This is a genomic window from Microbacterium sp. J1-1 (genome assembly GCF_024498615.1).
In the GTDB taxonomy this organism is placed as follows: Bacteria; Actinomycetota; Actinomycetes; order Actinomycetales; family Microbacteriaceae; genus Microbacterium; species Microbacterium aurugineum.
Window position 1 is genome coordinate 1527628 of sequence record NZ_CP089590.1, and the last position, 113308, is coordinate 1640935.

At 67.8% G+C, this 113308-nt stretch carries 107 protein-coding genes, 1 tRNA gene and 1 other RNA gene (2 of these 109 running past the window's edge); 73 read left to right on the forward strand and 36 right to left on the reverse strand.

Translation table 11 applies throughout. The annotated features are described in order from the left end of the window. On the reverse strand, positions 1-275 hold the 5' end (the start) of the coding sequence (locus LRQ07_RS07210) for a hypothetical protein (RefSeq protein WP_256536271.1). The gene continues 310 nt to the left of window position 1, outside the view; the window shows 275 of its 585 coding nt (coding positions 1-275); the start codon lies at positions 273-275; its stop codon lies off the left edge, out of view. A 65-nt stretch (positions 276-340) separates the two neighbouring features. Between LRQ07_RS07210 and LRQ07_RS07215 the strand changes: the two genes are divergently transcribed. Further along, complete coding sequence (locus LRQ07_RS07215; RefSeq protein WP_256536272.1) at positions 341-1654, forward strand: M50 family metallopeptidase; 1314 nt, start codon at positions 341-343, stop codon at positions 1652-1654. An 81-nt stretch (positions 1655-1735) separates the two neighbouring features. On the opposite strand, the gene LRQ07_RS07220 is transcribed toward LRQ07_RS07215, so the two are convergent. Continuing rightward, positions 1736-3619 carry a chorismate-binding protein gene (locus LRQ07_RS07220; protein ID WP_256536273.1) on the reverse strand — a complete coding sequence of 628 codons (1884 nt, stop codon included), beginning with the start codon at positions 3617-3619 and terminating at the stop codon, positions 1736-1738. Positions 3620-3790: 171 nt separating this feature from the next. Continuing rightward, a complete protein-coding gene (locus LRQ07_RS07225; protein WP_256536274.1) occupies positions 3791-4417 on the reverse strand; it encodes a pyroglutamyl-peptidase I in 627 nt (208 codons plus the stop codon). Between the two features lie 81 nt (positions 4418-4498). On the opposite strand from LRQ07_RS07225, the gene ispG reads away from it, so the two are divergent. From ispG to LRQ07_RS07240, 3 genes are read left to right on the forward strand one after another with little or no spacing between them, the layout of a single operon-like run. Beyond that, on the forward strand, positions 4499-5629 hold the full coding sequence (ispG, locus tag LRQ07_RS07230) for a flavodoxin-dependent (E)-4-hydroxy-3-methylbut-2-enyl-diphosphate synthase (RefSeq protein WP_047522577.1): 1131 nt from the start codon (positions 4499-4501) through the stop codon (positions 5627-5629). A gap of 18 nt (positions 5630-5647) precedes the next feature. Next, positions 5648-5980: a nuclear transport factor 2 family protein gene (locus tag LRQ07_RS07235; RefSeq protein WP_256536275.1), complete on the forward strand. Its 333-nt coding sequence runs from the start codon at positions 5648-5650 to the stop codon at positions 5978-5980. 59 nt (positions 5981-6039) lie between these two features. Beyond that, a complete protein-coding gene (locus LRQ07_RS07240) occupies positions 6040-6906 on the forward strand; it encodes a hypothetical protein (protein ID WP_256536276.1) in 867 nt (288 codons plus the stop codon). A 2-nt stretch (positions 6907-6908) separates the two neighbouring features. Here the strand turns inward: LRQ07_RS07240 and LRQ07_RS07245 are convergent, their stop codons facing one another. Genes LRQ07_RS07245 through LRQ07_RS07260 form a run of 4 tightly spaced genes read right to left on the reverse strand, consistent with a single transcriptional unit; the run spans position 6909 to position 10395 of the window. Continuing rightward, positions 6909-7601: a hypothetical protein gene (locus tag LRQ07_RS07245; protein WP_256536277.1), complete on the reverse strand. Its 693-nt coding sequence runs from the start codon at positions 7599-7601 to the stop codon at positions 6909-6911. Positions 7602-7658: 57 nt separating this feature from the next. Beyond that, positions 7659-8009, reverse strand: a complete 351-nt coding sequence (locus LRQ07_RS07250) for a GntR family transcriptional regulator (RefSeq protein ID WP_232762042.1) — start codon at positions 8007-8009, stop codon at positions 7659-7661. Beyond that, positions 8006-8944, reverse strand: coding sequence for a hypothetical protein (locus LRQ07_RS07255; protein WP_256536278.1), 939 nt, complete (start codon positions 8942-8944; stop codon positions 8006-8008). The genes LRQ07_RS07250 and LRQ07_RS07255 overlap by 4 nt, the downstream gene beginning before the upstream one ends. Positions 8945-8979: 35 nt before the next feature. Beyond that, entirely contained in the window at positions 8980-10395 is a 1416-nt protein-coding gene (locus tag LRQ07_RS07260) for an RNB domain-containing ribonuclease (protein ID WP_256536279.1), read from the reverse strand. Between the two features lie 85 nt (positions 10396-10480). On the opposite strand from LRQ07_RS07260, the gene LRQ07_RS07265 reads away from it, so the two are divergent. Both LRQ07_RS07265 and LRQ07_RS07270 read left to right on the forward strand, forming a co-directional pair. Next, a complete protein-coding gene (locus LRQ07_RS07265) occupies positions 10481-11251 on the forward strand; it encodes an isocitrate lyase/PEP mutase family protein (RefSeq protein ID WP_256536280.1) in 771 nt (256 codons plus the stop codon). Positions 11252-11288: 37 nt separating this feature from the next. After that, positions 11289-13049: a proline--tRNA ligase gene (locus LRQ07_RS07270; RefSeq protein ID WP_256536281.1), complete on the forward strand. Its 1761-nt coding sequence runs from the start codon at positions 11289-11291 to the stop codon at positions 13047-13049. 17 nt (positions 13050-13066) lie between these two features. On the opposite strand, the gene LRQ07_RS07275 is transcribed toward LRQ07_RS07270, so the two are convergent. Beyond that, positions 13067-13570, reverse strand: coding sequence for a pyridoxamine 5'-phosphate oxidase family protein (locus tag LRQ07_RS07275; RefSeq protein WP_248540265.1), 504 nt, complete (start codon positions 13568-13570; stop codon positions 13067-13069). Positions 13571-13712: 142 nt separating this feature from the next. Between LRQ07_RS07275 and LRQ07_RS07280 the strand changes: the two genes are divergently transcribed. Beyond that, entirely contained in the window at positions 13713-14753 is a 1041-nt protein-coding gene (locus tag LRQ07_RS07280; protein ID WP_256536282.1) for a TIGR00730 family Rossman fold protein, read from the forward strand. On the opposite strand, the gene LRQ07_RS07285 is transcribed toward LRQ07_RS07280, so the two are convergent. Next, the gene (locus LRQ07_RS07285) at positions 14722-16077 is read right to left on the reverse strand and encodes a flavin monoamine oxidase family protein (RefSeq protein WP_256536283.1); all 1356 of its coding nucleotides are present in this window, start codon (positions 16075-16077) and stop codon (positions 14722-14724) included. The genes LRQ07_RS07280 and LRQ07_RS07285 overlap by 32 nt on opposite strands. Positions 16078-16207: 130 nt before the next feature. Between LRQ07_RS07285 and nusA the strand changes: the two genes are divergently transcribed. The 5 genes from nusA to LRQ07_RS07310 all read left to right on the forward strand — a co-directional run bounded on the left by nusA (position 16208) and on the right by LRQ07_RS07310 (position 23113). Continuing rightward, the gene (gene nusA, locus LRQ07_RS07290; RefSeq protein WP_047522603.1) at positions 16208-17191 is read left to right on the forward strand and encodes a transcription termination factor NusA; all 984 of its coding nucleotides are present in this window, start codon (positions 16208-16210) and stop codon (positions 17189-17191) included. 62 nt (positions 17192-17253) lie between these two features. After that, positions 17254-17508 carry a YlxR family protein gene (locus LRQ07_RS07295; RefSeq protein WP_081996981.1) on the forward strand — a complete coding sequence of 85 codons (255 nt, stop codon included), beginning with the start codon at positions 17254-17256 and terminating at the stop codon, positions 17506-17508. 94 nt (positions 17509-17602) lie between these two features. Then, on the forward strand, positions 17603-20356 hold the full coding sequence (gene infB, locus LRQ07_RS07300; RefSeq protein WP_232762035.1) for a translation initiation factor IF-2: 2754 nt from the start codon (positions 17603-17605) through the stop codon (positions 20354-20356). A gap of 93 nt (positions 20357-20449) precedes the next feature. Then, a complete protein-coding gene (rbfA, locus tag LRQ07_RS07305) occupies positions 20450-20875 on the forward strand; it encodes a 30S ribosome-binding factor RbfA (protein ID WP_021199404.1) in 426 nt (141 codons plus the stop codon). 72 nt (positions 20876-20947) lie between these two features. Beyond that, positions 20948-23113, forward strand: a complete 2166-nt coding sequence (locus LRQ07_RS07310; protein ID WP_256536284.1) for a response regulator transcription factor — start codon at positions 20948-20950, stop codon at positions 23111-23113. A gap of 7 nt (positions 23114-23120) precedes the next feature. Here the strand turns inward: LRQ07_RS07310 and LRQ07_RS07315 are convergent, their stop codons facing one another. Next, positions 23121-23999 (reverse strand): A/G-specific adenine glycosylase, encoded by an 879-nt coding sequence (locus LRQ07_RS07315; RefSeq protein ID WP_256536423.1) that lies wholly within the window; start codon positions 23997-23999, stop codon positions 23121-23123. Between the two features lie 115 nt (positions 24000-24114). Here LRQ07_RS07315 and truB point away from each other — a divergent pair, with 115 nt between their 5' ends. The 6 genes from truB (at position 24115) to LRQ07_RS07345 (ending at position 30384) form a co-directional block, all read left to right on the forward strand. Then, the gene (gene truB, locus LRQ07_RS07320) at positions 24115-25008 is read left to right on the forward strand and encodes a tRNA pseudouridine(55) synthase TruB (protein ID WP_256536285.1); all 894 of its coding nucleotides are present in this window, start codon (positions 24115-24117) and stop codon (positions 25006-25008) included. Beyond that, a complete protein-coding gene (locus LRQ07_RS07325; protein WP_134353560.1) occupies positions 25005-25373 on the forward strand; it encodes a hypothetical protein in 369 nt (122 codons plus the stop codon). Before truB ends, LRQ07_RS07325 begins: the two co-directional genes overlap by 4 nt. Positions 25374-25429: 56 nt before the next feature. After that, positions 25430-25867 (forward strand): hypothetical protein, encoded by a 438-nt coding sequence (locus LRQ07_RS07330; RefSeq protein WP_227991603.1) that lies wholly within the window; start codon positions 25430-25432, stop codon positions 25865-25867. Then, entirely contained in the window at positions 25864-26814 is a 951-nt protein-coding gene (locus tag LRQ07_RS07335; protein ID WP_256536287.1) for a bifunctional riboflavin kinase/FAD synthetase, read from the forward strand. Before LRQ07_RS07330 ends, LRQ07_RS07335 begins: the two co-directional genes overlap by 4 nt. A gap of 193 nt (positions 26815-27007) precedes the next feature. Then, complete coding sequence (locus LRQ07_RS07340) at positions 27008-29152, forward strand: DEAD/DEAH box helicase (protein ID WP_134353562.1); 2145 nt, start codon at positions 27008-27010, stop codon at positions 29150-29152. A gap of 203 nt (positions 29153-29355) precedes the next feature. Then, the gene (locus LRQ07_RS07345) at positions 29356-30384 is read left to right on the forward strand and encodes a 6-phosphofructokinase (protein WP_047519389.1); all 1029 of its coding nucleotides are present in this window, start codon (positions 29356-29358) and stop codon (positions 30382-30384) included. A gap of 48 nt (positions 30385-30432) precedes the next feature. On the opposite strand, the gene LRQ07_RS07350 is transcribed toward LRQ07_RS07345, so the two are convergent. Next, complete coding sequence (locus LRQ07_RS07350) at positions 30433-32532, reverse strand: S9 family peptidase (protein ID WP_232762029.1); 2100 nt, start codon at positions 32530-32532, stop codon at positions 30433-30435. A gap of 155 nt (positions 32533-32687) precedes the next feature. On the opposite strand from LRQ07_RS07350, the gene LRQ07_RS07355 reads away from it, so the two are divergent. Continuing rightward, the gene (locus tag LRQ07_RS07355; RefSeq protein WP_232762028.1) at positions 32688-34067 is read left to right on the forward strand and encodes an inorganic phosphate transporter; all 1380 of its coding nucleotides are present in this window, start codon (positions 32688-32690) and stop codon (positions 34065-34067) included. Beyond that, on the forward strand, positions 34064-34399 hold the full coding sequence (locus LRQ07_RS07360) for a peptidase (RefSeq protein ID WP_256536288.1): 336 nt from the start codon (positions 34064-34066) through the stop codon (positions 34397-34399). Before LRQ07_RS07355 ends, LRQ07_RS07360 begins: the two co-directional genes overlap by 4 nt. 21 nt (positions 34400-34420) lie before the next feature. On the opposite strand, the gene LRQ07_RS07365 is transcribed toward LRQ07_RS07360, so the two are convergent. Beyond that, complete coding sequence (locus LRQ07_RS07365; RefSeq protein ID WP_256536289.1) at positions 34421-34987, reverse strand: TetR/AcrR family transcriptional regulator; 567 nt, start codon at positions 34985-34987, stop codon at positions 34421-34423. Positions 34988-35046: 59 nt separating this feature from the next. Here LRQ07_RS07365 and LRQ07_RS07370 point away from each other — a divergent pair, with 59 nt between their 5' ends. Together LRQ07_RS07370 and LRQ07_RS07375 are read left to right on the forward strand one after the other, a co-directional pair. Then, positions 35047-35967 carry a phosphodiesterase gene (locus tag LRQ07_RS07370; RefSeq protein WP_256536290.1) on the forward strand — a complete coding sequence of 307 codons (921 nt, stop codon included), beginning with the start codon at positions 35047-35049 and terminating at the stop codon, positions 35965-35967. A 61-nt stretch (positions 35968-36028) separates the two neighbouring features. Continuing rightward, complete coding sequence (locus tag LRQ07_RS07375; RefSeq protein WP_232762025.1) at positions 36029-37489, forward strand: aspartate ammonia-lyase; 1461 nt, start codon at positions 36029-36031, stop codon at positions 37487-37489. A 64-nt stretch (positions 37490-37553) separates the two neighbouring features. Here LRQ07_RS07375 and LRQ07_RS07380 read toward each other — a convergent pair whose 3' ends face one another. Further along, positions 37554-38423, reverse strand: a complete 870-nt coding sequence (locus LRQ07_RS07380; RefSeq protein WP_047519345.1) for a fumarylacetoacetate hydrolase family protein — start codon at positions 38421-38423, stop codon at positions 37554-37556. 89 nt (positions 38424-38512) lie between these two features. On the opposite strand from LRQ07_RS07380, the gene LRQ07_RS07385 reads away from it, so the two are divergent. From LRQ07_RS07385 to LRQ07_RS07395, 3 genes are all read left to right on the forward strand, one after another. Next, positions 38513-39754 (forward strand): PrsW family intramembrane metalloprotease, encoded by a 1242-nt coding sequence (locus tag LRQ07_RS07385; protein WP_256536291.1) that lies wholly within the window; start codon positions 38513-38515, stop codon positions 39752-39754. A gap of 211 nt (positions 39755-39965) precedes the next feature. Beyond that, positions 39966-40331 (forward strand): FKBP-type peptidyl-prolyl cis-trans isomerase, encoded by a 366-nt coding sequence (locus tag LRQ07_RS07390; protein ID WP_047519341.1) that lies wholly within the window; start codon positions 39966-39968, stop codon positions 40329-40331. A 181-nt stretch (positions 40332-40512) separates the two neighbouring features. Then, positions 40513-41067 carry a YceI family protein gene (locus LRQ07_RS07395; protein WP_232762022.1) on the forward strand — a complete coding sequence of 185 codons (555 nt, stop codon included), beginning with the start codon at positions 40513-40515 and terminating at the stop codon, positions 41065-41067. Between the two features lie 34 nt (positions 41068-41101). Here LRQ07_RS07395 and LRQ07_RS07400 read toward each other — a convergent pair whose 3' ends face one another. Next, complete coding sequence (locus LRQ07_RS07400; RefSeq protein WP_256536292.1) at positions 41102-42394, reverse strand: MFS transporter; 1293 nt, start codon at positions 42392-42394, stop codon at positions 41102-41104. 184 nt (positions 42395-42578) lie between these two features. Here LRQ07_RS07400 and rpsO point away from each other — a divergent pair, with 184 nt between their 5' ends. Beyond that, a complete protein-coding gene (gene rpsO, locus LRQ07_RS07405) occupies positions 42579-42848 on the forward strand; it encodes a 30S ribosomal protein S15 (protein WP_017203073.1) in 270 nt (89 codons plus the stop codon). A gap of 128 nt (positions 42849-42976) precedes the next feature. On the opposite strand, the gene LRQ07_RS07410 is transcribed toward rpsO, so the two are convergent. Then, the gene (locus tag LRQ07_RS07410; protein WP_256536293.1) at positions 42977-43981 is read right to left on the reverse strand and encodes an isopenicillin N synthase family dioxygenase; all 1005 of its coding nucleotides are present in this window, start codon (positions 43979-43981) and stop codon (positions 42977-42979) included. Between the two features lie 166 nt (positions 43982-44147). Here LRQ07_RS07410 and efeU point away from each other — a divergent pair, with 166 nt between their 5' ends. From efeU to efeB, 3 genes are read left to right on the forward strand one after another with little or no spacing between them, the layout of a single operon-like run. Beyond that, the gene (gene efeU, locus LRQ07_RS07415; RefSeq protein ID WP_256536294.1) at positions 44148-45098 is read left to right on the forward strand and encodes an iron uptake transporter permease EfeU; all 951 of its coding nucleotides are present in this window, start codon (positions 44148-44150) and stop codon (positions 45096-45098) included. Continuing rightward, positions 45095-46327: an iron uptake system protein EfeO gene (efeO, locus tag LRQ07_RS07420; protein ID WP_256536295.1), complete on the forward strand. Its 1233-nt coding sequence runs from the start codon at positions 45095-45097 to the stop codon at positions 46325-46327. The genes efeU and efeO overlap by 4 nt, the downstream gene beginning before the upstream one ends. 35 nt (positions 46328-46362) lie before the next feature. After that, the gene (gene efeB / locus LRQ07_RS07425) at positions 46363-47667 is read left to right on the forward strand and encodes an iron uptake transporter deferrochelatase/peroxidase subunit (protein ID WP_413775535.1); all 1305 of its coding nucleotides are present in this window, start codon (positions 46363-46365) and stop codon (positions 47665-47667) included. A 2-nt stretch (positions 47668-47669) separates the two neighbouring features. On the opposite strand, the gene LRQ07_RS07430 is transcribed toward efeB, so the two are convergent. Together LRQ07_RS07430 and LRQ07_RS07435 are read right to left on the reverse strand one after the other, a co-directional pair. Continuing rightward, entirely contained in the window at positions 47670-48548 is an 879-nt protein-coding gene (locus LRQ07_RS07430; protein ID WP_232762018.1) for a serine hydrolase domain-containing protein, read from the reverse strand. A 5-nt stretch (positions 48549-48553) separates the two neighbouring features. Next, positions 48554-49693 carry an acyltransferase family protein gene (locus tag LRQ07_RS07435; RefSeq protein WP_256536296.1) on the reverse strand — a complete coding sequence of 380 codons (1140 nt, stop codon included), beginning with the start codon at positions 49691-49693 and terminating at the stop codon, positions 48554-48556. 111 nt (positions 49694-49804) lie between these two features. On the opposite strand from LRQ07_RS07435, the gene LRQ07_RS07440 reads away from it, so the two are divergent. After that, a complete protein-coding gene (locus LRQ07_RS07440) occupies positions 49805-51031 on the forward strand; it encodes an LLM class flavin-dependent oxidoreductase (protein ID WP_047519329.1) in 1227 nt (408 codons plus the stop codon). Between the two features lies 1 nt (position 51032). Further along, complete coding sequence (locus LRQ07_RS07445; RefSeq protein WP_256536297.1) at positions 51033-51677, forward strand: FMN reductase; 645 nt, start codon at positions 51033-51035, stop codon at positions 51675-51677. 33 nt (positions 51678-51710) lie between these two features. Here the strand turns inward: LRQ07_RS07445 and LRQ07_RS07450 are convergent, their stop codons facing one another. Together LRQ07_RS07450 and LRQ07_RS07455 are read right to left on the reverse strand one after the other, a co-directional pair. Then, complete coding sequence (locus LRQ07_RS07450; RefSeq protein ID WP_232762014.1) at positions 51711-52403, reverse strand: response regulator; 693 nt, start codon at positions 52401-52403, stop codon at positions 51711-51713. Next, positions 52400-53686, reverse strand: a complete 1287-nt coding sequence (locus LRQ07_RS07455; RefSeq protein WP_256536298.1) for an ATP-binding protein — start codon at positions 53684-53686, stop codon at positions 52400-52402. The genes LRQ07_RS07450 and LRQ07_RS07455 overlap by 4 nt, the downstream gene beginning before the upstream one ends. Before the next feature lie 143 nt (positions 53687-53829). Between LRQ07_RS07455 and LRQ07_RS07460 the strand changes: the two genes are divergently transcribed. Then, positions 53830-55269, forward strand: coding sequence for a cation:dicarboxylate symporter family transporter (locus tag LRQ07_RS07460; protein ID WP_256536299.1), 1440 nt, complete (start codon positions 53830-53832; stop codon positions 55267-55269). Between the two features lie 52 nt (positions 55270-55321). On the opposite strand, the gene LRQ07_RS07465 is transcribed toward LRQ07_RS07460, so the two are convergent. Then, the gene (locus LRQ07_RS07465) at positions 55322-55498 is read right to left on the reverse strand and encodes a DUF5302 domain-containing protein (protein WP_197491736.1); all 177 of its coding nucleotides are present in this window, start codon (positions 55496-55498) and stop codon (positions 55322-55324) included. Between the two features lie 247 nt (positions 55499-55745). On the opposite strand from LRQ07_RS07465, the gene LRQ07_RS07470 reads away from it, so the two are divergent. After that, a complete protein-coding gene (locus LRQ07_RS07470) occupies positions 55746-57647 on the forward strand; it encodes a GDSL-type esterase/lipase family protein (protein ID WP_256536300.1) in 1902 nt (633 codons plus the stop codon). A 19-nt stretch (positions 57648-57666) separates the two neighbouring features. Here the strand turns inward: LRQ07_RS07470 and LRQ07_RS07475 are convergent, their stop codons facing one another. Continuing rightward, positions 57667-58977 (reverse strand): UDP-glucose dehydrogenase family protein, encoded by a 1311-nt coding sequence (locus tag LRQ07_RS07475; RefSeq protein ID WP_131490860.1) that lies wholly within the window; start codon positions 58975-58977, stop codon positions 57667-57669. 360 nt (positions 58978-59337) lie between these two features. Here LRQ07_RS07475 and LRQ07_RS07480 point away from each other — a divergent pair, with 360 nt between their 5' ends. The 5 genes from LRQ07_RS07480 to LRQ07_RS07500 all read left to right on the forward strand — a co-directional run bounded on the left by LRQ07_RS07480 (position 59338) and on the right by LRQ07_RS07500 (position 64794). Beyond that, positions 59338-61614, forward strand: coding sequence for a polyribonucleotide nucleotidyltransferase (locus tag LRQ07_RS07480; protein WP_153243946.1), 2277 nt, complete (start codon positions 59338-59340; stop codon positions 61612-61614). A gap of 220 nt (positions 61615-61834) precedes the next feature. Further along, on the forward strand, positions 61835-62863 hold the full coding sequence (locus LRQ07_RS07485) for an aldo/keto reductase (RefSeq protein ID WP_047519313.1): 1029 nt from the start codon (positions 61835-61837) through the stop codon (positions 62861-62863). 68 nt (positions 62864-62931) lie between these two features. Then, positions 62932-63534 (forward strand): histidine phosphatase family protein, encoded by a 603-nt coding sequence (locus LRQ07_RS07490; RefSeq protein WP_047519311.1) that lies wholly within the window; start codon positions 62932-62934, stop codon positions 63532-63534. A gap of 82 nt (positions 63535-63616) precedes the next feature. Further along, complete coding sequence (gene dapB / locus LRQ07_RS07495; RefSeq protein ID WP_232762009.1) at positions 63617-64357, forward strand: 4-hydroxy-tetrahydrodipicolinate reductase; 741 nt, start codon at positions 63617-63619, stop codon at positions 64355-64357. Beyond that, positions 64357-64794: a hypothetical protein gene (locus LRQ07_RS07500; protein WP_131490863.1), complete on the forward strand. Its 438-nt coding sequence runs from the start codon at positions 64357-64359 to the stop codon at positions 64792-64794. Before dapB ends, LRQ07_RS07500 begins: the two co-directional genes overlap by 1 nt. Positions 64795-64809: 15 nt before the next feature. On the opposite strand, the gene LRQ07_RS07505 is transcribed toward LRQ07_RS07500, so the two are convergent. From LRQ07_RS07505 to LRQ07_RS07515, 3 genes are all read right to left on the reverse strand, one after another. Next, positions 64810-65235, reverse strand: a complete 426-nt coding sequence (locus LRQ07_RS07505) for an OsmC family peroxiredoxin (protein WP_047519305.1) — start codon at positions 65233-65235, stop codon at positions 64810-64812. Positions 65236-65319: 84 nt separating this feature from the next. Beyond that, a complete protein-coding gene (locus LRQ07_RS07510; RefSeq protein WP_256536301.1) occupies positions 65320-65898 on the reverse strand; it encodes a DUF4395 domain-containing protein in 579 nt (192 codons plus the stop codon). Between the two features lie 21 nt (positions 65899-65919). Beyond that, the gene (locus LRQ07_RS07515) at positions 65920-66333 is read right to left on the reverse strand and encodes a thioredoxin family protein (protein WP_256536302.1); all 414 of its coding nucleotides are present in this window, start codon (positions 66331-66333) and stop codon (positions 65920-65922) included. A 118-nt stretch (positions 66334-66451) separates the two neighbouring features. Between LRQ07_RS07515 and LRQ07_RS07520 the strand changes: the two genes are divergently transcribed. The 18 genes from LRQ07_RS07520 to dapF all read left to right on the forward strand — a co-directional run bounded on the left by LRQ07_RS07520 (position 66452) and on the right by dapF (position 83073). Further along, positions 66452-67261 carry a thymidylate synthase gene (locus tag LRQ07_RS07520; RefSeq protein WP_131490865.1) on the forward strand — a complete coding sequence of 270 codons (810 nt, stop codon included), beginning with the start codon at positions 66452-66454 and terminating at the stop codon, positions 67259-67261. Continuing rightward, entirely contained in the window at positions 67258-67734 is a 477-nt protein-coding gene (locus LRQ07_RS07525; RefSeq protein ID WP_232762006.1) for a dihydrofolate reductase, read from the forward strand. Before LRQ07_RS07520 ends, LRQ07_RS07525 begins: the two co-directional genes overlap by 4 nt. After that, positions 67734-68495: an SDR family NAD(P)-dependent oxidoreductase gene (locus tag LRQ07_RS07530; protein WP_047519297.1), complete on the forward strand. Its 762-nt coding sequence runs from the start codon at positions 67734-67736 to the stop codon at positions 68493-68495. The genes LRQ07_RS07525 and LRQ07_RS07530 overlap by 1 nt, the downstream gene beginning before the upstream one ends. Positions 68496-68623: 128 nt before the next feature. Next, positions 68624-69601 (forward strand): 4-hydroxy-tetrahydrodipicolinate synthase, encoded by a 978-nt coding sequence (gene dapA, locus LRQ07_RS07535; protein ID WP_047519295.1) that lies wholly within the window; start codon positions 68624-68626, stop codon positions 69599-69601. Between the two features lie 53 nt (positions 69602-69654). After that, complete coding sequence (locus tag LRQ07_RS07540; RefSeq protein WP_047519292.1) at positions 69655-71331, forward strand: ribonuclease J; 1677 nt, start codon at positions 69655-69657, stop codon at positions 71329-71331. 73 nt (positions 71332-71404) lie between these two features. Next, complete coding sequence (locus LRQ07_RS07545) at positions 71405-71899, forward strand: GNAT family N-acetyltransferase (protein ID WP_131490870.1); 495 nt, start codon at positions 71405-71407, stop codon at positions 71897-71899. A 74-nt stretch (positions 71900-71973) separates the two neighbouring features. After that, positions 71974-74688 carry a DNA translocase FtsK gene (locus LRQ07_RS07550; RefSeq protein WP_256536303.1) on the forward strand — a complete coding sequence of 905 codons (2715 nt, stop codon included), beginning with the start codon at positions 71974-71976 and terminating at the stop codon, positions 74686-74688. Beyond that, positions 74688-75266, forward strand: coding sequence for a CDP-diacylglycerol--glycerol-3-phosphate 3-phosphatidyltransferase (pgsA, locus tag LRQ07_RS07555; protein WP_232762002.1), 579 nt, complete (start codon positions 74688-74690; stop codon positions 75264-75266). Before LRQ07_RS07550 ends, pgsA begins: the two co-directional genes overlap by 1 nt. After that, positions 75263-75751 (forward strand): CinA family protein, encoded by a 489-nt coding sequence (locus tag LRQ07_RS07560; RefSeq protein ID WP_256536304.1) that lies wholly within the window; start codon positions 75263-75265, stop codon positions 75749-75751. Before pgsA ends, LRQ07_RS07560 begins: the two co-directional genes overlap by 4 nt. Before the next feature lie 141 nt (positions 75752-75892). Further along, positions 75893-76201: a helix-turn-helix domain-containing protein gene (locus LRQ07_RS07565; protein ID WP_026049981.1), complete on the forward strand. Its 309-nt coding sequence runs from the start codon at positions 75893-75895 to the stop codon at positions 76199-76201. 20 nt (positions 76202-76221) lie between these two features. Continuing rightward, positions 76222-76446: a DUF3046 domain-containing protein gene (locus LRQ07_RS07570; protein ID WP_047519286.1), complete on the forward strand. Its 225-nt coding sequence runs from the start codon at positions 76222-76224 to the stop codon at positions 76444-76446. Positions 76447-76714: 268 nt separating this feature from the next. Continuing rightward, positions 76715-77764, forward strand: coding sequence for a recombinase RecA (gene recA / locus LRQ07_RS07575; protein WP_047519284.1), 1050 nt, complete (start codon positions 76715-76717; stop codon positions 77762-77764). Between the two features lie 437 nt (positions 77765-78201). Then, positions 78202-78627: a regulatory protein RecX gene (locus LRQ07_RS07580; protein ID WP_256536305.1), complete on the forward strand. Its 426-nt coding sequence runs from the start codon at positions 78202-78204 to the stop codon at positions 78625-78627. Between the two features lie 49 nt (positions 78628-78676). Next, complete coding sequence (gene miaB, locus LRQ07_RS07585) at positions 78677-80224, forward strand: tRNA (N6-isopentenyl adenosine(37)-C2)-methylthiotransferase MiaB (protein ID WP_047519280.1); 1548 nt, start codon at positions 78677-78679, stop codon at positions 80222-80224. Beyond that, positions 80221-81147: a tRNA (adenosine(37)-N6)-dimethylallyltransferase MiaA gene (miaA, locus tag LRQ07_RS07590; RefSeq protein WP_256536306.1), complete on the forward strand. Its 927-nt coding sequence runs from the start codon at positions 80221-80223 to the stop codon at positions 81145-81147. Before miaB ends, miaA begins: the two co-directional genes overlap by 4 nt. Positions 81148-81189: 42 nt before the next feature. Beyond that, the gene (locus LRQ07_RS07595) at positions 81190-81717 is read left to right on the forward strand and encodes a dihydrofolate reductase family protein (protein WP_232761997.1); all 528 of its coding nucleotides are present in this window, start codon (positions 81190-81192) and stop codon (positions 81715-81717) included. Further along, a complete protein-coding gene (locus tag LRQ07_RS07600) occupies positions 81714-82178 on the forward strand; it encodes a GNAT family acetyltransferase (protein WP_256536307.1) in 465 nt (154 codons plus the stop codon). The genes LRQ07_RS07595 and LRQ07_RS07600 overlap by 4 nt, the downstream gene beginning before the upstream one ends. Positions 82179-82200: 22 nt before the next feature. After that, on the forward strand, positions 82201-83073 hold the full coding sequence (gene dapF / locus LRQ07_RS07605) for a diaminopimelate epimerase (RefSeq protein WP_232761996.1): 873 nt from the start codon (positions 82201-82203) through the stop codon (positions 83071-83073). A gap of 28 nt (positions 83074-83101) precedes the next feature. On the opposite strand, the gene LRQ07_RS07610 is transcribed toward dapF, so the two are convergent. Next, on the reverse strand, positions 83102-83746 hold the full coding sequence (locus LRQ07_RS07610) for a class I SAM-dependent methyltransferase (RefSeq protein WP_232761995.1): 645 nt from the start codon (positions 83744-83746) through the stop codon (positions 83102-83104). A 68-nt stretch (positions 83747-83814) separates the two neighbouring features. On the opposite strand from LRQ07_RS07610, the gene hflX reads away from it, so the two are divergent. Beyond that, complete coding sequence (gene hflX / locus LRQ07_RS07615; protein WP_256536308.1) at positions 83815-85326, forward strand: GTPase HflX; 1512 nt, start codon at positions 83815-83817, stop codon at positions 85324-85326. A gap of 6 nt (positions 85327-85332) precedes the next feature. Here the strand turns inward: hflX and LRQ07_RS07620 are convergent, their stop codons facing one another. Beyond that, the gene (locus LRQ07_RS07620; protein ID WP_256536309.1) at positions 85333-85998 is read right to left on the reverse strand and encodes an SIMPL domain-containing protein; all 666 of its coding nucleotides are present in this window, start codon (positions 85996-85998) and stop codon (positions 85333-85335) included. 140 nt (positions 85999-86138) lie between these two features. On the opposite strand from LRQ07_RS07620, the gene ssrA reads away from it, so the two are divergent. Further along, positions 86139-86508: a transfer-messenger RNA gene (gene ssrA / locus LRQ07_RS07625) on the forward strand. Between the two features lie 124 nt (positions 86509-86632). On the opposite strand, the gene LRQ07_RS07630 is transcribed toward ssrA, so the two are convergent. Then, complete coding sequence (locus LRQ07_RS07630) at positions 86633-87229, reverse strand: hypothetical protein (protein WP_232761992.1); 597 nt, start codon at positions 87227-87229, stop codon at positions 86633-86635. A gap of 105 nt (positions 87230-87334) precedes the next feature. On the opposite strand from LRQ07_RS07630, the gene LRQ07_RS07635 reads away from it, so the two are divergent. Then, the gene (locus LRQ07_RS07635; RefSeq protein ID WP_319944140.1) at positions 87335-90235 is read left to right on the forward strand and encodes an HAD-IC family P-type ATPase; all 2901 of its coding nucleotides are present in this window, start codon (positions 87335-87337) and stop codon (positions 90233-90235) included. Positions 90236-90243: 8 nt separating this feature from the next. Here the strand turns inward: LRQ07_RS07635 and LRQ07_RS07640 are convergent, their stop codons facing one another. Beyond that, the gene (locus tag LRQ07_RS07640) at positions 90244-90813 is read right to left on the reverse strand and encodes a hypothetical protein (protein ID WP_256536311.1); all 570 of its coding nucleotides are present in this window, start codon (positions 90811-90813) and stop codon (positions 90244-90246) included. Between the two features lie 21 nt (positions 90814-90834). After that, positions 90835-91632 carry an inositol monophosphatase family protein gene (locus LRQ07_RS07645; RefSeq protein WP_232761990.1) on the reverse strand — a complete coding sequence of 266 codons (798 nt, stop codon included), beginning with the start codon at positions 91630-91632 and terminating at the stop codon, positions 90835-90837. Between the two features lie 153 nt (positions 91633-91785). Here LRQ07_RS07645 and LRQ07_RS07650 point away from each other — a divergent pair. Together LRQ07_RS07650 and LRQ07_RS07655 are read left to right on the forward strand one after the other, a co-directional pair. Beyond that, positions 91786-91861 (forward strand) — tRNA-Lys (locus LRQ07_RS07650). A gap of 197 nt (positions 91862-92058) precedes the next feature. Next, positions 92059-93591, forward strand: coding sequence for an Ig-like domain-containing protein (locus tag LRQ07_RS07655; RefSeq protein WP_256536312.1), 1533 nt, complete (start codon positions 92059-92061; stop codon positions 93589-93591). Between the two features lie 22 nt (positions 93592-93613). Here the strand turns inward: LRQ07_RS07655 and LRQ07_RS07660 are convergent, their stop codons facing one another. From LRQ07_RS07660 to LRQ07_RS07675, 4 genes are read right to left on the reverse strand one after another with little or no spacing between them, the layout of a single operon-like run. Next, positions 93614-94096: a YbaK/EbsC family protein gene (locus LRQ07_RS07660; protein ID WP_256536313.1), complete on the reverse strand. Its 483-nt coding sequence runs from the start codon at positions 94094-94096 to the stop codon at positions 93614-93616. Between the two features lie 43 nt (positions 94097-94139). Continuing rightward, complete coding sequence (locus LRQ07_RS07665) at positions 94140-95375, reverse strand: MFS transporter (protein WP_156118197.1); 1236 nt, start codon at positions 95373-95375, stop codon at positions 94140-94142. Beyond that, complete coding sequence (locus LRQ07_RS07670) at positions 95366-95803, reverse strand: MarR family winged helix-turn-helix transcriptional regulator (RefSeq protein WP_047519251.1); 438 nt, start codon at positions 95801-95803, stop codon at positions 95366-95368. Before LRQ07_RS07670 ends, LRQ07_RS07665 begins: the two co-directional genes overlap by 10 nt. Positions 95804-95839: 36 nt before the next feature. Beyond that, on the reverse strand, positions 95840-96628 hold the full coding sequence (locus LRQ07_RS07675; RefSeq protein WP_256536314.1) for an IclR family transcriptional regulator: 789 nt from the start codon (positions 96626-96628) through the stop codon (positions 95840-95842). 105 nt (positions 96629-96733) lie between these two features. On the opposite strand from LRQ07_RS07675, the gene LRQ07_RS07680 reads away from it, so the two are divergent. From LRQ07_RS07680 to LRQ07_RS07690, 3 genes are read left to right on the forward strand one after another with little or no spacing between them, the layout of a single operon-like run. Beyond that, positions 96734-97507, forward strand: coding sequence for a CoA transferase subunit A (locus LRQ07_RS07680; RefSeq protein ID WP_153243963.1), 774 nt, complete (start codon positions 96734-96736; stop codon positions 97505-97507). 1 nt (position 97508) lies between these two features. Next, on the forward strand, positions 97509-98174 hold the full coding sequence (locus LRQ07_RS07685) for a CoA transferase subunit B (RefSeq protein WP_256536315.1): 666 nt from the start codon (positions 97509-97511) through the stop codon (positions 98172-98174). Then, positions 98171-99361, forward strand: coding sequence for an acetyl-CoA C-acetyltransferase (locus tag LRQ07_RS07690; RefSeq protein ID WP_256536316.1), 1191 nt, complete (start codon positions 98171-98173; stop codon positions 99359-99361). Before LRQ07_RS07685 ends, LRQ07_RS07690 begins: the two co-directional genes overlap by 4 nt. A 24-nt stretch (positions 99362-99385) precedes the next feature. On the opposite strand, the gene LRQ07_RS07695 is transcribed toward LRQ07_RS07690, so the two are convergent. Both LRQ07_RS07695 and LRQ07_RS07700 read right to left on the reverse strand, forming a co-directional pair. Then, on the reverse strand, positions 99386-99685 hold the full coding sequence (locus LRQ07_RS07695; RefSeq protein WP_047519243.1) for a hypothetical protein: 300 nt from the start codon (positions 99683-99685) through the stop codon (positions 99386-99388). A gap of 9 nt (positions 99686-99694) precedes the next feature. Beyond that, positions 99695-100900 carry a PLP-dependent aminotransferase family protein gene (locus LRQ07_RS07700; RefSeq protein ID WP_256536317.1) on the reverse strand — a complete coding sequence of 402 codons (1206 nt, stop codon included), beginning with the start codon at positions 100898-100900 and terminating at the stop codon, positions 99695-99697. Between the two features lie 213 nt (positions 100901-101113). Between LRQ07_RS07700 and LRQ07_RS07705 the strand changes: the two genes are divergently transcribed. The 8 genes from LRQ07_RS07705 to LRQ07_RS07740 all read left to right on the forward strand — a co-directional run bounded on the left by LRQ07_RS07705 (position 101114) and on the right by LRQ07_RS07740 (position 111271). Beyond that, positions 101114-102373, forward strand: a complete 1260-nt coding sequence (locus LRQ07_RS07705; protein ID WP_256536318.1) for an MFS transporter — start codon at positions 101114-101116, stop codon at positions 102371-102373. Between the two features lie 66 nt (positions 102374-102439). After that, positions 102440-103846 carry an alpha,alpha-trehalose-phosphate synthase (UDP-forming) gene (locus tag LRQ07_RS07710; protein WP_232761982.1) on the forward strand — a complete coding sequence of 469 codons (1407 nt, stop codon included), beginning with the start codon at positions 102440-102442 and terminating at the stop codon, positions 103844-103846. Positions 103847-103895: 49 nt separating this feature from the next. Beyond that, entirely contained in the window at positions 103896-104693 is a 798-nt protein-coding gene (gene otsB, locus LRQ07_RS07715) for a trehalose-phosphatase (protein ID WP_153243967.1), read from the forward strand. A 9-nt stretch (positions 104694-104702) separates the two neighbouring features. Beyond that, positions 104703-106421 (forward strand): dihydroxy-acid dehydratase, encoded by a 1719-nt coding sequence (gene ilvD / locus LRQ07_RS07720; protein ID WP_047519236.1) that lies wholly within the window; start codon positions 104703-104705, stop codon positions 106419-106421. 51 nt (positions 106422-106472) lie between these two features. Next, positions 106473-108275 (forward strand): acetolactate synthase large subunit, encoded by a 1803-nt coding sequence (locus tag LRQ07_RS07725; protein ID WP_047519234.1) that lies wholly within the window; start codon positions 106473-106475, stop codon positions 108273-108275. 3 nt (positions 108276-108278) lie between these two features. Beyond that, complete coding sequence (gene ilvN / locus LRQ07_RS07730; RefSeq protein WP_017830816.1) at positions 108279-108788, forward strand: acetolactate synthase small subunit; 510 nt, start codon at positions 108279-108281, stop codon at positions 108786-108788. An 85-nt stretch (positions 108789-108873) separates the two neighbouring features. Next, the gene (gene ilvC, locus LRQ07_RS07735; RefSeq protein ID WP_047519233.1) at positions 108874-109902 is read left to right on the forward strand and encodes a ketol-acid reductoisomerase; all 1029 of its coding nucleotides are present in this window, start codon (positions 108874-108876) and stop codon (positions 109900-109902) included. Between the two features lie 94 nt (positions 109903-109996). Continuing rightward, on the forward strand, positions 109997-111271 hold the full coding sequence (locus LRQ07_RS07740; protein ID WP_413775536.1) for an alpha-L-fucosidase: 1275 nt from the start codon (positions 109997-109999) through the stop codon (positions 111269-111271). Positions 111272-111290: 19 nt separating this feature from the next. Here the strand turns inward: LRQ07_RS07740 and LRQ07_RS07745 are convergent, their stop codons facing one another. Beyond that, on the reverse strand, positions 111291-112442 hold the full coding sequence (locus LRQ07_RS07745; protein ID WP_232761978.1) for an ROK family transcriptional regulator: 1152 nt from the start codon (positions 112440-112442) through the stop codon (positions 111291-111293). 202 nt (positions 112443-112644) lie between these two features. Here LRQ07_RS07745 and LRQ07_RS07750 point away from each other — a divergent pair, with 202 nt between their 5' ends. Then, a protein-coding gene (locus tag LRQ07_RS07750; protein ID WP_256536320.1) for an ABC transporter substrate-binding protein crosses the window boundary here: on the forward strand, positions 112645-113308 show its 5' portion. The gene runs 596 nt beyond the window's last position; the window shows 664 of its 1260 coding nt (coding positions 1-664); the start codon lies at positions 112645-112647; the stop codon falls past the right edge of the window.

Genomic DNA, 113308 nt, shown 5'->3' on the forward strand with positions numbered 1-113308 from the left:
CCGCCGGGTGACGATGTCGCGACCGGGGAGCCCAGCACCTGGAACAGCACGTGGAAGGCCGCCTGTGCGAGAAGGACGGTGACCGCGACCCGGCCACGCGAGGGGCGGGCACCGATGAGCAGAGCGGAAAGCGGCGTGACGAGTGTGGCGACTGCGAGGATCAGCAGCGGATGAGGGGCGGAACCTCCGCCGAGCGTGTGGGAGACACCGGCGAGCAGCGTCGCGATGGAGGAGACGGCGGCGGCGCGTACGAGTCGCAGCTGCCGGGCATTCACGCTCACAGCCTAGCCGGGACGAGCGTGCCGGGCGGATTCCTAGCTCGGGGCAGTAGCGTTGGCACGTGGAATTACTGCTCTATCTGGGCGGCATCCTCTTCATGCTGATCGGCCTCGGCCTGTCGATCGGCCTGCATGAGGTCGGCCATCTCGTCCCCGCGAAGCTCTTCGGCGTGCGCGTCGGCCAGTACATGATCGGCTTCGGGCCGCGTCTGTGGTCGAAGCGGATCGGGGAGACCGAGTACGGGTTCAAGGCGCTGCCGCTCGGTGGCTTCATCTCGATGTCCGGGATGTACCCGCCGTCGAAGAGCACCGGTCCCGCATCCGGCGTGTTCCGGTCGTTGATCCAGGACGCGCGCTCCGCCAACGACGAGACCATCGCGGAAGGCGCAGAGGACCGAGTCTTCTACCGTCTGCCCGTGTGGAAGCGTGTCATCGTGATGTTCGGCGGTCCGCTGATGAACCTGATCCTGGCGACCGTCATCTTCACGGTGCTGGTGTCCGGTATCGGCGTCCAGCAAGGGACGACGACGATCGCTTCGGTCACCGAGTGCGTCGTCCCCGCAGGATCCACCCAGACCGAGTGCACCGCGGACGACCCGAAGTCGCCCGCTGCGGAAGCCGGGATCAAGCCGGGGGACGTGCTCGTCTCCGTCGACGGCCAGCCGGTGTCGGACTTCGCGGAGGCGACGGCGATCGTGCAGGCGGCGCCCGGTGAGACGCTCGACCTGGTGGTCCTGCGGGACGGCACCGAGCAGAGCCTGAGCATCACCCCGGTGGCCGCCGAGCGCACGATCACGGATGCCTCGGGCCAGCCCATCCTGGACGACGCCGGTGATCCCGTCGTCAAGGAGGTCGGCTATGTCGGCATGGGATCGCAGATGGGATACGTGCAGCAGCCGCTGAGTGCGGGACCGCAGATGGCGGCCGAGAACGTCGCCAGGGTCGGCTCGTTGCTCGTCACGCTCCCCGTGCGGCTCTGGGACATCGGCGTCTCCCTGGTGACCGGGGGTGAGCGGGATCCGAACGGCCCCCTGAGCGTGGTCGGTGTCGGGCGCCTGGCGGGTGAGGTCGCGGCGACGGATGCCCCCGTCCTCAATCGCTTCGCGATCCTGCTCGGACTGCTCGGTTCGCTCAACGTCGCCCTGTTCGTGTTCAACCTGATCCCGTTGCTCCCGCTCGACGGAGGGCACATCGTGGTCGCCCTGTGGGATGGGATCAAGCGGGCCTGGGCGAAGCTCTTCCGGCGGCCCCCTCCTGCACCGGTCGATGCGACCAAGCTGGTGCCGCTGACCGTGGTGGTCGCGGTCCTGCTGATCGCGATGGGCGCACTGCTCCTGATCGCCGATCTCTTCAATCCGGTGAATCTTCTCGGTTGACACCGAGATGATCGTCGACGGCGGTGCTGAGTCGCAGCCGGTTCGAGCGGCGACCGCATCGGAATCCGACTGGGCGTCCGCTCAGCTGAGGGCGTGGGAGACGAGGCGTTCGAGGGTGTGGATGCCGTCGCGCGACAGGATCGATTCGAGATGTCCCTGCACCGAGGCGAAGTGCGCGCCGCGCAGGGCGTAGACGTCGCCCGACGCGTCGTCTGCGGACACCTCGGCCGATGCGACGGTCGTCGTCCCCGGTGCCACTCGCGCCGTGAACGTGTTGTAGAAGCCGATCGATGCGTCCTCTCCGAACACCGGGACCGCCTTCTGCAGGCCTTGGTGCGGCGCCGCGAGCGGCGTCAGCGCGATACCCAGCCGGTCGGCGAGGATCTGATGGCTGAGGCAGACCGCGAGCAGCGGAGCTTCGGCATCGAGGCGGCGTCCCACGATCTCGCGCATCCGCGAGATGCGAGTGCTCGTGGCGTCCCGCGGGTCGCCGGGGCCGGGGCCGGCGACGACGAGGTCCGCGGCGTCGATGTCGGCGTCCGTCACCTCGTCCCACGGCGCGATCGTCACGGCGAGACCGAGGTGTCGCAATTGGTGGGCGAGCATCGTCGTGAAGCGATCCTCGGCGTCCACGACGACAGCCGTGTGCCCCGCGAAAGGTCCGGTGAAGTCCTCGCCCTGCGGGTTGAGCCAGAATTCGGCCAGGCGTGCGTTGCGCGAAGACAGCAGTGCGGCGATCGCCGGGTCGTCGGCGAGGGCGCGTTCCCCACCCGGCGCATCGGCATCGCTCCGGGCCTCCGCCACACGATCGCGATCGATCGCACCGATCGCGCCGAGCACGCCGGCCGCCTTGCCGTGCGTCTCCGACACCTCGCCCAGAGGATCGGAGTGGCGGACCAGTGTCGCACCGACGGGAACGCGCAGCGTGCCGTCCTGGAGGTACACGGTGCGGATGAGGATGGGGGCATCCAGGTCATGTCCGCCGTCCGCGTTCGGGGTGAACAGCGCGGCCACGCCGGAGTAGTAGCCTCGCGGCTGGCGCTCATGACGGCGGATCACAGCGCAGGCGTTCTGCATGGGTGATCCGGTGACGGTCGGTGCGAACATCGTCTCCCGCAGGATGTCGCGCGGATCGAGGGCACTGCGTCCGCGGAGCATGTACTCGGTGTGCGTGAGCCGCGACATCTCCTTGAGGTGCGGGCCGGTGATGCGCCCGCCGTCGGAGCAGACCGCGCTCATCATCTTGAGCTCCTCGTCCACGACCATGAACAGCTCCTCGGTCTCCTTGGCGGAGGCGAGGAAATCGATCAGCGTGTCCTTGGTCGCGCCCCCTGCAGGGTGGCGGAACGTTCCGGAGATCGGGTTCATCGTGACGACGCCCTCACGCGCGACGACGTGTGCTTCCGGGCTCGCGCCGACCGCGATGTGCCCCGGCGTGAAGACGGCGAACGTCCAGTACGCGCCGCGCTCATGCGTGAGAAGGGCGCGGAACCAGGTGAGCGCCGCGGTGCGGTCGTCGACATCGATGTTCGCGGTGAAGTCGCGGCGGATCACGAAGTTCGCGCCTTCGCCGCGCCCGATCTCGTCTGCGATGACCTTCTCCACGATGGCCGCATACTCGTCGTCCGCGATGTCGAAGCCGTCGTCGCGGAGAGGCACCGGAGTGTTCGGGAGCTGCTCGAGGAGAACGGGAGTCGGAAGGTGGAGGTGCTCGTCGACGATCACGCACCGCAGCGGTGCGCCGTCGTCCTGTGCGACGAAACCACGCTCACGCACCTGGCGGTAGGGGACCAGGGCGAAGATCTCGCGCGGGGTGCCGTCGAGCGTGAGCGGGATGTCGGCGAGCAGGTCGACATCGACCACGTCGCCGCTGAGCAGCTCGACGGTGTCGGCACCGTCGCGGGCGATCAGCACGAAGGATGCCGTCGGGTCGGCGCTGAGCTCGGCGAGTCGTGAGAGGGTCATCGATGTCTCCTGTGCAGTGCTCCGGCTCGGCGCAACGAAAAGACCGCCCCGGAGGCGGTCTGGATTCGTGGGAACGCGAACACACCGCCTAGAAGGCGGGCCACCAGGTGAAGTTCGCGAGCATGGGCCTGAAACTACCACATCGCCCGTGCCCGTCTGAGCGGCAGGGCCTCACCAGAGACTGCCGCCGGGCTGGGGCACCTCGGCATCGAGGGCGTGATCGACGACGAGGCGCACGGCGCGTGCGAGATCCTTGTCGGCGAGGTGCGCTGCGCCGACCGGTGCGGTGCCGGTGGACCAGGGCAGATGCACGAATCCGGCTCGCGCGTCCGCCCGAACAGCGCCGAGGGCTGTGTAGAGCACGTGATTGCAGACGTAGGTCCCCGCCGACAGCGAGAGGTGCGCAGGCAGCCCCTCCTCAGTCAGCACCTGAAACAGACGCTTGGTCGGGAGGCTGGCGAAACGAGCGGCGGGGCCGCCGATCTCGCTGGGAGCATCGAACGGCTGCGCGCCGTCGTTGTCAGGGATCCGTGCGTCGATCAGGTTCACGCCGATGCGCTCGACCGCGATCCGCTGGCTGCCTCCGGCGAGCCCGGTGGCGATCACGGCATCGGGGGAGTGCGTCGCGATCAGGTCACGAAGGCGGAGCGCCGAGGCATCGAAGGCGACGGGCAGCGTCGCGATGACGAGATCGTGCGGGCCGTCGTAGTCTGCCGCCACCGCGTGGACGGCGTCCGCCGAGGGGTTGCGGGCGGCGCCGTCGAAGGGCTCGAAGCCGGTGAGGAGGATGACCGCCATGCGACCAGCGTAGGTGCGTCCGTCCAGCCCTCTCGCATCCGGGCGGCGTAGGCTGGTGGGGTGCCAGCAGTGAACCTCGGAATGCCGAAGATCCCCGAAGTCCTCGCCCCGCGCCGGAAGTCTCGGCAGATCAAAGTGGGCAAGGTGCTCGTGGGCGGCGATGCTCCCGTCAGTGTGCAGTCGATGACGACCACGAAGACCACCGACATCAACGGGACCCTTCAGCAGATCGCCGAGCTCACGGCGTCCGGTTGCGAGATCGTGCGCGTCGCCGTGCCGCATCAGGACGATGCCGATGCGCTCAAGATCATCGCGATGAAGAGCCAGATCCCCGTGATCGCCGACATCCACTTCCAGCCGCGCTACATCTACACGGCCATCGATGCGGGGTGCGGGGCCGTCCGCGTCAATCCCGGCAACATCCGGGAGTTCGACGGCAACGTCGGCAAGATCGCCGAGGCAGCCAAGGCCGCCGGCGTCTCGCTGCGCATCGGCGTCAATGCCGGATCGTTGGACCGTCGCATCCTCACCAAGTACGGCAAGGCGACGGCCGAGGCTCTGGTCGAGAGCGCCGTCTGGGAGGCGTCGCTGTTCGAGGAGCACGACTTCCACGACTTCAAGATCTCCGTCAAGCACAACGATCCCATCGTCATGGTCAAGGCATACCGTCAGCTCGCCGAGCGCGGCGACTGGCCCTTGCACCTCGGGGTGACCGAGGCGGGGCCGGCGTTCCAAGGCACGATCAAGAGCGCCACGGCATTCGGCATCCTGCTCGGCGAGGGGATCGGCGACACCATTCGCGTCTCGCTCTCGGCGCCGCCGGCGGAAGAGGTGAAGGTCGGACACCAGATCCTGCAGTCGCTCAACCTCCGTGAACGCAAGCTCGAGATCGTCTCGTGCCCGTCGTGCGGGCGCGCTCAGGTCGACGTCTACACACTCGCCGAGAACGTCACCGAGGGGCTCAAGGACATGACGGTGCCGTTGCGCGTCGCCGTCATGGGCTGTGTCGTCAACGGTCCGGGCGAGGCCCGTGAAGCCGACCTCGGCGTGGCATCGGGCAACGGCAAGGGGCAGATCTTCGTCAAGGGCGAGGTCATCAAGACCGTGCCGGAGGCGGAGATCGTCGCGACCCTGATCGAAGAGGCCACCCGGATCGCCGCCGAGATGGGCCCGGAAGCGCCCCTCGGCACCGCGCAGGTCGTCACTGCCTGAGTCCTGAGGAGCACGAACATGTCCGAAGCCGCTCTTCCCGCCCCCGTTCAGGCGATGGTCGATGCGATCAATGCCGCGGATACGGAAGCATTCGTCCGCGCGTTCACACCGGCAGGATTCGTCGATGATTGGGGCACCGTCAAGGCCGGCCCCGACGGCGTGCGCGCGTGGGCGGACAGTGACGCGATCGGAGCGGGCGCGCAGATGACGGTGCTCTCGGCGACGACGGACGGCGACACGACACGCATCCGCTTCGCCTGGTCGAGCAGGGTCTTCAACGGCGAGTCCGAGGGGATCTTCGTGATCGAGGGCGACAAGCTGGCCAGCTTCACCATCCCGCCGTCGCACTGACCCCGCCGCCGCAGGCCGCCGACCGCACTCCGGCAGCACCGTCGAATCCGAGGAGATCCATGTCGACGCCCACCATCGTGACCTTCGCCGAAGGCGCTGTAGACGGTGACGGCGTCGTCACCCGCATCGAGCAGGGCCCGCACGGGACGGTGGTCGTGGTCGACGCGACTCCTTTCCACCCCGTCGACCACACCTGGCCGGATCAGCCGGGCGACAGCGGAACGATCACGTCGGGCGGGCAGGTTCTCCGGGTCGCGGAGGCCGTGATGGCCGCTGCCTCCGCGGAGGGTGCCTTCGCCGTGGGCAGCGACATCCCCGTCAAGCGTGGCGCGGAGGGGTGGACGTGGCTGGTCGGGCACCGTATCGACGCCGAGGTGCCCGACGGGCTGGTGGAGGGCGCCCGCGTCCGCCTGTCCGTCGACGAGACGCGCAGAGCCGGACTCAGTCGTGGTCACACGGCCTGCCACCTGGCCTCCCTCGCGCTCGACCTCGCCGTCTCCGACCTGTGGCGTAAGGACCCGGGAGCGGATGCGCTCGGGAATCCCGACTTCGAAGGCCGTGCGAACCAGTCCAGCCGTATCCACGAGAACGGCGCCGTCGACGAGTACCGTCTCGGCAAGAGCTTGCGCAGAGCTGGATTCGACACCGAGACCTTCGCCGCGACGCTCGCCGATCGTGAGGAGCAGATCAACAGCCGGCTCGCCGCGTGGGTGGCGTCGGGCGCAGCGAGCTTCATCCGGACGGAGGGGCCCACGATCGTCGACCGCCGACGGTGGCACTGCGACCTGCCGGAGGGCCACGCGGCGATCCTCTGCGGCGGCACCCATGTCGACAGTCTCACGGAGTTCTCCGCGATTGTGGTCGAGCTCGATCTGAGCGACCCGCAGCTCCTGGTGATGACCACGACCGCGACCCCGGCGGTCTGACCTCAGCGGACGAATCCCGCCTGAACGCGGCCACCCGCTCGCCGCAGTTCGGTCTCGACGCGTGCGGCGAAGAGCACGATGTCTCCGGCGAGCAGCGGGTCGCCCAGAAGGCCGGCGCGCTCGGGGCTCAGGGAACGCAGTCGACGGGGAAGCCATTTTCCCGTCGCGACCCAGTGGCCCTCGGACAGGAGCATCAATTCTGCGATGCGTTCGAACAGCAGGTTCGCCACGACCCGTTGTTCCAGGGGATCCTCCGCGTCGTGGAGGTCATCGAGGAGGTCGGTGATCACGTAACGACGGAATGCGGACTCTTCAGCGGTGAGTGTCGGCCCTGCGGCCAGGAGTCTGCTCCAGTGCGCACGGAACTCATCCAGCGACCCGTCATCCCGGATCGGCATTCCTTCCACGAGCATGTGGACGATGACGGGGCGGTGGTTGTCGAGACCGCGATCCGCCCACTCGGCGAAGCCGTCCGGAGTGTAGGCGAACACCTCGAAGATCTCTCCTTCGAACTCGTGGGTGGCTGCCTCGCTCGACTGCGTCGGGTCGTCGAAGAGCGGATCGCCGATGAGCAGGAGGTCGGTGTCGCTGGTTGCCGTGCGCTCCTCACGGGCTGTGCTTCCGGCGACGATCGCGATCCGCGCGCGGGGGTAGGTTTCGGCGATGAACCGCTCGGCGCGTTCGGCATGATCCATGCCGTCAGAGTATCCGCCGATGTCGTTCGCGCCCGGTGGCCTCGCCTCGGCGAGCGGTCACCAGATCGCGCGGAGGACCCGCTGCGTGTCTGCGAGCGTGAGGCCCTCCGCCCGGGCGACGGTGGCGAGCGCGTGGGCGGCATCGGCGATGCCGCCCGCGACGGGGCTGGCCGAGTCGCTCACCCGCGTGCCGGAGCCGATGCGCGAGGTCGCGAGCCCGTCTTCCTCGAGCAGGCGATACGCCTTCGCCACGGTTCCGGGGGCGATCGACAGGTCCGAGGCGAGTTGACGCACGGACGGAAGGCGGTCGCCGGCGAGGAGCCGACCGGTCGTGATCAACCCTCGGATCTGATCGTGGACCTGTTCTGCAGGCGACTCTCCGGTATCACGGCGGATCGTGATGATCATGACGTGCGCACCTGACTCGGTGTCCGAGCGCCCATCGGCACACCACTGAGGGCGGTGAGCAGCCAGAGCGCGATCCCTGCCGTGGTGGAGAGGGCCCACGCAACGAACAGTGCGGGCTCCATCGCGGCGAACGGGGTGCCGAGGGACACCATGCCGAGAGGGCCCGCCTGTGCCGACAGCATCATCGATGCGGTGCCTCGCAGCGAGCTGAACACCACGGCGAGATGGAGCAGTACGGCCCCGCACGCGATCCGGGCGATGTTGGCGGCACGTAGTCGCCGGATCGCGGTGTCGCGGTCGATGTCGTAGCTCCAGGCAGGACGCGGGATCAGGAGCCAGCCGATCGCGGTGGCGAGGAGGAGCACGCCGAGCAGCGCCAGCGACGGCAGCGAGTAGTGCCAGCCGTAGATGCCGGTCGAGGCCGAAGTGCCCGAGGACCCCAGGGTGATCGAGAATCGTGTGTACTCTCCCCGCTCATCCGTCTCCGATGCGGCTCCGGCGGCAAGAGCGAGCGCGACGGCGACGGTTGCGAGGACCCCGAGGAGGATGGGCTGTCTTGGGCGGAGGAACGTCCGGACCGTACGCGGGACGAGCTGCGCCGAGGCGTCCATCTGCGTCGACCGCGAGGGGAAGCAGAGCAGGATCACGCTGACGATACCCAGTATCAACGGAAGTGCCGTCCGGCTCCCGAGGTCCCACCAGAGCTGGGGGCCGAAACCGAAATCTCCGGCGAGGGGAGCGAGGAATACGATCACCGGCACTCCACCCGCGACCGCGGTGATCACCGCATCTCTGGTTGAGAGCCGTGGGGCTCCGCGCAGGAGAGTCAGCCGGAGGGCGAGCGCGATCACTGCGCCGAGCACGCTGGGCCCCCAGATGAGAAGCAGGAACAGGATCATCGTCGCCTCCGTCAGTGTGTCATTGCGCTGATACATTATGTACCAGTGTGATGACACACTTCAAGGCTCGTTCAGACGGCGAACTCGACCTCGGCCGCGGCGATGTCCGCGCGGACGACCTGCAGGCGCACGATGTCTCCCGGCTTCACATCGGCGGGAACGGGCGCTGTCGCCGTCACCGCGGGGTCGGCGATCTGCACGCTCGCGCGCTCACCGCGCAACTCGATGACCGTCGCCTCGATCGTCGTGCCGATCAGCGGAACGAGCAGCGCGGCTTCGACGGTGTTGATCGTCGTCGAGTTCAGCCGCGACGCGCGCTGACCGGACTCCTGCATGAGAGCAGGGAGTTCGGGAAGCGACGCGCGGGCCCACTCCGGTACCGGAGCGCCACTCGATGCCGCAAGGCAGATGACGAGGGTCCAGCGGTCGACGAGTCGGCGCAGGGGAGCGGTCGCGTGCGCGTAGGGAGCGCCGATCGCGGCCTGCACCGTGTCCGTCGGGGGCGCTCCGTCGAAGACGACATACCCTGCGCCGCGAAAAAGCGATGCTGCGGCTTCGAGCACCGGGAGGGTGACGGGGTCGGCGCGATCCAACTGGCGCAGGTACTCCCCGTAGGTTCCTGACGTCCACGGTCGCCCGAGGGCCACCGTCTGGTGCCGGAACGTGGTGAAGGCCGCGTCGTCGGGTTCCGGCATGGTGCGGAGGACACCGATCCCGGCGTCGAGCATGAGCGACGCCGCCGCCATCCCCGTCATGAGGGACAGTTGAGCGTTCCACTCCTCGACGGGGAGAGGACTGCGGCGTTCGATCGAATACGCGCCGTCCGCGCCCTGGACGACCTCCTCATCGGGGAGGTTGAGGCTCGCCCCGCCCCGTGACCGTTCCTGTTCGAGGCGCCGCGCTCCGATCTCCGGCAGCAGAGCCGCGGGTCCGTCGTCGCCACGGTCCAACACCTGCTGCGTGGTCACGTACTCGAGCTGGGCGCGAGAGCGGATGAGTGCGCGTTCGAGGCGGAAGTCCTGCACCGAGGCCGCCTCGTCGAGGTCGAAGGTCCAGACCAGCGCAGGGCGGTCGACGTTTGCGAGCAGTGAGGCGCGATCCTCGCTCAGTGCTCGAGGATGCAGCGGGATCGACCCGTCCGTCGCGTACAGCGTCTGTCCGCGGCGTCGAGCCTCGGTGTCCACCGCTCCGCCCGGCACGACGAATCCCGGAACGTCGGCGATCGCGTAGCGCACCGTGTAGCCGGTGCCCGCACGAGCCAGGTGGAATGCCTGGTCGAGGTCGCGGGAACCCGCCGGATCCAGCGTCGCGAACGGCACGTCCCGGAGGTCGAGCTCCGGGGCGGTCGCGGTGCTGGTCTCTGCTTCGGCGAGCGCCTCGGGTGGGAATTCGAGCGGCGCCTCCGAAGACTCCCGGAGCGCGGCCAGGGCGGCCGCGAGCTCGCTCCGAGTGGCGGAGGAGGACACATGCGATCGGCGCTGCGGCATGGCTCCACACTATGCGGGCTCCCTCATCGATGCCGGATCCGCTGGAGCCGACCCGACCGTCTGCGGGTCGCGTTACCGTGGTTACATGACCACTGCAGCCAAGGCCCAGACTCTTGTCGGACTCTATGACGCTCCGGAGATCCTCCGCGTCGTGAATGTGTGGGACGTCGTCTCCGCGAAGGCCGTCGCCGCGCTCCCGGAGACGAAGGCGCTCGCCACCGCGGGGCACGGCATCGCCGCCTCGTTCGGTTACGAGGACGGAGCCACGCCGCGGGAGGTGATGATCGACATGGTCGGGCGGATCGCCGCCGCTGTGCAGGTTCCCGTCACCGCCGACCTCGATGACGGCTACGGGGACGCGGGGGAGACCGCGCGTCTCGCCATCGCTGCCGGTGTCGTCGGTGCCAACGTCGAGGATCGGCTCAAGCCGCTCGACGAGTCCGTCGCCGCCGTCGAGGCGATCGTCAAGGCGGCAGAGGGCGAAGGAGTGCCCTTCGCCCTCAATGCGCGCACCGACGCCTTCGTCCGTGCCGGTGGGCGTTCCGTGAAGGAGAGCGTCGCCGATGCCGTCCAGCGCGGTCGTGCCTACCTCGACGCCGGTGCGACGGCGGTCTTCGTCCCCGGCATCCTCGACATGAACGTCACCCGTCAGCTCGTCGAGGGCATCGGCGAGCGCAAGGTCAGCGTCATCGGTCTTCCGGGAGCGCTCGCCGCCTCGGAGTACGAGAAGCTCGGCGTCGCTCGCATCTCCTACGGTCCTCTTCCGCAGCGGGTCGCTCTCACCGCCCTGCAGGAACTCGCGGCCGACCTGTACGCCGGTGGGGTCGTCCCCGCGAACCTCCCCGCGCTCAACTGACGCGAGACGAGTGACCACGGCTCACTAGACTTGCTCCGTGGTCACTCGTCTTTCGAATTTCTTCCTCCGCACGCTCCGCGAAGACCCTGCAGGCGCAGAGGTCGCCAGCCACCGGCTGCTGATCCGGGCCGGGTACATCCGGCCGCAGGCCGCCGGGATCTTCGCGTGGCTGCCACTCGGTCTGCGCGTCAAGGCGAAGATCGAGTCCGTGGTGCGCGAGGAGATGGCCGCGGCCGGTGCGCAGGAGGTCCACTTCCCCGCACTGATGCCGCGCGAGGCGTATGAGGCGACCGGTCGCTGGGAGGAGTACGGCGACCTGCTCTTCCGACTCCAGGATCGCAAGGGTGGCGACTATCTCCTCGCTCCGACCCACGAGGAGGCGTTCACGCTGCTCGTGAAGGACCTGTACTCGTCGTACAAGGACCTTCCGCTCACGATCTACCAGATCCAGGACAAGTATCGTGACGAGGCGCGTCCGCGGGCCGGCCTGCTCCGTGGCCGCGAGTTCACGATGAAGGACGCCTACTCGTTCGATTCCTCCGACGAGGGTCTGGACGTCAGTTACCAGGCGCAGCGCGATGCCTATGAGCGCATCTTCCAGCGTCTCGGTCTCGAGTACGCCATCGTCCAGGCGGATGCCGGCGCGATGGGGGGCTCCCGCAGCGAGGAGTTCCTGCACCCGACGCCGGTCGGAGAGGACACGTTCGTGCGCAGCGCGGGCGGATACGCCGCCAACGTCGAGGCGTTCACGACCGCGGTGCCCGAAGGGATCGAATTCGACCCGGACGCAGAGCCGGTCATCTTCGACTCACCCGACACCCCGACCATCGAGACGCTGGTGGCGCACAGCAACCGCGAACTCGACGGCGACTACACGGCGGAGGACACCCTCAAGAACGTGGTTCTGGCTCTCACCCATCTCGACGGGACCCGTGAGCTGGTCGTCGTGGGCATCCCCGGCGACCGCGACGTCGACGAGAAGCGTGCGGAGGTGGCGTTCGCTCCCGCTGAGGTCGAGACCGCCACGGCCGAGGACTTCGAGAAGAACCCGCTCCTCGTGCGGGGCTACATCGGCCCGTGGTCACCCACCGGCGCAGTGTTGGGCGAGGAGTCCGCGACCGGCATCCGCTACCTCGTCGACCCGCGTGTGAGCGAGGGGACGACCTGGATCACCGGGGCGAACATCGACCAGAAGCATGCTCACTCCGTCGTCGCCGGACGAGACTTCGCCGCCGACGGCATCGTCGAGATCGCGAACGTGCGTGCCGGAGACCCGGCTCCCGACGGATCCGGCCCCGTCGAGCTCGCGCGCGGCATGGAGATCGGTCATGTGTTCCAGCTCGGCCGCAAGTACGCCGAGGCGCTGGGCCTGAAGGTGCTGAACGAGAACGGCAAGCTCGTCACCGTCACGATGGGCTCCTACGGAATCGGTGTGACCCGCATCCTGGCGATCATCGCCGAGCTCAACAACGACGACAAGGGTCTCATCTGGCCGGCCTCGATCGCACCGTTCGACGTGCAGGTCGTCGCAGCCGGTCGTGACCAGGTCGCGTTCGACGTCGCTGAGGGCCTCTCCGCTCAGCTCGAGACCGCCGGGTTCGACGTGCTCTACGACGACCGCCCCAAGGTGTCGCCGGGAGTGAAGTTCGGCGATGCCGAGCTCGTCGGCGTGCCGAAGATCGTGATCGTCGGACGCGGCGCGGCCGAGGGGCAGGTCGAGCTGTGGGACCGGGCGACCGGTGCCCGCGACGCCATCTCGGTCGACGAGGTCGTCGAGCGTCTCACGGCCTCGCGGTGAGACCCGCGGCCGCGTCGTCAGCAGACGATGCGGCCGTGGTTCATGATGTCGTCATCCGGTGTATCGCGGGTGACGAGGGACTTGAGTGCCCCCGCGGCGAGAGCGAGTTTGCCCTTGGCGGGCTCCCAGAACTCCGCCACCTTCGGTGTCACCTTGAGCAGCGCGATTCCCGGTGTGTCGAGGCCGTCGGCGAACCAGATCTCCAGAGACGCGGAGTAGAGCTCCTCCATCTTGGCGCGGTCGTGCACGATCTCAGCTGTCCCGGCGACGGACACGTACCGCATTCCCTTGGCATCGCAGTATGCGAGCCCGACGTCGTGGTTCTGTCGAGCCTCGTCCACCTTCTCGGTGTCCTCAGCCGTGAAGAACCAGATGTCCCCGGCATCGTCCATCTGCCGGGTCGACATCGGCCGGCTGACGAGGTTGCCCTCGTCATCCGTGGTGGTCAGCATCGTGATGTCGATGTCCTGCACGAGCTCGGCGACGCGGGCGAGGGCTTCGGGTCCTGTGATCTCCGTCATGGCATCAGCGTGCCCGCTGCCGGGATGGTGGTCACGGGCATTGACACCGCCGCGGTGTCGTGCTCAGGGGATGACTGACCGTGTCGGTCCGGTGCCCGGCGTTGCGGCCCCCACTCCTCGCGCCGCGTGACACGCTGGGGGCATGAACGACGAACCTCTGCCGGAAGCGCTCAGTGCCGAGATCAATACCGTCCTCGACGACGCGGGCGTGCACGCCGATCGACGACTGGTGATGCGGATGCTGCGGACCGCGATCCTGCTGGGCGAGGACGGTGCCGACCGACTCGACCTGAAGATCGCCTCCGCGGCGCTGGCGGAGATGCGCGACGCCTTCCGGCTGTTCGCCCCGTTCCGCGGCGTGCCCAAGGTCACCGTCTTCGGTTCGGCGCGCACGAGGCAGGATGACCCGCTGTACCTGACGGCCCGTGATGTCGCCGCGGCACTGGCCGGTGATGGCTGGATGGTCGTCACCGGCGCCGGTCCCGGGATCATGCAGGCAGCGTCCGAGGGGGCTGGGCCCGCGCTCTCGCTCGGTGTGTCGATCCGACTGCCCTTCGAGGAGAAGCCGAACGGCTTCGTCGCCGGTCAGGATCACGTGGTCGCGATGAAGTACTTCTTCACGCGCAAGCTGATGCTCATCAAGGAGTCGCTGGGGTTCATCTGCCTCCCCGGCGGTTTCGGCACCCTCGACGAGATGTTCGAGCTGCTCACCCTTCAGCAGACCGGTAAGGCGGAGCCCACGCCCATCGTGCTCCTCGATCAGCCGGGCGGGACGTTCTGGCAGGGGCTGCGCAGCTTCATCGACGACCACCTCGCTCCGACCGGCGTGATCTCGGAGGGGGACTTCGACCGTGTCGTGATCACCGACTCCGTGGAGGAGGCGCGCGCGGAGATCACCGGCTTCTGGCACAACTACGACTCGCTGCGGTGGGTCGGCGACGCGCTGATCCTGCGCCTGCGGGAAGAGCCGACGGGTGCCGAGGTCGAAGCGCTAAACGAGCAGTTCGCCACGATGCTGGCTTCGGGTCGCATCGAGAGGACGAATCCACGGCAGCCCGAGGTCGCCGACGACGACCGACTCGAACTGCCGCGACTGGCGCTCCACTTGGATCAACGCCACGTCGGAAACCTGTTCCGCTTGATCGGGGCGATCAACGCCCTGCCTTCTGCTCCCGCGCGGTGATGCCGGCGGCGAACTCGCCGAGGTCGACGGTGCGGCCGAGGATCCGTTCCGCCGCTCGGTGCCCGGAGTAGAAGGCGGCGCCGACCGTCGCGGGTTCGTCGCCCCAGGTGGCCTCGCCCGCGAAATGCAGCACGTCGTCCACCGGACCGGCCAGGGCATCGTGGTCGTGATGCGTCGATCCCACCGCCAGGTGCGAGTAGGAGCCGTTCGAGAACGCATCAGGCCCCCAGTGCGTGATCCAGTGGGCGCGGGGTTCGCCGACCGCGTCGCCGTACAGGCTGCGGAGGGCGCGCAGGACGTCAGCGACCACCTCCTCGTCCGGCAGCTCCTGCATGTGCCGCCCGAAGGGGCCGGCCGCGAAGGTCAGCAGCGTGGGCAGTCCGCTGACGGCGGAGACGTCGTACCAGGAGTGCCAGTGCTCCCCGGCCTCGCCCAGAGCGCGGATGACGTAGCTCTCGTCGTTCCAGAAACGTGCGGGGAACTGCAGGAAGATCTTGTTGAAGACCCCCATGCCGAGCCGGTCGATCGGGCCTGCGACCGCGTCCGGCAGCGCCGGTTCGAACTCGATCGTTCCCGCCTTCAGCACGCCGAGGGGCACGGTCACGATCACGCGGTCAGCGGTGTACTCCGTGTCGCCTGCCTGCACGACCACGCCGGTCGTCGAGCGGGCGACGCGTGAGGCCGGCGTCTCGGTGCGGACATCGAGCCCGGCACCGATGCGCCGGGGGAGTTCGTCGTACCCGCGCGGGAAGATCACCTCGTCGCCCTCGATGGCATCCTCGTCGAGGCCGTGCGCATCCAGGTCGCCGATCCAGGCGCCGCACTGCTCCTCCACCCGGTGGCGGAAGAACTCACGGATCTCATCGATGCGCTCGGGCGAGAACCCGGAACGATCGAGGGCCCGCTCGGTGACGTCGAGGTACGTGTCACCCGAGGAGGATGCCGCGATCTCCTCGACGAGCAGGCGATCGGCCTCATCGACATCCGCGATCCACTGGGCGGTGGCGGTGTCATCCATCGCCCGCCCTTCGCCGTCGAAGTTCTCGATCGGTCGCCCGCCGACCTGGAAGCTGCCCACCGTGTACTCGATGGTCGGGACACCAAGGGCCTGGACGAGGTCCCACAGGGGAGAGCCGTCGATCCCGTGGATCCATGACGCGCCGAGGTCGACGGGGAACCCCGCGCTCCGATCGGTGTGCATCCGTCCGCCGATGCGGTCCCGTGCTTCGAGGACGACGACGCGCTGGCCGGCGTCTGCGAGCATGCGGGCGCTCGTCAGCCCCGACATGCCTGCACCGATGACGATGGTGTCGAATGCGCTCACGTGGTCCTCCTCGGGCCGGTCCGCGGCCGCCTCCGCTGCCGCCGTGGCAGGGGCCGGTCGGCACAGGGTATCGTGGTACGGATGTCGCGCGTGCGAACAGGCGCGACGAGAGCTGAATAGAGAGGCCGTCATGGACATCGAACTGAGTCTTCTGCGAGGGATCGAGAAGGAGAAGGCGATCCCCTTCGACGAACTCGTCGCGATCATCGAGCAGGCGATCCTGACCGCATACTCCAAGCACGTGTCCGAGGACGGTGTGACCCCCGAGGGCGTCCGCGTCGACCTGGACCGCAAGACCGGGCACGTCGCCGTCCTCCAGGTCGTCCGGGATGAGGAAGGCGCCGTCATCGGCGAGGAAGACGCCACCCCCGACGACTTCGGACGCATCGCGGCCTTCGCGGCGAAGCAGGTCATCAGCCAGCGTCTGCGGGACATCGCCGACGACGTGGTGCTCGGTGACTTCAAGGACAAGGAAGGCGACATCGTCGCCGGCGTGGTGCAGCAGGGTCCGAACCCGCGCATGATCCACATCGATCTCGGTGCCGTCGAAGCCATCCTGCCCCCCGAGGAGCAGGTCCCGGGCGAGGAGTACACGCACGGGTCGCGCCTGCGTGTGTACGTCACGAGCGTCGCCAAGGGGCTCAAGGGCCCGCAGATCACGGTCTCGCGCACGCATCCGGGACTCGTGCGCAAGCTCTTCGCCCTCGAGGTTCCGGAGATCGCGGCCGGTCTCGTCGAGATCGTGGCTCTGGCCCGTGAAGCCGGACACCGCACCAAGATCGCGGTGAAGGCGAATGATCCGTCGATCAACGCCAAGGGTGCGTGCATCGGCGAGCTCGGACGGCGCGTACGCGCGGTCACCGAGGAGCTCGCGGGGGAGAAGATCGACATCGTCGACTACGACGCCGATCTTCCGGTCTTCGTCGCCCATGCGCTCTCGCCGGCGAAGGTCACGAGCTCGTTCGTGCTCGACGCGGGAACCAAGGCCGTCCGTGCGCTGGTCCCCGACTATCAGTTGTCGCTCGCGATCGGCAAGGAGGGTCAGAACGCGCGTCTGGCCGCCAAGCTCACGGGGGCGAAGATCGACATCCAGCCGGACAGCATCCTCGACTGAACGGCTCCGGACTCCCGGCTCGCCCCGCGTACGGGCAGGGCGGGGCGAAACGCAGGTGTAAGATGGAACCCGTACGAACGTGCGTCGGTTGTCGCACGCGTGCTCCCCGCTCCGCCCTCCTCAGGGTGGTGTCCCAGAACGACACCCTCATCGTCGATGAGAGTGCTGTCCTGCCAGGGCGAGGCGCGTGGGTCCATCCGACACGCGAATGCATGGATGCCGCTCTGCGGCGCCGCGCATTCGGACGAGCACTGCGCGTGACCACTCAGCTGGACACGCGGAACTTCGAACAGCATCCACCAAGAAACAAAGGCTGAACAGCTATGGAAACAAAGTGAACGGCTCGAAATGAGACCCGTCCGCGACTAGTGGTCTGCCCTGTCTGGGTGGACCGACTCAGACAGGAGAATTGTGGCTGGTAAACCACGCGTACATGAGATCGCCGCCGAACTCGGCGTCGACAGCAAGGTCGCACTTGCAAAGCTCAAGGAACTCGGCGAGTTCGTGAAGAGCCCGTCTTCGACCATCGAACCGCCGGTGGCGCGCAAGCTGCGTGCGGCGATCGAGGCCGACGGTTCGCTCAAGGCTGCGGCTGACGCCGCTCCCGCCGCGAAGCCCGCTGCGGCGAAGCCCGGCGCCAAGCCCGGTGCCAAGCCCGGTGCCAAGCCGGCACCGACCCCGGGTCCCAAGCCCGGTCCCAAGCCTGCCCCGGAGGCCCCGGCCCCCGCGGCTCCCGCGCCCTCCGCTCCGGCGCCTGCCCCCGCGGCAGAGGCTCCGGCTGCAGCGACTCCCGAGGCGGCGAAGCCTGCTGAGGGCGGCGCACCGACTCCCGGGGCTCCGCGCCCCGGCAACAACCCGTTCTCCTCTGCGCAGGGGATGGGTCAGCGCCCCGCCGGACCCCGTCCGGGCAACAACCCCTTCGCATCCGCTCAGGGCATGGGACAGCGCCCGACCCCGGGCAACATCCCGCGTCCGCAGGCGCCGCGTCCCGGCGCACCCCGTCCGGGTGCCCCGCGTCCCGGTTCGCCGCGTCCCGGCGCTCCTCGTGGCGGTCAGGGTGGTCGTCCGGGTGCTCCGTTCCAGCAGCGCTCCGGCGGTCCCGGTCGTCCCGGCGGCGGCGGACCCGGCGGTGCCGGTGGTCCCGGCGCGCGTCCCGGCGGCGGTTTCGCCGGTCGTCCCGGTGGGGGCGGCGGCCGAGGCCGTGGTCCCGGTGGCGGCACCGCAGGTGCCTTCGGTAAGGGCGGCGGAAAGAGCAAGCAGCGCAAGTCGCGGCGGGCGAAGCGGCAAGAGTTCGAGATGCGGAGTGCTCCGGTCGTCGGTGGCGTCAACGTCACCCGCGGCAACGGAGAGACCATCCGCATGCGCCGCGGCGCGTCGATCGCGGACTTCGCCGACAAGATCGAGACGCTGACCGGTTACACGGTCCAGCCGGGAACCCTCGTCACCATCCTCTTCAACCTCGGCGAGATGGCCACGGCCACCGAGTCCCTGGATGAGGCGACCTTCGAGGTCCTGGGTGCCGAGCTCGGCTACAAGATCCAGATGGTCTCGCCCGAGGACGAGGACAAGGAGCTCCTCGAGGGCTTCGGTCTCGACCTCGAGGCCGAGCTGGAGGCGGAGAGCGAGGACGACCTCGAGATCCGTCCGCCGGTGGTCACCGTCATGGGTCACGTCGACCACGGTAAGACGCGACTGCTCGATGCGATCCGTCAGACCAACGTCATCGAGGGTGAAGCCGGTGGCATCACCCAGCACATCGGTGCCTACCAGGTCTGGACCGAGCACGAGAACATCGAGCGCGCGATCACCTTCATCGACACCCCGGGTCACGAGGCGTTCACCGCCATGCGTGCCCGTGGTGCGCAGGTCACCGACCTCGCGATCCTCGTGGTCGCAGCCGACGACGGCATCATGCCGCAGACGGTCGAGGCGCTGAACCACGCGCAGGCGGCGAACGTGCCGATCGTGGTCGCGGTGAACAAGGTCGACAAGCCCGACGCCAACCCCTCCAAGGTGCGTCAGCAGCTGACCGAGTACGGCCTGGTCGCCGAGGAGTTCGGTGGCGATGTCATGTTCGTCGATGTGTCCGCACGTGCCGGTACCGGTATCCAGGAACTCCTGGACGCCGTGCTGCTCACCGCAGACGCCGGTCTCGACCTGACCGCCAACCCGAACAAGGCCGCTCGTGGTGTCGCGATCGAGGCGAAGCTCGACAAGGGCCGCGGTTCGGTCGCCACAGTGCTCATCCAGTCCGGAACGCTCCGGGTCGGCGACGCGATCGTCGCAGGTACGGCGTACGGCCGTGTGCGTGCCATGGCGGACGAGAACGGCGAGCAGGTCCTCGAGGCCTACCCGTCGCGTCCGGTGCAGGTGCAGGGTCTGAACTCCGTGCCGCGTGCCGGTGACGTCTTCATCGTGACCGAGGAAGACCGCATGGCTCGCCAGATCGCGGAGAAGCGTGAAGCGGTCGAGCGCAACGCCCAGCTGGCCAAGGCCCGTAAGCGCATCTCGCTCGAAGACTTCACCCGTGCTCTCGAAGAGGGCAAGGTCGAGTCGCTCAACCTCATCATCAAGGGTGACGTCTCCGGTGCCGTCGAGGCGCTCGAGGAATCGTTGCTCAAGATCGAGGTCGACGACTCGGTGCAGCTGCGCATCATCCACCGCGGTGTCGGTGCGATCACCGAGTCCGACGTGAACCTGGCGACGATCGACAACGCGATCATCGTGGGCTTCAACGTCCGCCCCGACACGAAGGCGCGCGAGCGTGCCTCCCGTGAGGGTGTGGACATCCGCTTCTACTCCGTCATCTACAACGCGATCGACGAGATCGAGAGCTCGCTCAAGGGCATGCTCAAGCCGGAGTTCGAAGAGGTCCAGTCGGGTGTGGCCGAGATCCGCGAGGTGTTCCGCTCCTCCAAGTTCGGCAACATCGCCGGTGTCATCGTGCGATCGGGAACGATCACCCGCAACGCCAAGGCTCGCGTCATCCGCGACGGCGTCGTGGTCGCCGATGGACTCGCCATCGAGTCGCTGCGCCGGTTCAAGGACGACGTCACCGAAGTCCGTACGGACTACGAGGCCGGTATCGGCCTCGGCAAGTACAACGACATCCAGATCGGTGATGAGATCGAGACGACCGAGCTCGTCGAGAAGCCTCGCGGCTGATCGATTCGAACAACCTCTCGGGCGTCCGTCGCTCCGCTCCCCTCGGGGAGCGGAGCGGGGGACGCCCTGAGGTTTCCGTACAGGGAGAGAACAATGGCAGGCGAACGACAGGCTCGGCTCGCGGATCGCATCCGCGTCATCCTCGCTGAACGACTGGAGAAGGGGCTGCGTGACCCGCGCCTCGGCTTCGTCACGATCACCGACGTCCGCGTGAGCGGAGACCTTCAGCACGCGTCGGTGTTCTACACGGTGCTCGGCACGGAGGAAGAGCGCATCTCCAGCGGTGCCGCGCTCACCTCGGCCACCGGAATGCTGCGCAGCGAAGTCGGGCGGCAGCTCAGCACCAGGCTCGTGCCGACGCTCGAATTCATCCCCGACGCGCTTCCGGAGAACGCGGATCACATCGGTGCGCTGCTCCGCGAAGCCCAGCAGCGGGATGCGGACGTCGCGAAGCTCGCGTCCTCGGCATCGCATGCCGGCGACGCCGACCCGTACCGCACGGACGACGACGCGGAGTGATCGCCGTTTGATACGCTCAGCTTCGCGGGACCAGATCCCGCGAAGCTGGGGGGCGGCATCGTGGGTCGGAGCATGGCGCGGGGGCGATTCGTCGCGCCCGCGGTGGTGGGAATCATCCTCGAGGAGCTTCTCGAACGGGACCTCGCATGCGCACCGCATGTGCTTGCCGGTCTCGCCGTCGATCTCGACGCGCATGCTCCTACGGTCCGCGAAGTCGTCGAGAGTCTGACGCCCGAGCAAAGACACGGACACCGTCCATTGCCGTCACCGCTCCCGTTGGTCCCGTCGATCGCCCGCAGGTTCGACACCATGGAACTCGAATCGCGTGACCGGCAATTGCTCCTCGCACTCTCGGTGTCCCTGGAGGATGACCTCGAACCTCTGCTCGCGTTCGACGGGAGAACCGCATCAGAGGTCGCGGCCGCTCCGGTGGGCGACCGCCTCCGCGTGCATGCCGGTCGTGTTCGTTTCGTCGATGCCCGCCTGTCGATCTGGATCAGAGCCACATCCTCAGCCGCGACCACGGCGGTGGTCCACGAGCGGCTGAGCACTGTCTTCCGCGCGCGCGGCGACCAGGTGCGCGCGAACTGGCATCATGCGCGGGCGTCCCTCGAAGGCGACCCTGCGGCTGCTCCCGAGCTCATCGACATCGCCGGGCAACTCAGTGACGCGGGCCATCCCGAGCGCGCATTGCTGCTCGCTCGCGAGGCCTCGGACCACGCCACCGCAAGCGACCGAGACGACGCGCGTCTGGTCGCAGGCACGTCGGCGCTCGCAGCCGGCTTCGTATCCGAGGCCTCGGCATGGTTGAACGCGCTGTACTCCGAGACTTCCGACCCTCGGCGTTCGCGAGGCCTCGGCGCACTCCTCGTCGCCCAGACGCTCGCGCAGGGGGCGGTGCCCGAGATCGATCCGAGTTCGCTGCGTCCGGAGACGGATGACCCGGGGGACTGGCGACATTGGACACGCGCGAGCGCACTCGTGGCAGTGATGTGCGCTGAGCGAGGTGACCGGCGGGGGATGCGGGTGTGGCTCGATGCGCTCCGCGAGGGGGCAGCTCGCACCGGCGCGGAACGTGAACTGCGGGATCCGGCGATCGCCCTCAGCTGGCTCATCGCTGGTGAGCGCGACGTCGATGAGGTCGCGGGTTCCGGTCCGGTGAGTGGCGGGATGCTGAGCGCCCTGCGCGCAGCGTTGCACGGTGACATCGATCGAGCGCGACGTCTCCTCGCCAAAGACGACTCGGCGATCGGCTCCGCGCCGGACCCTCTGGTTCCCGGCTACGAGCACAGCCCGATCATCCAGGCGTACCGCCGGATCGTCGACGTCCTGCTGCTCGCGTGGCGAGGCGACATCGGCCTCGCGCGGGAACGACTGATCCAGGCCGCGCTCGTGCTGCCGGTCGCCTTGCCGTTCGCGGGATTGGGCGTGGTCCTCGCGCGCCGTCTCGATCTCGCCGTGCTCGGCGAACTCGGTCCCTTCTCGCTTTCACTCACGGCAGCCCTGCCGAACGGGGCACGGATCGATGTGCTCGTCGATCGGGGCATCCAGTCGCTTCTCGCCGGCGCTTTCCACGATGCCGCCGCCACGGTTCGACTCTGGGCCGAGCTCGGGTCACCGCGGACCGCGATGTCGGTGCCGGCGCTCGACGAACTCGCTCTCACGGTGGAGGCGCGCCCGATGACGGTCGGCTCGATCGAGCCGCCGGAGATCGCGCTCGCGCAGCGGCTGCGCGTGCGCATCGCGACGGCCGGGGACGCTCGGTGGCGTTCGGAGCGTGATGCCGTGACGGAGGCTGCACGCACGCTCGCCTCTCCGTTCACGCGAGCCAGAGTGGAGACCATGCTCGGAACCCAGCACGCGATCCACGATGATCATGCCGCGGCAAGGGTGCACCTCCACCGTGCCGAGCGTCTGTTCGAGGTCTCGGGGGCGACCGCGTGGGCACGGTCCATCCGCGACCGCATCGACCGGCTCGACGCCAGGGAGGGGAGCATCGTTCCGGCGGCCGATCCGCTCTCCGCGTGTCGCGCCGCATGGTCGCTCGCGCTCACAGCACGGGAGCTCGAGGTGGCGATGCTCGCCGTCGGTGGATCCCCGAACAGGGACATCGCCGAGATGCTGAACGTGTCGGTCCGTACGGTCGAAGTGCACCTCGGGCGGATCTTCACGAAGTTCGACGTCCGCAGCCGCGTCGAGCTCACGGTGCTCGCACACCGCACCGATCATCACCTCTGAAGCGTCGTCACCGAGGCAGCGAGAGGGCTTCGCCGTCGGCTTCGGCGAGCCCGTCGGCGATGAGCGAGTCGATCGCGCGATCGCGCTGAGGCGAGTCCGGCCAGTCGGGGAGGACGGCGACCAGCGGCACCGGGTCGGGGGCCGCCTGCCGCAGAAGGCGCAGTACGAGGCCGCGGGCCTGACGGTCCGATCCCTCGTACGATGCCTGGCGTCGTCGGTCATCCCCGGTGTCGGGGCGGCCCGCGACGAGCCAGGCGCAGGTCGCGGAGAGAGGGCACTGCTCGCAGCGCGGAGCTCGCGCCGTGCAGACCGTGGCGCCCAGTTCCATCGCCGCGGCGTTGAAGACCACGGACTCGGGCACCGAAGCCGGGAGCAGGGATTCCATCAGTGCGAGGTCACGACGAGACGGCGGCGCGGGGTGGGCTCGGCCGTCGATCGCCCTCGCCAGAACGCGCCGCGTGTTCGTGTCGACCACGGGGTGCCGGTCTCCATAGGAGAACACGGCGACCGCTCGGGCGGTGTAGTCGCCGATGCCGGAGAGCGCGAGGAGCGCGTCGACATCGCGGGGAACGATGCCGTCGTGCCGCTCCGTGATCTCCACCGCGGCACGGTGCAGCCAGAGCGCCCGTCGCGGATAGCCCAGGTTCGCCCACTGCTGCACGACGTCCGCCGTGGATGCCGCGGCCATCGCCTCCGGGGTCGGCCACCGCGCCAGCCAGGCCTCGAGGTGGGGGATGACCCGCGAGACGGGGGTCTGCTGCAGCATGAACTCGCTCACGAGGACTCCCCAGGCGCCGAACTCGTCATGAAACGCGGATCGGCGCCACGGCAGGTCACGCGCTGCGTCCCGATACCAGTCCGACAGGCGCGACACGATGTCGGGCAGGGCCTGCGATCCGGGCATCCCCTCAGCCTACGGGAGCGCGCAGCCGTGCCCGGAACGACACCGTCGACCGAGGTTCGCGAACGGTCGACCGCTGTGGCCTCGGTAGGCTGGGGGGATGGTCTCGCCCGGCATCCTCCTCGTCGACAAGCCCGCTGGGCTGACCAGTCACGACGTCGTCGCGCGCACGCGCCGTGCGTTCGGAACGAGGAAGGTCGGTCACGCGGGAACGCTCGATCCGATGGCGACCGGGCTGCTGGTCATCGGGATCGAGGGAGCGACCAGGCTCCTGACCTACATCGTGGGCGCGGACAAGACCTACACGGCGACGATCCGACTGGGCCAGACCACCGGCACCGATGACGCGGAGGGCGAGATCCTCACGACCGCCGCTGCGGAGGCGTGGGACGCTGTGACGGACGATGCGGTCGCCGCGGGGATCGCTGCCCTCACCGGAGAGATCTCGCAAGTGCCCAGCGCCGTCTCCGCCATCAAGGTCGACGGGCGTCGAGCCTACGATCGCGTCCGTGCCGGGGAAGAGGTCGTCCTGGCAGCCCGAGAAGTCGTCGTCTCCCGGTTCGACCTCATCGCGAGCCGGCGGAGCGACGGCGCGCTCGACCTCGATGTGATCGTCGACTGCTCGTCCGGCACCTACATCCGCTCGCTCGCTCGCGACCTCGGGCAGGCCCTCGGCGTCGGCGGGCACCTCACCGCGCTACGGCGCACGCGGGTCGGCCCGTTCGATGTGAGCGACGCCGTCGATGTCGACGCGCTCGAGGGGGCGTCCACTCTCACCGCGGCGCAGGCGGCCCGGCGCATCCTCCCGGTCCTGGACATGACGGCCGAGGAAGCGCGCGACCTGCGGCACGGCAAACGTCTCACCGGCCACGCCGCGCGCCTGAACGGACCGATCGCCGCCGCCATCGACGAGGACGGGCTCCTCGTCGGCATCGTCGAGAAGCGGGGAGCCGACCTGAAGAGTGCGATGAACATGCCGGAGGCCGTGCGATGATCCTGTGGTTCACGATCGCCCAGGTCATCGTGGCCGTCGCGGCGGGTGTCTTCTGCCTCATCGCGGGGCTCATCGGGCGCCGGCCGAGCGACTTCAGCGTCGGTGCACTCGCCTTGGTCGAGATCCTCCTGGTCGTCCAGGTGATCGTCGCGATCGTCGCACCCCTCGCCGGCAACCCGCCGACGGGAGACCTGCTCGAGTACTGGGTCTACCTCGTGTCGGCCGCACTGCTTCCCGTAGGAGCCGTGCTGTGGGCGCTCATGGAGCGCAGCCGGTGGAGCACCGTGATCCTCGGGGTCGCGGCGTTCGCCATCGCGATCATGCTGTGGCGCATGCAGGTCATCTGGTCCGTCCAGATCGCATGAGCTGAGACCTCGGGCAGAGTCCGGCCGCCTCCCGCGGCTCTAGGATGGAATGCGCTATGAGCTCCACCGCACCCCCCACTCGGATGACCGGCATCGGTCGCGTCCTCGTGATCGTCTACGCCGTGATGGCGCTGGCCGCCACCGGACGCAGCTTCGTGCAGATCGTCCGCCGCTTCGACGAGGCACCTCTCGCGTACTCGCTGTCCGCACTCGCCGCCGTCGTGTACATCCTCGCGACCCTCGCGCTCGTCCTCGCCCGACGTCGCGGCTGGTACACGGTGGCCTGGATCGCGATCGTCTTCGAACTGACCGGGGTGCTCGTGGTGGGTCTGCTCAGCGTCCTGATGCCGGCGCTGTTCCAACATGAGACGGTGTGGTCGCTGTTCGGGCGCGGGTACCTCTTCGTCCCGTTGGTGCTCCCGATCTTCGGCGTCTGGTGGTTGCGCACGCACCGACCTGTCGACGCCCCGCGATCGGTCGAGGTCCACGCGTGATCGTGTTCCGCAGTCCGGAGGAGATCCCGGACGGCTTCGGACCGAGTGCGGTCGCCATCGGAAAGTTCGACGGCGTCCATGCCGGCCACCGAGCGGTGATCGCCCGACTGAACGAAGCCGCTGCAGCCAGCGGCAGCCGCGCCGTCGTGGTCACGTTCGACCGCAACCCCCTGGCCATCCTTCGTCCGGACCGATGCCCGGAAAACGTCGTCACGGTCGAACGCAAACTCGAACTGCTCGGCGAGATGGGCATCGATGCGACTCTGGTGCTCACCTTCGACGAGGAACTCGCCGCCCGCAGCGCTCATGACTTCGTCACCGACATCCTCGTCGGTGCGCTCGAAGTCTCCACGGTCCTCGTCGGCGAGGACTTCCGGTTCGGGAACAGGGGAGCGGGCACGCCGGACCTCCTGCGCGAGCTCGGGCCCGAGCACGGCTTCTCCGTCGAGGTCGTCGACGACGTGTACCTCCCCGGCTCCGCGCGGCGCGTGTCGTCGAGCTGGATCCGAGAGTTGCTGATGGAGGGCGATGTCGCGACGGCGACGACCGTGCTCGGACGCTACCCGGATGTGCGGGGCGAGGTCGTCCACGGACTCAAGCGCGGGCGAGAGCTGGGGTTCCCGACCGCGAACCTCTCGACGATCGTCGATGCTTTCGTCCCGGCCGACGGCGTGTACGCGGGGTGGCTCGTGGATCATGACACCGGTATCCGGCACCCCTCCGCGATCTCCGTCGGGACCAATCCCACTTTCGACGATGTCCTCGTACGGCAGGTGGAGGCGCACGTGCTCGGCGAGACCGGGCTGGATCTCTACGGACACGATGTCAGCGTCGAGTTCGTCGAGCGACTGCGGGGAATGGTCGCGTTCGAGGGGATCGAGAAGCTCATGGAGCAGATGGCCGCCGACGTCACCGATGCCGCCCGCGCGCTCGACGTGACTTCCTGATCGTCCGAAATCTCCGCGACGCGAGCGCCATGACATAGAATGGGAAACGGCTCCCGCCGATTCTCACGCTTCTCGCGTGCCTCGACGGGAAGAAGATCCACTGTTCGTACGGTCCTGGCTCACGCCACACGCGGACAACGAGAACGGCCCATGGTTTCCTGGGGAAGCCGGAGCCTTCACGCTCAGGAGGAGCATGCCGACCACGGCAACCGCCGCCACGCGGCGAAAGAAGACGTCCCGTCGTGACGACGAGGCACCCCTCATCCCGATCCTCGCGCGCAAGGTGCGTGAGATCGAGGCCAAGTCTCAGCGGGGGAAGCTCGGTCCGACGAACCGGGTGAAGTTCCAGGTGATCGCCTTCCTCGTGCGCGAAGAACGTGCGCGGGTGAAGGCCGACGCTGAGATCGGGGATCCCGCGCGCGCCGAGCTGCTCAAGCGGCTCGACGGTGTCGCCACGATCCTCGCGAAGACCGCTGCGCGCGACACGTCGCTCATCCAGTTGCTGGAAGCCGACCAGGCGACGTCGCCGGTGGCCAAGCGCATGCGCCGCGACTGGCTGCTCGAATCCGGTGCTGAGCTCGCTCCCGAAGACCTGATCATCGCCGATGCGGCCCCCGTGCAGGTCTCCGTCGTGCCCGCGGCGATCGCGGAGCGACAGGTCACCCCGCCCTCGGTGGAGGCGCGTCAGCTGGCAAACCCGTTCCTCGCTCCCGACCTGACGCCGCGTGCGGCGGCGACCCCGCGTCGTCGTCTCGACGGCTGGGAGCTCATGGGCCCGCTGTACAAGGCATTCGAGACGGGTGCGGGCGGATCCGCCGCATCGATGGATCTCCCGCCTGCGCCGGAGTTCGACCACATCTCGCCCAAGGGCCTCGAGGTCATGGTGCACCAGTCCCGATTCCTCGAGGCGGTCAAGGCGGGGCACCGCAGCTTCCTGCTCGCTGATGAGCCGGGCCTCGGCAAGACGGCGCAGTCGGTGCTCGCCGCGTCCGTCGCGGGTGCGTATCCGCTGCTCGTCGTCGTGCCCAACGTCGTGAAGATGAACTGGGCGCGCGAGGTCGAACGCTGGACTCCGCAGCGCCGTGCGACGGTGATCCAGGGAGACGGCGACGACATCGATGCGTTCGCCGACGTGTTCATCGTGAACTACGAGATCCTCGACCGGCACATGTCGTGGCTCGCCTCCATCGGTCTGCGCGGCATGGTCGTCGACGAGGCGCACTTCATCAAGAACCTGTCCTCACAACGGTCGCAGAACGTCTTGTCGCTCGCCGCCCAGGTGCGCGAGCGCACCCCGGGGCACGATCCGCTCATGCTGGCGCTCACCGGAACCCCGCTGATCAACGACGTCGAGGACTTCGACGCGATCTGGCGGTTCCTGGGCTGGACGACCGGCGAGAAGCCGGGCCCCGAGCTCATGGAGAAGCTGGACGCGACCGGGTTCACTCCGGCCGACAAGGCGTTCTACCCCGAGGCACGGGATGCCGTCATCTCGATGGGCATCGTGCGCCGCAAGAAGAAGGATGTCGCCGCCGACCTCCCGGACAAGCTGATCGCCGACCTGCCCGTGCAGCTCGACGATGAGTTCGGACGCGGCATCCGTCAGGCCGAGCGCGAGCTGGGGGAGCGGCTCGCCGCACGCTACCGTCGCATCATCGAGGCGCGGGGCGATCGCGGACTCGTCCCCGGGGAGATCGACGAGGACATCGTGCGTCTCGTCGCTCAGAACGAACTCGAGGAGTCGAAGGCCGCCGGCACCGGGGGAGACAACGTCTTCACCATGGTCAGGCGCATCGGCCAGGCCAAGGCGCCCCTCGCAGCGGACTACGCGGCGCAGCTTCAGCGCTCGGTCGGCAAGGTGGTCTTCTTCGCCAAGCACATCGACGTGATGGATCAGGCGGAGGCGCACTTCGCCGCCGCGGGCATCCGGGCGGTGTCGATCCGGGGCGACCAGTCGTCGACCACGCGACAGCAGGCGATCGACGACTTCAACGGTGACCCCTCCGTGGGCATCGCGGTCTGCTCGCTCACTGCGGCCGGGGTCGGGCTCAACCTGCAAGCGGCCTCGAACGTCGTGCTCGCCGAGTTGTCCTGGACCGCCGCCGAGCAGACGCAGGCGATCGACCGCGTGCACCGTATCGGGCAGGACGAGCCGGTCACCGCCTGGCGAATCATCGCGGCGCACACGATCGACACCAAGATCGCGGAGCTGATCGACCAGAAGCAGGGCCTCGCGGCGCGGGCGCTCGACGGCGAGGCCGTGGAGGAGTCGGCCGCGGAGCCGGTGCAGCTGGCAGCACTCATGCACCTGCTGCGGCAGGCACTCGGTGCGGCGTAGGCGTCAAGAACGGCTGTTCTTAACGTCATTTCGGCGCTGAATATCGGGCATCTCCGAGAAGTCCGTCGATATCCTCGATCGTCCACGTCAAGATCGGGGATTTTCGTCGACGTCGAATGGCGCGCGAGTGCGCGGGGGCACTAGTGTCGATCGAAGGCAGCGTCGCCTGTTCCCCCATCACCCGAACGTCTGAAGGCACCAGCATGAAGATCGGCATCCTGACGAGCGGCGGCGACTGCCCCGGCCTCAACGCGGTCATCCGCGGCATCGTGCTCAAGGGCACCACCACGTACGACCTGGAGTTCGTCGGCATCCGGGACGGGTGGCGTGGCCTCGTCGACGGCGACTTCATGCCGCTCACACGCCACGAGGTGAAGGGGCTCTCGAAGGTCGGTGGGACCATCCTCGGCACCAGCCGCACGAACCCCTACGAGGGGGAGCGCGGAGGCGCCGAGAACATCGCCAAGACCCTGTACGGCCACAAGATCGACGGCATCGTGGCGATCGGCGGCGAGGGGACGCTCGCCGCTGCGGACCGTCTGGCGAAAGACGGGATCAAGGTCATCGGCGTCCCCAAGACGATCGACAACGACCTGCAGGCCACGGACTACTCCTTCGGTTTCGACACGGCGGTGAACATCGCCACCGACGCGATGGACCGCCTCCGCACGACCGGCGATTCCCACCAGCGCTGCATGGTCGCCGAGGTCATGGGCCGCCACGTCGGCTGGATCGCGCTGCACGCGGGCATGGCCGCCGGTGCGCACGTCATCTGCATCCCCGAGGTTCCGATGTCGATCGACGACATCACCGAGCTGGTGACCAGTGCCCACGACCGTGGTCGCGCACCTCTGGTGGTCGTCTCCGAGGGATTCAAGCTCCTCGGCATGGAAGAGGCCTACAGCGACAAGGGTCTCGACGCTTTCAACCGTCCCCGGCTCGGCGGCATCGGCGACATGCTCGCTCCCGAGATCGAGCGCATCACCGGCATCGAGACCCGGGCGACGATCCTCGGTCACATCCAGCGCGGTGGATCGCCGTCGGCGTTCGATCGGGTGCTCGCGACACGACTCGGTCTGCACGCGGCGGATGCGCTCGTCGACGGCGCCTGGGGTCAGATGGTCGCCATGCAGGGTACCGACATCGTGCGGGTGCCCTTCGCCGATGCTCTCGGCGAGCTGAACACGGTGCCGCGCTACCGCTACGACGAGGCCGCTGCCCTCTTCGGCTGAGGACGCGGAGCGGGGAGCGCCCCCGCGCGGGGCGCCCACCACGGCGGTTCAGTCCTCGGCGAGCCCGAGGGTGTCGAGCAGCCAGGCGAGTTCGAACGCGCGCTCCCTCCAGGAGTTGTAGCGTCCGCTCACGCCGCCGTGCCCCGCGACCATCTCGCACTTGAGGAGGACGTCCGAGGCGCCGGCTTCTCGCAGACGTGCGACCCACTTCGCGGGTTCCACATACAGGACACGCGTGTCGTTGAGGGAGGTCACGGCGAGGATCCGCGGATACTCGACGCCGTCTCTCACGTTCTCGTAGGGCGAGTACGACTTCATGTAGTCGTAGACGTCCGAGCCGTGCAGCGGGTCGCCCCACTCGTCCCACTCGATCACGGTGAGCGGCAGGGACGGATCCAGGATCGTCGTCAGGGCGTCCACGAACGGCACACCGGCGAGGATGCCTGCGAAGAGCTCGGGAGCGAGATTGGCGACCGCTCCCATCAGCAGACCACCCGCGCTCCCGCCCTCGGCGACCAGGCGCTTCGGTGTCGTCACACCCGTCGCGACCAGGTGCTCGGCGCAGGCGACGAAGTCCGTGAAGGTGTTGCGCTTGTGCAGGAGCTTGCCGTCCTCGTACCACTGACGGCCCATCTCCCCACCACCGCGCACGTGGGCCACGGCGAAGATCACCCCGCGGTCGAGTTCGGACAACCGGGCGACCGAGAAGCCGGGGTCGATCGAGTGCTCGTACGATCCGTACCCGTACAGGTGCAGCGGTCGCGCCTCCGTGCCGGGTTCGCCGAACGAGCGCTTCCACACGAGCGAGATGGGAACGCGCACGCCGTCGGGGGCCGTCGCCCATTCACGCCGCTGGCCGTACTCCGCGGGGTCATAGCCGCCCAGGACGGAGACCTGCTTGCGCAGGATCAGGTCGCGATTCGAGAGATCGAGGTCGTACACCGTCCCCGGGGTGACGAACGACGTGTATCCGAGGCGCAGGAACGGCGAGTGCCATTCCGGGTTGCCGCTGACGCCCGCGGAGTAGAGCGGTTCGTCGAAGGGGATCTCGTCGAGGGTGTTCGTGGGGTAGTCGAGCAGACCGACGCGCTCGAGTCCTTCGCGTCGGTACTCGACGGTGGCGAAGTCACGGAACGCGTCCATGCCGAGCAGCCGTCTTCCTGCCTCGTGCGCGACGACCGGGAGCCGCTCTCCCTGGGGATCGGAGGCCGCGACGGAGACCAGCTCGAAGTCCAGGGCGCCGTCGTTGTGGAGGATGAACAGCCGGTCCTCGCCGTCCACCACCGCATGATCGATCGAATACTCCACCCCTTCGCGGCGCGGCCAGACCAGTCGCGGTTCGGCGGTGAGATCGCCGGTCAGATCGACCAGGTACTCCTCGCTCGTGATGCTCGAGCCGACGCCGATCACGAGGTACCGCCGGCTTCGTGTGATCCCCGCACCGAGCCAGAACTTCTCATCGGGTTCGTGGAACAGTCGGACGTCGTCCGCGACGGGTGTGCCCAGGCGATGCAGCCACAGGGTGTCGGGCCGCCATGCGTCGTCCCGGGTCGTGTAGAGGACTCCGGTGCCGTCCGGCGTGAAGAAGGCGCCGCCCGTGTTCGGGATCTCGTCGTCGAGGGTCGCTCCGGTCGTCAGATCGCGCACGTGCACCGTGTAGAGCTCGTCGCCCTCGAAATCGGTCGACCACAACAGCTTCGTGGCGTCGTCGGACGTGTCGAACGCGCCGAGCGAGAAGAACTCATGCCCTTCGGCCTCGATGTTCCCGTCGAGGAGGACCACTTCACCCGGAACAGGGACGCCCGGCTCGAGCACGGGCGGAGTCCACTCGCCGGCGTCGGCAGCAGCGCGGCAGTGGATACCGTACTGCGCTCCCTCCTCGGTCCGGCTGTAGTACCACCAGTCGCCTCGGCGGGTGGGTACCGAGAGATCGGTCTCCTGCACGCGGGCCTTGATCTCCTCGAACAGTTTCGTCCGAAGCGCGGCGAGGTGGGCGGTCTGCGCATCCGTGTAGGCGTTCTCGGCCTCGAGGTGTGCGATGACCTCCTCGGAGTCCTTCGCCCGCATCCACTCATACGGGTCGTCGAACGTGTCGCCATGATGAGTGCGGAGGGTGGAACGGCGGGCAGCGAGCGGGGCGTCAGTCACCGTTCCACGCTATCCCAGGTCGAGTTGACCGGCGCGGGGGAGGGTGGGAGGATTTACCGGGGCCGGTTAACGGAAGTCAAACCCACGGTGAACTCTTCGTTCAGCACGTCGATATCGTCGACAACTCCTTCTTCCTCAACGACCGAAAGCGAACGGTGGAAACCGCAGCCCTCATCGTCGTGCTCGTCATCGCGCTGGCACTCTTCTTCGACTTCACCAACGGTTTTCACGACACCGCGAATGCCATGGCGACGCCGATCGCCACCGGCGCGCTGAAGCCCAAGACCGCCGTCCTCCTCGCCGCCGTCTTGAACCTCATCGGGGCGTTCCTGTCCACCGAGGTCTCGAAGACCATCTCCGGCGGCATCATCCGGGAGGACGCGATCCTCTCCGCGGGGGCTGACCTCTTCCTCTCGCTGATCTTCGCCGGCCTGATCGGCGCGATCACGTGGAACATGCTCACCTGGCTCCTCGGACTGCCCTCGAGCTCGTCCCATGCGCTCTTCGGCGGGCTCATCGGTGCGACGATCGTCGGCGCGGGCGTGGGGGGCATCGACTTCGGCATGGTGCTCTCGAAGATCGTGCTTCCGGCGCTGATCGCACCCGTCACCGCCGGCCTGATCGCTTTCGCCGCGACGAAGATCGCGTACTCGATCACCCGTCGCTACGACGGAAAGCCGGATGGCCGTGACGGGTTCCGGTGGGGGCAGATCTTCACGTCCTCCCTGGTCGCGCTCGCACACGGCACCAACGACGCGCAGAAGACCATGGGCGTCATCACTCTCGCGATGATCACGATCGGCTGGCAGTCGGGGGCGCATCACGAGCCGGAGCTCTGGGTGATCGTCGCGTGTGCCTTCACGATCGCGCTCGGCACGTACCTAGGCGGTTGGCGCATCATCCGCACGCTCGGCAAGGGACTCACCGATGTGAAACCCGCGCAGGGATTCGCCGCCGAGAGCTCGACCGCGGCGACCATCCTCGCCTCCAGCGCCCTCGGCTTCGCGCTCTCCACGACCCAGGTCGCCTCGGGGTCCGTGATCGGCTCGGGACTCGGGCGCCGCGGCTCCACGGTCCGCTGGCGGACCGCGGGTCGGATCGGCGTGGGCTGGATCCTCACGCTGCCCGCAGCGGGCGGTGTCGGCGCGCTGGCCGCGCTCCTGGTGGTCTGGCTCGGCAACTGGGGAGTCGCGATCGACGCGGTCCTCGCACTCGCGATCATCCTCGGGCTCTTCATGCGCTCGCGCCGTAACGCCGTGACACCCGCGAATGCCATGAGCGACGTCGCTGAGTCGGGACGCGCGGTCGAGCTCCCCGACACGCCACCGCCCACGCGACGCCAGCAGCGCATCGCCGAGGCGAAGGCGGAGGCGAAGGCGCGTGCGGAAGCGCGTGACAAGGCGAAGGCGCAGGCCAAGAAGGACGCGGCTGACAAGGCCAAGAAGAAGGCTCAGGCAAAGTCCGACGGCAAGGCGGCGAAGGCCGGGGCCGTGTCGAAGAGTGCGGATGCGGCGCGCAAGGAGGAGTCCGAATGAACATCGTGATCGACTGGCTCGCGTTCCTCCAGGTGTTCCTGGCGGCGCTGATCGGTGCGGCTGCGATCGTCACCTTCTACGCGCTCGGTCTCCGGCTGCTGGTGCGCAGCGGGCGTGCTCCGGTCGTGAGCCCCGCGGAGTTCACCGACGCGATCACCGTGATCACCGAGAAGGAGCTTCGTCGCGCCGAGAAGCAGGCGGCGAAGGCGGCGAAGAAGAGCCCGCTCAGCGAGGGGCAGAAGACGACGGCTCTCGTCGGCGCCTATGCGTGCTTCGCGCTCTGCGCTGCGGCTGTCGTCGCCGGCATCCTCATGCTCGTCATCGGACACTGATCCGCACGGCGCGCCCTCGGATCATCGCAGCAGGCCCTCCACCAGGTCGTCGATGATGTCATCGGTCGGTGACTCCGGGTCGATCGGTGTGGTCAGTCGGTCGAGCAGGAGACCGTCGATCGCGTAGTGGAACAGCGCGATCTCGCGCCGTCCCCCCGGGAGGCCCGCCCTCGTATTGAAGGCGACGTCCCCCTCGAGCCCTGCGCGTTGCCAGGCGCCGAGCACCGCGGCCACTTCGGGGCGGCGGCTGCTCTCGAGCCGCAGTTCGAAGAGCGCGAGCGTCACTTCCCGGTCATCGGTGAGTCGGCGGACGATGTCGCGCACGTAGTCGGCGAACAGCGCAGGGCCGGGTTCGCCCGCGGAACGGCGCTCCAGCTCTTCCGGTGTGGGGGAGAGGCGCTCACCGATGCGTTCGACCAGCCCGGCCACCAGCGCATCGCGGCTGCGGAAGTAGTTCGACGTGGTGCCGGTCGGCACGCCGGCCGCGACATCGACGGAACGGTGGGTCAGCCCACGGGAGCCCTCGCGAGCGAGCACGGTGAGCCCCGCATCCGCGATCGCCTGTCGTCTGCCTTCGTTGCGTGCCACCACCGCATCCTATCTGATCACTACACCTGCAGTACTGACCAGACGCCTAGGCTGAGGGCATGTCCGCAGCAATCGGTGACGCGTACACCTTCGGCCGGCACGCTCCGGCGTCGCATGTCCTGATCCACGTCAGCGACCCGCACTTCCTCGCCGGGGGCGCATCGCTGGGCGGGCGGTACGACGTCGAGGCGAACTTCGCGCGCACGCTGGAGGCGATCGGTGCGGTGCACTCGCACCCGACGGCGATCGTCGTGACCGGGGATCTCGCCGATCTGGGGGAGCCGGACGCCTATCGTCGTCTGCGCGCGTCCGTCGAACCGGTCGCCGAGGAGCTCGGTGCTCCGATCGTCTGGGTGGCGGGCAACCATGATGAGCGTCCCGCCCTGCGCGCAGGACTCCTGGACCTCGAGCCGACCGAAGAGCCCGTCACCGGGGTCTGGGACCTCGGCGGGCTGCGTCTCGTCGCCCTCGACACCAGCGTCCCCGGCTGGCACCACGGCGATCTCGATGCCGGTCAACTCTCCTGGCTCGCGGATCAGCTCGCCCAGCCTGCGCCGCACGGGACGTTGCTCGCGATGCATCATCCGCCGCTCCCGAGCCATCTGCCGCTCTTCGACATCCTGGAACTGCGCCATCAGGACGAACTCGCCGACGTCATCCGCGGCAGCGATGTCCGGGGCATCCTCGCCGGACATCTGCACTATTCGTCACACGGGATGTTCGCCGGGGTCCCGGTCAGCGTCGCGTCGGCCACCTGCTACACGATGAACGTGGCACGTCCTGCGGCCGAGGTGAATGGCATGGACGCCGCGCAGGCATTCCAGATGGTCCACGTGTATCCCGACACGATCACCCACACCGTCGTCCCGGTGACCGACGCGGTGACGGGCGACTACTTCTCGGAGGCCTGGGTGGAGCGGATGTCGAAGCTCTCACCGGAAGGGCGACTCGAGGCCTTCTCCCGCAAACCCGGGCGCTGAGCGGCGTAGACTGGGCACATCCCCCACTCTTCTCACCCGCCACGACCCACGAGGATGTGACATGGCTTCTGCCGCGCCTACCCTGACCCGCACCGAGACCGATTCGCTCGGGAGCATGGAGATTCCCGTCGACGCGTACTGGGGGATCCACACCGCCCGCGCCGACGCGAACTTCCCGATCACGAAGCGGCCGATCTCGGTGTACCCCGATCTCGTGGTCGGCCTGGCGATGGTCAAGCAGGCGAGTGCCCGCGCGAATCGTGAGATCGGGGTGCTCGACGCCGAGCGTGCCGACCTGATCGATCGTGCTGCGCAGCGTGTGATCGACGGCGAGTTCCACGAGCAGTTCACGGTGGGCGTCATCCAGGGCGGTGCCGGTACCTCGACCAACATGAACGCGAACGAGGTCATCACCAACATCGCGCTCGAACTCGCCGGCCGGGAGAAGGGCGACTACGCGTTCCTCTCGCCGATCGACCACACGAACCGCAGTCAGTCCACCAACGACGTCTACCCGACGGCCGTGAAGATCGGTCTCTCGCTGACGTTGCGGTCCCTGCTCGAGGAGCTGGATCTGCTCCGACTGTCCTTCCTGGGCAAGTCGCGGGAGTTCCACGACGTCCTGAAGGTCGGTCGTACCCAGCTGCAGGATGCCGTGCCGATGACGCTCGGACAGGAGTTCAACGGCTTCGCCACGACGCTCGGCTACGACCACACCCGCCTGACCGAGAACGCTTCGCTGATGTTCGAGATCAACATGGGGGCGACCGCGATCGGCACCGGCATCACGACACATCGGGCTTACGCCCCGGCCGTGCTGAAGCACCTGCGGGAGATCACCGGGCTCGACCTGCGCACCGCGGGAGACCTCGTCGAGGCCACCAGCGACACCGGTTCGTTCATGTCGTTCTCCTCGACGCTCAAGCGCAACGCGATGAAGCTCTCGAAGATCTGCAACGACCTGCGTCTCCTGTCGTCGGGACCGCAGGCCGGGCTGGGGGAGATCAACCTTCCCGCGATGCAGGCGGGGTCCAGCATCATGCCGGGCAAGGTGAACCCCGTGATCCCGGAGGTCGTGAACCAGGTGGCCTTCGCCGTCGCCGGTGCCGACATGACGGTCACGATGGCGGCAGAGGCCGGGCAGCTGCAGCTGAACGCCTTCGAGCCGGTGATCGCGCACTCGATCTTCCAGTCCATCACCTGGATGCGCCAGGCGATGTGGACCCTGCGTGTCAACTGCGTCGACGGCATCACCGCGAACCGCGACCGCCTCGGGGCTATGGTCGGTGCGTCGGTCGGCGTCATCACCGCGCTGACGCCGTTCATCGGTTACGCGGCCGCAGCGGCGCTCGCGAAGACCGCGCTGCTGACCAATCGGAATGTCGCCGATCTCGTCGTCGAGGCAGGTCTGATGTCGCGTGACGAGGTCGTCAAGCAGCTGTCGCCGGCACGCCTGTCGGGTCTGGAGACGGTCACCGCTGCGATCCCGGTCGTCGCGCCGGAGGATCTGATCGAGATCTGACAGCGCGGGAACGCACGAGGGGACGGACGCTACGGCGTCCGTCCCCTCGTGCGTTCGATCCGTTTCAGTCCGTGATGCGGCAGTGGGTCGTGAGTTCGCCGATGCCGTCGATACCCACGGTCACGGTCGAGTGGTCGCGGAGGAAGATCTGCGGGTCGCGTGAGTACCCGGCGCCTCCGGGGCTGCCCGTCGAGATGAGGGTGCCGGGCAGCAGCGTGAGGGACTGCGACAGGTGGGCGATCAGCTTCGCGACGGAGCGCACCATCTGTCCGGTGCTCGCGTCCTGCACGGTGTGCCCGTCCACGACGGTCCAGATGTGGAGGTCCTGCGGATCGGGGATCTCGTCCGCGGTCACCGCGAAGGGCCCGGTCGGTGTGAACCCGTCGAAGGACTTGCATCGGGACCACTGGGCCTCGGAGAACTGGATGTTCCGCGCGGTGATGTCGTTGACCACGGTGTAACCCCAGACGTGCGTGAGGGCGTCCTGCTCGCTGACGTCTTTCGCGGGGGTGCCGATGAGGACGCCGAGCTCTGCCTCGTAGTCCACGGCCTCGCTGAGGTCACGCGGCCAGGAGGTCGTCTGATCGTGGCCGGTGAGCGAGTTCGGCCACAGGGTGAACACGGTGGGTGCGGCGTCGGTCTTCAGGCCGAGCTCGCTCGAGTGGGCGGCATAGTTCAGCCCCACGGCAAGGACGGCCGGGGGTGCGAGCACCGCGGAATCGAACGACCAGTCACCGAGCGGATGACGGACGGCGGCACCTGCGGCCAGCGCCACGCGCAGAGCCTCGAGAAGGGCATCCCCACCTTCGATGAGCTGCTGCAGCGTGGCAGGGGCGTCGGTCAGGAGATCAGAGACGAGGATGGCGTCCGAGTCCTGGACCACGGCGAGAACCGCGCGAGGGGAGTCAGGACGGCGCAGATGAGCGAACCGCATGCTCCTACGCTACCGGGTGGCGGCCGGTCCGCGGATGGAGGACACAGCCATACCGAGGCCGTCTCTCTTGTGCCCCTTAGGCTTTGGCTATGAGTTTCGGAGGACCACCCCCGCCGCAGCAACCGTCGCCCTACACGCCTCCGCCGGCCACGGCAGCGTTTCGGCAGTCGGGCTACGCGTCGGCACTGGCCCAGCCGACGCCGTACACGCCGCCGGCCCCGGTCGCACCCTCGCCCGCGGAGTCGCTTCCGGCGCTGCCGGTACCGACGCGCAAGGGGCGGACGATCTCGCTGTGGTTGTTCGGCTTCCTGGGCTTCCTGCTCCTGGCTCTGATCGGCTACTTCGGCTGGGCGCTGGGCGCATTCGCCTCGGTGGTCGGCCTGGTCCTCGCGCTGATCCCTCTGACCATCGTGTTCCTCGGTGTGCGCATGATCGACCGCTGGGAGCCCGAACCCAAGCGACTGATCTTCTTCGCGATCGCCTGGGGAGCCGTGGCTGCTGTCGGGCTCACGCTTCTCGTCGACGTCGGCCTGACGATCCTGATCGGTCCCACCTCCGAAGCCTTCACCGCGGTGGTGCAGGCCCCGATCGTCGAGGAGTTCTGGAAGGGACTGGGCGTCTTCCTGATCTTCCTTCTGGCCCGCCGGGCCTTCGACGGTCCGGTCGACGGCGTCGTGTACGGGGCGCTCGTGGGAGCCGGTTTCGCGTTCACCGAGAACATCCAGTACTTCGCTATCAGCCTGATCGAGGGTGGTGGCGAGCAGCTGACCGTGACGTTCGCGGTGCGCGCCATCCTCTCGCCCTTCGCGCACGCGATGTTCACCGCCGTCACCGGTTTCGCGATCGGCCTCGTGGCGCGTCGACACGGCTCGGCGGGCTCGGCGCTGGGCGCCGGACTGCTGGGAGGGCTCGGGGCCGTGCTGCTGCACGGACTGTGGAACGGGTCAGCGACGTTCGCCGACTTCTTCGGTCTCTACTTCACGCTGCAGGTGCCGCTCTTCATCGGCTTCATCCTCGGGATCATCGCGCTGCGCCGCGAGGAGGCGCGCCTCACCCGGGCCCGCCTCGCCGAGTATGCGAGCGCGGGGTGGTTCACCCCGGAAGAGGTCACGATGCTTGCCACGTCGAGCGGTCGCAAGGCTGGCCTCGCCTGGGCACGCGGGCTCCGAGGCGACCGGAGGCCACTCATGCGCGAATTTATCAAGGACGCGACGGCGCTGGCCGCTGTCCGCCAGCGTGCGATCACCGGGCGCGATCCCCTCGCGGTGGATGACGAGCGCGCCTTGCTGATCCGCACGCGCGCAGCCAGGGCGGCGTTGCTGGCGTACTGAGTCGGGCGCTGACGGACCCCGTGGCAAGACTCAGCGCCCGGTGCTGCGGCGATGCCTGCGAGTCTCCCGGGCGCTGAGTTGATCTGTAAACAGGGTGCACCGGCTCTCGCCGAGTGTCAAGAGGGTTTTGTGTCGACGCCTGATCTCGCTGTTCGCTGTGAGCAAGTGCGATCGCGTTGACCTCGTCCACGATGCTCGGTTTGATGGAAGCATGACTGATCGCACAAAGCCAGAGTTCGACGCTCCCACCGGTCCCGCTCCTGCGGAACTCGTCATCCGCGACATCATCGAAGGAGACGGCGCGGAGGCTAAGCGCGGCGACACCGTGACTGTCCACTACGCCGGTGTCGAGTACGAGTCCGGTGAAGAGTTCGACTCCTCCTGGGGTCGTGGTGAGACCATCCAGTTCCCTCTCGCCGCACTCGTCCAGGGGTGGCAAGAAGGAATCCCCGGCATGAAGGTCGGCGGTCGTCGAGAGCTCATCGTCCCTCCGCACCTCGCCTACGGTCCGGCCGGTGGCGGACACTTCCTCTCGGGGAAGACGTTGATCTTCATCATCGATCTGATCGCGGTCTGACCCCGTCGACGTTCCTGCGAGACGCTCCTCTTCGTCTGAAGAGGAGCGTCTCGTGCTGTGCGGGCACGAGATCTTCATTCGCGGGAATACATTCGAGTGAATGTAAGTTGTCACGAGGGTCGCGTCACTGCGGCCCCTGTCCGACGCCGCAACCGCGGCCGATGTCTCCGAAGGAGAAACCATGACCAGCATCGACATTCCCGGCTACCGTCCCGGCACCTGGGTGCTCGACCCTTCGCACAGCGAGGTGACGTTCAGCGTCCGCCACATGATGATCTCCAAGGTGAGGGGCACGTTCGGCGTCAAGAACGCGACGCTGATCGCTCCCGAGAACCCGCTCGAGGCCAAGGTCGAGGCGACCGTCGACGTGACCTCCGTCGACACGAACGACGAGGGCCGCGACGCACACCTCCGTTCGGCAGACTTCTTCGACACCGAGAACTTCCCGACCATGGAGTTCGTCTCCACGGGGACCCGCGTCAAGGGTGACGATCTCGTCGTCGATGGCGACCTCACGATCCGCGGCGTCACCAAGCCGGTCAGCTTCGAACTCGACTTCGGTGGCTTCGGCACCGACCCGTACGGCAACTACAAGGCGGGTGCCTCTGCGAAGGCCGTGATCAACCGCGAGGACTTCGGCCTCACCTGGAACGCGGCACTGGAGACCGGCGGCGTGCTCGTGGGCAAGGACATCACGATCAACCTGGACCTTCAGGGCGCCCTGCAGCAGGACTGATCGCGCTGCGCGCAGCATCCAGGACCCCGGGCCCTCAGGGCTCGGGGTCTTCTGCGTCGTAGTCGAGGAAACGGCGATTCCGGCGGGAGAGCATCGCGACCAGGGCGATCACCAGGACGCCGCCCAGCAGGGGAGGGAACCAGAGCGTCGTCAGGGTCGCGAGGGTTCCGGCGTAGAGGGCGCCCACTCGTGGTCCGCCGGCGACGACGACCACGAACAGCCCCTGCAGTCGGCCACGCATGGCGTCCGGGACGGCCGCCTGCATCATCGTGTTGCGGTAGATGGAGCTGACATTGTCCGATGCCCCGGAGAGGGCGAGTGCTGCGCAGGCGGCGACGATCAGTCCGACGTTCGGTGCGTCCTCCGACACGGAACCCGAGAGGGCTCCGATCAGCAGCACCAGACCGAACAGCAGGATCGACGCCCCGTATGCCTCGACCGCCCTCGCGATCCCGCGGCCGTGCCAGCGATATTGGACGACGCGTCCGGAGAAGAGGCTCGAGGCGAAGGTGCCGACGGCGACGGCCGCGGTCAGGATTCCGGTGGTGATGGCGCCTCCACCGAGGAGGACCGTGCCCAACGCCGGGAAGAGCACGAGGGGCTGACCGAAGGTCATGGCGATGATGTCGATGATGTACTGCATCCGGATGTTGCCGGCCCTGCGGAGGAATCGCCACCCGTCGACGAGGGATGCCAAGCCTGGTCGCACGACATCCCCTTCCGGGCGCAGCACCGGGAGGGTCCACAGCCCGAGGAACATCGAGAGCATGAGCACGACGTCGATCGTGTAGGTCCAGCCGTAGCCGGTGAGCGCCACCAGGAGCCCGGCGAGTGCGGGGCCCGCCATCACGGTGAGCCCGAACGCGACGCCGTTCAATGCGGATGCCGCGGCGAGCTGCGTGCGGGGGATGAGTCGAGGGACGATGGCTGTGCGGGTGGCCATCCCGACGGAGTTCGCCGCCGAGTTGATCATGCTCAACGCATAGAGCCACCAGATGGTCTCACTGCCCGTCCAGGTGAGGGCGGCGAGGAGTGCGGTCGAGACGAACGTGATCGTGGCCGCGATCAGCGCCACCCGCCGCCGGTCGAATGCGTCCGCGAGCATCCCGCCGTACAGTCCGGCGAGGATCATCGGCACGAGTCCGGCGACCGCGATCATCGACACCGCGAAGGTGCTCCCGGTCAGTACGAACACGTGCAGCATCACCGTGACGATCGTCAGTTGCCCGCCGATACCGGCCAGGGTCGAACCGATCCACATCCGCGCGAAGGCGGGACTGGTCCTCAGTGGGGTGAGGTCGATCAGATGACCGCGGCGCGCGCTCACCGGTGGAACTTCTTCTGCACCGTTCGAGCCTAGTTGCACCGGGGTGGGCGGCATCCGCCCGTGTCACACGGGGGAGCGCTCGGCTGGTAGACTCTTCAGGTTGCCGTTCGATCGGCCGCGGATAAAGAGAGCCCACGTATCAGGCGTCGGGCGCCGCGCAACAAGCAGAGAGGGGATCGAATCTATGGCACTGGAAGCAGACGTCAAGAAGGCGATCATCGAAGAGTACGCGACGCACCCCGGTGACACCGGATCCCCCGAGGTGCAGGCGGCGATGCTGACGCAGCGCATCAAGGACCTCACCGAGCACCTGAAGGAGCACAAGCACGACCACCACTCGCGTCGTGGCCTCTTCCTGCTCGTGGGTCAGCGCCGTCGTCTGCTCGGCTACCTCCAGAGCGTCGACATCGAGCGCTACCGCTCGCTGATCGCGCGCCTGGGTCTTCGCCGATAAGGCAGATTCCGCCAGCGTTCAATCGCGCAGAACATTCTTGAGAAGGCCGCCCCACGGTGTGGGGCGGCCTTCGTCATGTGTGGCGGGTCACGCAGTCGCGGAGGCACGCGACAGGTGGGCGCTCCCGCTCAGACCCGCGCGCCGACGAGGTCGGCATGGTGGATCGCTGCGACGTCCGGGTGGGCGCGCAGGCGTGACTTCAGCGCGTTCTCGCCGTAGAGGGCGTGAATCGGGTTGTCCGGGTCGTTCGTCACCCCGTTCGCCTCCGCCGCGAGTTCCGCAGGGAGCTCGATCAACGGCAGTCGCTTGTCGAGCGCGGGGTTGAAGAAGAACGGGATCGAGATGCGGTCGTCCGGTGCCTGCGGCGAGACGACACGATGGTTCGTCGCCTTGAGGTATCCGCCGGTCGCATACTCGAGCAGCTCCCCGATGTTCACGACGAAGGCCCCGGACACCGGGGGAGCGTCCACCCAGACGCCGTCGCGTTCGACCTGCAGTCCCCCTTTGCCGGGTTCGACCCACAGCAGCGTGAGCACACCGGAGTCCTTGTGCGCCCCGACACCCTGCTGCGGCTCCGGCTCATGGGTGCCCGGGTAGCGCACGATCTTGATGAGGGTCGACGGCTCCCCGAAGTGCTCGTCGAAGTACGTCTCGTCGGCACCGAGCGCCAGCGCCCAGGCGCGCAACAGTGTGCGCGAGACCTCCGAGAGGGCTTCGTGCCACTCAGCCACGACCTGCTCCAACTCCGGTTGTGCAGCCGGCCAGAGGTTCGGCCCGATCAGGCGGTTGAACGCGGGGCCGTCGTCCAGAGGCTCGCGCTCGGGCCCGATGTCGATCTGCTCACGCCAATCGACCTCGCCCCGGGTGCGCTCGCCGCCGATGCGGGTGTAGCCACGGAAGTGCGGACTGTTCACGTTCTCGATCGCGAGCTTGTCCTCCTCGGGGAGGGCGAAGAAGTCGCGCGCAGCGCGGTGCAGACGTGATTCCAGCTCCGGGGAGATGCCCGTGCCCGTGAGATAGAAGAAGCCGACGTCGTGCGTCGCCGTCCGGAGGCTCTCACAGAAGCGTGCCGCGGCCTCGGGGCCTTGATCGAGCTGGGACAGGTCGAGGATCGGGAGCGAGAGTTCAGCCATGGACCGAGGGTACGTCGGCCGTCCCGGAGTGAGGGCGACTGTTGCGTCGCGTTACCGCGCACGTTCGTCCAGCCCGACGCATCCTGTTCCGATATCGCGTCGAGGGGATGCTAGAGTCCTGGAGGTAAGGGATGCCTTACCTCAGTCATCGCAAGAGAGTTCTCCCGTGCTCGCCACATTTCTCATCGGCCTCCGTGAAGGTCTGGAAGCCGCGCTGGTCGTCGGCATCCTCGTCGCGTATCTCCGTCGCCTCGGCCGTCAGGATGCGCTCCCGAAGATGTGGGCCGGAGTGGGACTCGCGATCGCCCTCGCCCTCGGCATCGGAGCCGTGCTCACCTTCGGTGCCTACGAGCTCACGTTCGAGGCGCAGGAGCTGATCGGCGGCGGGCTCTCGCTCCTGGCCGTGGGCATGGTCACGTGGATGATCTTCTGGATGCAGCGCGCCGGACGCACGATGAAGGCGACGCTGGAGGGCGGTCTCGATCGTGCGCTCACCACCGGCGGGCTCTGGGCGCTGGTCGCGATCGGTTTCGTCTCCGTCGCTCGTGAAGGTATCGAGACGACTCTCCTGCTGTGGTCGATGGTGCAGGCCTTCGGCGACGCTCCCTCCGCTCTGCTCGGTGCGCTGCTCGGCCTCGCCGCCGCCGTCATCGTCGGCTGGCTCATCTCCCGCGGAGCCGTGAAGCTCGACCTGCGCCGCTTCTTCGCGTGGACCGGTGGTTTCCTGGTCATCGTCGCGGCCGGCGTGCTCGCTTACGCGCTGATGGATCTGCAGGAGGCGGGTGCCCTCCCCGGGCCGTTCACCGCCGCTGCACCGCTCGACCCCGTGGCGGGCGCGGTCGCCGTCGGCGGAGCGGGGTTCCCGTTCGGCTGGGCCTTCGACGTGTCGGCCGTCATCGCGCCGAGTGGTCCGCTGGCCGCGGTGCTGCAGGCCACGGTCGGCTTCATGCCCGCGATGACGTGGGTCCAGGTCATCGCGTGGACCCTCTACATCCTCGTCGTCGGATCACTGTACGTGCGGGGCCTGCGGTCTCCGCGTCCGGTGCGGTCACACGACGCGCCGCAGCCCGAGTCCGGGCCGCCACCCACTTCTCTCACACAACAAGGAGCAGCATGACCACCTCTCACCGTGTCCTGGGGACCCTGGCGGCCGCGGGTGCCGCAGTGCTCGTCCTGAGCGGGTGCGTCGCGAAGAGCGACGTCGCCGCGGATGCCGCCTTCGCCGTATCCTCGACCGCTACCGACTGCGCCGTGTCGGCGGCCACGGCCAAGAGCGGGACGCTCACCTTCGACGTCAAGAACGACACCGATCAGGTCTCCGAGTTCTACCTCCTGGCCGAAGACGGTCTCCGCATCGTCGGCGAGGTCGAGAACATCGCCCCCGCGGCATCCCGCACCCTCACGGTCGTGGCGCAGCCGGGAGAGTACTTCACGCTCTGCAAGCCGGGCATGATCGGTGACGGAGTCGGTAAGGCCGCCTTCACCGTCACGGGCGATCGGGTGGCGGTCGAAGGACCCGACGCCGAGCAGAAGCAGCAGGCGGTCGACCTCTACGCCGCGTTCGTGAAGGACCAGGTCGGCCAGCTCGTCCCGGCCGTCGAGGACTTCGTCTCCGCGTACGAATCCGGCGATGACGCCACCGCACGGGAGCTCTTCCCGCAGACCCGCGCGTTCTATGAGCGCATCGAGCCGGTCGCCGAGGCACTGGGCGACCTCGACCCACGCATCGATTACCGTGAGGTCGACGCCGTCGCGGAGGGGCTGGACTGGACAGGCTTCCACCGCATCGAGAAGGACTTGTGGGTGCCGGCGCAGGACGCGCTGAACGCCGACGGCGAGACGTCAGCCTGGCAGGACTGGGCACCGTCGACACCCCAGGAGCGCGCCGACTACGGTGACCTGCTTCTCGCCGACGTCCAGGAGCTGTGCGAATACGTGCACTCGGACGACTTCACGACGGCTCTCGATGACCAGGGCATCGGCGGGATCTCCAACGGCGCCATCGCGTTGCTCGACGAGGTCGCGACGGGAAAGATCTCCGGCGAGGAGGACTGGTGGTCCGGGACCGACCTCTACGACTTCGCGGCGAACGTCGAGGGGTCCAAGATGGCGTTCTCGCTTGTGAAGGACTTCGCCGTCGCGCAGGGCGAGGACGGGGAGGCGCTCGTCGGCGAGATCGAAGCGGGTTACGCGTCCCTCGACGATTCGCTCGCCGCACACGGTTCGCTGACGGACGGGTTCGTTGGATACTCCGATCTGACGGAAGGCGACAAGCGGGAGTTCACCGATCTGATCAACGCCCTCGCCGAGCCGCTCTCGCAGCTCACCAGCACGGTTCTCGACTGATCAGCCGCGTGCCCCGACCGGATACCATCACGGACGTGAACGAACCTGAAGAGGGCGCCGCACCCGACGAGGCGGCGACGCGCGATGCATCCGCCTCCGGTGGATTGAGCCGACGAGGGCTCCTCGGTCTGGCGATCGGCGGAAGTGTGGCGGGGCTCGCCGTCGGAGCGGGCGCCGGGCTCGCCGGAGGTGTGGCGCTGGGTCGCGCGCGAGCGGCGGAGGACGCGGACTCGGCGTACGGCTTCTTCGGCGAGCACCAGGCCGGCATCACCACCCCGGTGCAGGATCACCTCCACTTCGCGAGCTTCGACATGATGCCGCGCACGGACCGGGAGGACCTGATCTCGCTGCTGCAGGATTGGTCGTATGCGGCCTCGCGGATGGCGCAGGGCCTCGAGGTCAGCGCGACGGGTGCCGTCGGAGGGTCGGCCGAAGCGCCTCCGGACGACACGGGTGAGGCCCTGGGCCTTCCTGCCTCGGGACTCACCCTCACCTTCGGTTTCGGTCCGGGACTGTTCGAGAACGAGGAAGGCGACCGCTACGGGATCGCTGCGCAGCGGCCGGCGGGACTGGAGCGCTTGCCGGCGTTCCTCGGGGACGACCTCGACCCGCAGGCATCCCACGGAGACCTGTGCATCCAGGCGTGTGCGGATGATCCGCAGGTGGCCGTGCACGCGATCCGCAACCTCAGCCGCATCGCTTTCGGACGCGCGCGCTTGCGCTGGTCGCAGCTGGGGTTCGGCAAGACGTCGCGCACCACGACGGCGCAGGCGACGCCGCGCAACCTGTTCGGTTTCAAAGACGGTACGGCGAACATCCTCGCCGATGATGCCGCCGCGCTCAGGGATCATGTCTGGGTCTCGACCCAGGATGAGCCCGTGTGGCTCGCCGGCGGTTCGTACCTCGTCGCCCGCAAGATTGCGATGCTGATCGAGACCTGGGACCGGGTGCGCCTGTCCGAGCAGGATGCGATCATCGGGCGGGACAAGGGGGAGGGGGCTCCTCTCTCCGGGGGTGACGAGTTCACCGCGCCCGACTTCCAGGGCACCGCGATCGATGAGAACAGTCATGTGAGCCTCGCGCATCCCGAGCACAACGACGGCATCCGGATCCTTCGTCGTGGATACAACTACGTCGACGGCAACAACGATCTCGGACGACTCGACGCCGGGCTGTTCTTCCTCTCCTACCAGCGCGATCCGGCGCAGTTCGTCTCCCTGCAGCGGCGACTCTCGACCGATCGGATGAACGAGTACATCCGGCACGTCGGTTCAGGGATCTGGGCGGTTCCTGCCGGGGTGAAGCCGGGGTCGTACGTCGGAGCCGATCTCTTCGCCTGACCTCAGGGCGTCGGCAGGGCGTCCTCGAGGATCGCGACCACCGAGGCCGCCATCGCGTCGGCACCGGCATGGTCGTTCGCGCTGATCGTCACGACCGCGTCGTCGAGGAAGATCAGGAGCTGACCGTAGGCTCCGTGCAGCCGCCACGCACTGCCTGGGCCGCCCCATCCCGCGAGCCCATAGCTGTCGTATCCGGGGTTCTCGCCGGCGACGACGGCATCCTCATGCATCGCGTCGATCCACTCCGGCGACACCAGCCGTCTGCCTCGCCACTTCCCGCGGTCTCGAATCAGCAGCCCGATGCGCGCCATCTCGTTCGTACGGAGAGGGAGACCGCCGCCGGCTTCGATGCGTCCGTTCGGGCAGCGTGCCCAGGCGACGTCGGTGATGCCGAGCGGAGCGAAGAGCCGCGCATCCAGATACTCGCCCACGTCGCCCACTCGCGCCGCGAGAGCCGTCATCGCGGTGTAGGTGCTCGCGTTGGAGTACTGGAAGACGCGCCCGCGTGATGGGCGTCGGAGGAACTCGCGCGCCAGGTCGGGCCAATCCGTCATCAGGGTCTCCGACCAGGGGAGATCGATCCCGCTCGACATCGTCAGGAGATGGCGCAGCGTCACCTCTTCGACCCCGTCACCGTGCGCGAAGTCGGGAAGAGAGAAGACCACCGGTTCGTCGACGTCGACCAGCCCCTCGTCGGCGGCGAGGGCAGTGCCCAGGACGCAGACGCCCTTCGCGACGGAGTGCACGTCTTCCCGGACGTCGGCGGTCCACCGGTGCTCGGCCTCGGCGTCGCCGATGCGCACGTGAAGTCCGTGTGCGCCGAAGCCGGAGAGTGTGGCTGCCTCCACGATGCTGTCCCGCACGGTGTGCGCCACGCTCATGGCCGTCACGAGGTCGGACGCGGACGCCGCGAACCGGTGGGATCGTTGCGGCGCCCTTCCCGTCGGGTGAGTTCGGGGTCGGCGAAGAGCCACCCCGGGCGCGGTTCAATCAGCGGGCGGAAGACCCAGCGCACCGGCCGGGTCGCGAGCAGAAGTGCGACGAGCACCGAGAGTGCGGTGACCAGAGGCAGCCAGAGCCAGGTGGGTTCGAGGTCTCGGAGGACGCCTGTCTCGCGGAACGGATAAAGCACGAAGGAGTGCAGCAGGTAGACGTACATCGTGTACTGACCGAAGGACGTCCACCAATACGAGCCGCGGGGGATCAGGAGGAAGAACGCCGCGCACAGCACGACGGCCAGCAGCATCAGGGCGATCCGGATCCCGCCCGCCCACCACTGGTCGCCGCCCAGATCGGAGTAGGCGTCCTCATAGAACAGCCAGTGTCGAAGGTCGATGGCCTGCCAGAGCGGCAGCCAGTTCCAGGCCGCCCAGCCCGTTGCGGCGATGACGGCGGCCGCGGCGGCGCGGATCCACCACGGGCGGAAGTCGAGCAACCGCAGTCGATCGACGATGTCATGCTCGCGGAGCCACCAGCCGAGCGCGAAGAACGGGAGGAGTCCGAGCGTGCGGGACAGGGAGAAGGTGCTGTCGACGTTCGGGAGATAGCCCGAGCCGATCGAGATCAGGACGGTCCACAGCAACGGCCAGCGCAGCAGCGCGAGATAGGGGAGGACCAGGCGGAAGATGCCGAGGGCGAGGAGGAACCAGAGCGTCCAGCTCGGCTTCGTGAAGTTGGGCGATGCCTCGCCTTCCACGGCCCACTTGGTGAGGGTCCAGAGCGTCTCGAAGATCACGTAGGGGAGGATGATGTCCGTGATCACCCGGGCCATCTGCGTCTTGGTGGGGGAGCCGGACTTGGAGAAGTACCCGGAGATGATCGCGAACGCCGGCATGTGGAACGCGTACAGCGCGAGGTAGAGGGCGAACGCGATGTCGGAGTCGTAGGTGAGGCGTTGTATCGCGTGTCCGAGGACGACGAGCACGATGCACAAGTACCGCGCGTTGTCCCAGAACGGCACGCGCCGTCTTCGTCGCGGGATCGAACCTGTGGTGGGCCCTGTGAGGTCGGCGCCGGTACTGCTCATCGTCCGAGATTACAGCCCGGGAATAAAGTTGCTGTGAGCGCGTTGACACAGTTACATTCAAATGAATAGAACGGGATGCGAGTCATCCGGTTCGGAGAGCACGGAGCAATCATGAGCGAGCAGTCAGGCGCGCAGGCGATGCAGTTCGGCATCATGTCGGTCAGCGACATCACCCGCGACCCCCTCACGGGCATCACCCCCAGCGAGCAGGAGCGCATCAAGGCGACGACGGCCATCGCCGTCCACGCGGAAGAGGTCGGACTCGACGTCTTCGCCATCGGCGAGCACCACAACCCGCCGTTCTGGTCCTCCAGCCCCACGACCTTCCTGGCGGCACTGGCCGCGCAGACCGAGCGCCTCATCGTCTCCACGTCGACGACGCTCATCACCACGAACGACCCCGTGCGCATCGCCGAGGAGTACGCGATGCTCCAGCACGTGTCCGACGGCCGCATGGACCTCATGCTCGGCCGCGGCAACACCGGACCGGTGTATCCCTGGTTCGGGCAGGACATCCGGCAGGGACTCCCGCTCGCGATCGAGAACTACGCGCTGCTGCACAAGCTGTGGCGTGAGGACGTGGTCGACTGGGAGGGGAAGTTCCGCACTCCGCTGCAGGGCTTCACCTCGACGCCTCGTCCGCTCGACGGCATCCCGCCGTTCGTCTGGCACGGGTCCATCCGCACCCCGGAGATCGCGGAGCAGGCCGCCTACTACGGTGATGGCTTCTTCGCGAACAACATCTTCTGGCCGAAGGAGCACTACCAGCGCCTGATCGAGCTGTACCGGCAGCGCTTCGAGCACTACGGCCACGGGACCAGGGAGCAGGCCATCGTGGGTCTGGGCGGACAGGTGTTCATGGCTGCGAACTCGCAGGACGCGGTCAACCGGTTCCGTCCGTACTTCGACAACGCGCCGGTCTACGGCCACGGGCCGAGCATGGAGGACTTCACCGAGATGACTCCGTTGACCGTCGGCTCCCCGCAGCAGGTCATCGACCGCTACGCCGCCATGCGGGAGCACTACGGCGACTACCAGCGACAGCTGTTCCTGATCGATCACGCGGGCCTGCCGCTGAAGACAGTGCTGGAGCAGCTCGACATCCTCGGCTCCGAGGTCGTGCCCGTGCTCCGCAAGGAACTCGCGAACGACCGTCCTGCTGCGGTGCCCGACGCGCCGACCCACGCGGCACGCGTCAAGGCCGAGTTCGGGGACGGGCCGACCCGTCAGGCCCGTCCCGGCGCCAACCGCGGCGACAACCTGACCGGCGACTCGCCGTATCAGGACTCTCCTGCCCCCGCCGGCGCGGCATTCGGGCTCGGCCGGACGGAGGCGTGAGATGACCATGCGTCGTATCGCCGTCGTCTCCGCCGGCCTGTCGAACCCGTCCTCCACGCGGATGCTCGCCGACCGGCTCGCGACCGAGACCGTCAACGCGCTCGCCGAGCAGGACATCCAGGCGAGTGTCGACGTCATCGAGCTTCGTGACTACGCACACGACATCACCAACAACATGCTCACCGGCTTCGCACCGCCTGCGCTCGAGACCGCGATCAACACCGTGGTCTCGGCCGACGCTCTCATCGCGGTGACCCCGATCTTCTCGACGAGCTACTCGGGGCTCTTCAAGTCGTTCATCGATGTGCTCGACCCGGACTCCCTCCGGGGCAAGCCCGTGCTGATCGGTGCGAACGCCGGCACCGCGCGACACTCTCTGGCGATCGATTACGCCATCCGGCCGCTCTTCGCCTACCTCCACGCCGATGCCGTCTCGACCGGGGTGTTCGCCGCGTCGAGCGACTGGGGTGGTTCCGGCGACGATGTGGCTCCGCTCGGCAAGCGTGTGGAGCGGGGAGCCAGAGAGCTCGCAGAGGCGATCATCCGTCGGGAGGAGACGACGGTCGAAGACCCGTACGACCCCGCCACGTACCTGGGCGAGGGGCGCTCGTTCGGGCACATGCTGGGCGGGCTGGCAGGCGAGTGAGCCGGAGCGCGACTCGACCCTGACGGGTGACGGTCAGGCGGGTCCGGTCCGCCGCTTCCAGTCGTACTCGGTCTCCGGGCGTCCGCGCGTCCCGTAGCGCGCCGCCCGCGTGAGCACGCCCTCCGCCACGAGGTGCTCGAGGTACCGACGCGCGGCGACCCGGGACATCCCGAGCCGTTCGGCGGCCTCCCGTGCCGACAGCGGGCCGGAGGTCCGCAACACGGCGCTGATCTTCTCGAGCGACGCGACGGACAGGCCCTTCGGCACGGAGACCGTGCCCGTGGCACGGCCGAGGAGGGCGTCGATCTCCGCCTGGGTCGCTTCGCCTGCGGTCGTCGTGGCCTGCTCCCGATGGGCGCGGTAGCCGTCCATCCGCTCCTGGAAAACGGCGAACGGGAACGGCTTGATCAGGTAGTGGTAGACGCCGAGGGCCGCCATCTGACGGACGGTCTCTGCGTCGCGCACCCCGGTGATCGCGATGACGTCGGTGGCTTCCGCCCGAGCACGCAGCGTCCGCAGCACATCGATCCCCGACCCGTCCGGCATGGTGATGTCGAGCAGGACGAGGTCGAAGGCAGCGGCGCCGGGCCGATCGAGAACCGCGTTCAAGGCTGCGCGGGCGCTGCTGCACTCACCGGCGACGATGAACCCGTCGAGGCGGGCCAGGTAGTCGCGGTGGAGTTCGAGCGTGAGGGCATCGTCGTCGACGAGCAGCGTGCGGATCATGGGCGTGACCTCCGCGGCCCGGTCGCTGCGGGCAGGACGACGCGGAACGTCGTCGGTCCGTCACTGATCGAGACCGTGCCGCCTGCTCCAGTGACCACGGACCGCACGAGTGCCAAGCCGACGCCGCGTCCCTGGGCGTCCGCGGGCTTGGTCGAGTAGCCCTGTTCGAAGATCCGGTCCTGCTGGGCTCGCGGGATACCCGGGCCGCTGTCGGAGACCTCGAGCACCACCTCACCTTCCTCCCCGGAGCGCAGGGACACCCGCACCCAGCGATCCTCGGACTCTGCGGCCGCATCCATCGCGTTGTCCACGAGGTTGCCGAGCACGGAGACGGCGTCGACCGGCGAGAGCGGGGTACGCGGAGTCTCCGGCTCGATGTGCACGCGCCAGTCGATGCCACGCTCTTTGGCCTGCGATGCTTTCCCGAGGAGCAGCGCACCGACGGCCGGGTCACCGTGACGCCGCGCCGTGACCTGATCGACGAGAGATTGACTCTGGCGAGACGTCTCGGTCAGGATCTCGATGGCTTCGGCGCTGCGACCCAGCTCGAGCAAGGCGACGGCGGCATGCATCCGGTTCCCGTGTTCATGGGTCTGGGCGCGGAGGGCATCGCCGAGCGTACGGATCGACTCGTACGAAGAGACCGCATCGCGCAACTGCCCCGGCGGAAGGTCTCCCGTGATGCGCCGCGTCGCCCGCCGCGCGATCACGGCCCCGGCCGCGCCGAGTGCGATCAGCCCGGCGGTGATGCCGAGGGTGAGGGGTAGTCGGCGGATCAGGGTGTCGCTGATGGTCTCGGTCGTGACGCCGGCCGAGACCCACCCGACCGCCTCTCCGTCTGCGGCGGTCACGGGCACGATCGTCCGCACGGACGGTCCGAGCGTGCCGGTGAAGACCTCTGTGAGGCTGCGGGCGGCGGTGGGGATCGTTCCGAGGTACCGTTTGCCGATCTGGGCCGGATCGGGGTGCGTGATCCGGATGCCGTCGGGCGTCATGATCGTGATGAAGTCGAGGTCCGCGCGCGCGATCACGTCCAGCGTGTAGGGCTCGAGCACCTCGGTGGCTGCCTGGGCGTCCGTGCCGGCGAGCCCGGCCACGACCACCGGCGAGACCGCCAGAGCCTCCGCGGTGGCAGCCGTGACCCGCTCCGCCTCGGTCCGGAGCGCCCGTTGGGTCTCCACGACGAGGAAACCGGCCACCAGCACGCCGATCACGACGGTCGCGCCGAGCAACACGAAGAACACGCGAGAGGCGGTGCTGCGCCCGGGGGAGGTGCGCGTCATCGCGTGCCTCCGATCGTCGATGGTCCGTGCCGAGACCAATACGACCACAAATCGTGCTGCGCCGCGAAGTCGGCGACTCTGAGACCCGATCGGCGGCACCGCAGCCGCCACCGGACGACGACGTCGACGATCAAGGAGGACGCATGGCGCTCACGACAGGATTCGCACTCCCGAAGTTCAACTGGCGACGGGGGAAGCACGCGTGGGACAGGCATACGTGGCTCTACGTGTCCGTCCTGATCGCCGTGGTGCTCGGTGCCGTGGTGGGTCTGGTCTGGCCGGAGATCGGCCAGGGGTTCGAAACTCTCGGCAAGGGCTTCGTCGCGCTGATCAAGATGATGATCGCGCCGATCATCTTCTGCACGATCGTCGTCGGGGTCGGCTCCATCGCCAAGGCCGCGACCGTGGGCAAGATCGGCGGGCTGGCACTGCTCTACTTCATGGTGATGTCGACGTTCGCACTCGCGATCGGACTGCTCGTGGGCAACGTCATCCACCCCGGCGCCGGACTGGACATGGCCTCCGCGACCTATGACGCGGCCGACACGGAGGCGAAGACGACGCAGGAGTTCATCCTGGGCATCATCCCGACCACGTTCTTCTCGGCCTTCACCGGTGAGAGTGTGCTGCAGGTGCTGTTCATCGCGCTCCTCGTCGGCTTCGCGCTGCAGGGGCTCGGTGAGCGCGGGGCGCCCATCATGGAGGCGGTCAAGCAACTCCAGAAGCTCGTGTTCCGCATTCTCGGGATGATCCTGTGGCTGGCGCCGATCGGGGCGTTCGGTGCGATCGCGGCGGTGGTGGGCAAGACCGGGATCGCAGCGATCTGGAGCCTGGGCATCCTGATGGGTGCGTTCTACATCACGTGCATCCTGTTCATCGTCGTGGTCTTGGGAGCGCTGCTCTGGACGGTGGCCCGGGTGAACATCTTCTCGCTCATGAAGTACCTGGGACGGGAGTACCTCCTGATCGTCGGTACCTCTTCCTCGGAGTCCGCGCTCCCGCGACTGATCGCGAAGATGGAGTTCGTCGGCGTCTCCAAGCCGGTGGTCGGCATCACGGTTCCGACGGGATACTCGTTCAATCTCGACGGCACGGCGATCTACCTGACCATGGCATCGCTGTTCATCGCCACCGGAATGGGGCAGCCGATGTCGATCGGCGAGCAGATCGGACTGCTGGTGTTCATGATCATCGCGAGCAAGGGCGCAGCCGGGGTCACCGGCGCAGGGCTCGCGACGCTCGCCGGTGGTCTGCAGGCCTATCGTCCCGATCTCGTCGACGGCGTCGGGGTGATCGTGGGCATCGACCGGTTCATGTGCGAGGGTCGCGCCCTCACGAACTTCACCGGCAACGCCGTGGCTACGCTCCTGATCGGCACCTGGACGAAGCAGATCGACCGGGCGCGCGTGCGCCGGGTCCTCGGCGGCGAGCTGCCGTTCGACGAGTCGCTGCTCGATGGAGTGGACGCGCACGCGACATCGGGCGGGTCGCAAGGGGCCGATGTCCAGGACCTGCGCGAGGCGGCTCTCACGGAGATGGCGGCGAAGGAGGAGCGGGCGCGGATGCGGGCCGGAGGCGCCTGACCGAGAGAGAGGGATGCGGGAGTCCGAGGAACGGACTCCCGCATCCGCGCGGTCAACCGCTCTTGCGTCGGAACTCGCGCCGGGTCTGCGGGGCGTGCGCGCCGTGGACGGCGGAATCGCCGTCGAGGTGTGCCTCGCCCTGCCGCTGGTGCGCGTTCTTCTTCTCGAGCGCTTCCTTGAACTTGCGCTTCATCTCCTCAGACGAGGAGGCGCCTTCTTCGGTGCTCATGACCTGAGCCTAGAGCACCCGGTGCAACGGGTCACCCTCTCTCGATCGCGCACCCGGCGAGCAGCGGGCCCGAGTCGGTCGCCGGATCGACCGACTCGGGAACCGGAGATCGGATAGCCGGTGACCCGTCGACCAGCATCCGGTGAACATCCGGTGCCGAGTGCCGCCTTCCGACGATGCGGCCGTCGAGTGCCGTCATTCTGGGGATGTGAGAGTAGCGATCGTCACAGAATCCTTCCTTCCGCACATGAACGGCGTCACCGGCTCCGTCCTCCAGATCCTGCGCCACCTCGAGCAGAGAGGTCACCAGGCACATGTCGTGGCTCCGGCCGCCGTCGGCGTCCCCGAACAGGTCGACGGAGCCCCGATCGAGGCGATCCCGAGTCTCGGACTGCCTGGCTACCCCGACGTCAGGGTGGGAACGTCGGGTGCGCAACGCATCGCTTCCTCCCTGCGACGCTTCGCGCCCAACGTCGTCCATCTCGCCTCCCCGTTCGCTCTCGGCTGGCGGGGCGTGCTCGCCGCCGAGCGGCTCGACGTCGCGAGCGTCGCCGCGTATCAGACGGACGTCGCCGCCTACACCGAGAGGTACCGGATGGCGGCGACCACGGGGATCGCTCAGACGCACATCGCACGACTGCACCGGCGGGCGACGATGACCCTCGCGCCCTCCGACGATGCGGCGCAGCAGCTCGCCGCACTCGGTGTGGACCGTGTCCGCCGCTGGGGGAGAGGGGTCGATGCCGAGCGCTTCCAACCCACGCGACGCGACCCCGCGCTCCGTGCGACCTGGGGCGCCGACGTCGTGATCGGCTACGTCGGTCGGCTCGCCCCCGAGAAACAGGTCGAGGACCTCGTCGTCCTCCGCGACATCCCGGGCTCCCGGCTCGTGATCGTCGGGGACGGGCCCAGCAGAGCGCAGCTCGAGACCGTGCTCCCGGATGCCCTTTTCCTCGGACACCTCGACGGTGACGCGCTCGCCGCAGCGATCGCGTCGTTCGACCTGTTCGTGCACCCGGGGGAGAGCGAGACCTTCGGGCAGACACTCCAAGAGGCTCATGCCAGCGGTGTCCCCGTCATCGCGACCGGGCGTGGCGGACCCCTGGACCTGGTGCGCATGGGCATCGACGGGTGGCTGTACCGCCCGGGGGACCTCGACGACCTCCGTGCGCGCGTGGCCGATCTCGCCGGCGACACCCGCAAACGCCGGGCGTTCGGGGAAGCCGGACGCGACGCCGTGCAGAGCCGCAGCTGGACCGGCGTGTGTGACCGGCTCCTCGAGTACTTCGACGAGGCGCAGGCGCTGCACCACGCGGATTCCCGCGCCCGCGCGCGCAGGCGCGTGCGACCGGAGCCGCCCGCACCGGTCACCGTTCGGAAGTGGCACCGCTATGTCGCGCTCGGCGACTCACTCACGGAGGGACTGTGCGATCCGGCCCCCGACGGGACCCTCCGCGGCTGGGCCGATCGCCTCGCCCTGCTGCTCGCCGCCCGGGGCGACCTGAACTACGCGAACCTCGCCGTCCGCTCCCAGCGAGTGCACGACGTCGCCGGCGTCCAGCTGACCAGGGCACTCGAGCTTCGCCCGGACCTCGTGTCGATCTTGATCGGAGCCAACGACCTCGTGAAGCGCCGTGTCGATGTCTCCGCGCTCGCCGCAGAGCTCGAGGTCGCGGTGCGGCGGCTGCGGGCGATCGGTGCCGACGTGCTCCTCGTGACGCCGTTCCTCCCCGGTCGCCGTGCGGCGTGGATCTACACCCGCAGGTTCTCCGCCTACGCGACGGCTCTGACCGGGATCGCTGCGCGCACCGGGGCCATGCTGATCGACACGGATCTGCACCCTCAGCTGGCCGAACACCCGAACTGGGGCGAAGACCTGGTTCATCTGAGCAGCCGGGGGCATCGCTTCCTCGCGTATCGGGCGGGTGAGCTCCTCGGGGTACCGGACGCCGACGCTCTCGGAGCGCTCGATGCCGCACTGCACGAGCACGAGCCCCTCGGCGTGGGGGCGTGGTGGCGACGCCACGCATTGCCCTGGGTCTGGCGTCGTCTGCACGGTCGCGTTGCGGGCGACGGGCGGACGGCGAAGCACGATGACTACGTCCGCCTCGGAGGATCGTCGGCTCCCCGATCCGCGTTCGTCGGCTGAGTCCCCTCAGGATGGGGGGTCAGCGTCGACCCATGCCGTGATATTGCCAGCCGGCGGCGCGCCACGCCGCCGCGTCGAGACAGTTGCGTCCATCGATGACGATCCGCCCGCGGACCAGTCCGCCCGCGTGCTCGGGCGAGAGCTCACGCCGGTACTCGTCCCATTCGGTCACGATCACCACGGCATCGGCGTCGCGCAGCGCGTCGTCGCGCTCGCGGGCATATCCCAGTTGCGGGTGCGCGGCGATGGCGTTGTCGATCGCCGCAGGGTCGGTCACGACGACGTCTGCTCCGAGACCTCGCAGGCGAACGGCGACATCCAGAGCCGGAGAATCACGGATGTCATCGCTGAACGGTTTGAACGCCGCTCCGAGAACCGCGATCCGGCGCCCGAACACGAGTCCGCCGAGCGCATCGACCACCAGGCGCACGGCCCGGTCGCGGCGTCGCAGGTTGATCATGTCCACTTCGCGCAGGAAGCCGACCGCTTCGCCGCGACCGAGCTCATCTGCGCGTGCGGCGAAGGCGCGGATGTCCTTCGGCAGGCACCCGCCACCGAAGCCGATACCTGCGCCGAGGTACCGTCGTCCGATACGGCTGTCCAGCCCGAGGGCATCGGCGAGCAGCGTGATGTCCGCCTCGGAGGCTTCGGCGATCTCCGCCATCGCGTTGATGAAGGAGATCTTGGTGGCGAGGAAGGCGTTCGACGCCCCCTTGACCAGCTCGGCCGTGGCGAGGTCGGTGACCAGGAAGGGTGTTCCGGCGTCGACGGCCGCCGCGTACGCCTCGCGCAGGGTGGCGACGGCGCGCGTGCCGTCCCCATCCTGTTCCGCACCGACCACGAGACGATCCGGGGTCAGGGTGTCGTGCACCGCCCACCCTTCGCGGAGGAATTCGGGGTTCCAGACCAGGGTCGCTCCCGACGCGGCGATGAGCGGTGCCAGTCGCCCGGCGGTCCCGACGGGCACGGTCGACTTGCCCGCGACGACGTCCCCGCGGCGCAAGTGGGGGAGCAGCGCGTCGATCGCCGCATCCACGTAGCGGAGATCCGCGGCGTGACCTCCGGGAATCTGAGGCGTTCCGACCGCGAGGAAGTGGACGTCCGCGCCCGCGGCATCCGCCATCCGGCTGCTGAATCGCAGGTGTCCGGAAGCGAGGCCTTCTTCGAGCATCTCCGGGAGTCGAGGCTCGAAGAACGGTGCCTTCCCCGCGATGAGGGCGGCGATCTTCTCCTCGTCGACGTCGATACCCGTGACATCGTGTCCGAGGGAGGCCATCGCCGCGGCATGCACGGCACCGAGGTACCCGCAGCCGATCACTGACATGCGCATGATCTCAGCAGAGCGGATCCTCGTCGCGCCGCGGGATCCTGCGGATGAACAGCATCTGACCGTCACGTGTCGGATCCGCGAAGCTCGGAGCGACACCAAGATTCGAGGTGTGCGCTGGTAGGGTGGATGAGGTTGACGTGTGTCAACTGCACAACTTCACACTGACTCATGGAGCGATCGGCGGAGAAGCTGGTCCCCTGTGGTGGGTTCCTCGGCACGTGTCGGGTGGCTTTCTACTGGTGGCCAGCGCAGGCGAGATTCGCGGGAGTGCCCGCGCGCCCGAACCCTTCCGTTCCGCTCCTTTGAACACGCTCGCGCGTCACATGGACTCGCGAGTCTAAACAAAGAAGGAGAGACCTCTTGGAAGGTCCTGAAATCACCGCCACCGAGGCCGTTCTCGACAACGGCCGCTTCGGCACCCGCACCATCCGCTTCGAGACCGGCCGCCTCGCGCAGCAGGCTCAGGGCGCAGTCGCCGCGTACCTCGACGGCGAGACCATGCTCCTCTCGGCCACCAGCGCAGGCAAGCACCCGCGCGAGGGCTTCGACTTCTTCCCGTTGACGGTCGACGTCGAGGAGCGCTCCTACGCCGCAGGCAAGATCCCCGGCTCGTTCTTCCGTCGTGAGGGTCGTCCCTCCACCGAGGCGATCCTCGTCTGCCGTCTGATCGACCGTCCGCTGCGTCCGTCGTTCGTCGACGGCCTGCGCAACGAGGTCCAGATCGTCATCACCGTCCTGTCGATCGCACCGGGCGAGTTCTACGACGCTCTCGCGATCAACGCGGCATCGGCGTCGACCCAGATCTCGGGTCTGCCTTTCTCGGGCCCCGTCGCCGGTGTGCGCCTCGCGTTCATCCCCGGCAACGGCCAGCACGCGGACCAGTGGGTCGCGTTCCCGACGGCCGAGCAGGTCTCGGAGGCCGTGTTCGACCTGATCGTCGCCGGCCGCGTGGTCACCAAGGCCGATGGCACGGAAGACGTCGCCATCATGATGGTCGAGGCCGAGGCCACCGAGGACAGCTGGAACCTGATCAAGGCCGGCGCCACGAAGCCGAACGAGGAGATCGTCGCGCAGGGCCTCGAGGCCTCGAAGCCCTTCATCGCCCAGCTCGTCAAGGCTCAGGCCGAGCTCGCCGCCACCGCGTCGAAGGAGCCGGGCGTGTACCCGGTCTTCCCCGCGTACAGCGACGAGGTCTACAGCTTCGTCTCCGAGCGCGTTTTCTCCGAGCTCAGCGACGTCTACCAGATCGCCGACAAGGTCGAGCGTCAGACCGCTGACGACGCGATCAAGGACCGCGTCAAGGCCGAGCTCATCGAGGCCACCGAGGCGGGCTCGCTGCCGGCCGCGGCTCCGCTGGAGTTCTCCGCCGCGTACAAGTCCGTCACGAAGAAGATCGTCCGTGGACGCATCCTCACCGAGGGCGCTCGCATCGACGGCCGTGGCCTGGCGGACATCCGTCCGCTCGACGCCGAGGTGCAGGTCATTCCGCGCGTGCACGGCTCCGCGATCTTCCAGCGCGGCGAGACCCAGATCATGGGTGTCACCACGCTGAACATGCTCAAGATGGAGCAGCAGATCGACTCGCTGTCGCCCACGACGAGCAAGCGGTACATGCACCACTACAACTTCCCGCCCTACTCGACCGGTGAGACCGGCCGTGTCGGTTCGCCGAAGCGTCGCGAGATCGGGCACGGCTTCCTCGCCGAGCGCGCCCTCGTGCCGGTGCTGCCGAGCCGCGAGGAGTTCCCGTACGCGATCCGTCAGGTGTCCGAGGCGCTGAGCTCCAACGGCTCCACCTCGATGGGCTCCGTGTGCGCGTCGACCCTGTCGCTGCTGAACGCGGGTGTGCCGCTGCGCGCCCCCGTCGCCGGTATCGCGATGGGTCTCGTCTCCGATGAGGTCGACGGCGAGACCCGCTACGCGGCACTGACCGACATCCTCGGCGCCGAAGACGCTCTCGGCGACATGGACTTCAAGGTCGCCGGTACCAGCGAGTTCGTCACGGCGATCCAGCTCGACACGAAGCTCGACGGCATCCCGTCGTCGGTGCTCGCCGGTGCGCTCACCCAGGCCCGCGAGGCTCGTCTGACGATCCTTAACGTCCTGAACGCGGCGATCGATGCTCCGGACGAGATGGCGCCCACGGCTCCGCGCGTCATCAGCGTGCAGATCCCGGTCGACAAGATCGGTGAGCTGATCGGCCCGAAGGGCAAGACGATCAACGCGATCCAGGACGAGACGGGCGCGCAGATCTCCATCGAGGAGGACGGTACCGTCTACATCGGCGCGACCGACGGCCCCTCGGCCGAGGCTGCCCGTGCTCAGGTCAACGCGATCGCGAACCCCACGAACCCGGAGGTCGGAGAGCAGTTCCTCGGCACCGTCGTGAAGATCGCCACGTTCGGTGCGTTCATCTCGCTGCTGCCGGGCAAGGACGGCCTCCTGCACGTCACCGAGGTGCGCAAGCTCGCCGGTGGCAAGCGGGTCGAGAACGTCGATGACGTCCTGTCGGTCGGTCAGAAGATCCTCGTGAAAATCACGAAGATCGATGACCGCGGCAAGCTCTCGCTCGAGCCCGTGCTCGACGACGCTCCGGCCGCTGAGGCAGCTCCTGCCGAGGCCGCTGCCGCGGAGTAGGCCCAGAGCTCGAACAGGAACCCGGGTCCGTCCGCGCTGGACGGGCCCGGGTTCCGTCGTGTCCGGTGTGACCAAATCGTTATCGGGCGTTTCCCCGACGTTCCCCGGATTGGTCAGGACGTTGTGTGAATTCGCCTACCCTCGGAAGTACGCACCGGGGGGTGCAGATCCAGCAGGTACGCAGGTCGGGACGCACCGATCGACGCGGGGGTGAGAGAGTATGCGGTTGTTCGGCGTAGGCGCAGGAGCGTCAGCGGAACGCGACCACGCGGCCGCAGCCGAGCATCCCTCCGCGCCCATTCCCATCGTCGGTCCGGGGATAGGGGAATCCATCCGGGTGCCACTCGGCGAGACCGGCTTCGAGACCTTCCCGCTGATGCTCGGCGCGGCAGAGTTCGGCTGGAACGTCGACCTCGAGACCAGCCACGGCATCCTCGATCGCTACGTCGAGTTCGGTGGCAACGCGATCCACACCGCGGACGGATTCTCCGGTGGCCGGAGCGAGCACATCATCGGCCAGTGGCTGCGTTCGCGCGGACAGAGCGAGCGTGCCGTCCTGAGTGTGCGCGTCGGCGCTCATGCCGACAACCCCGGGCTCGGCTCCGTGAACCTCGTGCGCGCGGTCGAGGGCTCGCTCACCAGACTCGGTGTCGAGCGGATCGACGTGCTGTACCTCGACGCCACGCTCGACGCGACGACCAACCTCGAAGACACCCTGGCGACCGTCGAATGGCTGTCGGACGCGGGCAAGGTCGGCGCGCTCGGCGCCTACGGGCTCGCGCCGGAGCGGCTGGTCGAGGCGCGAATCCTCGCCTCTGCCGGCTACCCGCGGGTGCAGGTCATCGACGCACCATACAACCTGGTCCGGCGTCTGCCGTTCGAAGGCGATCTGCGCCTCGTGGCCGGCGCGCAGAACCTGGCGGTCACGCCGTCCCATGCGCTCGAGCACGGGTTCTTGTCCGGTCGGCACCGCAACAAGGCGCTCACCTCGCGCGGCGTGCGCGGCGAGCAGTTGCGTGGGCACCTGAATCGACGAGGCATCAAGGTGTTGCGCGCGCTCGATCAGGTCGCCGAAGAGCTCGGCGTTCCCGTGGCGGCGGTGTCGATCGCCTGGCTTCTCGCGCAGCGCACCGTCGCCGCGCCGATCGTGAACGCTTTCGCGACGGATCATGTCGATGAGCTCATGCAGGGTGCCGGCGTCTCGCTGTCACGGAGCCACCTCGCCGAGCTCACGCGGGCCGGCAACTGAGTATCGTCCGCCGTTGACATAGGGTGGAATGAACGCCCGGCGGATGCTGGCAATGAAGCGAGCGAGTTGTGACGCACTACATATATCTGGTTAGACACGGTGAACATCAGGACGCAGAACATGGTCTCGCCGACGGACCCCTCTCCCCGCGGGGGCAGCGTCAGGCGGAGCTGATCGCCGACCGGTTGTCCGGCCTTCCGCTCGATGCTGTGTGGCATTCCCCGCTCTTGCGGGCCAACGAGACGGCGCGGGCGATCGCCGCGCGACTGCCCTCGGTCGACCCCGCGCCGACGGCACTGCTCTTCGACTGCGTGCCGACCGGGATGACCGAGGACACTCCGTCTGCGTTCGAACCGTTCTTCGGGTCGGTGACCGAGGCGGAGATCGAGGCGGGGCGGGCACAGATGTCGGATGCCGTCAACGAGTTCCTCGTTCGCAAGACCGGCGATGTCCACGAGGTGCTCATCACCCACAACTTCGTGATCTCGTGGTTCGTCCGCGAGGTGCTCGCCGCGCCGGAGTGGCGCTGGATGACCTTGAACCAGTCGCACTGCGGCCTGACGGTGATCGCGCAAAAGCAGGGACGGCCGTGGACGCTGCTCACGCACAACGACACCGGTCACCTGCCGGTGGAGCTGCGCACCGGAATTCCCGACGCACTGCTCGTGTGAGGTCCAGCGCTCCCCGAATCGGGTGCGATGCGGTCCCGCGCGCCCCGCGAGGCGGGCGATGTCCGCGAAATAGACTGGACGCATGACCACGCAGGTAGCACTCGTCGGCGGCACCGGGAAGCTCGGACAGATCATCCATGCGGTGGTCGACGAGCTCGAGGGGTTCGAGGTGAGCCGTGTGCTGACCTCGTCGAGTGAACTCTCCGAGCTGGACGGCGCCGGCCTCGTCATCGATGCATCGACGCCGCAGGTGAGCGTCGATGTCGTCCGCGCCGCCGTCGAGCGGGGGATCAATGTGCTCGTCGCGACCTCGGGCTGGTCGGCCGAGCGGATCGCGCTGGTGCGCCCCCTCGTCGAGGCGGCCGGGACCGGCGCGGTCTTCATCCCCAACTTCTCGCTCGGATCGGTGCTCGGGTCAGCCCTCGCGGCGGCGGCGGCCCCGTTCTTCGGCTCCGCGGAGATCATCGAGGCGCATCGCGAGACCAAGATAGATTCGCCCAGCGGCACGGCCGTGCGTACCGCAGAGCTGATCGCGGCCGCGCGCGCCGAGCAGGGGCCGGTCAGCGCTCCGCACGCGGATCAGCGCGCTCGGGGGCAGCAGGTCGGCAGTGTCCCGATCCACTCGCTGCGTCGCCCCGGTGTCGTCGCCAAGCAGGAGGTCATCCTGTCCGGACCGGGGGAATCGCTGACGTTCACCCATGACACCACGGACTCGGCGCTCGCCTACGCACCGGGGATCCGCATCGCGGTCCCCTTCGCGCGAAGCGCCGCCGGTGTGGTCGTCGGCCTCGAGCACATGATCGACATCGGCATCCGCTCGTGATGTCGCGGATCGGCGTCGCGCTGATGGCGGCGGCGCTGCTCGTCTACCTTGCGGTCGCGGTCTGGCTCGCCGTGATGTTCATCTCGGTCGGCACTCCGATTTCGATCGGCATGGGCATCACGCTCCTCGTGCTGGCTCCGATCGGTGCCTGGGCGCTCGTCCGGGAGATGATGTTCGGCTTCGGCGCGGACCGCCTGGGGCGACTGCTCGACGCGGAGGGAGGGATGCCTCCGGTGGAGACCGAGCTGACACCGAGCGGGCGTATCGCGCGCGCCGACGCAGACCCCCTCATCGCACGGTACGCAGCGGAAGCGGACGCGGCGCACGATGACTGGCGTGCACGGTACCGCCTGGGCGTCGTGCAAGACGCCGCCGGACGCCGGAAAGACGCCAGAGCCAGCATCCGCGAGGCGATCCGCCTCTTCCGTCGGCCCTGACGTCGGGTTCGACGATCAGGCGAGCGTCGCCTCGAGCGTGATCTCGATGCCCGCGAGCGCCTGAGACACCGGGCACCCGGTCTTCGCTCCGTTCGCGATCTCCTGGAATGCCTCCGGAGTGAGGTTCGGGACGGTCGCGTTGACGTTGAGGTGGCTGCCGGTGATGCCGACACCGGGCTTGAAGGTGACGGACGCGCTCGCGTCGACTCGCTCGGGAGGCGTGCCGTTCTCGGCCAGGGCGTGGGAGAGCGCCATGCTGAAGCACGAGGCGTGAGCGGCAGCGATGAGCTCTTCCGGCGTGGTCGTGGTGTCGCTGCCTTCGCTGCGGGCCTTCCAGTTGATCGGGAAGGTGCCGAGCTTCGACGAAGAGAACGCCACGGTGCCCGACCCCTCCATGAGCGATCCTGTCCAGGTGCTGGCGGCTTCGCTGGTGACGGGCATGGTTCCTCCGGTTCTCGTGCCCCGAGGGATGAGGGGTCACGTCGCGGCCAGCCTATCGACGGTTCGGTTCGGAGGGAACCGGAATCACGCTGCGGGGGCTGTCCGGCCGATCACGCCGACCCGCTGGAGCAGCAGGTACATCTGGCATCCGAGGCAGAAGCCGAACGCCGCGTTGAGGAAGGCGGCGACGAAGGCGGCAGCGGTGGCGATCGGCAACGCCCAGGGGACCCCGATGAGGTGCAGAACGAGACCGACACCGACCACGAAGAGGCCGACCCCCTGAGAGAACCGAGGCGGTCGCGGATCTTCAAGCTCCGCAGGCGGCGCGAGCCGAGGACGCACGACCGTGCGGAACAGGACACTCCAGGGGGCCGTCCTCGGCGAGACCAGGGCCCACAGGAACAGCAGGGCGATGATCACCGTGAGCAGGAATCCCGGGTCCAGGGCACGGTGAACGAGGGGCGTTCCGGACACGGCCCATCCGCCGGGGATGAAGGTCGCGCCGGTCGACGGCTGATAGGCGTACCAGCCGAACGTCGCCGCGCCCGCCTGGGCGGTGGATATCCCCGTCAACGCCAGAAACGTGGCCACGAGCAGCAGTGCCGCGGTGATCGTGGCCGCGAATCGCGGACCGCGGGGGTCTATGCGTGCGGGCGTGGTCATGTGTGCTCCAGTCTTCGCGCCTCAGACGGCCGCGACCGCTTCGGTGAGTGCATGACGGTGGGGGACACCGTGGAATCGTGCGTGGACGGTGCCCGAGCCGTCGATGACGAAGGTCGTCGGCGTCTGCAGCACCTTGTACCGTGCCGAAAGGTCGGGGCGGTGCGTCAGATCGACCTCGATGTGCGCGAGCCCGTCGTCGCCCGACGCGTAGGAGTGCAGCAACCGTCGCACCTGCGGGCAACGGGCACAGGTCTCGGTGCTGAACTGCACCAGTGTCGCGCGGGAGCCGAGTGCTGCCGAGGGGATGTCCGTGGCATCGAACCGGAGCCTGCCCCCGTCGCGCCGCCGCCCGTCGCGCCGACGAACCACGACCCCGACCGCCGTGGCGAGCACGAGGAGACCGAGGACGATCACGAGGGCGAGCGCGGGCGACATGCGTCGAGAGTACGCCGCCCTCATGGGATCGGGAGTCGATGTTTCCGATGATGACGAACGGGCTTTCCGCGGTGCAGGATCCGCCCCGTGACGGGAGCGGGAAGGTATCGTGGCTGTCATGAGCGCCGCCGTTCCGACCCCCTATGAAGATCTGCTCCGCGATGTCGTGGAGACCGGCACGCACAAGTCGGATCGGACGGGTACCGGCACGACGAGCGTCTTCGGGCGGCAGATCCGCTTCGACCTCGCGAAGGGCTTCCCACTCATCACGACGAAGCGCGTGCACTTCAAGTCGATCGCGTACGAGCTGCTCTGGTTCCTCCGAGGGGATTCCAACGTCGGATGGCTGCGCGACAACGGCGTGACGATCTGGGACGAGTGGGCGGATGAGTCGGGCGATCTCGGCCCGGTGTACGGGGTGCAGTGGCGCTCCTGGCCGACTCCCGACGGCGGCAGCATCGACCAGCTCTCCGAGGTCATCGAGCAGATCCGGCGCTCGCCCGATTCCCGTCGTCTGATCGTCTCGGCGTGGAATCCTGCAGACATCCCCGACATGGCCCTCGCGCCGTGTCATGCGCTCTTCCAGTTCTACGTCGCGGATGGAAAGCTCTCCTGTCAGCTGTATCAGCGCAGCGCCGACATGTTCCTCGGTGTGCCGTTCAACATCGCCTCGTATGCGCTGCTCACCCTGATGATCGCGCAGCAGGTCGGCCTGGAGCCCGGGGACTTCGTGTGGACCGGCGGTGACTGCCACGTCTACGACAATCACGTGGAGCAGGTGCGCGAGCAGCTCAGCCGCGAGCCCTACGCGTACCCGACCCTGCGACTGGCGAGGAAGCCGGAGTCGATCTTCGACTACCGGTACGAGGACTTCATCGTCGAGGACTACCAGCATCACGCGCCGATCCGGGCGGCGGTGGCCGTATGACGTGGGTCGGGCTGATCTGGGCTGAGGCGCGCGGCGGCGTGATCGGAGCGGAGGGCGGGATGCCCTGGCACGTTCCGGAGGATCTCGCTCACTTCAAGGACGTCACGCTCGGGGCACCGGTGGTGATGGGCCGGAAGACGTGGGACTCCCTTCCGGAGCGATTCCGCCCGCTCTCCGGGCGCGACAACATCGTGATCACGCGCCAACAGGACTGGCGCCACGAGGGCGCGCGACGGGCGGCGACCGTCGCCGAAGCAGTCCGCGGGCTGGACAAGGCGTGGATCATCGGAGGCGCCGAGATCTTCCGTCAGGTCATCGGCGACGCCGATCGCCTCGAGGTCACCGAGCTCGACATCGACGTCGCCGGAGACGCCTATGCGCCCGCCACGACCGGCTGGCGACTCGTCGACGAGGGCGAGTGGCAGACATCGCGCACCGGCATCCGCTACCGCTTCCTCGGGTACGAGCGCTGATGCCCACCGCATTGATCACCGGAGCCAGCGCGGGGCTGGGAGCCGAGTTCGCGCGCCAGCTGGCACGGCGTCGAGCTGACCTCATCCTGGTGGCGCGGACACCCGAGACGCTGGAGGCGCTGGGCACGGAGCTGCGCACGGAGTACGGTGTCGCGGTCGAGATCCTCGTCGCCGACCTCGCGGTGGAGAGCGAGGTCGAGCGCGTCGCCGCCCGATTGCGCGACACCTCCGACCCGGTCGACCTCCTGATCAACAACGCCGGGTTCGGTCTGCCGCTGCAGTTCGCGGACAACGACATCGACGACGAGGTGCGACACCTCCGCGTGCACGTCGAGGCGTCGATGCGACTGATGCACGCGGCGCTGCAGACGATGCGCGGGCGCGGTGGTCGCATCATCAACGTCGCCTCCGTCGCCGGGTTCATCTCCCGGTCGACCTATTCGGCATGCAAGTCCTGGCTGATCGGCTTCAGCGGCTGGGCGAATGCGGAGTACGCACGAGACGGAGTGAGTGTAACCGCGCTCTGCCCCGGATTCACGCACACGTCCTTCCATGAGCGGATGGGTCTGGCCGTGGGGGAGGAGGGTGTGCCCGCGATCATGTGGCTGAATGCGCGCGATGTCGTCCGTACCGGTCTGCGTGATGCGGCGCGCGGCAGAGCAGTATCCGTTCCGTCACTTCGGTACAAGGCGATCGTGGCGCTGACGCGTGTCCTGCCCCGCTCGTTCACGTCCGGCGTCGCTCGGCGCGGTCGCGTCTGAGGCCGACAGGAGTCGACGAGAGACGTGCGCAGGCCCGGGGGACGCGCTCGGACCCGTGCGCCCCGAGGAGAGGTGCATCTGCATCACCGCGTCCGCGGGACCACCGGTCGAACCTATACGCTGGGCTTATGACGCACTCGGGCAACCCTTTCGGACAGGTTCTCGTCGCGCTCGTCACTCCGATGACGGCCGACGGTGAAGTCGATTGGCCCGCTGTCGAGAAGCACATCGATGACGTGATCACCGCAGGCGCGGACGGCATCGTCGTGACGGGAACGACCGGCGAGACCTCGACCCTGACAGACCCGGAGAAGCTCAAGCTCGTCGAGGTCGGCAAGTCCGTTTCGGGCGGGCGCGCGAAGATCATCACCGGCGGTGGTTCCAACGAGACGGCCCACGCGATCGAGCTCTACAAGGCCAGCGAGAAGGCCGGCGCCGACGGCATCATGATCGTCACGCCCTACTACAACAAGCCGACGCAGGCCGGAATCCTCACGCACTTCCGGCTGGTCGCCGACGCGACCGATCTGCCGGTGATCCTCTACGACATTCCGGGGCGCACGGGTGTGCCGATCAAGTACGAGACGATTCTGCGTCTCGCGAAGCACCCGAACATCCTCGCTGTGAAGGACGCCAAGGGCGACTTCTCCGAGGTGAGCCGCGTGCTCAACCAGACCGACCTGATGTACTTCTCCGGCGACGACGCGAACGTGCTGCCGCACCTCGCGATCGGTGCCACGGGCCTCATCGGCGTGACGGCCAACGTCGCGGCGGCCCCGTACCGCACGATCATCGATGCGGTGAACGCGGGTGACCTCGCCACGGCGACCGCGGAGCACAAGCGCCTGGAGCCGCTCGTGCGTGCCGTGATGACCCACGTGCCGGGAACGGTCGCGGCGAAGTACATCCTGCACGGACTCGGTCGCATCTCGAGCCCGCGCGTCCGCCTTCCCCTGGTCGGCCCCGAGGAATGGGAGGCCGCGCTCATCGAGGATGAGCTCGACCTCGTGCAGAACGTTCCCGGTGCGGACTTCTCGAACTTCCGACCCGACCGCAATGCGGCTGCGGGTGGTGCCCTGCCGAAGGTGCACGGCACGACGCGCTGAGTCGCGTCGCCACGAACGAACGGACGCGCGGAGTGTCCGACTGAGGAGACAGCATGTCCATTCCCCTGGTAGAACCGACCGCTCTCGACGAAGGAACGCTTCGGGTCATCCCGATCGGCGGACTCGGCGAGATCGGTCGCAACATGACCATGTTCGAGTACGACGGCAAGATCCTGATCGTCGATTGCGGTGTGCTCTTCCCCGAGGAGCACCAGCCTGGCGTCGACCTGATCCTTCCGGACTTCGAGCCCATCCGTGACCGCCTGGACGACATCGTGGGCGTGGTGCTCACGCACGGCCACGAAGACCACATCGGCGCCGTTCCCTATCTGCTTCGGCTCAAGAGCGACATCCCCCTGATCGGTTCGGGCCTCACCCTTGCACTGGTCGAGGCGAAGCTCAAGGAGCACCGCATCAAGGCCTTCACGCTCACGGTGAAGGAAGGTCAGCAGGAGCGGGTCGGCCCGTTCGACCTCGAGTTCGTCGCCGTGAATCACTCGATTCCCGACGCGCTGGCCGTGGCGATCCGCACCCCGGCGGGAATGGTGCTCGCCACCGGTGACTTCAAGATGGATCAGCTGCCGCTGGACGGTCGCATCACCGACCTCCGGGCTTTCGCGCGCCTCGGCGAAGAGGGTGTCGACCTGTTCCTCGTCGACTCGACCAACGCCGATGTCCCCGGGTTCACGCCGACGGAGCGCTCGATCGGCCCCGTGCTCGACCAGGTGATCGCGAAGGCACCTCGTCGCGTCATCGTCGCGAGCTTCTCCAGCCACGTCCATCGCGTGCAGCAGGTGATCGACGCGGCGTACGCCAACGGCCGCCGTGTCGCTTTCCTCGGCCGCAGCATGGTTCGCAACATGACGATCGCCGAGCAGCTCGGCTATCTGAAGGTGCCGGACGGGGTGCTCATCGACTTCAAGAAGGCGCGCGACCTGCCCGACGAGCAGATCGTCTACATGTCCACGGGCTCCCAGGGTGAGCCCATGGCGGTGCTGAGCCGCATGGCGAATCTGGACCACGCGATCGAGATCAGCGAGGGCGACACCGTCATCCTCGCCTCCAGCCTCATTCCGGGCAACGAGAACGCCGTCTACCGTGTGATCGACGGACTCACCAAGCTCGGTGCGAACGTCGTCCACAAGGCGAATGCGAAGGTGCATGTCTCCGGACACGCCGCCGCCGGCGAACTGATCTATTGCTACAACATCCTCAAGCCGAAGAACGTCCTCCCCGTGCACGGGGAGTACCGGCACCTGATCGCGAACGCCAAGCTCGCGCAGGACACCGGCATCGCAGAGGAGAACACGATCATCGCCTCGAACGGCACCGTGATCGACCTGAAGGACGGCGTCGCGAAGGTCGCCGGTCAGCTCGACCTCGGATTCGTGTACGTCGACGGCTCCACCGTCGGCGAGATCACCGATGCCGACCTCAAGGATCGTCGGATCCTCGGCGAGGAGGGCTTCATCTCCGTCATCGTCGTCGTGGACGCCGGCACGGGGCGCATCATCTCCGGTCCGGAGATCCACGCGCGCGGTGTCGCCGAGGATGACTCGGTGTTCGACGACGTCACGCCGAAGATCGTCGCGGCGCTCAAGGAAGCGTCGGGCAACGGCGTCCGTGACACCCACGCGTTGTCGCAGGTCGTGCGACGCACGATCGGTCGTTGGGTCAACCAGCGGCTGCGTCGTCGTCCGATGATCGTGCCGCTCGTCATCGAAGCGTGAGTGGAGGGGAGTCGTCTCCCCACTCACGGCTGACCGTCATCCCGATGTAACACCGGCGCCCTAGGCTCACGTCATGTACAGGGGTTTCTCCCTCCGCAGGGCGGCGCAGACGGATGCGATGTTCCTCGGCGACATGCTCGTCGAGGCCGCCAACTGGCGTGCCGGGGGAGTGCGTCCGCGGCACGAGGTCTTGACGTCGGCTGAGCACCGGCGCTATCTCGCAGGGTGGAAGAGGTCGGCCGACGACGGACTGGTGGCCACCGGTGAGGACGACGTGCCCGTGGGCGCAGCCTGGTATCGCGTGCTTCCGCAGAACGCGCCCGGATTCGGTTTCGTGGGTGTCGCCGTCCCGGAGCTGATCATCGGGGTGCATCCGCTGTGGCGGGCACGCGGTGTCGGGCGCACCTTGTTGCGCGGTGTCGTGGAACTCGCGGGGTCCCAAGGTCACTCGCGGATCAGCTTGAGCGTGGAACGGGACAACTTCGCACGCAACCTCTATCGCGCGGAGGGCTTCGTCGTGGTCGGGCAGGGCTCGGCGCGCGACACGATGGTCCGTGCCACCACCTAGTCGATGCCCTCTCGGATCCGCGGAAAGCCGCGTCATTACGCGGGGATGTCGGCTGTTGGACGTAACGTGAGAGCATGGCCAGGAGTTCCACGAAGACAGAGCGCGCGTCGACCAGCGCACCGTCGCGCCCCAAGCGGCAGACGGCTCCCAAGGCCCAGCCCGCTCCGAAGAAGTACATCGACGAGGCCGAGAAGCCTCCGATCGTCGTCCGTGCCTGGGTCGGATTGGCACACGGTGTCGGCGGACTCTTCCGCGCGTTCGGGCCGGAGACGCTCGAGAAAGACGATCGCCGCGACGGATTCCCGTTCTTCCTGGTCGTGCTCGCCGTCCTCGGAGCGGTCAACGAGTGGTTCTTCATCGGCAACGAGGTCGCCGCGAACATCAGCGCGTACTCCGTCGGCGGGCTGATCGGACGCGTCGCCTTCGTGATGCCCGTGCTTCTGCTTCTGCTGGCCGGATGGCTGTTCCGCCACCCGTCGTCCGTGCATGACAACGGTCGCATCGGTATCGGGTTCGGGCTCTTCATCCTGACGCTAGCCGGCTTCTGCCACGTGGCCGGCGACGGTCCTCAGCCCAGGGAGGGGATGCTCGCCCTGAGCGAATCCGGCGGCCTCTTCGGCTGGATGCTCGGTCAGCCGCTCAGCTACCTCACCGACATTCCCGCCTACATCGTCCTGTCGCTGCTCGCCGCGCTGAGCATCCTGATCCTCACCAAGACCCCTCCCAACCGCATCGGCTCCCGACTCGGCGACCTCTACGCGTGGATGTTCGACGCCGAGCGCCCGGAGAAGCCGGCGAAGGATGCGGCGATCGACGACGCCGACAAGGTCGACAACCCCGACGTGCTGCCCTGGTGGCGGCGGAACAAGTCCGGGCGCGAAGAAGACCCCGACGAGGGGACCCTCGGTTCCGACGACATCACCGCGCTGCTGACGACGTCCGAGCCGACCCCGGCGTACGACCAGGCGGTCGTCGTCGAGAATCCTTATGACGCCGCCACCGAGGTTCTCTCGGACGTGCGCTCCGTTGCGGATTCCCTCGCCGAGCAGCAGAACACAGCGCTGCTGGATGATGCGTCCGACACCGGCGAGGTCCCCGAGCTCCCCGGCCTGGACGGATTCGGGACCGCGGGCCCGGGGGATCGTGGTCCTCAGGCTCCCGTCACCCCGTACGTCCTGCCGTCTCCGGGTCTGCTGGTCGAAGGGCCGCCTCCCGTGATGCGCTCCGAGGCGACCGACAAGGTGATCGAGCAGATCACGAGCGTGCTGTCGCAGTTCAAGGTCGACGCGAAGGTCACCGGATTCTCGCGCGGCCCGACGGTCACGCAGTACGAGGTCGAGGTCGGGCACGGCGTCAAGGTCGAGAAGATCCTGCAGCTGAGCAACAACTTCGCCTATGCGGTCGCCTCGAACGACGTCCGCATCCTCTCGCCGATCCCGGGCAAGAGCGCGATCGGGATCGAGATCCCGAACGCCGACAAGGAGATGGTCGCGCTCGGCGACGTTCTGCGCTCGCCCGCCGCGCAGAAGAGCACGCACCCGATGACGATCGGCGTCGGCAAGGACGTCGGCGGCAACATCGTGATCGCGAATCTCGCCAAGATGCCCCACCTCTTGGTCGCCGGCTCGACCGGCTCCGGTAAGTCCAGCTTCGTGAACTCCATGATCACCAGTCTGCTCATGCGGGCGCGTCCCGCCGACGTGCGCATGGTCCTGATCGACCCGAAGCGCGTGGAGCTCACCAGTTATGCCGGCGTTCCGCATCTGATCACGCCCATCATCACGAACCCGAAGAAGGCGGCCGAAGCGCTGCAGTGGGTCGTGAAGGAGATGGACATGCGGTACGACGACCTCGCGTCGTTCGGCTTCCGTCACATCGATGACTTCAACCGTGCCGTCAGGGCCGGTGAGGTCGAGCTGCCGGTGGGCAGTGAACGCGTCCTCAAGCCGTACCCGTACCTCCTGGTCGTGGTCGATGAGCTCGCAGACCTCATGATGGTCGCCCCGCGCGACGTGGAGGACTCGATCGTCCGCATCACTCAGCTCGCGCGCGCTTCCGGTATCCACCTCGTCCTCGCGACCCAGCGTCCGAGCGTCGACGTCGTCACCGGTCTGATCAAGGCCAACGTGCCGTCGCGTCTCGCGTTCGCGGTCACCAGCGTCACCGACAGCCGGGTCATCCTCGACAGCCCGGGAGCCGACAAACTCATCGGTCAGGGTGACGCGCTGTTCTCGCCGATGGGTTCTTCCAAGCCGTTCCGACTGCAGGGCGCGTGGGTCGACGAGAAGGAGATCGACGCCGTCGTCAAGCACGTCACCCGCCAGGCGCGCCCGGACTATCGTGCCGACGTGCAGGAGGCGATGGAGCCGACCAAGAAGAAAGAGGTCGACGAGGACATCGGCGACGATCTGGAGCTGTTGCTCGCCGCGGCCGAGCTCATCGTTTCGTCGCAGTTCGGGTCGACGTCGATGCTCCAGCGCAAGTTGCGTGTCGGTTTCGCGAAGGCCGGTCGCCTGATGGACCTGCTGGAATCCCGCGAGATCGTCGGGCCTTCGGAGGGTTCGAAGGCGCGGGACGTGCTGGCCACGGCTGAGCAGCTGCCGCAGGTGATGGCGAAGCTGCGCGGCGAGGACGTTCCTGCCGCCTCCGCCGCGCCGACGGCACCTGCCGCCCCGCCGGTCCCGCCGATGCCTCCGGCCCATGATCCGATCGCGGCCCAGTACGAGGGTCTTCCCGAGGTGGAGGCCGAGGGCGACGAAGACGCCTGGGGCCTGACGGGGCGTGACTGATGGCCATCCCCCGGCAACTGCCCAATGCCATCACGGTCGCGCGGATCCCTCTCGCCGTCGTGTTCTTCGTCCTGCTGCTGTTCGGAGGAACCTACGGCCTGGCTGAGCCCGGACTGCGCTGGGCCGCTGCGATCATCTTCATCGTCGGCATCTCCACCGACTGGGTCGACGGCTACCTGGCTCGCAAATACGACATCGTCAGCGATTTCGGGAAGCTCTGGGACCCGATCGCCGACAAGCTCCTCACCGGGGCGGGGTTCATCGGTCTCGCGATCCTCGACGAGGTCAGCTGGTGGATCGTCGCGATCATTCTCGTGCGCGAGTGGGGGATCACCATCCATCGTCTGATGGTCGCGAGCGAGCATGTGGTCGCGGCCGCGTGGATGGGCAAGATCAAGACGGCGTTCCAGGGCGTGGCCCTGGGATGGGCGTTGCTTCCCCTGCACGTCCTCATCGGTCTCGAAGCATGGACACTGGTGACGTTCATCCTGATGATCATCGTCTTGCTGCTGACCGTGGCGAGTGGGATCGACTACATCGTGGCGCAGGTGCGCGGATCGCGGCAGAAGAGGGCATGAGCGAGACGAGCGCCGCCGCCGTTCTGTCGGCGCTCGACGAACGCGGGTGGACACTGGGAGTGGCGGAGTCCCTCACCGGCGGGGCGCTGTGCGCAGAAATCGTCTCCATCCCCGGAGCCTCCGCCGTTCTCCTCGGCGGTGTCGTGGCCTATGCGACCTCCGTCAAGGCGACGGTGCTCGGCGTCGACGCCGAGCTTCTCGCCATGCGCGGTCCGGTGCACCCCCGGGTCGCGCTGGAGATGGCCGGGGGTGTGCGGCGAGTGGTGAGCGTAGACGATCGGCCTGCGGATGTCGGGGTGTCCACCACTGGGATCGCGGGACCGGATTCGCCGGACGGGCAGCCCGTCGGTACCGTGCACATCGGTATCGTGACGCCGAACGGGGCGCAGGCGAGAGAATTCCGCTTCCGCGGCGACCGGGATTCGATCCGGGCGCAGACGGTGGCTGCGGCGCTCGAAGCACTGCTCGACCTGGTCGCGGAATAGTGTCCGCCCCGGTCTGGTTATCAATGATGTGCTCACATTCAAACCACAGAGTGCAGGGGTAGATTTCGTGCAGGCCAGGCGTACTAGACTGGCTGTCCTATCGGGGGAGACCCCGAACGACCACACGGGGAGGAGGTTCCGATGATTCTTGTACGACAGGAAATCGGCGATGTGCTGAGGGACTTCCGCCTGCAGAAGGGGCGCACGCTCCGGCAGGTTGCAAGCAAGGCGTCGGTTGCGCTCGGCTACCTCAGTGAGGTCGAGCGTGGGCAGAAGGAAGCGTCGAGCGAGATCCTCGCATCCGTCGCCGATGCTCTCGATGTGCCCATCTCGACGATCATGCGCGAGGTCGGGGACCGCATCTCGGTTCTCGAGGGCATCCAGGTCTTCCCGGACGTCGTTCCGGACGACCTCGTGGCGTCGGTCGAGCCTCAGCTCTCGTTGCACTGAGCAGGGTGCCGGAGTGAACGATGCGTCGTAGCGAGTTTCTGCGCGCGGTCGACACCGAGTTCCAGGCACGAGCATCGTCATTGGTGAACGATCTCGGACTCTCGGCTCTTCGTGGTCGCACGGCGCTCGAGGCGTTGGCCGACGGGACACCGCCCCGTGAGATCTGGCTCGCGCTGTGCGTGGAGATGGACGTCCCGGAGAACCGGCGTCACGGTGTCGGCCGTCTGGAGCCGCGCGGGCACTGACTCCGTCGGCGATGTCCGCGGGTTACGGCACACGGTGTGCGATCGGCGGCGTGTCGTCGAATATTCGTTCGAAGAGAGCGTAGTCTTCTGCACAGGTGGTTCAGAGCTGTGATTGTCCACCGAACGTGAGTTTGCCGAGACGATGTCGGTGGCCCCTCGTACGGTGGAGAACAAGCCGAAGAGCCATACGCCTTGTCGGAGAGTCACTCCCAACCGGGAGGGCCGCGACAGCCTACAGGCGGCACCACGCGCGCAGAAGGAGCACATCATGCCATCACCCGCAGACCGCGAGAAGTCCCTCGAGACCGCCCTCGCCCAGATCGACCGTCAGTTCGGAAAGGGCTCGGTCATGCGGCTGGGCAGTGATGAGCGCGCCCCCGTTGCGGTCATCCCGACCGGCTCCATCGCGCTCGACGTCGCCCTCGGCGTCGGCGGACTCCCGCGTGGTCGAATCGTCGAGATCTACGGACCGGAGTCCTCGGGTAAGACCACGCTGACGCTGCATGCGATCGCGAACGCACAGCGCGCCGGCGGTATCGCGGCCTTCATCGACGCGGAGCACGCTCTCGACCCCGACTACGCAGCGAAGCTCGGTGTCGACATCGACGCGCTCCTGGTGTCGCAGCCCGACACCGGTGAGCAGGCGCTCGAGATCGCCGACATGCTCGTTCGATCCGGGGCGATCGACCTGATCGTCATCGACTCCGTCGCCGCGCTCGTGCCGCGCGCCGAGATCGAGGGAGAGATGGGTGATTCGCATGTTGGTCTGCAGGCTCGACTCATGTCGCAGGCGCTTCGCAAGCTGACCGGTGGCCTGAACCAGACGAACACCACGATGATCTTCATCAACCAGCTCCGCGAGAAGATCGGTGTCTTCTTCGGCTCGCCCGAGACCACGGCCGGTGGTAAGGCATTGAAGTTCTACGCGTCCGTCCGGATGGACATCCGTCGTATCGAGACGCTGAAAGACGGGACCGATGCTGTCGGTAACCGCACCAGGGTCAAGGTCGTGAAGAACAAGATGGCTCCGCCTTTCAAGCAGGCGGAGTTCGACATCCTCTACGGCGTCGGCATCTCACGCGAAGGCAGCCTGATCGATTTCGGCGTCGAGCATGCCATCGTCAAGAAGTCGGGCTCGTGGTACACCTACGACGGCGACCAGCTCGGGCAGGGCAAGGAGAACGCCCGTACGTTCCTGCTGAACAACCCCGATATCGCTCTCGCGATCGAGACGCAGATCAAGCAGAAGCTCGGTATCGGTGCGCAGCTCGTCGCTCCTGACGCCGCTGACGAGCTCGCCGAGCGTCGTCCGGCTTGATGAATGACACACGTGGGGGCGATTCCGAGCGGATCGCCCCCATCATTCCTCTCTTCAGCAGTGCTCGCCCTCAGGCTGACCCTGGCCGGAGTGCTGCGGCACGAAGCGACGTCGTCTCGGAAGCCGAGCCCGGCCACACGAACGACGCCGGAGCGTGGCGATCGACGTGGGACACTCCGTCTCGCGGATCCGCGCTCGGGACGACGTCCGATGCGGGCACGCCCAGTGACCGCCATCCCGCCCGAGGAGCATCTGCGAGACCGGGAGCCGGGCGAGCAGGCGAGGCGAGCTCTGGGCCCCGTCTCCATGCGCTCGACACATCCAACGAGGCGTCGGGTGGCGACGAGGTTGATCCGGACGAGGCCCGTACCGCGGCCGAAGAGTCGCTCGTACGGAAGCTGCGAGCCCGCTCGCTGTCGGTTTCCGAAGCGCGTCAGATGTTGCGGGGACACGAGCTCGACAGCGCCACGATCGACGAGGTGATCGAAGACTTCGGACGCCGAGGCTACCTCGACGATGCCGCTCTCGCCGAGGTTCTGGTGACGTCGGGAGTGGAGCGGAAGGGGCAGGGGCGAGTCGCACTCTCCCGGGCGCTGGCCCAGCGGGGCATCCCGCGCGAGGTTATCGACCTCACGCTCGATGAGCTACCCGACGATGACGACGAACGCGCTCTCGAGTTCGCTCGGAGCAAGGCTCGTTCGCTCGCCCGGTTGGACCACGACACGGCGCTTCGGCGTCTGATGGGGCAGCTCTCGCGTCGCGGCTACAACGGATCGACAGCGATGAAGGCGGCGAAGACGGCATTGCAGGAGGCGACGTTCGGCAGGGGGACCTCGGGCGTCCGATTCGTCGACTCGGACTGAGATCCCGACGCGGCACACGCGTGGAATCGGCTCGTACAATGGGTTGATCATGACTATTCCGCGCAGTGAACCGACGATCATCAGTGCGTCGTCGGCGGCCGTCGACGACGACGGGCGACAGCGATCCTACGAAGTCCGCACCTTCGGGTGTCAGATGAACGTGCATGACTCTGAACGGCTCTCCGGCTCGTTGGAGAGCGCCGGCTATGTGCGTGCGCTCGACGGTGCCGAAGCCGATGTGGTGATCATCAACACCTGTGCCGTGCGAGACAACGCCGCCGGCAAGCTGTACGGCACGCTGGGGCACCTCGCCTCGGTGAAGCGACGCAAGCACGGCATGCAGATCGCGGTGGGCGGGTGTCTGGCGCAGATGGACAAGCAGGCCGTCCTCGACAAGGCTCCGTGGGTCGACGTCGTGTTCGGAACCCACAACATGGGCTCATTGCCCGGCCTCCTCGAGCGCGCACGCCACAACGGTGATGCCGAGCTCGAGATCCTCGAGTCGCTCGAGGTCTTCCCGTCCACGCTGCCGACGAAGCGCGACTCCGCGCACAGCGGCTGGGTATCCATCTCCGTGGGCTGCAACAACACCTGCACTTTCTGCATCGTCCCCAGCCTGCGCGGGAAGGAGAAAGATCGTCGTCCTGGCGACATCTTGAACGAGATCCGTCTCCTCGTGGATGACGGCGCGATCGAGGTCACTCTGCTCGGGCAGAACGTGAACTCCTACGGGGTCGAGTTCGGCGATCGTCAGGCGTTCGGCAAGCTTCTCCGCGCGGCGGGCGAGATCGACGGACTCGAGCGGATCCGGTTCACCAGTCCGCACCCCGCGGCATTCACCGACGACGTGATCGATGCGATGGCCGAGACGCCGAACGTGATGCCGCAGCTGCACATGCCGCTCCAGTCCGGAAGCGATCGCATCCTCAAAGCCATGCGTCGTTCGTACCGCAGCGAGCGTTTCCTCGGAATCCTCGATCGGGTCCGCGAACGAATCCCGAACGCGGCGATCACCACCGACATCATCGTCGGATTCCCGGGCGAGACGGACGAGGACTTCGAAGACACACTGCGCGTCGTCGAACAGGCACGATTCTCTGCCGCGTTCACCTTCCAGTATTCGATCCGCGAGGGCACCCCTGCCGCCACGATGGAGGACCAGGTGCCCAAGGAGATCGTGCAGGAGCGGTACAACCGACTGATCGCCCTGCAGGAGCGCATTTCCCTGGAAGAGAACCAGAAGCAGGTCGGTCGCGAGGTCGAGGTGCTGGTCTCGACCGGCGAAGGCAAAAAGGACGCGGAGACCCACCGGCTCACTGGCCGCGCCGAAGACAACCGGCTGGTGCATTTCGAGGTGACCGACGGTTCGGCTCTTCCGCGGCCGGGCGACGTCGTGACGGTCACGGTGACCCATGCGGCACCGTTCCACCTGCTCGCGGATGACCCGACCGGCGCTCCGCTGCGCATCCGTCGGACCCGCGGCGGCGACGCGTGGGATCGCGGGCAGGCCGAGTCCTGCGCGGTCCCGACGCCCGCGGCAGAGGGCGGCCCGCGACCGGTCTCGCTCGGCCTTCCCACGCTACGCGTCGGAGTGTGAGCGACCCGCGCCTCTGGGCGATCGTCGGGGCGACCGGCACCGGGAAGAGCGAGCTTGCGCTCGATCTCGCGGAGGCGTTGCGTGCTCGGGGCAACCCGGCCGAGATCGTGAACGCCGACGCCATGCAGCTCTACCGGGGCATGGACATCGGAACCGCGAAGCTGCCCGTGGCAGAGCGGCGCGGCATCCCGCACCACCTGTTCGACGTGCGTGAGGTCGCCGAAGAAGCGGCGGTGGCCTGGTATCAGCCGGTGGCGCGAGAGGCGATCGGTGCGATCCATCAGCGCGGCGGGGACGCGATCCTCGTGGGTGGATCCGGCTTGTACGTGTCGAGCGTCGTCTACGAGTTCCACTTCCCGCCGCGCGACCCTGCGATCCGTGAGCGCCTCGAGCGCGAGTTGGAGTCCGCGGGCCTCGCCGGACTGCTCGAGCGTCTCCGTTCCCAGGATCCTGCGGCGGCGGCGAAGGTCGACCCGCGAAACAGCCGCCGCGTCATCCGAGCCCTCGAAGTCCTCGAGCAGGGGGGCAGTACACACGGCGCCGCCTTGCCTGAAAGGCCCGTGCTGTGGCACCCGCGAACACGGGTGATCGGCCTGCACGTCGATCGCGCCGACCTGGTGCCTCGCCTCGATGCCCGCGTCGAGCGGATGTGGGAGGCCGGTCTCGTCGCAGAGGTCGCAGGCCTGCGGGAGCACGGCCTCGAACGTGGTGTCACCGCTCCGCGAGCCATCGGCTATGCGCAGGCCTTGGCCCAGCTCGACGGGAGTCTGAACGAAGCCGCCGCCATCGCTCAGACGCAAGCCTTGACCCGCCGTTACGCGCGTCGGCAGGTCTCGTGGTTCAAGCGGTACCCGGAGCTGGAGTGGTGGACCGCACCCGCGGACGCGGAGGCGCTCCTCGGAGCCGAGACCGCGTCGTCGTGACCGACCGCCTTCGATGTCGGTGAGTGGTGGGAGGCTGAGGGCATGGTCACCCATTTCTTCACCGCCTCCAGCCTCGATGGGTTCATCGCGACAGACGAGCATTCGCTCGATTGGTTGCTGACGCAGGATGTCGATCCCGATGGTCCGATGGGGTACAACGCGTTCGAGAAGAACGTCGGCGCCCTGGCCATGGGGTCATCGACGTACGAGTGGGTCATGCGCCACGAAGAGGGTCGATGGGGCTACAGCCAGCCGACCTGGGTGTTCTCCCACCGTGAACTCCAACTCCCGAAGAACGCCGATGTGCGGCTGACCCAGCAGGACGTGCAGAGCGTTCATGCCGAGATGTCGGCGGCGGCGGGCGATCAGGACATCTGGATCGTCGGCGGGGGAGACCTCGCGGGTCAGTTCGCCGATGCGGGGCTGCTGGACGAGGTCTGGGTGCAGTATGCGCCCGTGACGCTGGGCTCCGGCGCACCTTTGCTCCCGCGCAGGCTCGACCTCGAGCTCCTGGAGGTCGCGCGCAATCGGAACTTCCTGTGTGGACGCTATTCCGTGGTGTCCGCGTGAGCGTGTCGAACGAGTCGCCGACCTACGGTGCGGCGGACTGGGCCGTCCGTCGGTTCGAACGCGTTCATATGGACGCCGTCGTCGCTCTCTGGGAAGAAGCCGGGCTCACGCGGCCGTGGAATGATCCGCGTGTCGACATCGAGCGCAAGCTCGCCATGCAGCCCGAAGGGTTCCTCGTCGCGGTGACGAAGGACGACGAGGTGATCGGATCGGTGATGGCCGGGTATGACGGTCATCGAGGGTGGCTCTACTACCTCGCGACGGCAGCGTCTCACCGTGGCCTCGGAATCGCGCGAGCACTGGTGGCGGAGGCCGAGCGCGTGCTCGAAGCGATGGGATGTCCGAAGGTGCAACTGATGGTCCGAGAGGGCAATGAACACGTCCTCGGCTTCTACGATGCCCTCGGGTACGAGCGGTTCACCGTGGCCAACACGGGAAAGCGTCTCGTCTCCGACGCCTAGCCCCGCTCTCTAGACTGGGGGCATGGTCGCATTCACCAAAGGGCACGGCACGGGCAACGACTTCATCATCATCGCTGACCCCGACGGGGCACTCGATCTGACGGTGGAACAGGTCACCGTCCTCTGCGACCGCCACTTCGGTATCGGTGCGGACGGCATCCTCCGCGTCGTCCGATCCGAGGCGATCGCCGATGGCGAGGCCGCGCTGGCGGAGGAACCTGCTGCCGAGTGGTTCATGGACTACCGCAACGCCGACGGTTCGCTCGCCGAGATGTGCGGTAACGGCATCCGGGTGTTCGCGCACTACCTGGTTCGCTCCGGTCTCGCGACCATCGAGCACGGATCCACCCTGCCCATCGGTACGCGGGCCGGTGTGCGCGACGTGACTCGAAGCGCGACCGGATACCAGGTCGACCTCGGCCGCTGGAAGCTCTCGGGCGACGACCCGCTCGTGCGTGTCGACGGGCTCCCCGTCACGCGTCCCGGCCTCGGGATCGATGTCGGCAATCCGCACGTCGTCGTGGCGCTCGCCTCGGAAGCCGAGCTCGCCGGCCTCGAGCTGCACCGCGCACCTGATCTCGATCCTTCGCTTCCCGAGGGGGCGAACGTCGAGTTCGTCGTGCCAGGGGAGCCGCTCGTGCGCGATGGCGTCGGACACGTGAGCATGCGCGTCCATGAGCGGGGTGTGGGCGAGACCCTCAGCTGCGGTACCGGCGTCGCCGCGACAGCGCTGGCCGTACGCTACTGGGCGGGGGAGAAGGCGCCGAACAACTGGCAGGTGGAAGTGCCGGGCGGCACCCTCGGCGTACGCATGTTCCCGGCCGAGGACGGGGAGCACGTCGCGCTCTCAGGCCCGGCCCAGCTGGTGTTCCAGGGCGAGGTCGACCTCGTCTGACCGTCGTCCAAGACGACGGCGACAGTCACTACTCGGAGAGTGCGATCGGCTCCGTCGGGAGCGTGCCGTGCTTACGGACCTTCAGGATCCGGTACCCCTTGCCGGTGGCGGTTCGGAAGACGCTGTAGCCCGGATGGAACGTCGCGCCGATCCAGCGCTGCAGCGAGTCGGCCCCGAGGTTGCGCTGCACCACGAGCCACGCGTCGCTGCGCTCGTCGAGTCGCGGGATCCACCGTTCCAACAGCCCGTGGAGCTCGTTCTTGCCGACGCGGATGGGCGGATTCGAGCGGATCGTGCGGAACGACACGTGCGCGGGAACATCGTCGGGCAGAGATGCGTTGACATTGGTGAGCCCGAGAGCAGCCGCGTTGCGGCGGACGAGATCCAGGGCGCGCTCATTCACGTCGACGGCCCACACCGTCGCATGGGGAGAGGCGAGGGCCATCGAGATCGTGACAGGACCCCAACCGCTCCCGAGGTCGAGAAGGTCGCCGCCCGGGGGAACCGGAGGCGTGTTGGCGAGGAGCACTGCAGTGCCGGCGTCGAGACGATCCGGGCTGAAGACACCACCGGCGGTGGTGAGTTCGAGCTCTCGACCTGCGAGCGATACGCGGATCTTACGAAGGTTCTCGGGGCTTGCCGGGGCCGCAGTGAAGTAGTGATCGGACCCCATAGGGCGAGCGTACCGGACAGCGCGGGCTAAGGTTAAGGCTCGCTACGAAACGCAGAGACAAGGAACGGATGACGGAGACCACCACCCCCTCCACCGACGACCACACCGTCGATCGCGTACTCGCGAGCGCAGAGAAGCGTTCCGACGTGCACGTGTTCGGCGCAGCACAGGCGCTGCAGGATGAATCGACGGCCTCCCACGGAAGCACCGATGGTGCGCAGTGGGACCTCGAAGACCGTCACGCGCTTCGTCGCGTCGGCGGGCTTTCGACAGAGCTCGAGGACGTCACCGAGGTCGAGTACCGGCAGCTGCGTCTGGAGAACGTCGTCCTCGTCGGCGTGTACCCGCAGGGCGCGCAGGAGGATGCCGAGAACTCGCTCCGTGAACTCGCGGCGTTGGCGGAGACCGCCGGTGCCGTGGTGCTCGATGGCGTGCTTCAGCGCCGGCCGCATCCCGATGCCGCCACATATCTCGGTCGCGGCAAGGCGCAGGAACTCAAAGACATCGTCGCCGCCGTGGGCGCTGACACGGTGATCGCCGACGCGGAGCTCGCGCCGAGCCAGCGTCGTGCACTCGAAGACGTCGTCAAGGTCAAGGTCATCGACCGCACCACGGTGATCCTCGACATCTTCAGCCAGCACGCGAAGAGCCGTGAGGGCAAGGCCCAGGTCGAACTCGCGCAGCTGGAATACCTGCTTCCGCGTCTGCGCGGATGGGGTGACTCGATGAGTCGTCAGGCCGGTGGGCAGGTGGGCGCCGGCGGCGCGGGCATGGGCTCGCGCGGTCCCGGTGAGACCAAGATCGAACTCGACCGTCGGCGGATCCGGACCAAGATGGCTCTGCTGCGGCGTCAGATCCGAGACTTCGGTCCGGCTCGTGAGGCGAAGCGCGCCGAGCGCAAGCGCAACACGATCCCGTCGGTCGCGATCGCGGGGTACACGAACGCCGGCAAGTCGAGTCTGCTCAATGCGCTCACGAGCGCCGGAGTGCTGGTCGAGAACGCGCTGTTCGCGACGCTCGATGCCACGGTGCGGCGATCCGAGACGGAGGACGGACGCGTGTACACGTTGACCGACACCGTCGGTTTCGTCCGTGACCTGCCGCATCAGCTCGTCGAGGCCTTCCGTTCGACGCTGGAAGAGGTCGGGGAAGCCGACGTCGTGCTCCACGTCGTCGACGGCTCGCACCCCGACCCGGCGGGTCAGCTTCAGACCGTGCGCGACGTGCTCGGTGATGTCGGCGTACGGGATCTGCCCGAGATCGTGGTCTTCAACAAGGCGGATCTGATCGACGAGGACGAGCGTCTGGTGCTCCGCGGCCTTCAGCCGCACGCGCACTTCGTGTCTTCACGGTCCGGCGAGGGAATCGCGGAGCTGCGTGCCGCCATCGAGGACGCACTCCCCAAGCCGGCAGTCGAGGTCCACGCGGTGATCCCCTACGATCGCGGCGACCTGGTCGCCGCGATCCACGAGTCCGGGATGTTGCTCGCCGTGGATCATCGGGAGGAGGGTACCGCCGTTCATGCTCGGGTGTCCGAGCGTCTCGCGGCGGAACTCGCTCCCTTCGCGACGCCGGAGTGATCCGGGTCAGCGGGCGAGGAAGCGGGCCTCGACGGTCGCCGAGATGACGATCTCGTCCGGTTCGTACTCCATCGCGGGGCCGGCGTCGGCAGCGAAAGCGATACCTCCGCGCGCCTTCATCAGCGGCGCCTCTGCGGAGCCCTGACCCTTCGAGATCAGGCCCGCGTCAGCGATCTCGAGGGGAGTGACCTGCGCCAGTCCGAGCGCCCCGGCGTACGCCTGAGCCCGTGTGACGGCGACGCCGACGGCCTCCGCAGCGACCTCTTGTTCGATCTGCGTCCGGGTGTCGGGGGTCAGGTGCCACTCGACCCCGCCCACCTCGACGCCGTCCCACGGCGAGATGTCGGAGGCCCAGATCGAAAGCTCGGATGCTTCCGCGAAGGTCGCGGTGAAGTCGACGCTGGCGTAGAACACGGGTGCGAGGCGCTTGCCTTCGTTGCTCCACGGCCGCTCCGCACGCACCGAGAGACGAGTGCTGGTCCAGTCCACGATGCTGCCCGTGTCGGCTCGCTCGGTGATGCTGCGTCGCACAGGGTCGGCCAGCCGCATCACGTGCTCGACGACGACCGTCCGCTCCGGCCCCTCGCTGCGGACGCTCACGCGGATGGTTGCTCTCTCCGGTGCGACGCGCCTCTCGTGCTCGCCGCGGACGGTGACGGTGACTTCACTCATGGGCCGACTCTACGCCAGCTCATCACGCCCTGGGGAATGGCGGAGAGCCGTCGAACGTTGTAGTCTGAGATGCTCGGGTGTTCGTCATCCGGGTTGGCAATTCCATAGTGTGACAACGGCTCCTTCGAGAGAAGGACCACGGGGCTGATCGGTTTCGACAGCGCCTGTGAATCCACGAGAAGCGGGCCGAGGATGCAGAGTTATCTCGTAAACGCTCTCTGCAAAAAAATAGTTGCCGAAACCAAGCGCAACGACTTCGCCCTCGCTGCATAAGCGAGCCCGATAGTCCGTCAGGCCGTATGTGATTCCGATACGGATCCTGGCGTCATCTAGGAATCTTGCTGCGTGATGGCGTCTGGACGTCACGTGGGACTCTTCCCAGGCTGGGCTCGTCGACTTAGGTGTCTGTGACAAAGGTCGGAGCCGAGCAGAACGTCTTCACAGACTGCGCCCGGAGAAGGCGTGGAGACTCAGCGTTGGACGGGGGTTCGATTCCCCCCAGCTCCACCACGTCGTTGTCACAGGAATTGAAGCCCGCCTCCCTCGTAGCCACGAGGGAGGCGGGCTTCGCTGTTTGTCCGGCTTCTCATCCGCCAGCGCGGTCCGATTGACGTGCAGACCCGAGACGATTGCCTCACACCACTTGGGTGTAGGGCACCGTCATGACCGCGTCGACGTAGCCGGGGGCGGCGAAGCGGATCGTGATGATGCCGTCCCAGAAGGAACTCCCGCCGTTGGGCGTCTCCGCGCCGTACATGATCGGCAGCGACGTGTCGCCGTCGTAGATGGAGACAGTCGGGATCGAAGTCGTACCAGCTGGGGCGGAGGCGCTGAGGATGACGGTCGTGTGAAGCTGATTGTCCGGTGCCCCCTGCAGGTAGGTCCAACCCGTGACTCCGGCCTCGATGGGTGGCGTGCCGCCTCCGTAGATGTAGAGGCCCTGCGCGCCGGCGTTGGCCCCCGTGCCCTGCCACGTGATCGTCATGGTCACGTCGGTCGGAGCCGGTGCGGCCGGGGAGAGAGCGAGCTGCCCGGTGAGCGTGAACTCCGAGCTCCACTGCGGACCGGTGAACGTGAGGACGACGCCGCTCGCGTCGAGGGCTCCTCCGCTCGCCGCGTGCGCGGGGGCGGCGACAGTCACGGCGACGACGGGCACAGCCCAGGCCGCGGCGCCGATCACGGTGCGGCGAGAAAGCGCTGAGCGCGCGGGGACGGGGCTCTGTTCGGGCACGGGGCATCCTTCGGTACGGGTGGAGCGGCCCGACAGCTGAGGCCTCGGCGCCTGGAAGACGATAGCAGAGACGAGTAGCCGGTCAGCGAGACCCGGCCGCTGTGGATGGCGGGGCAGGGACCTATATTGAGGTCTGTGGAGTCGACGACCGAAACTGACACGAACGGTCTGACGCGCGCGGAGGTCGCAGAGCGTGTCGCGTCCGGGAAGACGAACGCGTTCTCGGCGGATACGAGCCGAAGCGCGTGGAGCATCGTGCGGGCGAATGTGTTCACGCTCTTCAACGGCATCGTCTTCGCCTGTTTCCTCGTGCTGTTCCTCGTGGGGCGCTGGCAGGATGCGCTGTTCGGACTCGCTGCCTTCGCGAACGCGATCATCGGATGCGTGCAGGAGTTCCGCGCGAAGTCCGCGCTCGACCGCCTCGCGTTGATGAATGCGCCACGAGCATTGGTGCTCCGAGAGGGCGTGCAAGCCGAGGTCGCACCCGGCGAAGTGGTCCTGGACGATGTGCTCATCCTGCGCGCCGGTGAACAGGTGCCGGCTGATGCCCGCATCCTCACGTCGCATGGACTCCAGATCGACGAGTCGATGCTCACGGGCGAGTCGGATCCGGTGGAGAAGCAACCGGGCGACGATGCTCTCTCGGGTGCTGTCGTCGTCGGCGGCGAAGGGACTGCTCAGGCGACCCGAGTGGGGGCGGACTCGTACGCGAACCGCTTCGCCGGCGAGGCCAAGCGCTTCTCCCTCGTCTCGAGCGAGCTCCGCGCTTCGGTCGACCGCGTTCTGAAATGGGTGAGCTGGGTGATCGGCCCGGTCGGGCTGCTGGTGCTGAACGCTCAGATCATCGTCGGTGGAGGATACGCCACGGTGTTCTCGAGCGGCGCATGGGTGCAGGCGGTCGTGAACACCATCGCGGCGCTGACCGCGATGATCCCGCTCGGCCTGGTGCTGATGACGAGCATCGCCTTCGCCGTCGGGGCATCGAGACTCGCGCGTCGACAAGTGCTGGTCAATGAGCTCCCCGCCGTCGAGGGCCTCGCGCGCGTCGATGTCGTGTGCCTCGACAAGACCGGCACCCTGACGGTCGGGGAGATCGGTTTCGACGTGGCGCATCCCCTCGCCGGAAGCACGACGGAGCTCTCCGGCACCGCCGCGGCGGTCCTGTCCTGGTTCGCCGCCTCGCCAGATGCGAACGCGACGGCGCGATCAATGGCCACGGCATATCCGGTCACGCAGCCCCTCGTCGTGCGCGGATACGTTCCGTTTTCCTCGGCGCGCAAGTGGAGCGCGGTGACGTTCGCGGAGATCCCCGGAACCTGGGTGATGGGGGCGCCCGAGATGGTCTTCGGAGACGTGGCGACCTCGGACGCGACCGAGCTCGGACGCACGGTCACCACCCTCGCTGAGACCGGTCGGCGCACTCTGGTCCTCGGTCGTTCCGAGACGCCGCTGTCCGAGACGGATATCGAGTCCGAGCAGCTTCCGAGTGAGCTGACGGCCGTCCTCGTCCTCACGTTCCGCGAGCAGGTCAGGCCCGACGCGGCGCAGACCCTCGAGTACTTCACACGGCAGGAGGTCGGCATCCGGATCATCTCCGGCGACAACCCGCGCACGGTGGCTGCGATCGCCCGTGAAGTCGGCCTCGACGTCGCTGAGGGCTACGACGCACGGCGGCTGCCGGAAGGCGATGCCGAACTCGCCGACGTCCTCGATCGGCACTCGGTCTTCGGGCGCGTCACCCCCGAGCAGAAGAAGCGCATGGTCACCGCGTTGCAGAGCCACGGGCACACGGTCGCGATGACGGGCGACGGCGTCAACGATGCCCTGGCCATCAAGGCTGCGGACATCGGCATCGCCATGAACTCCGGATCACCCGCCACCAAGGCGGTCGCCAGGCTCGTCCTCCTCGACGGACAGTTCTCGCACCTGCCCGATGTCGTCGCGGAAGGGCGTCAGGTGATCGCGAACATCGAACGCGTATCGATGCTCTTCCTGAACAAGACCGTGTACGCGACACTGCTCGCGATCATGTTCGGGGTGCTCGTGCTCGAGTTCCCCTTCCTGCCGCGCCAACTGTCGATCACCGATGGTCTGACGATCGGCATTCCCGCCTTCTTCCTCGCCCTCATGCCCAACGCGGCCCGGTACGTGCCGGGGTTCCTGCGACGTTCGCTGAGCTTCGCGATCCCTTCGGGAGTCGTGGTCGCCCTGGGCCTGACCTGGTACACGTTCGTCGCGCGAGGCCTCGGAGTCCAGGAGGAACAGCTGCGCACCGGCGCCACCGTGATCCTCGCAGTGGTCGGGATCTGGATCTTGGCGGTCCTCGCACGTCCGCTCAACCGGTTCAAGGTGATCGTCGTGGGGGCGATGTTCGTCCTGCTGATCGCGGTCTTCACCATCCCGCTCGCCCGAGCGTTCTTCGTGCTGGTCGACCCGGGTGAAGACCTCGCCATCGCGCTCACGGGGATCACGATCGTGATGGTCGCCGCGATAGAGGTGGTGCGTCTGCTTCACCGCCGCCTCGTCCTGAGCCCGAAGAAGGGTTCGACCACGCGGGTCGGCGCGCGGCCGTCGACGGCGACGACCCCCCCGGCTCGCGTCGTTGCGGGCATCATCACGACGGTGGTCGTGGTGCTCGCGTATGCGTTCGGTGTCCTCGCGACGGGCTTCGGCATCCTCGTCTTCCTCGGTCGCTACGACCCGGACGTGAGCACGTCGGCGTTCTCCCTCGCCGGTGCGGCGATCGCCTTGTTCGGCCTTCTGGTGCTCGCGGTCGCTGCCGGAATACGTCGTGGCAGTGGACTCTCGCGGCTCATGCTCACGATCTTCCTCGGAGTCGCCATCGCGCTCAACGCCGTCGTCATCGTCTTCGGCGAGCGGTGGGACTGGGGTGCGGCGGTGACAGTGCTGGTGGCTGCGACCCTCATCACGCTGATGTGGTCACCCCCGGTCGCGCGGGGATTCGGACGCATCAGAGAGAGCTCGATGGGCGCCGCGCGGCCGTAGCGACGTCTTCAGCCCGTCCACTCGACGAGGATCAGGCCCTGCCTGGTGTCGGCGAACTTCACCCATCCGTCGCCGAACAGGTAGGTCATCCCATACCCGTCCGCATCGGTTCCCATCGAGTACTGAGGGTCCTCGGTGAAGTAGACGCCCGCGGCGTCGTCCTCACGTTTCCACCCTTCGGCGAGGAGACCGGCCTGCGCGTCGGCGGCTTCTTCCGATGTCGTCGGCGACCAGCCGTAGAGCTGACCGTGATCGGAACCGACGCTGTAGTCGGCCCAGAAGCACAGCAGGCCGTCGGTGAGTTCGACGCCGCCCACGACGAACTCCTTGGACTGTGCGGTCCATCCGGCGTCCGTGAGAGCGGTGACCGTCCCCGCCGAGATCATGGACTCGCACGTGAGCTCCTCGGCAGGAGGCTCGGGCGCCGTCGATGCTGCCGGCTCGGGAGTCGCCGCGGGACTCGGGGTCACTCGATCCGGAGTAGGCGTGGCCGGGGAGGCCTCCGGTGCCGCGCACGCAGTCAGGGCAGCGATGAGCAGCACGACGCCCGCGGTGGCGGACATGATGCGCGTCTTCATCGCGGGCCCCTTTCGTCCGGATCAGTCGTTGATGAGTGTCAGGAAGTCGTCGTGGAGACGGCCGTTGGTTGCCAGTGTCGAGCGCGCCGAGATCGTCTCGTCTCCGTCGACGGCGGTCATCCGGCCACCCGCTTCTCGGACGATCGGCACGGCGGCGGCGATGTCGTACTCCTTGACGCCGAATTCCGCGACCATGTCGATGCGGCCCTCGGCGAGGAGCATGTACGCGTAGACGTCACCGTAGGCGCGGTCACGCCAGACTCGTGCGCCGATGCTCAGCAGGGTGTCGAGACGACCGGCGTCCGCCCACTGCGCGATGCTCTGGAAACTGACGCTGGCGTCGTCGAGGGAGTCCACCGCCGAGGTCTGCATCCGTCGGGGCTCGCCTTCGGTGGCAGTCCAGGCTCCGCCACCCATGGCCGCCCACCAGCGGCGACCGAGAGCGGGCATACTCACGACGCCGACCTGCGGCACTCCGTCGATCGCGAGCGCGATCATCGTGCCCCAGAGCGGAACGCCACGGAGGAAATTCGCTGTGCCGTCGATCGGATCGATGATCCACTGGCGGTGGGTGCTTCCCTGTGCGCCGAACTCCTCACCGAAGATGCCGTCTTCGGGGCGCTCGGCTTCCAGGACGCGGCGGATGGCGCGCTCGGTGGCGAGGTCGGCATCCGTCACGTGGGAGTTGTCAGCCTTGGTCGAGATCTCCAGATCGGCGGCGTCGAAGCGGGGGAGCGACTGGGCGTCGGCGGCATCGGCGAGGCGGAGTGCGAGTTCGAGATCGCTGCGAAGGGAGTCGGTGAGGGGGGAGTCGGTCACGGTCTCAGAATAGTCGTCACGACGGCGTGGCCAGAGTGTCGAACGGCCAGGTTTTCGCGTGAGTCGGCGGCGGCGCGCCCGAGGCGACCTCGATTTCACATGGGGTCCGTCGGCTGGTAATGTAATTCCTCGGTCGGGGTTCTCCCGGGCCACGCACCTCTAGCTCAATCGGCAGAGCAACTGACTCTTAATCAGTGGGTTCTGGGTTCAAGTCCCAGGGGGTGCACCAGAAAGGTCTTGAAACTCTCGCCAGTTTCAGGACCTTTCGTCGTTCATGGAGATCTCCCGACGGATTTCCGGGAACTCGCGTAACGGAATCGGCAGGACGTCGTCTCTCCCCGTGGGGATACGCCGCACCTCGTACGGATGCGCTGCTGTATGACAGCAGGATCCGGGTGTGGCGTGTCAAGAGAACTGGGGAGAAACGTGAACACACATCCTGGACGTGCACGCGCACGCCGAACGACCATCACGGCCATCGCCGCGACAGCGCTCACCGCTGTCATGACGTTCTTGGGCGCCGGAGCGGCGACAGCCGCGGAGTACGACTATCCCGCGGCCATCGACGCGGCATCGATCACCGTCACGACGATGAACGGTGGATCATCGGTCACGCAGTACCAGCAGATCCGTGTCGATGCCGAGTGGGCGGTGCCGGACGGCGCCGTCGGCGGGCAGACGTTCGGATTCACGCTCCCGAGCCAGCTCGGACGCGCCGGAATGACGTTCTCGGTGCCGTCCGTCGAGGATCCGAGTCAGACCGTCGCCGAATGCACCGTGAGCGCTGACGCCGCTCCCGTCGTCACCTGCACGCTCACAGACTTCGTGGACGGACGCACGGGAGTCAACGGATCGCTGTGGTTCGCAGCCAGCGCTGACGAACAGACGACCGAGAGCACGGTGGAGTTCGTCGTCGACGGCAAGATCACGCCCGTCGAGGTCCCCGGTGGCGGGATCGGTCCGGCGTCGCCCTTGCCCACGGAACCGCAGAAGTGGTCATGGCAGACGGCCGACGGCAGGATCGCGTGGCAGCTGGTCCTTCCCGGCGCACAGTTCCAGAACGTCGATTCCCTCGTCATCCACGACATGCTGACCACGGCTGACGACCAGTTCGCGGAGCATCACAACGAAGATGGGGCGCTCGTCGTCTGGAGCACGGACGGACTCGACCAGGACGCCAAGGACGTGTCGAACTGGACCGGCGGCTGGAACGCGGAGGGAACGGGGTTCGATCTCGTGATCCCCGGGCCGATCGACCCGACGCGCACCTACTTCGTCAAGTACTTCACCGTGCCGAGTTCGCAGGCCGCCGGCGCCACCTACGGGAACGTGGCCGACGTGAACGGTCTCACGCTGCGGAATGACCTGGCCTGGCGCGTCACGGGCGGGGGCACAGGCGACGGCAGCGCGTCGGGTGACTTCACGCTGACCAAGGTTCTCGAAGGATCGGGCTCGTCGGAGGTTCCGGCCGACGCGGTCTACACGGTCCGCTACAGCTACGGCGAACCGGCGGTGGAGCGGACGCTCACGGTGGCTGCAGGAGAGGCGACGTCTCGAATTCCGTTGCCTGCGGGTACCGTCGTCACCCTCGTGGAACTCACGCCTCCGGCCGTCGAGGGGGTCGAGTGGGGTACGCCTGTGTTCTCCGGCAGCGGCGTCAGCGGGCGGGCTGATGGGTCAGCCCAGTTCACGATCGGCGGGGGTGCGGTCATCGCGATCACGCTCACGAACACCGCCACAGTGACGCCGCCGGTGGTTCCGCCGACCACGCCCGACACGGGCACCCCGCCCGACGCGGTCACCCCGCCGAACGAGCTTCCGCTGACGGGGCAGGGATCACTGGCCACAACCGGTGGAGACGTGCCGGCGGGGTACCTCTGGGGCGGGGGAGCAGCGCTCCTGCTCGGCATCGCTCTGACGGTGTTCGCTGGGGCACGCGCCCGCCGACGTCAGGAGTAAGACGCAGCTCGGTCGACCCGTGCTACGCGACGGGGATGACGGCCCCGTTCGTGATCGCCCGAAGCTGGTCGAAGGTGAGGGGCATCACGGTGTGCGGGTGACCGGCCGCAGCCCAGAGCTCATCGTGATCCTGGAGCGCCTCGTCGAGGAAGGTGCGCAGCGGCGCGGGGTGTCCGACGGGCGCCACGCCGCCGATCGCCTGGCCGGTAGCGGCGCGGACCACGGACGCCGGTGCCATCGAGATCTCCACCGCCCCGATGCTCTCGGTCAGGACGGCGAAGTCTGCGCGGTGTCCGCCGCTGGTCATGATGAGGACGGGTTCGCCATCGGCGAGGAACACCAGGCTGTTCGCGATCGCCGCGACGTCACATCCGATCGCGGCCGCCGCTTCGGCCGCCGTGCGCGCCGAGTCGGGAAGGACGCGGATCGTGGTGTCCACGCCCGCATCGACCAGGTGCTGTTGCACGAGCCTGCTGCGTTCCGGGAGGAGGGTGCCTTCGCTCATCGCCCCACGATATCCAATGCTGCTCCGCCGCCTGTCCTCCTGGTCAGCCGGCGTCGCCGACGAGGATCGCGGCCGCATCCTCGGTGGCGGTGTCCTGCGGCTCGTCGTCGATGTGTGCGAGAACGCGTCGACCGAGGAACACGGTCAGCGCGGCGAGCAACACGGACACCGCCGCGAAGAGGTACGGCACCGTCGCGTTGAACGCGTGCCACAGCAGGGCGGCGATCGGAGGCGCCATCGCACCTCCGAGGAAGCGCACGGCCGAGTACGCGGAGGACGCGACCGAGCGCGGGAGATCCGTGGCCTCCATCACAGCCTCGGTGAGCACGGTGTTCATCACTCCGAGCAGCAGGCCGCCGATGACGATGCACGCCACCAGGGCCGGTGCGCTCCCGACGACGAGCCCGGCGACGACCAGATCGGCCGCGAGCAAGGGGAGGACGAGAAGGATGATGCGGGTGCGCGGTATCCGACGCATCAGCACGGGGGCCACCCAGACGCTCGTGACGGCGAGGGCGACTCCCCATCCGAAGAAGGTGAGACCGATGCCGAGCGCGCCGAAGCCGAGGGGGAACGGCGAGAAGGCCAGCAGCACGAAGAAGCCGATGTTGTAGAACAGCGCAGCGATCGCGAGGGTCGCGAGTGCCGGGCGACGCAGTGCGGTGAAGGGAGCGGAGAACGGCACCGGCACCCTCTTCTCACCCGGACCGCGGAGCAACACGAGCACGGCGACGAAGGCGATCGCCATCAGTACGACGACGCCGAAGAACGGTCCCCTCCAGCTCTGCTCGCCGAGGATGCCGCCGAGCAGAGGGCCTACGGCGATGCCGAGGCCGAGCGCTGCTTCGTACAGGATGATCGCCGCGCTGCTCCCGCCGGACGCCGCGCCCACGATGGTCGCAAGCGCCGTCGAGATGAACAGCGCGTTTCCGAGCCCCCATCCGGCACGGAAGCCGATGACCGCGTCGACGCTGCCGCTCACGGCGCAGAGGAGCGCGAAGACCACGATCAGCGCGAGGCCGATCAGCAGGGTCGCTTTTGCGCCGATCCGGCTGGAGATCCAGCTGGTGACGAGCATCGCGAGCCCTGTGACGAGGAGGTAGCTGGTGAACAGCAGTTCCGTCTCGACCGGAGACGCCTGGAGCGAATCGGCAATCGCGGGAAGGATGGGATCGACGAGGCCGATGCCCATGAAAGCGACCACGCACGCGAACGCGACCGCCCAGACCTGCGCGGGCTGCTTCCACACCGATGAGGTGGTGGGGGTGTTCACCGAGATTCTCCTGTTCGTTCTGTGGCGGTGTGTGCGGCGAGGATCTCCGCCGCACGAGTGAGAGCCGACCAGTCCTCCTCGCTCAACGCAGCGAACCGAGGCGCCAGCGTCTCCCGGAACTCCGCACGCCACGCATCGATGGCGGCGGCGCCCTGCGGCGTGATGTCGACGACGGTCGCGCGGGAATCGTCGGCGTCGGGGGAGCGGAGGACGAGTCCCTCGCGTTCCAGGCCCCCGATGAGCCGGGTCATCCCGGGCTGGGTCGTGCGGGCGGCAGCAGCGAGCTCTCCCACACGTCGCGATCCTGACTGCTCCAGAAGGCTCAGCACTCGCCACTGTGCAGCAGGTGCCTCGTTGCCGGCATCCTGAGCGGCGATGCGTCCGAGGGCATATCCCGAGAGCACCAGTGAGGGGATGACATCCGAGCGATTCATACCAGAGAGTATATACCCGGTGGTATGTAACTGGATCTAGCGTCGAGCGCCGGCGATCCGGGCGGAGAGCTGGTGGGCGTGCGCGAGAAGGGTTCGTCCGAGCTCGGCCAGACGATCGGGACCGAATCGGAACTCCACGCCCGTCAAGCTCAATGCCCACTCCGGTCGCCCGCTGCGATCGAAGACGGCCGCGCCGATGCCCCAGCTGCCCTCGACGATCAGGCCGGGGTTCACCGAGTATCCGCGCTCCTTCGTCTCGGTCAGGCGGGTGCGCAGAGCGGAGGGGCCGTGTGCCCGCCCCCACCCGCTCTCAAGCTCGGGGTGCCGGCCGAGATACGCGTCCACATCGTGGTCAGGAAGGAAAGCCAGGATCGCGAGCCCTGCACTCGCCACACCGAGGGGGAACCGGACTCCTTCGCTCAGGACGAAGGAGCGGATCGGGAACGAACCCTCCTCGCGCAGCAGGCACACCGTCTCGTCCGCACGGCGCACCGAGAAGAACGCGCTCTCCTCGGTCTTGACGGCCAGTGAGCGCACGATGTCCCGTGCGAGCGCGGTCACGTCGTAGCGCGCCGCCGCCACGGACCCCATGAGGAACAGCTCAGGGCCGGGCATCCAGAGCGTGCTGTCCTCGTCTCGATCGACGAGTCCCTCGGCCCGCAGTGCGCTCAGGAGGCGGTGCGCGGTCGAGCGGGACAGGTCGGCGGCGTGGGCGAGGTCGTGCAGGCTCGCGCCGTCCACGCCGGAAGACGTCACGAGGCGGAGGAGGCGTGCCGCTCGGGCGATCGCCTGTGCGCCGGGGACGGAACGGTCGGGGGATTCCATATTGTGGACGCTACCTCCGGATGTGACCACATCACAAGAACGGACTGCCCCCGGGCGCCGGGAGAGGGGGAAGCTGGAGACACGCACGCTTTCGAAGGAGCAGACGTGATCGACAAACAATGGGAGTCACCGGCCGAAGCCGTCTCCGACATCCCGGACGGCGCCTCGCTGGCCGTCGGCGGCTTCGGCCTGTCCGGCAATCCGATCGCCTTGATCGAGGCACTGCTGGCACAGGGGACGAAGGACCTCAGCGTCGTGAGCAACAACTGCGGCGTCGACGACTGGGGGCTCGGGGTCCTGCTGGCCGCGCAGCGCATCCGGAAGATGACGTCGTCCTATGTGGGGGAGAACAAAGAGTTCGAGCGCCAGTTCTTGAGCGGCGAGCTCGAACTCGAACTCACGCCTCAAGGGACCCTGGCTGAGAAGCTGCGGGCAGGCGGCTCGGGCATTGCGGCCTTCTACACGCAGACCGGCGTGGGCACCCAGGTCGCGGAGGGCGGTCTGCCTCGTCGATACAACTCGGACGGCTCGATCGCCGTCGCCTCTCCCGTCAAGGACGTCCGCGCGTTCGACGTGGACGGCGTGCCCCAGGAGTTCGTCCTGGAAGAGGCCATCGTCACCGACTTCGCGCTCGTGCACGCGGCGCAAGGCGATCGCCACGGCAACCTCGTCTTCAACAAGGCGGCACGCAACTTCAACCCCCTCGCCGCGATGGCGGGCCGGATCTGCATCGCGCAGGTCGAACGACTCGTGGAGCCGGGCGAGCTCGACCCCGACAGCATCCACCTCCCCGGAGTCTTCGTGCACCGCATCGTCGAGGTCGGCACAGATATCCCCAAGCGCATCGAACGGCGGACCGTCGCCGTGGAAGGAGCCTGAGATGGCACTGTCGCGAGACCAGATGGCTGCCCGAGCCGCGGCCGAGCTCCCGGACGGTGCCTACGTGAACCTCGGGATCGGTCTGCCCACGCTCGTGCCCAACCATGTGCCTGCCGGGACCACTGTCGTGCTGCAGTCGGAGAACGGCATCCTCGGCGTCGGGCCCTACCCCCGGGAAGAGGCCGTCGACCCCGACCTGATCAACGCCGGCAAGGAGACGGTCACGACCCTCCCGGGCGCCGCCTTCTTCGACTCGGCCACGAGCTTCGGCATGATCCGCGGCGGGAAGATCGACGCCGCCGTCCTCGGCGCCATGCAGGTGTCTGCCGCCGGTGATCTCGCGAACTGGATGATCCCGGGCAAGATGGTCAAGGGGCCGGGTGGCGCCATGGATCTCGTTCACGGCGCAGCGCGCGTCATCGTGCTCATGGAGCACGTCGCGAAGGACGGCTCGGCCAAGATCGTCGACGAATGCACACTCCCGTTGACCGGTCGTGCGGTGGTCGATCGGATCATCACCGACCTGGCCGTGATCGACGTCACGGAGGAGGGGCTCGTCCTCGTCGAGACGGCGCCCGGCGTCACCGTCGACGAGGTCGTCGACGCGACACAGCCCCCGCTCGCCATCCACCCGGATCTCCTCGAGGGAAGGACCCCTGCACCATGAACGACACCGAGAACGACATCGTCATCGTCTCCGCGGCCCGCACGCCGCAGGGTCGGTTGAAGGGACAACTGGCCGCCTTCACGGCGCCGCAGCTCGGATCCTTCGCGATCCGTGGCGCGCTCGCGCAGGCTTCGGTCGATCCGGCCGACATCGACGCGGTGATCGTGGGGCAGGTGCTGGCCGCGGGCTCGGGGCAGAACGCCGCGCGCCAGGCGGCGATCGGCGCGGGCATCGGCTGGGATGTGCCGGCCCATTCGGTCAACAAGGTGTGTCTGTCCGGATTGACGGCCATCATCGATGCGGCTCGGATGATCGCCACGGGCGACGCGGACGTGGTCGTGGCAGCGGGGATGGAATCGATGACGCGGGCGCCGCACATGCTCATGGGCTCGCGCGACGGCTGGACGTACGGGAGCGTCGAGGTCCTCGACCACATGGCCTACGACGGTCTCACCGATGCGTACGACCGCGAGAGCATGGGTGCGTCCACGGAACGCCACAACGCCCGTTTCGAGCTCACCCGGGAGGCGCAGGATCTCGTCGCCGCGCTGTCGCACCAGCGCGCGGCCGCCGCGCAGGAAGCGGGAGTCTTCGATGCGGAGATCGTGGCGGTCGAGGTGCCGCAGCGCCGGGGGGAGCCGCTGCGGGTCATGAAAGACGAGGGGGTCCGCCCCGACACCACGGTCGAAACCTTGGCCGGACTGCGTCCCGCCTTCGCCGAGGGCGGTTCGATCACCGCGGGGAACTCGTCCCAGATCTCCGACGGCGCGTCGGCCGTGATCGTCACCACGCGGCGCACGGCGGAGGCGAAGGGCTGGCCCGTCCTGGCACGGGTGGGGGCGAGCGGTCAGACCGCCGGGCCGGACAACTCGCTGCAGGCGCAGCCGGCGCGCGCGATCGAGCGCGCCTGTCAGAAGCAGGGCATCACGCCCGCGGATCTCGACGTCGTGGAGATCAATGAGGCCTTCGGCGCTGTCGTGGCACGCTCGCAGACCGAGCTCGGACTCGATGACGGCATCGTGAACATCCACGGAGGGGGCATCGCGATCGGCCACCCGATCGGGGCCTCCGGTAACCGTCTCGTGGTCCATGCGGTGCACGAACTCGTGCGTCGTGGCGGAGGAACTGCTGCCGTCGGACTCTGCGGGGGAGGGGGTCAGGGCGAAGCGCTGATTCTCACACGCTGATGTGTCCGTCCAGGGCGCTCAGACTCAGCGCCGTGCGTCCTGGGCGTGGTCCTGCGTGTCGGCGAGAGCCTTCTGCGAACGGAACTGGAGCCGCTGGGCCTTCTTCGCCTTCTTGACCGACTGCGGCGAGTCGGCGTCGACGAGCACACCGCGACGTTCACGGTTCATGTCGACGACGGCTCCGATCGCCAGAGCCATCGTGATGCCCCAGCTCAGCCACGACAGAAGGGCGCGCCAGGTGATGGGCTGTTCGCGGGTGCCGCGCAGCAGGGAGACACCCGCGGAGATCGCAGCGACGAGTCCGGTGCTGAAGAGGTAGCGCATCCCTTTACGCTACCCGTCCGCACCCCATGTCGCACCGAGCCTTGACAAGCCCTCCCGGATCCTGGCAGGGGAGTAGGTCGTGAAGGACAGGCGCAACGTCCGTGGATCCGGGGTGGCGGAGGAGAACGACGTGCCGGGGACGAACGCGACGTCCCGAGCCAGCGCTCTCCTGAGCGCTGTCGTGGCGTCGGAGCCCTCCGGGAGGCGGACCCAGACGAACATGCCGCCGTCCGGTCGAGTCCACGTGCTGCCCTCGGGCAGCGCGGTCGGCAGCGCCTCGAGCATCGCGTCGCGGCGGGCGGCGTACGCGTCGCGGATCCGGTCGAGCGCGGGCTCACTGCGACCGGAGACGAGGTAGTGGGCGGCCGCCGCTTGATCGATGGTCGAGGTGTGCAGATCGGCTGCCTGCTTGGCGATCGTCACGGTTGAGCGGATGTCGGCCGTCGTGCGGATCCATCCGATCCGCAGGCCGGGAGCGATCACCTTCGAGAAGCTGCCGAGGCTGACGACATGCTCGGGTGCCAGCTCGGCCAGCGAGGGGAGGGGCTCACCCGAATACCTCAGTTGGCGGTACGGCTCGTCTTCGATGATGCGGAATCCTCGGTTCCTCGCGATCTCCGCGATGCGTCTGCGGGCCTCGAGCCCGTGCGTGCGTCCCGTCGGATTCTGGAACGTGGGCACGGTGTAGAAGAACTTCGGCCCGTGCGTTGACGCCAGTCGGTCCAGCGCCTCGAGATCCAGGTCATCACCGTTCGAGGGAACGCCCACCACGTGTGCCCCCGCCAGCGCGAACGTCTGCAGGGCGGCGAGATAGCAGGGCTCCTCCACGAGGATCGTGTCTCCGGCGTCGAGCAGTGTCGTCGCGAGCAGTCCTAGTCCCTGCTGCGAACCCGTCGTGATGATCAGATCGGATGCGGCGGTGGGCAGTCCGTCGATCGAGTAGCGCCGTGCGACCTCTTCCCGCAACCGCGGGTCGCCTTCCGACGTGGAGTACTGCAGCACACCGGGAGCGGCCAGGACGGCGTCAAACGCAGCACGGATGCCGTCCATGTCGAAGAGCTCGGGGGCGGGGAGACCCCCGGCGAACGAGATGACCTCCGGCCGCTCGGTCAGTGCGAGCAGATCACGCACCGGGGAGGTCTTGGCCGTTCCGGCCCGCTGCGAGCGTGAGGGAAGCGGGACGGTCGCCGCGGCGACAGGGGCGGTGGTGGGCAACGGAATCCTCCTCGGGAGCGGCAGCGTGAGACGGGTGCCGCCCAGGATAGACCCATCCTGCACCGGCCGATTCCCGGGCTTTCCTCGTCCACATCCGCTATCCTGGGTGCGTCGCGGCTCGCCCGCGGCCGCACACACCGTGTATCTACCGGCCGCCGGCAATCCGGCGGACAGCGGCGGCACCCGACATCGCGTCATCGACGCGCGAGAGCCATGACACACGCACCCGCATCACCGAAATCCGCCCCGCAGAGCCCGAGCCTCCTCCGCATCGCGGGCCTCCCGTACTTCCTCATCGCCTTCATCGCACGGCTGCCCTTCGCGATGATGGTCGTCGGCGTGCTGACGGTCGTCGTCTCCGCGCGGGGATCCCTCTCGCTCGGCGGCCTGACGTCGGCTGCCGTCGGATTGGGCACAGCGTGCTTCGGGCCTCTGCTCGGGGCTGCCGCCGACCGATTCGGCCAGCGTGCGGTGCTGGTCATCCTCGCGCTGGCGAACGGCGCGATGCTCCTGCTCTTCACGTTCGTGGTCTACGGCACGGCCGCGGACGGCTTCGTACTGCTCGCCGCGGTCGGCATCGGTGCGACGGCGCCGCAGGTCGCTCCGCTCTCGCGCTCACGACTGGTCACGATCATCCGGGACCGGATGCCGGAGGCCCGACGTGATCGCACGGTGTCCGGCACGATGGCGTACGAGTCCGCCGCCGACGAGACCGTCTTCGTGTTCGGCCCGTTCCTGGTCGGCATCCTGGCGTCGGCGATCTCGCCGTGGGCGCCGCTGGTCGGTGCCGCCGTTCTCACCGTCGTGTTCGTCGGGGCATTCGCCCTCCACCCGAGCGGCCGCCATGTCTCGCAGGACCGTGACGCCGACGGGAGAGCGCCCTCGGCCGTCTCGGAGCTGTTCCGCCCGCGGCTGCTGATCGTCGTCGTCGGCATCCTCGGCGTCGGGATGTTCTTCGGAGCCATGCTCACCTCGCTCACCTCGTTCATGGCGGATCGGGGTGCTCCGGAGCAGGCCGGCCTTCTCTACGGCGTGATGGGGGTCGGCTCCGCCCTGCTCGCCCTGGGCGTGGCCTGGCTGCCGCCCGCGTTCTCGCTGCGCGCGCGCTGGCTGGTCTTCTCCGGAATCCTGTTCGTCGGCACGCTCCTGCTGAGCATCGTCGATTCGCCGGGCGCGATGGTCCTGGCTCTCGCGATCATGGGCATCGGCATCGGCCCGACCCTCGTGACCCAGTACAGCTTCGGTGCCGCCCGCAGCCCGCTCGGTCGCTCCGCGACCGTCATGACGATGCTGGGCTCCGGCGTCGTCGTGGGGCAGTCCATCGGCGCAGCCGTCACCGGCGAGATCGCCGAGAGCATCGGCACCTCCGCCGCTCTCCTCCTGCCGATGGTCGCCGCTTTCATCACGCTCGCGGCCGGGGCCGCCAACTGGGTTCTCAGCGGTGAGCGGCGTCGTCTGTCCGTGACGGTCTGACACCGCGCGGCAGAGTCACGCCAACCTGGGTAAGTTGGACTCAACCCCCTGGTGTGAGGAGCCCCCTTGGCAGCTGCAGATTTCGTCGTCGTCGCCAACCGGCTGCCCGTCGATCGGGTGGAGGGGCCTGACGGCGAGGAGGTCTGGCGGACGTCGCCGGGAGGACTCGTTGCCGCTCTCGAGCCGATGATGCGCAACGTGCACGGTGCCTGGGTCGGCTGGGCCGGTCAGGCCGATGTCGAGTTGGCCCCGTTCGAAGCCGGTGGCATCGAACTGGTCCCGGTCCCCCTGAGCGCGCAGGAGGTCGCGGAGTACTACGAGGGCTTCGCGAACGACACGATCTGGCCGCTCTACCATGACGTGATCGCGCCCCCGCAGTATCACCGTGAATGGTGGGAGGCCTACGTCACCGTCAACCGTCGATTCGCGCAGGCGGCGGCGTCCGCGGTGGCCGAGGGCGGCACGGTCTGGGTGCACGACTACCAGCTGCAGCTCGTCCCGCAGATGGTGCGCGAGATCCGGCCCGACGTGACGATCGGGTACTTCCACCACATTCCCTTCCCCGCTCACGGGCTGTACGCGCAGCTGCCGTGGCGTGACCAGGTGCTCCGTGGGCTGCTCGGTGCCGACGTGATCGGGTTCCAACGCGCTCAGGACGCCACGTACTTCCTGACGGCCGTCCGCCGCCGGCTCCGCTACGAGGTGAAGGGGCCCAACGTCTCCGTCCCCGAAGGCGACGGCGTGCGGCAGGCTCTGGCCAAGGCCTTCCCGATCTCGATCGACACCGCGCCCTACCTCGAACTCGCGGGACGCGCGGACATCCGTGCCCGTGCAGCGGAGATCCGCGCCAGCCTCGGCAACCCGAAGCGCATCCTGCTCGGCGTCGACCGCCTCGATTACACCAAGGGCATTCGCCACCGCATCAAGGCCTACGGGGAGCTGCTCGCGGAAGGGCGTCTCAAGATCGAGGACGTGACGCTGGTCCAGGTCGCGAGCCCCAGCAGGGAGCGCGTGGACGCGTACGTGCACCTGCGAGATGAGATCGAGCTCGCGGTCAGCCGCATCAACGGCGACACCGACACGGTCGGGCATTCCGCCATCCGCTATCTGCACCAGGGGTACCCGCGCGAAGAGATGGTCGCGCTCTACCTCGCCGCGGACGTGATGCTGGTCACCGCTCTCCGTGACGGCATGAACCTCGTCGCGAAGGAGTACGTCGCGACCCGTGTGGACGACCGCGGTGTGCTGGTGCTGAGCGAGTTCACCGGTGCCGCGGACGAGCTCCGACAGGCCGTGCGGGTCAATCCGCACGACATCGAGGGCCTCAAGGACGCGATCATGACCGCGGTGGAGATGTCTCCTGCCGACCAGGGACGGCGCATGAGATCGCTTCGCCGGCGTGTCCTGGACAACGACGTCAACGCCTGGTCCTCCTCGTTCCTGGCCGCGCTCGCCGAAGTGCGTGCGCGCTGATCGACCTCGCAATGGAGACACGGGGTACGCCCCGCGGATTGGAGAAGCTGTGACGCGCCCTTGGACCCCCGGAACCGCCGACGAAGACCTGAGCGCGCTGGCGGCGACGCCTCGGCTGGTCGTCGCCCTCGACTTCGACGGCACCGCATCACCCCTGGTGCCCGACCCGATGGCCGCGCGTGCGCTCCCCGAAGTCGCCGTCCAGGTCGAGCGACTCGCGGCGCTGCCCGACACGGTCGTCGCCTACGTCTCCGGACGCAGCATGCACGATCTGCGCGTGATCACCGAGCACACGGATGACTCCGCGATCGCACTGGCAGGCTCGCACGGTGCCCAGTACTGGTTCCCCGGCGATGACCCCGACGCCGTCCATGACGCCTTCGACGAGGACGGCACCCGGGAAGAGCTCTGGGCCGCCGCGAAGCCGATCATCGCGCGCTACGAGGGTGCCGAGTTCGAGCCGAAGACGTTCGGTATGGGTGTGCACACCCGACGCGCCGATCGCGAGACGGAGGAGCGCGTCTTCGCCGAGATCGATGCGCTGGTCGCCGAGCGCTTCCCGCACTGGCGCCGTCGGGCAGGACACCGTGTGCTGGAGTTCTCATCGCGCACGGAGGGCAAGGACGCCGCGATGACCGCTTTGCGGGAGCGCTTCGACGCCACCGGCATCCTGTTCGCGGGAGACGACGTGACCGATGAGGACGCGATGCGCGTGCTGGGACCGGGTGATCTCGGTGTGCGGGTGGGCCCGGGGGAGAGCGCTGCGACCCTGCGTGTGGACACTCCACAACAGATCGCCGAGCTTCTGGAGGCGTTGGCGGACGAACGCACCGCCGCGCGGCAATAGACTTCCGTCATGTCCTCGCATGATCCTGCCAGCAGCGCGCCCATCGACATCAAGCCCCGCAGCCGCGTCGTCACCGACGGCATCGAGGCCACGACCTCCCGCGGTATGCTCCGTGCCGTCGGCATGGGGGACGCGGACTGGGACAAGCCGCAGATCGGCATCGCCTCGAGCTGGAACGAGATCACGCCCTGCAACCTGAGCCTCGACAGGCTCGCTCAGGGAGCGAAGGAAGGCGTGCACTCCGGCGGCGGGTACCCGCTGCAGTTCGGCACGATCTCCGTCTCGGACGGCATCTCGATGGGCCACGAGGGCATGCACTTCTCGCTCGTGTCCCGCGAGGTCATCGCCGACTCGGTCGAGACGGTCATGATGGCCGAGCGTCTGGACGGCTCCGTCCTGCTCGCCGGCTGCGACAAGTCGATCCCGGGCATGCTCATGGCCAGTGCACGCCTCGACCTCTCCAGCGTCTTCCTCTATGCCGGTTCGATCGCCCCGGGGTGGGTCAAGCTCTCGGACGGCACCGAGAAGGACGTCACGATCATCGACTCGTTCGAAGCGGTCGGGGCGTGCCGTGCCGGTCTCATGAGCGAAGAGGACCTCAAGCGCATCGAGTGCGCGATCGCCCCCGGTGAAGGAGCCTGTGGTGGCATGTACACCGCGAACACGATGGCCTCGGTCGCCGAAGCCCTCGGTCTCAGCCTTCCCGGATCCGCCGCGCCGCCGGCCGCGGACCGTCGCCGCGACTACTTCGCGCACCGCTCGGGCGAGGCCGTGGTCAACCTGCTCCGCCAGGGCATCACGACCCGCGACATCCTGACCAAGGAGTCGTTCGAGAACGCGATCGCGCTGGCGATGGCTCTCGGCGGTTCCACCAACGTCGTGCTCCACCTGCTCGCGATCGCCCGCGAGGCCGACGTCGAGCTGAGCCTGCACGACTTCAACCGCATCGGGGACAAGGTCCCGCACGTCGCCGACATGAAGCCGTTCGGCAAGTACGTCATGAACGACGTCGACCGTCACGGCGGCATTCCGGTGATCATGAAGGCGATGCTCGATGAGGGGCTGCTGCACGGCGACGCTCTCACCGTCACCGGCAAGACGCTGGCCGAGAACCTTGCGGACCTCGACCCCATGCCGATCGACGGCGAGGTCATCCACACGTTCGACAACCCGATCCACGCGACCGGCGGCCTGACGATCCTGCACGGCTCGCTCGCACCGGAGGGCGCTGTCGTGAAGACCGCGGGCTTCGACGCCGCGGTGTTCGAGGGGCCCGCCCGTGTGTTCGAGCGCGAGCGCGCCGCGATGGATGCGGTCGCCGACGGGGAGATCGAGCCCGGCACCGTCATCGTCATCCGCTACGAAGGCCCCAAGGGCGGACCGGGTATGCGGGAGATGCTCGCCATCACGGCGGCGATCAAGGGCGCGGGGCTCGGAAAAGATGTACTACTCTTGACGGACGGACGATTCTCAGGCGGCACAACCGGCCTGTGCATCGGCCACATAGCACCCGAAGCGGTGGACGCAGGTCCTATCGCCTTCGTGCGCGATGGTGATCTGATACGGGTCGATATCGCAGCTCGCACTCTCGATCTACTCGTCGATGACGCAGAGCTCGCCTCCCGCCGTTCCGGCTGGGAGCCGCTTCCCCCGCGCTACACCCGAGGCGTTCTTGCCAAGTACTCGCGCCTCGTGCGGTCCGCCGCCGAGGGAGCGACCACCGGCTGACCCGGACGCTCCGGCATCCGGCGTCCTCCAGAGATCATCAGAAGGAAACTCATGACTGCTGATTCCGCCCCGGCCGTGCCGAGGCCGCCCGCTCGTCCAACGTCTGCGCCGGAGATCACCGGTGCCGAGGCCGTGGTGCGCTCGCTCGAGCTGCTCGGTGTCACCGACGTGTTCGGGCTTCCGGGAGGAGCGATCCTCCCGGTCTACGACCCGCTCATGGACGCCTCCGAGCTCCGCCACATCCTGGTGCGGCACGAGCAGGGCGCCGGTCACGCCGCCGAGGGCTATGCCTCGGCCTCCGGGAAGGTGGGCGTGTGCATCGCGACGTCCGGTCCCGGAGCGACGAACCTGGTCACGGCGATCGCCGACGCCTACATGGACTCGGTGCCGCTGCTGGCCATCACCGGTCAGGTGTTCTCGACGTTGATGGGAACCGACGCGTTCCAGGAGGCCGACATCGTGGGCATCACGATGCCGATCACGAAGCACTCCTTCCTGGTGAAGGACGCCGCCGACATCCCGGGTGCGATCGCTGCGGCCTACGAGATCGCGGGCACCGGTCGTCCCGGACCCGTCCTCGTCGACATCACGAAGGATGCGCAGCAGGCCACGGCACCGTTCGTGTGGCCGCCCAAGATCGACCTCCCCGGCTACCGCCCGGTCACCAAGGCGCACGGCAAGCAGATCCAAGCGGCTGCGAGCCTCCTCGCCGAGGCCAAGAAGCCCGTCCTGTACGTCGGCGGCGGCGTGATCCGCGGCCGGGCGGCAGCCGAGCTGCTCGAACTCGCGGAGTCCACGGGCGCTCCGGTCGTCACCACGCTGATGGCGCGCGGTGCGTTCCCCGACTCGCACCCGCAGCACCTCGGGATGCCGGGCATGCACGGCACGGTTCCCGCTGTGCTGGCGCTGCAGGAGGCCGATCTCCTGGTGTCCCTCGGTGCACGGTTCGACGATCGCGTGACGGGCAAGGCTGCGCTCTTCGCCCCCAACGCCAAGGTCGTGCACGTCGACATCGATCCCGCGGAGATCTCCAAGATCCGAACCGCCGACGTGCCGATCGTCGGTGATGTGCGCGATGTGCTCACCGATCTCGACACGGCTTTCCGCGGAGCGACCGCGGGCGTGAAGCCCGACATCGCGGAGTGGTGGTCATACCTCGACGGCCTGCGCACCGAGTTCCCGCTCGGCTACGCTCCGACGACCGACGGGCTCCTGGCCCCGCAGCACATCATCCAGCGGATCGGTGAGCTCACGGGACCCGAGGGCATCTACGCGTCCGGCGTCGGACAGCACCAGATGTGGGCCGCGCAGTTCATCAAGTACGAGCGCCCGAACGCCTGGCTGAATTCCGGCGGTGCCGGGACGATGGGCTACTCGGTCCCCGCGGCGATGGGCGCGAAGGTCGCCGAACCCGACCGCGCCGTCTGGGCGATCGACGGTGACGGCTGCTTCCAGATGACCAACCAGGAACTCGCGACCTGCGCGATCAACAACATCCCGATCAAGGTCGCGATCATCAACAACTCCTCGCTGGGCATGGTCCGCCAGTGGCAGACGCTGTTCTACGACGGTCGCCACTCAAACACCGACCTCAACACCGGGCACGGCACGATCCGCATCCCCGACTTCGTGAAGCTCGCCGAGGCCTACGGCTGCCTCGCGATCCGCGTGGAGAAGGAAGAAGAGGTGGATGCCGCCATCCAGCTCGCACTCGAGACGAACGACCGCCCCGTGGTGATCGACTTCGTCGTGAGCGCCGACTCGATGGTGTGGCCGATGGTCCCCCAGGGAGTCAGCAACAGCTATGTCCAGTACGCCCGCGAGCACGCGCCCGCATTCGACGAGGAGGACTGAGCCATGTCGACCCACGTGCTGAGCCTGCTGGTGGAGAACACCCCCGGTCTTCTCACCCGTGTCGCGGGGCTCTTCGCCCGCCGCGGCTTCAACATCGACTCCCTCGCCGTCGGCGTGACCGAGGTCCCCGGGATCTCGCGCATCACGGTGGTCGTCGACGTCGATGAGCTCCCGCTCGAACAGGTCACGAAGCAGCTCAACAAGCTGATCAACGTGATCAAGATCGTCGAGCTCGACTTCGCCACGTCCGTGCAGCGCGAGCACATGCTCGTGAAGGTGCGCACCGACAACGCCACCCGGTCGAACGTGATCGAGGTCGTGAACCTCTTCCGTGCGTCCGTCGTCGACTACGCTTCCGATGCCCTCGTGATCGAGGTCACCGGTGACAAGGGCAAGGTCGACGCGATGCTTCGCGCGCTCGAGCCCTTCGGGATCAAGGAGATCGCCCAGTCCGGTCTTCTCGCCATCGGCCGAGGCGGCAAGAGCATCACCGAACGCGTCCTGCGCGGCTGACCTTCCAGACCATCACACCTACCTGCCCCGCCGTCCTCGGACGTGCAGGGCGTGCACCACTGTCACGAACAAGGAGAAACACAAAGTGAGCACCGAGATCTTCTACGACGCCGACGCCGACCTGTCCCTGATCCAGGGCAAGAAGGTCGCCATCGTCGGCTATGGCTCGCAGGGCCACGCGCATGCGCAGAACCTGCGCGACTCGGGCGTCGAGGTCGCCATCGCTCTCAAGGAGGGCTCCAAGTCCGCTGCGAAGGCCGAAGAGGCGGGCTTCCCGGTCAAGACCGTCGCGGAGGCCACCGAGTGGGCCGACGTCATCATGATCCTCGCGCCGGACCAGCACCAGCGCATCATCTACAGCGAGTCGATCGCGCCGAACCTCACCGCAGGCAAGACGCTCGCCTTCGCCCACGGCTTCAACATCCGCTTCGGCTACATCGACGCGCCCGAGGGCGTCGACGTGATCCTCGTGGCGCCGAAGGCTCCGGGCCACACGGTTCGTCGCGAGTTCGTCGCCGGCCGGGGCATCCCGGACATCATCGCGGTCGAGCGCGACGCATCGGGTCACGCCTGGGACCTCGCCCTCTCCTACGCGAAGGCCATCGGAGGCACCCGTGCCGGCGTCATCAAGACGACCTTCACCGAAGAGACCGAGACCGACCTGTTCGGCGAGCAGGCCGTGCTCTGCGGTGGCGTGAGCCACCTCGTGCAGGCGGGCTTCGAAACGCTCACCGAAGCGGGCTACCAGCCGCAGATCGCGTACTTCGAGGTGCTGCACGAGCTCAAGCTCATCGTGGACCTGATGTGGGAGGGCGGCATCGCCAAGCAGCGCTGGTCGATCTCCGACACCGCTGAGTTCGGCGACTACGTCTCGGGCCCGCGTGTGATCGACGAGCGCGTCAAGGAGAGCATGAAGGGCGTCCTCGCGGACATCCAGTCCGGCGCCTTCGCGAAGCGCTTCATCGATGACCAGGACAACGGGGCGGAGGAGTTCCTGGCACTGCGTGCCAAGGAGGAGCAGCACCCGATCGAGGTCACCGGCAAGGAACTGCGTTCGCTCTTCGCCTGGAAGCAGCAGGACGAGGACTACGTCGACGGCAGCGCGGCACGCTGATTCGATTCTCGAAAGAACGGGCGTCCCTCCGGGGGCGCCCGTTCTTTGTGCGGTCTGCGCCAAATCACGCCAGACATCGGATGTCTGTGTCAGGATGGGAGCCATGCGACAGGAATGGTTTGACCGGGCCCGGTTCGGGATGTTCGTCCACTTCGGCCTCTACAGCGGGGCTGCCCGTCATGAATGGGTGCAGAACTACGAGCGTTTGACGGACGAGGACTACCGTCCGTACTTCGAGCACTTCGATCCGGATCTCTTCGACGCCGCAGCCCTCGCACGCACCGCGAAGGAGACGGGCATGGGCTATGTCGTCCTCACGACGAAGCACCATGACGGCTTTTGCCTGTGGGATTCGAAGCTCACCGACTTCACTTCCGTGGCGAACGTCGGACGCGACCTCGTGCGTGAGTACGTCGAGGCATTGCGCGCGGAAGGGATCAAGGTCGGCCTGTACCACTCGGTCATCGACTGGCATCACCCCGACTTCACCGTCGACTGGAACCACCCGCGCCGCGACGACGAGAACGCCCACGAGCTCAACGTCGCACGTGACATGGCCCGATACCGCGCCTACCTCCACGGTCAGGTGCGGGAGCTCCTGACGGAGTACGGGGAGATCGACTACCTCTTCTTCGACTTCACCTACCCCGAGAGCAAGGAGGGGTGGGCGGGCAAGGGGCCCGAGGACTGGGATGCGACCACCCTGCTCGCGCTGTGCCGTGAGCTCCAGCCCGACATGCTGGTCAACGATCGGCTCGGGATCCCCGCCGACTTCGTCACGCCGGAGCAGTATCAGCCCACCGCACCGATCGTGCGCGACGGCGTACCGCTGACCTGGGAGGCATGCCAGACGCTCAACGGCTCTTGGGGTTATCACCGGGACAACATGGACCAGAAGTCCGCCACGCTGCTCGTGCAGATGCTCGTCGACTCGGTGTCGATGGGCGGGAACATGCTGCTCAACATCGGCCCTGACGGTCGTGGTGCGATCGCGCCCCGGGATGCCCGCACCCTGGCGGAGATCGGCGAGTGGATGCGTCTGCACCGTGATGCCGTGATCGGGGCCGGGCATGCGCCGCTCACCCCGCCGCGCGAGGGCGTCTACACCCGGCGCGGGAACAAGCTCTACCTGAGCCTGTTCAGCTGGCCGATGGGCTTCGTGCACCTTCCGGAGCTCGCCGGAAAGGTCTCCTACGCGCGGCTGCTGAACGACGGATCCTGGCTGCAGACCAGTGTGTCCGACCCGGACCGTCAGGCTGATCTGATGACGCCGGCGGGGGAGGCGGAGGGGACGCTCACCGTGCATCTGCCGGTGCGGCGTCCCGAGGTGCTGGTGCCGGTCGTCGAGCTGACGCTCATCGACGAATGATCCACACGGTGGCGACGGCTCAGGCCGTCGTCACCGGTATCTCCATGCCTTCGAGCGCAAGGCGTGCGGCGCCGTGGAGGATCGCGTCGGCGCCGGTCGTCGCCGCCTCGATGCGCAGTCGCTGGGTCGCGAGGGGGTGGCATGCCTCGTAGACGCGGCTGCGGACGGCGGCGATGAACGGTTCCGAGGCGCTCATGCTGCCGGTCAGGAACACCGCGTGCGGGTTGAAGAAGTTCACCACGCCTGACAGCGCCTGGCCGAGGTGGGTTCCCGCCGTGCGGACCAGAGTGGTCGCGAGCGGGTCGGCGTCGCGCGCCAGGCTGAGCACGTCGGTCGTGGTGCGCACCACCTCGTTGCCGCGCTCGCGCATCTGCCGTACGAGGCTCGCCCCACTGGCCACCGTCTCGAGGCATCCCGTATTGCCGCAGGAACACGGGATGTCGCCGCTGCCGTCGATACGGGTGTGAGTGATGTCGCCTGCAGCGGCTGTGGCCCCGCGGTGCACGTGTCCGTCGACGATGATGCCGCTTCCGATGGCGGTGCCGGCCTTCACGGTGATGCTGTGCCCGGTGTGCCCGAAGCGCTCGCGATGCTCGCCGAGCGCGGCGAGGTTGGCGTCGTTGTCGACCGCGACGGGCACGCCGTAGCGCGTCGCGAGATGCTCGCCCACGCGGAAGCCCGGCCATCCCGGCATGCGCGACGGTTGGTCGACCGTACCGGTGGCGATGTCGACGGGCCCGGGAAGGCTGATGCCGATCGCGTGGACCCGCGACTCGGAGGAGAGCTGGTCGAAGACCTCGCCGATGCGGTCGAGCGTAGCCTCCGGTCCTTCGGTCACGTCGACCGTGATCGACCGACTGTCGAGGAGGGCGCCGCTGAGGGAGTGTCTGCCGATACGCGCGTGGCCGCCGCCGAGGTCGGCGGTGAGCACGACGCCGTCCGCGGAGATCTGCAGCACCCGCGGGCGGCGTCCACCGCGCGACGTGCCGTCGCCGGCCTCGCGCAGCACTCCGGCGTCGAGCAGGGCCTGTACGCGGAGGCCCACGGTCGAGGCGGCCACGCCGAGTGCGGCGGCGAGCTCGGTCCGGGAGCGTGCCTCGCCGCGGGCGACGAGGTCGAGGATGCGGCGGGTGTGCGGGTCGTCGACGGCGGTGTCAGCGGGATTTGGCATGGGAGCACTTTCCTGGTCGGAGCATTCGTCAGCGTAGTAGGGGATGGTCATGTTTCCCGGGAGTTACGAATTATCAAGCTCCGATAAACATCGGATGTTCAGCTTGCGGCCTCTTGCGAAGTGTGAAACGGTAACTTCATACGAAATCCTACTAGGTTGTTTCGACCCGCGAAGCAACTAGTTCCCTTCCAGGAGGCATTCAATGAAGAAGTTGCGTGTAGGGGCTGTCGTCGCCGTCACCGGCGTCGCAGTCGCGATGACCGGCTGCGCGAGCAGCAGCGGCAACGGTGGTTCCGCCGACGGCGACACGATCGTCGTCGACATGTGGGCAGGCAGCGAGTCCGACGTGGATGCCCTCGAGGCGCAGGTCGCATTCGCCCAGGAGCAGAACCCCGACATCAAGATCAAGCTGCAGACCTCGCCGTGGAGTGACTTCTTCACGAAGCTGACCACGAACATGGCCAGCGGCAACATGGCCTGCGTCACCGGCATGAGCGGTGCGCAGCTCGGTGGCTACACCGGTGCCTTCCGTGAGCTGAGCGACGCGGACCTGAAGACGGCCGGCATCGATTGGGCGGACTTCAACCCGAGCGCCGACGGCATCCTCAGCTTCGAAGGCAAGGTCTACGGCGTGCCGTTCGACGTGGCCACGATGCTCGTCTACTACAACCAGGACATGCTCACCGCTGCCGGCGCAGCGACGCCGGAGATCGGGTGGACGTTTGACGACTTCGACGCCATCGCCGCCGACGCGACGAAGGACGGCAAGTACGGCTTCGGCATGGGCATGGGCGGATACCAGTGGATGTCGATGCCGATCGCGTACTCCGCGACGCAGCCGGCCTCCGAAGACGGCACCCTGCACA

Bases quoted from the DNA above. Each gene is read 5' to 3' on its own strand.
- rbfA (WP_021199404.1), top strand. From the start codon at position 20,450: ATGGCAGGCGAACGACAGGCTCGGCTCGCGGATCGCATCCGCGTCATC.
- truB (WP_256536285.1), top strand. From the start codon at position 24,115: ATGGTCTCGCCCGGCATCCTCCTCGTCGACAAGCCCGCTGGGCTGACC.
- LRQ07_RS07595 (WP_232761997.1), top strand. From the start codon at position 81,190: ATGGTCACCCATTTCTTCACCGCCTCCAGCCTCGATGGGTTCATCGCG.
- LRQ07_RS07410 (WP_256536293.1), bottom strand. From the start codon at position 43,981: ATGGCTGAACTCTCGCTCCCGATCCTCGACCTGTCCCAGCTCGATCAA.
- LRQ07_RS07505 (WP_047519305.1), bottom strand. From the start codon at position 65,235: ATGCCCGTCACCAGCGAAGCCGCCAGCACCTGGACAGGATCGCTCATG.
- LRQ07_RS07570 (WP_047519286.1), top strand. From the start codon at position 76,222: ATGCGTCGTAGCGAGTTTCTGCGCGCGGTCGACACCGAGTTCCAGGCA.
- LRQ07_RS07565 (WP_026049981.1), top strand. From the start codon at position 75,893: ATGATTCTTGTACGACAGGAAATCGGCGATGTGCTGAGGGACTTCCGC.
- LRQ07_RS07440 (WP_047519329.1), top strand. From the start codon at position 49,805: ATGAGCGAGCAGTCAGGCGCGCAGGCGATGCAGTTCGGCATCATGTCG.
- LRQ07_RS07660 (WP_256536313.1), bottom strand. From the start codon at position 94,096: ATGAGCGAAGGCACCCTCCTCCCGGAACGCAGCAGGCTCGTGCAACAG.
- LRQ07_RS07725 (WP_047519234.1), top strand. From the start codon at position 106,473: ATGACTGCTGATTCCGCCCCGGCCGTGCCGAGGCCGCCCGCTCGTCCA.
- LRQ07_RS07380 (WP_047519345.1), bottom strand. From the start codon at position 38,423: ATGCGGTTCGCTCATCTGCGCCGTCCTGACTCCCCTCGCGCGGTTCTC.
- LRQ07_RS07460 (WP_256536299.1), top strand. From the start codon at position 53,830: ATGGCGCTCACGACAGGATTCGCACTCCCGAAGTTCAACTGGCGACGG.
- hflX (WP_256536308.1), top strand. From the start codon at position 83,815: ATGACGGAGACCACCACCCCCTCCACCGACGACCACACCGTCGATCGC.
- ilvD (WP_047519236.1), top strand. From the start codon at position 104,703: ATGTCCTCGCATGATCCTGCCAGCAGCGCGCCCATCGACATCAAGCCC.
- LRQ07_RS07510 (WP_256536301.1), bottom strand. From the start codon at position 65,898: ATGACCACGCCCGCACGCATAGACCCCCGCGGTCCGCGATTCGCGGCC.
- recA (WP_047519284.1), top strand. From the start codon at position 76,715: ATGCCATCACCCGCAGACCGCGAGAAGTCCCTCGAGACCGCCCTCGCC.
- LRQ07_RS07225 (WP_256536274.1), bottom strand. From the start codon at position 4,417: ATGGCGGTCATCCTCCTCACCGGCTTCGAGCCCTTCGACGGCGCCGCC.
- LRQ07_RS07370 (WP_256536290.1), top strand. From the start codon at position 35,047: ATGTCCGCAGCAATCGGTGACGCGTACACCTTCGGCCGGCACGCTCCG.
- dapA (WP_047519295.1), top strand. From the start codon at position 68,624: ATGACGCACTCGGGCAACCCTTTCGGACAGGTTCTCGTCGCGCTCGTC.
- LRQ07_RS07450 (WP_232762014.1), bottom strand. From the start codon at position 52,403: ATGATCCGCACGCTGCTCGTCGACGACGATGCCCTCACGCTCGAACTC.
- dapF (WP_232761996.1), top strand. From the start codon at position 82,201: ATGGTCGCATTCACCAAAGGGCACGGCACGGGCAACGACTTCATCATC.
- LRQ07_RS07580 (WP_256536305.1), top strand. From the start codon at position 78,202: ATGTTGCGGGGACACGAGCTCGACAGCGCCACGATCGACGAGGTGATC.
- LRQ07_RS07220 (WP_256536273.1), bottom strand. From the start codon at position 3,619: ATGACCCTCTCACGACTCGCCGAGCTCAGCGCCGACCCGACGGCATCC.
- LRQ07_RS07340 (WP_134353562.1), top strand. From the start codon at position 27,008: ATGCCGACCACGGCAACCGCCGCCACGCGGCGAAAGAAGACGTCCCGT.
- LRQ07_RS07550 (WP_256536303.1), top strand. From the start codon at position 71,974: ATGGCCAGGAGTTCCACGAAGACAGAGCGCGCGTCGACCAGCGCACCG.
- LRQ07_RS07685 (WP_256536315.1), top strand. From the start codon at position 97,509: ATGGCACTGTCGCGAGACCAGATGGCTGCCCGAGCCGCGGCCGAGCTC.
- rpsO (WP_017203073.1), top strand. From the start codon at position 42,579: ATGGCACTGGAAGCAGACGTCAAGAAGGCGATCATCGAAGAGTACGCG.
- LRQ07_RS07390 (WP_047519341.1), top strand. From the start codon at position 39,966: ATGACTGATCGCACAAAGCCAGAGTTCGACGCTCCCACCGGTCCCGCT.
- LRQ07_RS07235 (WP_256536275.1), top strand. From the start codon at position 5,648: ATGTCCGAAGCCGCTCTTCCCGCCCCCGTTCAGGCGATGGTCGATGCG.
- LRQ07_RS07445 (WP_256536297.1), top strand. From the start codon at position 51,033: ATGACCATGCGTCGTATCGCCGTCGTCTCCGCCGGCCTGTCGAACCCG.
- LRQ07_RS07375 (WP_232762025.1), top strand. From the start codon at position 36,029: ATGGCTTCTGCCGCGCCTACCCTGACCCGCACCGAGACCGATTCGCTC.
- LRQ07_RS07465 (WP_197491736.1), bottom strand. From the start codon at position 55,498: ATGAGCACCGAAGAAGGCGCCTCCTCGTCTGAGGAGATGAAGCGCAAG.
- LRQ07_RS07455 (WP_256536298.1), bottom strand. From the start codon at position 53,686: ATGACGCGCACCTCCCCCGGGCGCAGCACCGCCTCTCGCGTGTTCTTC.
- LRQ07_RS07475 (WP_131490860.1), bottom strand. From the start codon at position 58,977: ATGCGCATGTCAGTGATCGGCTGCGGGTACCTCGGTGCCGTGCATGCC.
- LRQ07_RS07430 (WP_232762018.1), bottom strand. From the start codon at position 48,548: ATGAGCGTGGCGCACACCGTGCGGGACAGCATCGTGGAGGCAGCCACA.
- nusA (WP_047522603.1), top strand. From the start codon at position 16,208: ATGGACATCGAACTGAGTCTTCTGCGAGGGATCGAGAAGGAGAAGGCG.
- LRQ07_RS07740 (WP_413775536.1), top strand. From the start codon at position 109,997: ATGGGAGCCATGCGACAGGAATGGTTTGACCGGGCCCGGTTCGGGATG.
- LRQ07_RS07485 (WP_047519313.1), top strand. From the start codon at position 61,835: ATGCGGTTGTTCGGCGTAGGCGCAGGAGCGTCAGCGGAACGCGACCAC.
- LRQ07_RS07530 (WP_047519297.1), top strand. From the start codon at position 67,734: ATGCCCACCGCATTGATCACCGGAGCCAGCGCGGGGCTGGGAGCCGAG.
- LRQ07_RS07525 (WP_232762006.1), top strand. From the start codon at position 67,258: ATGACGTGGGTCGGGCTGATCTGGGCTGAGGCGCGCGGCGGCGTGATC.
- LRQ07_RS07240 (WP_256536276.1), top strand. From the start codon at position 6,040: ATGTCGACGCCCACCATCGTGACCTTCGCCGAAGGCGCTGTAGACGGT.
- pgsA (WP_232762002.1), top strand. From the start codon at position 74,688: ATGGCCATCCCCCGGCAACTGCCCAATGCCATCACGGTCGCGCGGATC.
- LRQ07_RS07545 (WP_131490870.1), top strand. From the start codon at position 71,405: ATGTACAGGGGTTTCTCCCTCCGCAGGGCGGCGCAGACGGATGCGATG.
- LRQ07_RS07345 (WP_047519389.1), top strand. From the start codon at position 29,356: ATGAAGATCGGCATCCTGACGAGCGGCGGCGACTGCCCCGGCCTCAAC.
- LRQ07_RS07435 (WP_256536296.1), bottom strand. From the start codon at position 49,693: ATGAGCAGTACCGGCGCCGACCTCACAGGGCCCACCACAGGTTCGATC.
- LRQ07_RS07675 (WP_256536314.1), bottom strand. From the start codon at position 96,628: ATGGAATCCCCCGACCGTTCCGTCCCCGGCGCACAGGCGATCGCCCGA.
- LRQ07_RS07395 (WP_232762022.1), top strand. From the start codon at position 40,513: ATGACCAGCATCGACATTCCCGGCTACCGTCCCGGCACCTGGGTGCTC.
- LRQ07_RS07610 (WP_232761995.1), bottom strand. From the start codon at position 83,746: ATGGGGTCCGATCACTACTTCACTGCGGCCCCGGCAAGCCCCGAGAAC.
- LRQ07_RS07520 (WP_131490865.1), top strand. From the start codon at position 66,452: ATGAGCGCCGCCGTTCCGACCCCCTATGAAGATCTGCTCCGCGATGTC.
- LRQ07_RS07540 (WP_047519292.1), top strand. From the start codon at position 69,655: ATGTCCATTCCCCTGGTAGAACCGACCGCTCTCGACGAAGGAACGCTT.
- LRQ07_RS07515 (WP_256536302.1), bottom strand. From the start codon at position 66,333: ATGTCGCCCGCGCTCGCCCTCGTGATCGTCCTCGGTCTCCTCGTGCTC.
- dapB (WP_232762009.1), top strand. From the start codon at position 63,617: ATGACCACGCAGGTAGCACTCGTCGGCGGCACCGGGAAGCTCGGACAG.
- LRQ07_RS07695 (WP_047519243.1), bottom strand. From the start codon at position 99,685: ATGCGCTACCTCTTCAGCACCGGACTCGTCGCTGCGATCTCCGCGGGT.
- LRQ07_RS07295 (WP_081996981.1), top strand. From the start codon at position 17,254: ATGGAACCCGTACGAACGTGCGTCGGTTGTCGCACGCGTGCTCCCCGC.
- LRQ07_RS07635 (WP_319944140.1), top strand. From the start codon at position 87,335: ATGGCGGGGCAGGGACCTATATTGAGGTCTGTGGAGTCGACGACCGAA.
- LRQ07_RS07670 (WP_047519251.1), bottom strand. From the start codon at position 95,803: ATGAATCGCTCGGATGTCATCCCCTCACTGGTGCTCTCGGGATATGCC.
- LRQ07_RS07255 (WP_256536278.1), bottom strand. From the start codon at position 8,944: ATGTATCAGCGCAATGACACACTGACGGAGGCGACGATGATCCTGTTC.
- LRQ07_RS07500 (WP_131490863.1), top strand. From the start codon at position 64,357: ATGTCGCGGATCGGCGTCGCGCTGATGGCGGCGGCGCTGCTCGTCTAC.
- LRQ07_RS07275 (WP_248540265.1), bottom strand. From the start codon at position 13,570: ATGACGGAGATCACAGGACCCGAAGCCCTCGCCCGCGTCGCCGAGCTC.
- LRQ07_RS07690 (WP_256536316.1), top strand. From the start codon at position 98,171: ATGAACGACACCGAGAACGACATCGTCATCGTCTCCGCGGCCCGCACG.
- LRQ07_RS07360 (WP_256536288.1), top strand. From the start codon at position 34,064: ATGAACATCGTGATCGACTGGCTCGCGTTCCTCCAGGTGTTCCTGGCG.
- LRQ07_RS07330 (WP_227991603.1), top strand. From the start codon at position 25,430: ATGAGCTCCACCGCACCCCCCACTCGGATGACCGGCATCGGTCGCGTC.
- miaB (WP_047519280.1), top strand. From the start codon at position 78,677: ATGACTATTCCGCGCAGTGAACCGACGATCATCAGTGCGTCGTCGGCG.
- ilvN (WP_017830816.1), top strand. From the start codon at position 108,279: ATGTCGACCCACGTGCTGAGCCTGCTGGTGGAGAACACCCCCGGTCTT.
- LRQ07_RS07620 (WP_256536309.1), bottom strand. From the start codon at position 85,998: ATGAGTGAAGTCACCGTCACCGTCCGCGGCGAGCACGAGAGGCGCGTC.
- LRQ07_RS07640 (WP_256536311.1), bottom strand. From the start codon at position 90,813: ATGAAGACGCGCATCATGTCCGCCACCGCGGGCGTCGTGCTGCTCATC.
- efeO (WP_256536295.1), top strand. From the start codon at position 45,095: ATGACCACCTCTCACCGTGTCCTGGGGACCCTGGCGGCCGCGGGTGCC.
- ispG (WP_047522577.1), top strand. From the start codon at position 4,499: ATGCCGAAGATCCCCGAAGTCCTCGCCCCGCGCCGGAAGTCTCGGCAG.
- LRQ07_RS07745 (WP_232761978.1), bottom strand. From the start codon at position 112,442: ATGCCAAATCCCGCTGACACCGCCGTCGACGACCCGCACACCCGCCGC.
- LRQ07_RS07560 (WP_256536304.1), top strand. From the start codon at position 75,263: ATGAGCGAGACGAGCGCCGCCGCCGTTCTGTCGGCGCTCGACGAACGC.
- LRQ07_RS07310 (WP_256536284.1), top strand. From the start codon at position 20,948: ATGGCGCGGGGGCGATTCGTCGCGCCCGCGGTGGTGGGAATCATCCTC.
- LRQ07_RS07245 (WP_256536277.1), bottom strand. From the start codon at position 7,601: ATGGATCATGCCGAACGCGCCGAGCGGTTCATCGCCGAAACCTACCCC.
- LRQ07_RS07280 (WP_256536282.1), top strand. From the start codon at position 13,713: ATGAACGACGAACCTCTGCCGGAAGCGCTCAGTGCCGAGATCAATACC.
- LRQ07_RS07250 (WP_232762042.1), bottom strand. From the start codon at position 8,009: ATGATCATCACGATCCGCCGTGATACCGGAGAGTCGCCTGCAGAACAG.
- LRQ07_RS07385 (WP_256536291.1), top strand. From the start codon at position 38,513: ATGAGTTTCGGAGGACCACCCCCGCCGCAGCAACCGTCGCCCTACACG.
- LRQ07_RS07265 (WP_256536280.1), top strand. From the start codon at position 10,481: ATGACCACTGCAGCCAAGGCCCAGACTCTTGTCGGACTCTATGACGCT.
- LRQ07_RS07705 (WP_256536318.1), top strand. From the start codon at position 101,114: ATGACACACGCACCCGCATCACCGAAATCCGCCCCGCAGAGCCCGAGC.
- LRQ07_RS07470 (WP_256536300.1), top strand. From the start codon at position 55,746: ATGAACGGCGTCACCGGCTCCGTCCTCCAGATCCTGCGCCACCTCGAG.
- LRQ07_RS07260 (WP_256536279.1), bottom strand. From the start codon at position 10,395: ATGCCGCAGCGCCGATCGCATGTGTCCTCCTCCGCCACTCGGAGCGAG.
- LRQ07_RS07325 (WP_134353560.1), top strand. From the start codon at position 25,005: ATGATCCTGTGGTTCACGATCGCCCAGGTCATCGTGGCCGTCGCGGCG.